Origin of the sequence: Lysobacter auxotrophicus (assembly GCF_027924565.1) — a bacterium.
In the GTDB taxonomy this organism is placed as follows: Bacteria; Pseudomonadota; Gammaproteobacteria; order Xanthomonadales; family Xanthomonadaceae; genus Lysobacter_J; species Lysobacter_J auxotrophicus.
This window is the reverse complement of the sequence record NZ_AP027041.1, coordinates 3,176,784-3,289,676: the sequence shown is the minus strand read 5'-3', so window position 1 is coordinate 3,289,676 and position 112,893 is coordinate 3,176,784. Positions and strand designations below refer to the sequence as shown.

102 protein-coding genes, 3 pseudogenes and 1 riboswitch (2 of these 106 running past the window's edge) are annotated in these 112,893 nt (G+C 68.6%); of the genes and pseudogenes, 34 read left to right on the top strand and 71 right to left on the bottom strand.

The genetic code is table 11. The annotated features are described in order from the left end of the window. The 5 genes from LA521A_RS14970 to hslO form a co-directional block, all read right to left on the bottom strand. Window positions 1-564: the start of a TonB-dependent receptor gene (locus LA521A_RS14970; protein ID WP_281779659.1), read on the bottom strand. The gene continues 2,454 nt to the left of window position 1, outside the view; 564 of the gene's 3,018 nt are visible here — the first part of the coding sequence; it begins with the start codon at window positions 562-564; its stop codon lies beyond the left edge, outside the window. Between the two features lie 230 nt (window positions 565-794). Then, window positions 795-3,875: a TonB-dependent receptor domain-containing protein gene (locus tag LA521A_RS14965; RefSeq protein ID WP_281779658.1), complete on the bottom strand. Its 3,081-nt coding sequence runs from the start codon at window positions 3,873-3,875 to the stop codon at window positions 795-797. A 350-nt stretch (window positions 3,876-4,225) separates the two neighbouring features. Further along, complete coding sequence (locus LA521A_RS14960) at window positions 4,226-7,180, bottom strand: TonB-dependent receptor domain-containing protein (protein ID WP_281779657.1); 2,955 nt, start codon at window positions 7,178-7,180, stop codon at window positions 4,226-4,228. Between the two features lie 312 nt (window positions 7,181-7,492). After that, entirely contained in the window at window positions 7,493-8,317 is an 825-nt protein-coding gene (locus LA521A_RS14955) for an XOO1806 family protein (RefSeq protein ID WP_281782111.1), read from the bottom strand. Between the two features lie 141 nt (window positions 8,318-8,458). Next, window positions 8,459-9,379, bottom strand: coding sequence for an Hsp33 family molecular chaperone HslO (hslO, locus tag LA521A_RS14950; protein WP_281779656.1), 921 nt, complete (start codon window positions 9,377-9,379; stop codon window positions 8,459-8,461). A gap of 101 nt (window positions 9,380-9,480) precedes the next feature. Between hslO and mtgA the strand changes: the two genes are divergently transcribed. The 3 genes from mtgA to LA521A_RS14935 all read left to right on the top strand — a co-directional run bounded on the left by mtgA (window position 9,481) and on the right by LA521A_RS14935 (window position 11,815). Beyond that, entirely contained in the window at window positions 9,481-10,227 is a 747-nt protein-coding gene (mtgA, locus tag LA521A_RS14945; protein ID WP_281782110.1) for a monofunctional biosynthetic peptidoglycan transglycosylase, read from the top strand. Window positions 10,228-10,262: 35 nt separating this feature from the next. Continuing rightward, the gene (locus LA521A_RS14940) at window positions 10,263-11,276 is read left to right on the top strand and encodes a glycosyltransferase family 2 protein (protein WP_281779655.1); all 1,014 of its coding nucleotides are present in this window, start codon (window positions 10,263-10,265) and stop codon (window positions 11,274-11,276) included. 110 nt (window positions 11,277-11,386) lie between these two features. Continuing rightward, window positions 11,387-11,815 carry a CBS domain-containing protein gene (locus LA521A_RS14935; protein ID WP_281779654.1) on the top strand — a complete coding sequence of 143 codons (429 nt, stop codon included), beginning with the start codon at window positions 11,387-11,389 and terminating at the stop codon, window positions 11,813-11,815. A gap of 70 nt (window positions 11,816-11,885) precedes the next feature. On the opposite strand, the gene LA521A_RS14930 is transcribed toward LA521A_RS14935, so the two are convergent. Together LA521A_RS14930 and trhA are read right to left on the bottom strand one after the other, a co-directional pair. Next, a complete protein-coding gene (locus LA521A_RS14930) occupies window positions 11,886-13,853 on the bottom strand; it encodes an AsmA family protein (RefSeq protein WP_281779653.1) in 1,968 nt (655 codons plus the stop codon). A 142-nt stretch (window positions 13,854-13,995) separates the two neighbouring features. Next, complete coding sequence (gene trhA, locus LA521A_RS14925; protein WP_281779652.1) at window positions 13,996-14,733, bottom strand: PAQR family membrane homeostasis protein TrhA; 738 nt, start codon at window positions 14,731-14,733, stop codon at window positions 13,996-13,998. Between the two features lie 133 nt (window positions 14,734-14,866). Between trhA and LA521A_RS14920 the strand changes: the two genes are divergently transcribed. Together LA521A_RS14920 and LA521A_RS14915 are read left to right on the top strand one after the other, a co-directional pair. Next, the gene (locus tag LA521A_RS14920; protein ID WP_281779651.1) at window positions 14,867-15,490 is read left to right on the top strand and encodes a sulfotransferase family 2 domain-containing protein; all 624 of its coding nucleotides are present in this window, start codon (window positions 14,867-14,869) and stop codon (window positions 15,488-15,490) included. 2 nt (window positions 15,491-15,492) lie between these two features. Further along, window positions 15,493-16,119, top strand: coding sequence for an aspartyl/asparaginyl beta-hydroxylase domain-containing protein (locus LA521A_RS14915; protein WP_281779650.1), 627 nt, complete (start codon window positions 15,493-15,495; stop codon window positions 16,117-16,119). A 43-nt stretch (window positions 16,120-16,162) separates the two neighbouring features. On the opposite strand, the gene LA521A_RS14910 is transcribed toward LA521A_RS14915, so the two are convergent. Next, complete coding sequence (locus LA521A_RS14910; RefSeq protein WP_281779649.1) at window positions 16,163-16,447, bottom strand: DUF1294 domain-containing protein; 285 nt, start codon at window positions 16,445-16,447, stop codon at window positions 16,163-16,165. Window positions 16,448-16,457: 10 nt separating this feature from the next. Next, complete coding sequence (locus tag LA521A_RS14905; protein WP_281779648.1) at window positions 16,458-18,062, bottom strand: peptide chain release factor 3; 1,605 nt, start codon at window positions 18,060-18,062, stop codon at window positions 16,458-16,460. 286 nt (window positions 18,063-18,348) lie between these two features. Between LA521A_RS14905 and LA521A_RS14900 the strand changes: the two genes are divergently transcribed. Further along, window positions 18,349-19,431, top strand: a complete 1,083-nt coding sequence (locus LA521A_RS14900; RefSeq protein WP_281779647.1) for an HDOD domain-containing protein — start codon at window positions 18,349-18,351, stop codon at window positions 19,429-19,431. A 133-nt stretch (window positions 19,432-19,564) separates the two neighbouring features. On the opposite strand, the gene LA521A_RS14895 is transcribed toward LA521A_RS14900, so the two are convergent. Both LA521A_RS14895 and LA521A_RS14890 read right to left on the bottom strand, forming a co-directional pair. Then, the gene (locus tag LA521A_RS14895; protein WP_281779646.1) at window positions 19,565-20,494 is read right to left on the bottom strand and encodes a M23 family metallopeptidase; all 930 of its coding nucleotides are present in this window, start codon (window positions 20,492-20,494) and stop codon (window positions 19,565-19,567) included. 4 nt (window positions 20,495-20,498) lie between these two features. Beyond that, window positions 20,499-21,611 (bottom strand): NHL repeat-containing protein, encoded by a 1,113-nt coding sequence (locus tag LA521A_RS14890; protein WP_281779645.1) that lies wholly within the window; start codon window positions 21,609-21,611, stop codon window positions 20,499-20,501. Between the two features lie 119 nt (window positions 21,612-21,730). After that, window positions 21,731-21,856: riboswitch (SAM riboswitch) on the top strand. Window positions 21,857-21,927: 71 nt separating this feature from the next. Between LA521A_RS14890 and metX the strand changes: the two genes are divergently transcribed. From metX to LA521A_RS14875, 3 genes are read left to right on the top strand one after another with little or no spacing between them, the layout of a single operon-like run. Beyond that, window positions 21,928-22,989 (top strand): homoserine O-succinyltransferase MetX, encoded by a 1,062-nt coding sequence (gene metX / locus LA521A_RS14885; RefSeq protein ID WP_281779644.1) that lies wholly within the window; start codon window positions 21,928-21,930, stop codon window positions 22,987-22,989. After that, the gene (locus LA521A_RS14880; RefSeq protein ID WP_281779643.1) at window positions 22,986-24,176 is read left to right on the top strand and encodes an O-succinylhomoserine (thiol)-lyase; all 1,191 of its coding nucleotides are present in this window, start codon (window positions 22,986-22,988) and stop codon (window positions 24,174-24,176) included. The genes metX and LA521A_RS14880 overlap by 4 nt, the downstream gene beginning before the upstream one ends. Then, window positions 24,173-25,267: a homoserine dehydrogenase family protein gene (locus LA521A_RS14875; protein ID WP_281779642.1), complete on the top strand. Its 1,095-nt coding sequence runs from the start codon at window positions 24,173-24,175 to the stop codon at window positions 25,265-25,267. The genes LA521A_RS14880 and LA521A_RS14875 overlap by 4 nt, the downstream gene beginning before the upstream one ends. A gap of 225 nt (window positions 25,268-25,492) precedes the next feature. On the opposite strand, the gene LA521A_RS14870 is transcribed toward LA521A_RS14875, so the two are convergent. Next, window positions 25,493-26,509 (bottom strand): alpha/beta fold hydrolase, encoded by a 1,017-nt coding sequence (locus tag LA521A_RS14870; RefSeq protein WP_281779641.1) that lies wholly within the window; start codon window positions 26,507-26,509, stop codon window positions 25,493-25,495. 167 nt (window positions 26,510-26,676) lie between these two features. Between LA521A_RS14870 and LA521A_RS14865 the strand changes: the two genes are divergently transcribed. Continuing rightward, a complete protein-coding gene (locus tag LA521A_RS14865) occupies window positions 26,677-27,012 on the top strand; it encodes a helix-turn-helix domain-containing protein (RefSeq protein ID WP_281779640.1) in 336 nt (111 codons plus the stop codon). 135 nt (window positions 27,013-27,147) lie between these two features. Here the strand turns inward: LA521A_RS14865 and LA521A_RS18950 are convergent, their stop codons facing one another. The 3 genes from LA521A_RS18950 to LA521A_RS14845 all read right to left on the bottom strand — a co-directional run bounded on the left by LA521A_RS18950 (window position 27,148) and on the right by LA521A_RS14845 (window position 33,840). Continuing rightward, window positions 27,148-29,157 (bottom strand): glycosyl hydrolase family 18 protein, encoded by a 2,010-nt coding sequence (locus tag LA521A_RS18950; RefSeq protein ID WP_425494604.1) that lies wholly within the window; start codon window positions 29,155-29,157, stop codon window positions 27,148-27,150. Window positions 29,158-29,683: 526 nt separating this feature from the next. Further along, window positions 29,684-32,080 carry an EAL domain-containing protein gene (locus LA521A_RS14850; RefSeq protein WP_281779639.1) on the bottom strand — a complete coding sequence of 799 codons (2,397 nt, stop codon included), beginning with the start codon at window positions 32,078-32,080 and terminating at the stop codon, window positions 29,684-29,686. 362 nt (window positions 32,081-32,442) lie between these two features. Continuing rightward, a complete protein-coding gene (locus tag LA521A_RS14845) occupies window positions 32,443-33,840 on the bottom strand; it encodes an L-serine ammonia-lyase (RefSeq protein WP_281779638.1) in 1,398 nt (465 codons plus the stop codon). Window positions 33,841-33,945: 105 nt separating this feature from the next. Between LA521A_RS14845 and LA521A_RS14840 the strand changes: the two genes are divergently transcribed. Then, complete coding sequence (locus tag LA521A_RS14840) at window positions 33,946-34,197, top strand: glutaredoxin family protein (protein ID WP_281779637.1); 252 nt, start codon at window positions 33,946-33,948, stop codon at window positions 34,195-34,197. Window positions 34,198-34,315: 118 nt separating this feature from the next. Here LA521A_RS14840 and LA521A_RS14835 read toward each other — a convergent pair whose 3' ends face one another. Genes LA521A_RS14835 through LA521A_RS14825 form a run of 3 tightly spaced genes read right to left on the bottom strand, consistent with a single transcriptional unit; the run spans window position 34,316 to window position 36,110 of the window. Beyond that, the gene (locus LA521A_RS14835; protein ID WP_281779636.1) at window positions 34,316-34,870 is read right to left on the bottom strand and encodes a YceI family protein; all 555 of its coding nucleotides are present in this window, start codon (window positions 34,868-34,870) and stop codon (window positions 34,316-34,318) included. Then, window positions 34,870-35,460 (bottom strand): cytochrome b, encoded by a 591-nt coding sequence (locus LA521A_RS14830; protein ID WP_281779635.1) that lies wholly within the window; start codon window positions 35,458-35,460, stop codon window positions 34,870-34,872. Before LA521A_RS14830 ends, LA521A_RS14835 begins: the two co-directional genes overlap by 1 nt. Further along, window positions 35,457-36,110 carry a YceI family protein gene (locus LA521A_RS14825; protein WP_281782109.1) on the bottom strand — a complete coding sequence of 218 codons (654 nt, stop codon included), beginning with the start codon at window positions 36,108-36,110 and terminating at the stop codon, window positions 35,457-35,459. The genes LA521A_RS14830 and LA521A_RS14825 overlap by 4 nt, the downstream gene beginning before the upstream one ends. 280 nt (window positions 36,111-36,390) lie before the next feature. Between LA521A_RS14825 and LA521A_RS14820 the strand changes: the two genes are divergently transcribed. Further along, window positions 36,391-39,927, top strand: a complete 3,537-nt coding sequence (locus LA521A_RS14820; protein WP_281779634.1) for a ligand-binding sensor domain-containing protein — start codon at window positions 36,391-36,393, stop codon at window positions 39,925-39,927. A gap of 188 nt (window positions 39,928-40,115) precedes the next feature. Here the strand turns inward: LA521A_RS14820 and hemE are convergent, their stop codons facing one another. From hemE to LA521A_RS14795, 5 genes and pseudogenes are all read right to left on the bottom strand, one after another. Further along, on the bottom strand, window positions 40,116-41,186 hold the full coding sequence (gene hemE, locus LA521A_RS14815) for a uroporphyrinogen decarboxylase (protein ID WP_281779633.1): 1,071 nt from the start codon (window positions 41,184-41,186) through the stop codon (window positions 40,116-40,118). A gap of 130 nt (window positions 41,187-41,316) precedes the next feature. Next, window positions 41,317-41,571, bottom strand: coding sequence for a WGR domain-containing protein (locus LA521A_RS14810; protein ID WP_115842577.1), 255 nt, complete (start codon window positions 41,569-41,571; stop codon window positions 41,317-41,319). Between the two features lie 26 nt (window positions 41,572-41,597). Further along, the gene (gene aroB / locus LA521A_RS14805; RefSeq protein WP_281779632.1) at window positions 41,598-42,704 is read right to left on the bottom strand and encodes a 3-dehydroquinate synthase; all 1,107 of its coding nucleotides are present in this window, start codon (window positions 42,702-42,704) and stop codon (window positions 41,598-41,600) included. A gap of 110 nt (window positions 42,705-42,814) precedes the next feature. Then, a pseudogene (locus LA521A_RS14800) lies at window positions 42,815-43,339 on the bottom strand (shikimate kinase); the annotation flags it as partial. Between the two features lie 10 nt (window positions 43,340-43,349). Further along, the gene (locus LA521A_RS14795; protein ID WP_281779631.1) at window positions 43,350-44,168 is read right to left on the bottom strand and encodes a kinase; all 819 of its coding nucleotides are present in this window, start codon (window positions 44,166-44,168) and stop codon (window positions 43,350-43,352) included. 17 nt (window positions 44,169-44,185) lie between these two features. On the opposite strand from LA521A_RS14795, the gene pdxH reads away from it, so the two are divergent. The 3 genes from pdxH to LA521A_RS14780 are packed head-to-tail and all read left to right on the top strand — an operon-like array spanning window position 44,186 to window position 46,040. Further along, window positions 44,186-44,788 (top strand): pyridoxamine 5'-phosphate oxidase, encoded by a 603-nt coding sequence (pdxH, locus tag LA521A_RS14790; RefSeq protein WP_281779630.1) that lies wholly within the window; start codon window positions 44,186-44,188, stop codon window positions 44,786-44,788. After that, window positions 44,785-45,246 (top strand): aminoglycoside 6'-N-acetyltransferase, encoded by a 462-nt coding sequence (gene aac(6'), locus LA521A_RS14785; protein ID WP_281779629.1) that lies wholly within the window; start codon window positions 44,785-44,787, stop codon window positions 45,244-45,246. Before pdxH ends, aac(6') begins: the two co-directional genes overlap by 4 nt. Further along, window positions 45,243-46,040 (top strand): cobalamin-binding protein, encoded by a 798-nt coding sequence (locus tag LA521A_RS14780; RefSeq protein ID WP_281779628.1) that lies wholly within the window; start codon window positions 45,243-45,245, stop codon window positions 46,038-46,040. Before aac(6') ends, LA521A_RS14780 begins: the two co-directional genes overlap by 4 nt. Window positions 46,041-46,261: 221 nt before the next feature. Here LA521A_RS14780 and LA521A_RS14775 read toward each other — a convergent pair whose 3' ends face one another. The 4 genes from LA521A_RS14775 to LA521A_RS14760 all read right to left on the bottom strand — a co-directional run bounded on the left by LA521A_RS14775 (window position 46,262) and on the right by LA521A_RS14760 (window position 49,212). After that, on the bottom strand, window positions 46,262-46,453 hold the full coding sequence (locus tag LA521A_RS14775) for a hypothetical protein (RefSeq protein WP_281779627.1): 192 nt from the start codon (window positions 46,451-46,453) through the stop codon (window positions 46,262-46,264). A 670-nt stretch (window positions 46,454-47,123) separates the two neighbouring features. Then, the gene (locus tag LA521A_RS14770; RefSeq protein ID WP_281779626.1) at window positions 47,124-47,621 is read right to left on the bottom strand and encodes a DUF4426 domain-containing protein; all 498 of its coding nucleotides are present in this window, start codon (window positions 47,619-47,621) and stop codon (window positions 47,124-47,126) included. Between the two features lie 18 nt (window positions 47,622-47,639). Continuing rightward, entirely contained in the window at window positions 47,640-48,476 is an 837-nt protein-coding gene (proC, locus tag LA521A_RS14765) for a pyrroline-5-carboxylate reductase (RefSeq protein ID WP_281779625.1), read from the bottom strand. A 52-nt stretch (window positions 48,477-48,528) separates the two neighbouring features. Beyond that, window positions 48,529-49,212, bottom strand: coding sequence for a YggS family pyridoxal phosphate-dependent enzyme (locus tag LA521A_RS14760; protein WP_281779624.1), 684 nt, complete (start codon window positions 49,210-49,212; stop codon window positions 48,529-48,531). Window positions 49,213-49,323: 111 nt separating this feature from the next. On the opposite strand from LA521A_RS14760, the gene LA521A_RS14755 reads away from it, so the two are divergent. Then, window positions 49,324-50,361 (top strand): type IV pilus twitching motility protein PilT, encoded by a 1,038-nt coding sequence (locus LA521A_RS14755; RefSeq protein ID WP_281779623.1) that lies wholly within the window; start codon window positions 49,324-49,326, stop codon window positions 50,359-50,361. A 129-nt stretch (window positions 50,362-50,490) separates the two neighbouring features. Further along, the gene (locus LA521A_RS14750; protein WP_281779622.1) at window positions 50,491-51,666 is read left to right on the top strand and encodes a PilT/PilU family type 4a pilus ATPase; all 1,176 of its coding nucleotides are present in this window, start codon (window positions 50,491-50,493) and stop codon (window positions 51,664-51,666) included. Between the two features lie 374 nt (window positions 51,667-52,040). On the opposite strand, the gene LA521A_RS14745 is transcribed toward LA521A_RS14750, so the two are convergent. Beyond that, entirely contained in the window at window positions 52,041-54,326 is a 2,286-nt protein-coding gene (locus LA521A_RS14745) for a hybrid sensor histidine kinase/response regulator (protein ID WP_281779621.1), read from the bottom strand. A gap of 264 nt (window positions 54,327-54,590) precedes the next feature. Between LA521A_RS14745 and LA521A_RS19040 the strand changes: the two are divergent. Both LA521A_RS19040 and LA521A_RS14730 read left to right on the top strand, forming a co-directional pair. Beyond that, window positions 54,591-55,047: pseudogene (locus LA521A_RS19040) on the top strand (STAS domain-containing protein); the annotation flags it as partial. Window positions 55,048-55,160: 113 nt separating this feature from the next. After that, window positions 55,161-58,028, top strand: coding sequence for an ATP-binding protein (locus LA521A_RS14730; RefSeq protein ID WP_281779618.1), 2,868 nt, complete (start codon window positions 55,161-55,163; stop codon window positions 58,026-58,028). A 9-nt stretch (window positions 58,029-58,037) separates the two neighbouring features. On the opposite strand, the gene LA521A_RS14725 is transcribed toward LA521A_RS14730, so the two are convergent. Continuing rightward, window positions 58,038-58,607: a DNA-3-methyladenine glycosylase I gene (locus LA521A_RS14725; RefSeq protein WP_281779617.1), complete on the bottom strand. Its 570-nt coding sequence runs from the start codon at window positions 58,605-58,607 to the stop codon at window positions 58,038-58,040. 216 nt (window positions 58,608-58,823) lie between these two features. Continuing rightward, complete coding sequence (locus LA521A_RS14720) at window positions 58,824-60,524, bottom strand: dipeptidyl-peptidase 3 family protein (RefSeq protein ID WP_281779616.1); 1,701 nt, start codon at window positions 60,522-60,524, stop codon at window positions 58,824-58,826. Between the two features lie 86 nt (window positions 60,525-60,610). Here LA521A_RS14720 and LA521A_RS14715 point away from each other — a divergent pair, with 86 nt between their 5' ends. Genes LA521A_RS14715 through LA521A_RS14705 form a run of 3 tightly spaced genes read left to right on the top strand, consistent with a single transcriptional unit; the run spans window position 60,611 to window position 62,627 of the window. Beyond that, complete coding sequence (locus LA521A_RS14715) at window positions 60,611-61,177, top strand: YqgE/AlgH family protein (protein WP_206861438.1); 567 nt, start codon at window positions 60,611-60,613, stop codon at window positions 61,175-61,177. Beyond that, window positions 61,177-61,704, top strand: coding sequence for a Holliday junction resolvase RuvX (ruvX, locus tag LA521A_RS14710; RefSeq protein ID WP_281779615.1), 528 nt, complete (start codon window positions 61,177-61,179; stop codon window positions 61,702-61,704). Before LA521A_RS14715 ends, ruvX begins: the two co-directional genes overlap by 1 nt. Continuing rightward, window positions 61,701-62,627, top strand: coding sequence for an aspartate carbamoyltransferase catalytic subunit (locus LA521A_RS14705; RefSeq protein WP_281779614.1), 927 nt, complete (start codon window positions 61,701-61,703; stop codon window positions 62,625-62,627). The genes ruvX and LA521A_RS14705 overlap by 4 nt, the downstream gene beginning before the upstream one ends. Window positions 62,628-62,642: 15 nt before the next feature. On the opposite strand, the gene LA521A_RS14700 is transcribed toward LA521A_RS14705, so the two are convergent. From LA521A_RS14700 to LA521A_RS14620, 17 genes are all read right to left on the bottom strand, one after another. Further along, window positions 62,643-63,482: a carboxylesterase family protein gene (locus LA521A_RS14700; RefSeq protein ID WP_281779613.1), complete on the bottom strand. Its 840-nt coding sequence runs from the start codon at window positions 63,480-63,482 to the stop codon at window positions 62,643-62,645. Window positions 63,483-63,582: 100 nt separating this feature from the next. Further along, entirely contained in the window at window positions 63,583-64,944 is a 1,362-nt protein-coding gene (gene mgtE / locus LA521A_RS14695; protein ID WP_281779612.1) for a magnesium transporter, read from the bottom strand. A 114-nt stretch (window positions 64,945-65,058) separates the two neighbouring features. Beyond that, on the bottom strand, window positions 65,059-66,786 hold the full coding sequence (ptsP, locus tag LA521A_RS14690) for a phosphoenolpyruvate--protein phosphotransferase (RefSeq protein ID WP_281779611.1): 1,728 nt from the start codon (window positions 66,784-66,786) through the stop codon (window positions 65,059-65,061). Window positions 66,787-66,793: 7 nt separating this feature from the next. Then, a complete protein-coding gene (locus LA521A_RS14685; protein WP_281779610.1) occupies window positions 66,794-67,063 on the bottom strand; it encodes an HPr family phosphocarrier protein in 270 nt (89 codons plus the stop codon). A gap of 89 nt (window positions 67,064-67,152) precedes the next feature. Next, window positions 67,153-67,545, bottom strand: a complete 393-nt coding sequence (locus tag LA521A_RS14680) for a PTS sugar transporter subunit IIA (protein ID WP_281779609.1) — start codon at window positions 67,543-67,545, stop codon at window positions 67,153-67,155. A gap of 199 nt (window positions 67,546-67,744) precedes the next feature. Then, entirely contained in the window at window positions 67,745-68,065 is a 321-nt protein-coding gene (locus LA521A_RS14675) for a hypothetical protein (protein WP_281779608.1), read from the bottom strand. A gap of 72 nt (window positions 68,066-68,137) precedes the next feature. Beyond that, complete coding sequence (locus LA521A_RS14670) at window positions 68,138-68,476, bottom strand: EF-hand domain-containing protein (protein ID WP_281779607.1); 339 nt, start codon at window positions 68,474-68,476, stop codon at window positions 68,138-68,140. Between the two features lie 174 nt (window positions 68,477-68,650). Further along, the gene (gene rapZ, locus LA521A_RS14665; protein WP_281779606.1) at window positions 68,651-69,532 is read right to left on the bottom strand and encodes an RNase adapter RapZ; all 882 of its coding nucleotides are present in this window, start codon (window positions 69,530-69,532) and stop codon (window positions 68,651-68,653) included. A gap of 30 nt (window positions 69,533-69,562) precedes the next feature. After that, window positions 69,563-70,513 (bottom strand): HPr(Ser) kinase/phosphatase, encoded by a 951-nt coding sequence (gene hprK / locus LA521A_RS14660; RefSeq protein WP_281779605.1) that lies wholly within the window; start codon window positions 70,511-70,513, stop codon window positions 69,563-69,565. A gap of 8 nt (window positions 70,514-70,521) precedes the next feature. Continuing rightward, entirely contained in the window at window positions 70,522-71,019 is a 498-nt protein-coding gene (locus LA521A_RS14655; RefSeq protein ID WP_281779604.1) for a PTS sugar transporter subunit IIA, read from the bottom strand. A gap of 30 nt (window positions 71,020-71,049) precedes the next feature. Beyond that, window positions 71,050-71,376 (bottom strand): ribosome hibernation-promoting factor, HPF/YfiA family, encoded by a 327-nt coding sequence (hpf, locus tag LA521A_RS14650; RefSeq protein WP_281779603.1) that lies wholly within the window; start codon window positions 71,374-71,376, stop codon window positions 71,050-71,052. A gap of 153 nt (window positions 71,377-71,529) precedes the next feature. Beyond that, window positions 71,530-72,957, bottom strand: a complete 1,428-nt coding sequence (locus LA521A_RS14645) for an RNA polymerase factor sigma-54 (protein ID WP_281779602.1) — start codon at window positions 72,955-72,957, stop codon at window positions 71,530-71,532. An 83-nt stretch (window positions 72,958-73,040) separates the two neighbouring features. Further along, window positions 73,041-73,760 carry an LPS export ABC transporter ATP-binding protein gene (gene lptB / locus LA521A_RS14640; protein ID WP_281779601.1) on the bottom strand — a complete coding sequence of 240 codons (720 nt, stop codon included), beginning with the start codon at window positions 73,758-73,760 and terminating at the stop codon, window positions 73,041-73,043. Next, entirely contained in the window at window positions 73,760-74,236 is a 477-nt protein-coding gene (gene lptA, locus LA521A_RS14635; RefSeq protein WP_281779600.1) for a lipopolysaccharide transport periplasmic protein LptA, read from the bottom strand. The genes lptB and lptA overlap by 1 nt, the downstream gene beginning before the upstream one ends. A 16-nt stretch (window positions 74,237-74,252) precedes the next feature. Then, on the bottom strand, window positions 74,253-74,822 hold the full coding sequence (gene lptC, locus LA521A_RS14630; protein WP_281779599.1) for an LPS export ABC transporter periplasmic protein LptC: 570 nt from the start codon (window positions 74,820-74,822) through the stop codon (window positions 74,253-74,255). Window positions 74,823-74,833: 11 nt separating this feature from the next. After that, entirely contained in the window at window positions 74,834-75,415 is a 582-nt protein-coding gene (locus tag LA521A_RS14625; RefSeq protein WP_281779598.1) for a KdsC family phosphatase, read from the bottom strand. 95 nt (window positions 75,416-75,510) lie between these two features. Continuing rightward, a complete protein-coding gene (locus LA521A_RS14620; protein WP_281779597.1) occupies window positions 75,511-76,542 on the bottom strand; it encodes a KpsF/GutQ family sugar-phosphate isomerase in 1,032 nt (343 codons plus the stop codon). Window positions 76,543-76,732: 190 nt separating this feature from the next. Here LA521A_RS14620 and LA521A_RS14615 point away from each other — a divergent pair, with 190 nt between their 5' ends. The 3 genes from LA521A_RS14615 to LA521A_RS14605 all read left to right on the top strand — a co-directional run bounded on the left by LA521A_RS14615 (window position 76,733) and on the right by LA521A_RS14605 (window position 78,662). Further along, window positions 76,733-76,969, top strand: a complete 237-nt coding sequence (locus LA521A_RS14615; RefSeq protein WP_281779596.1) for a BolA family protein — start codon at window positions 76,733-76,735, stop codon at window positions 76,967-76,969. 69 nt (window positions 76,970-77,038) lie between these two features. Next, window positions 77,039-78,316 (top strand): UDP-N-acetylglucosamine 1-carboxyvinyltransferase, encoded by a 1,278-nt coding sequence (gene murA / locus LA521A_RS14610; RefSeq protein WP_281779595.1) that lies wholly within the window; start codon window positions 77,039-77,041, stop codon window positions 78,314-78,316. Window positions 78,317-78,323: 7 nt separating this feature from the next. After that, window positions 78,324-78,662 carry an EF-hand domain-containing protein gene (locus LA521A_RS14605; protein ID WP_281779594.1) on the top strand — a complete coding sequence of 113 codons (339 nt, stop codon included), beginning with the start codon at window positions 78,324-78,326 and terminating at the stop codon, window positions 78,660-78,662. A 59-nt stretch (window positions 78,663-78,721) separates the two neighbouring features. Here the strand turns inward: LA521A_RS14605 and LA521A_RS14600 are convergent, their stop codons facing one another. From LA521A_RS14600 to purM, 5 genes are read right to left on the bottom strand one after another with little or no spacing between them, the layout of a single operon-like run. Then, entirely contained in the window at window positions 78,722-79,420 is a 699-nt protein-coding gene (locus tag LA521A_RS14600; RefSeq protein ID WP_281779593.1) for a DUF3108 domain-containing protein, read from the bottom strand. Beyond that, window positions 79,420-80,190: a DUF3108 domain-containing protein gene (locus LA521A_RS14595; protein WP_281779592.1), complete on the bottom strand. Its 771-nt coding sequence runs from the start codon at window positions 80,188-80,190 to the stop codon at window positions 79,420-79,422. Before LA521A_RS14595 ends, LA521A_RS14600 begins: the two co-directional genes overlap by 1 nt. A gap of 21 nt (window positions 80,191-80,211) precedes the next feature. After that, window positions 80,212-80,886, bottom strand: a complete 675-nt coding sequence (gene purN, locus LA521A_RS14590) for a phosphoribosylglycinamide formyltransferase (RefSeq protein ID WP_281782108.1) — start codon at window positions 80,884-80,886, stop codon at window positions 80,212-80,214. After that, window positions 80,886-81,572, bottom strand: a complete 687-nt coding sequence (locus tag LA521A_RS14585; RefSeq protein WP_281779591.1) for a DUF2238 domain-containing protein — start codon at window positions 81,570-81,572, stop codon at window positions 80,886-80,888. The genes purN and LA521A_RS14585 overlap by 1 nt, the downstream gene beginning before the upstream one ends. A gap of 13 nt (window positions 81,573-81,585) precedes the next feature. Next, the gene (gene purM / locus LA521A_RS14580) at window positions 81,586-82,746 is read right to left on the bottom strand and encodes a phosphoribosylformylglycinamidine cyclo-ligase (RefSeq protein WP_425494527.1); all 1,161 of its coding nucleotides are present in this window, start codon (window positions 82,744-82,746) and stop codon (window positions 81,586-81,588) included. A gap of 29 nt (window positions 82,747-82,775) precedes the next feature. Between purM and LA521A_RS14575 the strand changes: the two genes are divergently transcribed. The 3 genes from LA521A_RS14575 to hda are packed head-to-tail and all read left to right on the top strand — an operon-like array spanning window position 82,776 to window position 85,833. Beyond that, window positions 82,776-83,891 carry a DUF2066 domain-containing protein gene (locus tag LA521A_RS14575; RefSeq protein WP_281779589.1) on the top strand — a complete coding sequence of 372 codons (1,116 nt, stop codon included), beginning with the start codon at window positions 82,776-82,778 and terminating at the stop codon, window positions 83,889-83,891. A gap of 31 nt (window positions 83,892-83,922) precedes the next feature. Beyond that, the gene (locus tag LA521A_RS14570) at window positions 83,923-85,110 is read left to right on the top strand and encodes an AI-2E family transporter (protein ID WP_281779588.1); all 1,188 of its coding nucleotides are present in this window, start codon (window positions 83,923-83,925) and stop codon (window positions 85,108-85,110) included. A gap of 6 nt (window positions 85,111-85,116) precedes the next feature. Beyond that, window positions 85,117-85,833 (top strand): DnaA regulatory inactivator Hda, encoded by a 717-nt coding sequence (gene hda / locus LA521A_RS14565; RefSeq protein WP_281779587.1) that lies wholly within the window; start codon window positions 85,117-85,119, stop codon window positions 85,831-85,833. 111 nt (window positions 85,834-85,944) lie between these two features. Here the strand turns inward: hda and murU are convergent, their stop codons facing one another. The 4 genes from murU to cysG form a co-directional block, all read right to left on the bottom strand. Beyond that, window positions 85,945-86,643 (bottom strand): N-acetylmuramate alpha-1-phosphate uridylyltransferase MurU, encoded by a 699-nt coding sequence (gene murU / locus LA521A_RS14560; protein WP_281779586.1) that lies wholly within the window; start codon window positions 86,641-86,643, stop codon window positions 85,945-85,947. An 18-nt stretch (window positions 86,644-86,661) separates the two neighbouring features. Further along, on the bottom strand, window positions 86,662-87,708 hold the full coding sequence (locus LA521A_RS14555; protein ID WP_281779585.1) for an aminoglycoside phosphotransferase family protein: 1,047 nt from the start codon (window positions 87,706-87,708) through the stop codon (window positions 86,662-86,664). Between the two features lie 178 nt (window positions 87,709-87,886). Then, the gene (gene cysK, locus LA521A_RS14550; RefSeq protein WP_281779584.1) at window positions 87,887-88,864 is read right to left on the bottom strand and encodes a cysteine synthase A; all 978 of its coding nucleotides are present in this window, start codon (window positions 88,862-88,864) and stop codon (window positions 87,887-87,889) included. Between the two features lie 42 nt (window positions 88,865-88,906). Continuing rightward, window positions 88,907-90,355, bottom strand: coding sequence for a siroheme synthase CysG (gene cysG / locus LA521A_RS14545; protein WP_281779583.1), 1,449 nt, complete (start codon window positions 90,353-90,355; stop codon window positions 88,907-88,909). Window positions 90,356-90,628: 273 nt separating this feature from the next. On the opposite strand from cysG, the gene LA521A_RS14540 reads away from it, so the two are divergent. Both LA521A_RS14540 and LA521A_RS14535 read left to right on the top strand, forming a co-directional pair. Then, window positions 90,629-91,612 (top strand): LysR family transcriptional regulator, encoded by a 984-nt coding sequence (locus LA521A_RS14540; protein WP_281779582.1) that lies wholly within the window; start codon window positions 90,629-90,631, stop codon window positions 91,610-91,612. Between the two features lie 36 nt (window positions 91,613-91,648). Beyond that, window positions 91,649-92,029, top strand: coding sequence for a tautomerase family protein (locus tag LA521A_RS14535; RefSeq protein WP_281779581.1), 381 nt, complete (start codon window positions 91,649-91,651; stop codon window positions 92,027-92,029). Between the two features lie 42 nt (window positions 92,030-92,071). Here the strand turns inward: LA521A_RS14535 and LA521A_RS14530 are convergent, their stop codons facing one another. The 4 genes from LA521A_RS14530 to LA521A_RS14515 form a co-directional block, all read right to left on the bottom strand. Beyond that, on the bottom strand, window positions 92,072-92,434 hold the full coding sequence (locus LA521A_RS14530; protein ID WP_281779580.1) for a hypothetical protein: 363 nt from the start codon (window positions 92,432-92,434) through the stop codon (window positions 92,072-92,074). A gap of 86 nt (window positions 92,435-92,520) precedes the next feature. Continuing rightward, entirely contained in the window at window positions 92,521-93,255 is a 735-nt protein-coding gene (locus LA521A_RS14525; protein WP_281779579.1) for a phosphoadenylyl-sulfate reductase, read from the bottom strand. Further along, window positions 93,252-94,982, bottom strand: a complete 1,731-nt coding sequence (cysI, locus tag LA521A_RS14520; protein WP_281779578.1) for an assimilatory sulfite reductase (NADPH) hemoprotein subunit — start codon at window positions 94,980-94,982, stop codon at window positions 93,252-93,254. Before cysI ends, LA521A_RS14525 begins: the two co-directional genes overlap by 4 nt. After that, window positions 94,982-96,799, bottom strand: coding sequence for an assimilatory sulfite reductase (NADPH) flavoprotein subunit (locus LA521A_RS14515; protein ID WP_281779577.1), 1,818 nt, complete (start codon window positions 96,797-96,799; stop codon window positions 94,982-94,984). Before LA521A_RS14515 ends, cysI begins: the two co-directional genes overlap by 1 nt. A 187-nt stretch (window positions 96,800-96,986) precedes the next feature. Here LA521A_RS14515 and cysD point away from each other — a divergent pair, with 187 nt between their 5' ends. Beyond that, window positions 96,987-97,898, top strand: a complete 912-nt coding sequence (cysD, locus tag LA521A_RS14510) for a sulfate adenylyltransferase subunit CysD (RefSeq protein ID WP_281779576.1) — start codon at window positions 96,987-96,989, stop codon at window positions 97,896-97,898. Then, a complete protein-coding gene (gene cysN, locus LA521A_RS14505) occupies window positions 97,898-99,781 on the top strand; it encodes a sulfate adenylyltransferase subunit CysN (protein ID WP_281779575.1) in 1,884 nt (627 codons plus the stop codon). The genes cysD and cysN overlap by 1 nt, the downstream gene beginning before the upstream one ends. A gap of 70 nt (window positions 99,782-99,851) precedes the next feature. Here cysN and LA521A_RS14500 read toward each other — a convergent pair whose 3' ends face one another. Continuing rightward, window positions 99,852-101,345: a M20 family metallopeptidase gene (locus LA521A_RS14500; protein WP_281779574.1), complete on the bottom strand. Its 1,494-nt coding sequence runs from the start codon at window positions 101,343-101,345 to the stop codon at window positions 99,852-99,854. A gap of 283 nt (window positions 101,346-101,628) precedes the next feature. Here LA521A_RS14500 and LA521A_RS14495 point away from each other — a divergent pair. Both LA521A_RS14495 and LA521A_RS14490 read left to right on the top strand, forming a co-directional pair. Continuing rightward, window positions 101,629-101,967: pseudogene (locus LA521A_RS14495) on the top strand (ComEA family DNA-binding protein); the annotation flags it as partial. A gap of 216 nt (window positions 101,968-102,183) precedes the next feature. Next, complete coding sequence (locus LA521A_RS14490; protein WP_281779573.1) at window positions 102,184-102,807, top strand: HutD/Ves family protein; 624 nt, start codon at window positions 102,184-102,186, stop codon at window positions 102,805-102,807. A 47-nt stretch (window positions 102,808-102,854) separates the two neighbouring features. Here the strand turns inward: LA521A_RS14490 and LA521A_RS14485 are convergent, their stop codons facing one another. The 10 genes from LA521A_RS14485 to LA521A_RS14440 all read right to left on the bottom strand — a co-directional run. Further along, entirely contained in the window at window positions 102,855-104,498 is a 1,644-nt protein-coding gene (locus LA521A_RS14485; protein ID WP_281779572.1) for a sulfite reductase subunit alpha, read from the bottom strand. After that, window positions 104,495-105,424, bottom strand: coding sequence for an FAD:protein FMN transferase (locus tag LA521A_RS14480; RefSeq protein ID WP_281782107.1), 930 nt, complete (start codon window positions 105,422-105,424; stop codon window positions 104,495-104,497). The genes LA521A_RS14485 and LA521A_RS14480 overlap by 4 nt, the downstream gene beginning before the upstream one ends. Before the next feature lie 76 nt (window positions 105,425-105,500). Continuing rightward, a complete protein-coding gene (locus LA521A_RS14475; RefSeq protein ID WP_281779571.1) occupies window positions 105,501-106,310 on the bottom strand; it encodes a DUF4198 domain-containing protein in 810 nt (269 codons plus the stop codon). Between the two features lie 157 nt (window positions 106,311-106,467). Continuing rightward, the gene (locus LA521A_RS14470; protein ID WP_281779570.1) at window positions 106,468-106,977 is read right to left on the bottom strand and encodes a DUF2271 domain-containing protein; all 510 of its coding nucleotides are present in this window, start codon (window positions 106,975-106,977) and stop codon (window positions 106,468-106,470) included. 20 nt (window positions 106,978-106,997) lie between these two features. Further along, window positions 106,998-107,642, bottom strand: a complete 645-nt coding sequence (locus LA521A_RS14465) for a PepSY-associated TM helix domain-containing protein (protein ID WP_281779569.1) — start codon at window positions 107,640-107,642, stop codon at window positions 106,998-107,000. Window positions 107,643-107,652: 10 nt separating this feature from the next. Next, a complete protein-coding gene (locus LA521A_RS14460) occupies window positions 107,653-108,339 on the bottom strand; it encodes a Fe2+-dependent dioxygenase (RefSeq protein WP_281779568.1) in 687 nt (228 codons plus the stop codon). Between the two features lie 73 nt (window positions 108,340-108,412). Further along, window positions 108,413-110,716, bottom strand: a complete 2,304-nt coding sequence (locus tag LA521A_RS14455; protein ID WP_281779567.1) for a TonB-dependent receptor — start codon at window positions 110,714-110,716, stop codon at window positions 108,413-108,415. Between the two features lie 331 nt (window positions 110,717-111,047). After that, a complete protein-coding gene (locus tag LA521A_RS14450) occupies window positions 111,048-111,377 on the bottom strand; it encodes a non-heme iron oxygenase ferredoxin subunit (protein ID WP_281779566.1) in 330 nt (109 codons plus the stop codon). Further along, entirely contained in the window at window positions 111,374-111,907 is a 534-nt protein-coding gene (locus LA521A_RS14445; protein ID WP_281779565.1) for a GNAT family N-acetyltransferase, read from the bottom strand. The genes LA521A_RS14450 and LA521A_RS14445 overlap by 4 nt, the downstream gene beginning before the upstream one ends. An 80-nt stretch (window positions 111,908-111,987) precedes the next feature. Further along, a protein-coding gene (locus LA521A_RS14440) for a cysteine desulfurase (RefSeq protein WP_281779564.1) crosses the window boundary here: on the bottom strand, window positions 111,988-112,893 show its 3' portion. It continues 339 nt past the right edge of the window; only the last 906 of its 1,245 coding nucleotides appear in the window; its start codon lies beyond the right edge, outside the window; its stop codon occupies window positions 111,988-111,990.

The window sequence follows — 112,893 nt, the reverse complement described above, 5'->3', positions numbered from 1 at the left end:
CGCTTCGGCGCCTTCGAAATTCTGGCGCAGGATCACGTTGACCACGCCGGCGATGGCATCCGAACCGTAGATCGCGGACGCGCCATCCTTCAGCACTTCGATGCGCTCGACCGCAGCGGTCGGGATGGAGTTGAGGTCGACCTGTCCCCCGAGGCCGGTGCCGGACGCGCCGCCGACCCAGCGACGGCCGTTGACCAGTACCAGCGTCCGGTTCGCGCCGAGGTTGCGCAGGCTGACGCCGGTGTCGCCGTTACCGCCGTTGTTGAAGGTCGTGTTGAGCGTGGAACCGTTGGCGGTGATGTTCTGGATCACGTCGCCGACGGAGGTCAGGCCCTGCGCGGTGATGTCGTCGCGACTGAGCGAGAAGATCGGCTGCGAGGTCTCGATGTCGGCGCGCTTGATGCGCGAACCGGTGACTTCGATGCGATCGAGGGTGGTCGCTTCCTGCGGGGAGGCCGGGGCGGGTTCCTGGGCCTGTGCCGCACCCATGCCCGCCGCCGTCGTTGTGCCCAGGGCGAGCGTCACGCGAATTGCGTCCCGGAGCTTCGTTGTTTTCGGATTCATCGCTCTCTCCAAGTCGGTCAAAGTTGTTCCCATGGGAACCCGCCGGGCGGAGCAAACAACCGCGCCAAGTCCGGCAAGGTCGGGCCCGATGGTAGACCTGCAGAGCGAATACTTAAAGTGTTGTTAATCTTCAACAGTCTGAACGCGCATTGTTTCATTTCTGAAACGATCGCAAAAAACTACGGCCCCTTTCGGGGCCGTAGTTATGACGCAAGTGCCGTTCGTACCGATCAGAACTTCTGCGAGTAGCGGAAGTAGATGAACTGGCCCGGCAGCTCGTACTGCGGGTCGAACGTGTTGGCGAACGCGTTGAGCACGATCGGCGGGTTCTTGTCGAACAGGTTGTTGACGCCGATGGCGATCTTCGCGTTCCACGGGGCGTTCCAGTAGACCGAAACGTCGTGGTACGTGGTGGCGCCGATGTGGTGCTGCGGATCCAGGATCGACTCGATCGTGTCGCCGCCGGCGGTGCCGTCCCACACGCCGTTGTTGTTGGCGTCGGTCGGGATGCCGATACGGCGGTCGCCGTCGGTGCACAGGTAGCCGAAGCCGTACTCTTCGTACGCCGGGCTGCACGACTCGTCCTGCGACGAGTAGTAGCGAACGCTCCAGGTCGCGCCCCAGTCGCCCAGTTCCCAACGGGCCATCAGGTTCGAACGGATGCGCCACTTGTTGTCGTTCTGCAGGTACTCGCCGACGAGGTTGCCGCCTTCGTTGTAGTGCAGCGGCTGGCCGATCGCCGGGGCGAGCTGGTTGTCTTCGCCGTACACGCCGTCGCCGTCGATGTCGTCCTTCTGCTCGGCCAGGTAGGTCGTGTCCCACGTGAAGCTGAACTTGCCCCACGCGGTTTCCGGCAGGCGGTAACCGACGGTCAGGTCGTAACCCTCGACCTTGGTGCCACCGATGTTCGTGGTGGTGTTGATCAGGGTCAGGATGTTGCCGTCGGACTGACGGGTGTACAGACCGCAGGTCTGGCCGGCGCCGCCGGAATCCACGCACTGCTGGATGATCGTTTCGCCACCGATGGTGGTGATGGCGTCTTCGATCTTGATCGTCCACCAGTCAAGCGACACGTCCAGGCCTTCGACGTAGCTCGGGCTGTAGACGAAGCCGAACGTGGTCGACTCGGCCTTCTCGGGCTTCAGGTCCGGGTTGCCGCCGACGGTGATGCGGATCTGCTGGCTGTCCTGGCGGTAGCCGCCAGCCGGAACGCCTTCGGCCAAGCACTGTGCCTGCGCCTGCGGGGCCAGCGTCGCGAAGTTCGAGCTGTTGCAGGGGTCGGACAGGGTCGGGAACGAGTCGGCCTGGCCGGCGAACAGTTCGGCGATCGACGGAGCGCGGAAGCCCTCGGACCAGTTACCGCGGACCAGCAGGTCTTCGATCGGCTTCCAGCGGAAACCGAACTTGCTGTTGAGCGTGTCGCCGAAGTTCGAGTAGTCCGAGTAGCGCGTGGCCAGCGAGAAGTCGAGCAGCTTGGCGAACGGCACGTCGCTCAGCACCGGCACGGCCAGTTCGAGGTAGGCCTCGTCCAGCTTGTAACCACCGGCGGTCGCGGTGCGCGCGTTGCCCGTGGTGCTGCCGGAGTTGATCAGCGCGTCCGGCGAGTCGTAGCCGTCTTCGGTGCGGTGTTCCAGGCCGAACGAGAAGCCCAGCGGGCCGCCCGGCAGCGCGAACAGGTCGCCGCTGATGTTGGCGTAGTAGGACTGCTGGGTGTAGCTGTACTCGTCGTGCGCGGTGAACGTCGAGTAGTCCAGCATTTCCTGCGTGATGCCGCCCACGCCGCCGAGGAAGTTCATCGGGACGCAGCCGTCGATGACGGTATCGGCCGAGGTGCCGCACTTGAGCGTGCCGTCGGCGTCGACGAACGACGGGCCGAGCGCGCTGCGCAGGGCTTCGACGTTGAACAGGCCGAAGGTGGTGTTGTTCGCCTTGTTCTGGCCGCGGAAGTAGCCCGCTTCCCAGTCGAAGTACTTCTCGGCGAAGTTCAGCGTGCCTTCCAGGCCGGCCGTCATCGCGAAGGTGCGCACGTCCTGGTTGAACGAACGACCGCCGGTTTCCGTCGTACGACGGCTGATGCGGGTGATGTCTTCGCCGAACGGGTTGTAGGCGTTGTCGGCGTCGATGACGACCGTGCCCGCCGGCGTGCCGGCGACCGGCTGGCCGAGCGTGACCGGCATGGCGGCGAGCAGCTGCTCGGAGACGCGCTCGTTGTAGGTCACCGTGGTCTTGAAGCGGATGTCGTCGGTGATGTCGACCGAGGCGTTACCGAAGACCGAGCGGCGCTCCTGCGGCGTGAGCAGGTAGTTTTCCGGAGCGAAGTTGTACGCGTCGGCGCCCGGCACGTACGGACGGGCGGCCGTGCCCGGGCCGTCGTAGGTGAGGGTGCCCGGAACGCAGAGGGCCGAACCCGGCAGCTTGGCGCCACGCGCCACGCGGGCCTGCAGCTCGTTGCCTTCCTCGTCGAACTGCGGCGTCGTCACGAAGCCCGGCTGGCCGTCGGCGCGCGTCCACAGCAGCTGGCCGGCGGCGTTCTGGCGCTGGCAGCCTTCGCCGGCGCCGAAGCGGCCGTTCGGGCTGGTGCCGGAACCGAAGAAGTTGCCGGTGGTGTAGGTCGGCTCCTTCGAGATGTAGCGGTCGCCGGCCATGACCGGCTCTTCCTTGACGTAGCCGTAGCCCAGCATCGCCGAGAAGCGGTCGCCGCTCGTGCCGATGATGAAGTCGTAGGCCTGGCGGGTACCGTCGCCCTTGTCGAACTGGCCGATGTAGGCGTTGGCTTCGGCGCCTTCGAAGTTCTGGCGCAGGATCACGTTGACCACGCCGGCGATGGCGTCGGAACCGTAGATCGTCGATGCGCCGTCCTTCAGCACTTCGATGCGCTCGACCGCGGCGGTCGGGATCGTGTTGAGGTCGACCGCGCCGCCCAGGCCCGTGCCACCAACCCAGCGACGACCGTTGACCAGCACCAGCGTGCGGTTGGAACCGAGGTTGCGCAGGTTGACGCGCGTCTCGCCGTTACCGCCGTTGTTGTAGGTGCTGTTGAGCGTCGAACCGTTGGCGGTGATGTTCTGGATCACGTCGCCGACCGAGGTCAGGCCCTGCGCCGTGATGTCGTCGCGGCTGAGCGAGAAGATCGGCTGGGACGTTTCGATGTCGGCGCGCTTGATGCGCGAACCCGTCACCTCGATGCGGTCGAGGGTCGTGGCTTTCTCGCCTTCCTGGGCGAAGGCGATGCCGGTACCGGCCGCCGCGGTGGAGCCCACGGCGAGCGCGAAGGTGATCGCGTCGCGGAGCTGGGTGGTCTTCAAGGTCATCTCTCTCTCCGAAAACTCAGGTGGTACTTCCCATGGGGCCCAGCCGACGGAGTCAAAAAAGACGCCAAAAACGGCAAGGCTTAACCCGATCCTAACCCCGTCGCCAGAAAAGTGAAAGACAAGTTAACGACCGGTTATCGGATCGTGACAACTCATGCTGCATTGCGGTATGCCTGAATCGGCACAGCGAGCGGCTCCATCGCGAACGCGTGGCGGATGGGTCCGCTTCCAGACGGACGGCACGCGACAGGCGCAGCGGGGGCGCATGGCGTCAGCGGACGGGGGAGCCGCGTCGTGCATAAAAAAAGCGGCCCCTTTCGGGGCCGCTCGATTGCTCCACCGCAGGTGGATCAGAAGCGCTGCTGGTACTTCATGTAGATGAAACGACCGATGTCGAACTGGCCCTGGTAGGACACGTTCGCACTCGGCTGGCTGTACATCACCGGGCCCACGTGGTCGAACACGTTGTTGGCGCCCAGCGCGACCGTAGCGTTCCACGGCGCCTTCCAGCGGAATTCCAGATCGTGGAACGTGTTGGAGCCGTGCTCGTTGATCGGGCGCGTCTGCTGCGGGTTGCCGGCGATGAAGCCCGGATCCGAGCATTCCTCGGGGAACAGCGTAGCCGAGAGGCAGGTTTCCTTCTGCTTGGAGTAGTAACGCGCACCCCAGGTGGCGCTCCACGGCCCCATGTCCCAGGTCAGGCTGGCGTTGGAGCGGATACGGAACGTGCCGAGGAAGCCCGGCGACGTCGCGTAGCCGACCAGCTGCTGGGGGAGCGTGGTCGGGTTGGTGTCGGTCTTGATCTCGTCGCGGCTCGTGTAGGTCGTCTGCCACGAGACGTTGTAGTTGCCGAAGCGTTCCGTGGGCAAGCGGTAGCCCAGGTCCAGGTCATAACCTTCGGCTTCGCGATAACCGGCGTTGATGCCCGTGAACGACAGCGTGTTGACGTAACCCAGCACCGGATCGCGGGTGAAGTTGGTGCAGCGGGTCAGGTCGTTCTGCACGTAGCAGTCGTTGAGCATCTGCGTCGGCGTGTCGGCCACGATCGTGTCGTCGATGCGGATCTTCCACCAGTCCAGGCTCACGTTCAGCCCTTGGACGAATTCCGGGCTCCACACGACACCAAGCGTCTTCGACTCCGAGGTTTCAGGAATCAGGTTCGGATTGGAACCGGAGAAGAACGGCACCGGGGTCTGCACCGACTGCTGCGAGCTGGGCACGAAGCCCTGCTGCAACTGGCGGTACGTGGCGGCGTTGGCGATGTCGCGCGCGCAGCTCGCCACGACGGCGGGGTTGGACGCGGCGACGCCAAAGCGCGTATCGCAAGGGTCGGCGAAAGTCGAGAAGGTCTGCGAACCGCCGCCGTACAGGTCGTTGATCGTCGGGGCGCGGAAGCCCTCGGCGTACGTCCCGCGGAACAGCAGCGAGTCCAGCGGCTTCCACTTGAAGCCGAACTTGCTGTTGACCGTGTCGCCGAAGGTGTCGTAGTCCGAGTAACGGCTGGCGATGTTGAAGCTCAGTTCCTTCGCGCCCGGCAGATCGGCCAGCACGGGGATGAAGAGCTCGGCGTACACCTCGTCGACGGTGTAGCTGCCCTGCGTCGGGCCGCCGGCCAGCGTCGTCGAGTTGCCGGTCACGGCCTGCGCGTCCGGAATGAAGCGACCTTCTTCCTTGCGGTTTTCGTAACCGACGGCAAAGCCCAGGTCGCCGCCCGGCAGCGTGGCGACCGAACCGCTGATGTTGGCCGAGTACACCGTCGTTTCGGTTTCACCCGAGGAATTCAGACGCTGGAACAGCCAGTCCTGCAGCGCCTGGTTGCCGGTCAGGCCGCCATCGCCCACGCGACCGTACGGGATGAACGGGTTCCACGGCACGCAGCCGATGATCACCGCGCCCGGCGCACCGCACTTGACGACGCCATCGGTATCCAGGAACGAGGCACCCACCGACTGACGCGTGCGGTCGATGTTGAGGTTGCCGTAGTTTTCCTGATGGACCTTGTTGTTGTTGTAGAGGTAGTTGACGTCCCAGTCGAAGATGCGGTCGGCGACGCCGAAGCTGCCTTCCACCGCGGCGGAGAAGCGCCACGTGGTGGAGCTCGGCATGTCGACGCGCGGCACTTCCCACGTGCGGCGCCAGAAGTTCACGTCCTGCGGCGTCGCGTAGCCCTGGTCGATGCCGACCGGGTTGTAGTAACTGTCGCGCGACATCGTGAAGCCGCCCGGGATCGGGCCGGCCGACGCACTCTGGAACGGATAACCGGCCACCTGGCGCACGGCTTCGCGCTCGGTGTACAGCACGTCGCCACGGAAGCGCACGTCGTCGGTGATATCGAACAGACCGTTGACGAACAGCGAGCGGCTTTCCAGCGGCGTGCGCAGGTGCGTCTGCTGGTTGGTGTTGGTCTTGTCGACCGTCGAGCCGTTCGGATCGGCGGCGGTGGTGCCGGTGTTGGTGTTGAGCGCGTGGTAGTTGGCGATGTTGCGCCAGTCGGCGCCCTCGTTGAGCACGCGGTTGCCGCCGAGGCCGGCCGGCAGGTTGATCACGCCCCACTGGCTCACCGTGGTCCAGTTGCGCGTCGGGTGACGGTCGCTCTGCGGGTAGGCCGAGTAGGGGCGATCGCGCGCGAAGACTTCTTCTTCCTTGCGGTATTCCACGGCGGTGGTGATCGAACCGCGGTCGCCGGTGAAGCCGAGGATGCCCGAAGCGCGCGTGGTCTCGCCGTCGCCTTCGCTGTACTGGCCGTAGTACGCGTCGACGGTGGCGCCTTCGAAGTTCGAACGGGTGATGATGTTCACCACGCCGGCGATTGCGTCGGAGCCGTAGATCGACGAGGCGCCGTCCTTCAGCACTTCGACGCGCTCGACCGCGACGGTCGGGATGAGCGACACGTCCTGGTTACCGCTGGTGCTGATGCCCAGGCGCTTGCCGTTGACCAGGATCAGCGTGCGCTGCGTACCCATGTTGCGCATGCTGATGAACTGGCCGCCGACGTTCTCGCCTGCGGTCAGCGGGGAGGCGCGGCTGATGGCCGGGGCGCCGACGGCGGAAATGTTCTGCAGGATGTCGGCGACCGACTGGAAGCCCTGCTGTTCGATGTCTGCGCGGGTGATGGTGAGCACCGGCGCTTCGGTCTCGATGTCGACCTGGCGGATGCGCGAGCCGGTGACTTCGATGCGATCGAGCGTGGTGGTCTGCTGCTGGGTTTCCTGCGCAACCGCAATGCCGGTACCGGCGATCGCGGTGGTGCCGACCGCGAGCGAATACACAATCGCGTCGCGGAGCGGGGTGGTCTTCAAGTTCATCTCTCTCTCCAAGCGTGAGTCGATGGATCCCATGGGACCTGGCCGGTGGCGTCAATGAGGGCGCCAAAATCGGCAAGGCAACCCGATCCTAACCAGCTTGGGCGAGAAGTGAAAGTGTCGTTAACGCACAGTTTCGAACATGTGAAGTCCATACCGGCCGGTATCCAGCCGTACGGGCAGGGGAACGGTCGAATCGAGGGATCTGAAACGACGAACGGCCGCGTAGTGGACGCGGCCGGTCGGGAAGTCTGGACGTTGTAGCAGGCAGCTCGAACCGGGTCGCGCGGCTACTGCAAGGTCAAAGGTGGATCGTCAGAGATCCTGCTCGTACCGGACGTAAGGCACGGTGCCCTCGTCCTTGTCGCTGTTGTCCGGCGCGAACGGATTCTTGCCGCGCGTCACGACGTTTTCGGCGCCGACGGTGAGCTGTCCGCTCCACGGCGTGCGCCAGGTCAGGCCGACGCCGAGGCCTTCCCACTGCCCGGGCTCGCCGGGCGTGTCGACCACGCGGCCGACGATGTTCGCGCTGAAATTGCCCATGCCGGCGCCCACGCTGACGCTGCGGGTATTCCAGCGATCGGCGAGTGCCGGCATCTCGCCGGCGGGAATGAGCTTGGCGCGCGCCCACGTGCCGCCGATGGACACCGTGGCCTCGCGGCCGATGTTCTTCTGGCCGTACACGGTGAGCGTGTTCTGGTCGACCTTGCTGAACTTCGCGTTCGGGCTCAACCAGGCGGGCAGGGTGTCGCGACCGGTTCCCAGTGCCAGACCGAGCTTGCCGCCGGCGCGGCTCAGGCTCGCGCCGAGCGTGCCCTGGCGGGCGCCCGAGCGGTCGTCGTCATCGTCGAGCGAGGCGAGCGCGCAGTGGTTGGCGAGGTTGCCGATGGCGCCGGCCAGGCCGGTCTTGCGATCACAGACCAGGCCGAGCGTGTCGCCCGCTTCCAGCCCGAAGGCGGCATCGAGCGTGTTGCTGCCCACGCGCCAGCGGGCGCCCGCGACCGGCGCGCCGGTGGGTTCGAGCTGGAGGAGGTATTCGAGCTTGCCGCTGCTCTGGTTCCAGACCGGGAGATAGGTCGTTTCCGCAGCGGTCGGCCTGGACTGCGCGTGCACGCCCGACGCCACGCCAATGGCGAGCATCAGGGTCAACGGCAGTCGAAGCAGGCGCGTGTTCATGTCTTGGTTACGACCGGACAAACCGGGCGGAGTTCCCCTCTCCTGAGGACCGCGACTATAGACCGTTTATGTTTATTTAACAATTCCCCGGGGCGTTCCGGACGGTCACTGCACCCTATCGGGAGCGGCCATTTCCGTCGTCGCCACGGCAAACAAGCTAGCGATTTCCTCTCCGTCGAAACGGTAACTCTGTCCGCAAAACTCGCAACGGATCAGGGCGGCGCCACCGGCCGCCTCGACTGCGGCCTCCGCTTCGGCCTGGCCGAGGGAGACCAGCATCGACTCCACCCGCTCCCGCGAACAGGAACAGGCGAAGGCAAGCGGCTTGCGCCCCAGCACCTGCACCCCGTCCTCGTGGAACAGGCGGGTCAGCAGGTCCTCTGCCGACCATTCCAGCAGTTCGCGTGTGGTGAGCGTGTCGAACAGGGCACCCACGCGCGACCATCCGTCGTCGTCCCCATGATCCCCGGGCAGCTTCTGCAACAGCAATGCCGCGGCCTGCCGTTCGTCGGCGGCAAGCAGCAGCCTCGTCGGCAACTGCTCGGACTGGCGGAAGTAATCCTCGAACGCGCCCGCCAGCGAATCCGATTCCAGGCCGACCAGGCCCTGGTAACGCATGGGCTCGCGGCCGTCGAGCGACGGGTTCTCGATGGTAATGGCCAGCAGCGCGCCTTCGCCCAGTTCGCGCAGGTCGCGCGACACGGTGCCGGCGTCCTCGTCGATCTGCGCGATGCCGCGCAGCGTGCCGGCGGCGGTGCATTCGGCGAACAGCGTGCGCAGCGCGCCGTGCCCGCGCAGCTGGACCGACAGCCGGCCATCGACCTTCGCGTGGCCGGTAAAGGCAGCCGCGGCGGCGAGCGATTCGCCCAGCAGCTCGGCCGCGGCCTGCGGATACTCGGCGCGCTCGCGGATCTGCGTCCAGGTGTCGGCCAGATGCACGCGTACGCCGCGTACGCCGGCGGTCTCGATGAGGAAGCGGGTCAACTGGTCGCGGTCGCCAACGGGCGCGGTATCGGTCTGGGTCATGCGGGACTCGTGCGGTTGGCGCGCGTCATTGGAATAATGCGCGCGGTCGTGTGAAGAGGCTTGGGAACCACCATGGGGATGGAGCACCGCTCGTGCAAGAGTTGAACGCCGCCGCATCCACGCCCGTCCCGGCTCCGACGCAGGCACCGCGCCGTCGCCGCTGGCTGCGCTGGATCATCGCGCTGCCGTTCGCGGCGCTGCTGCTGAGCGTGGTCCAGGTCGCCACGCTGCGCTTCGTCGATCCGCCCTTCAGCGCCTTCATGTTCTCGCGCCAGCTCGAAGCCTGGGGCGATGGCGATTTCTCGTTCCGCATCGCGCACGACTGGCGCGACCTGGACGAGATCTCGCCGTACGTGCCGCTGGCCGTGATCGCGTCGGAAGACCAGACCTTCGCCGAGCACTACGGCTTCGACCTCAAGGCCATCGAGCGCGCACGCAAGAACAACGAGCGCGGCCGCAAGGTGCGCGGCGGCAGCACCATCAGCCAGCAGACGGCGAAGAACCTGTTCCTGTGGAGCGGACGCAGCTGGGTGCGCAAGGGCATCGAGGCCTGGTACACCGTGCTGATCGAGGCGATGTGGCCCAAGCACCGCATCGTCGAGGTGTACGTCAACGTCGCCGAGTTCGGCGATGGCGTGTACGGCGCGCAGGCCGCGGCGCGCACGTACTTCGACAAGGATGCCGCCCGCCTGTCGCCCGCCGAGGCCGCGCGCATGGCCGCGGTGCTTCCGAGCCCGCGCCGCTACAGCATCGCCAGGCCTGGCCCGTACGTGCAGCGGCGTGCGCAGGCGATCCAGCGCCAGATGCGCTACATCGGCGGAAAGGACTACCTGCAGCGCCTGGAATGAGCGCGGGCGACCGGCCCTCGGGCTACCATCGGGCCATGAACCACGACCGCCTGACCGTCGTCATCGCCGCCTACAACGAGGCCGACAGCCTGCCGGCGCTGCAGCCGCGCATCGCCGCGGTGCTCGATGCGCTTGCGCGCGACGGCGTCGACGGCCAGGTGCTCTACGTCGACGACGGCAGCCAGGACGCGACGTGGGCGGTGATGCAGCAGCTTGCCGCGGCCGACCGCCGCATCGCGCTGCTTCGCCTGTCGCGCAATTTCGGCAAGGAACTCGCGCTGACCGCCGGCCTGGACCGCGTGGAGGAGGGCGCCGCGCTGATCCTCGACGCCGACGGGCAGGACCCGCCGGAGCTGATCCCGCAGTTCGTCGCCAAGTGGCGCGAGGGGTTCGACGACGTGCACGGCACGCGCATGGGACGCGAGGGCGAAGGCTGGCTCAAGCGCGCCACCGCGCACACGTTCTATCGCGTGATCGGCGCGCTGTCGAAGACGCCGATCCCTGCCGACACCGGCGATTTCCGACTCCTCTCCGAGCGCGCGCTACACGCATTGCAGCAGTTGCGCGAACGGCACCGCTTCATGAAGGGGCTGTTCGGCTGGGTCGGCTTCAACCGCGTCGCCATTGCCTACCACCGCGAACCGCGCGTGGCCGGGCGCAGCAAGTTCAACCTGTGGCGGCTTTGGAACCTCGCGCTGGAAGGCATCACCAGTTTCTCCACCGCGCCGCTGCGGCTGGCGACGTACCTGGGGTTGCTGTCGGCGCTGGTCGCGTTCCTCTACGGCGTGGCGATCATCGTCAAGGCGCTGCTGTGGGGCGATCCGGTCGCCGGCTGGCCGACGATGATGTCGGTGATCCTGTTCCTCGGCGGCGTGCAGCTGATCGCGCTGGGCGTGATCGGCGAATACCTCGGCCGCCTGTACGACGAGGCCAAGCAGCGTCCCCTATACCTGGTGGACAGCTGGCAGCCGGCGCGCACGGTGCTTCCGGCGCAGAGGCTGGGCGAAGGCGATCGCGTGCAGCGGCTTCGCGGTTCGGCGGTGGACTGAGCCGGCGAGCGCCGCGAATCATCGACTCGTCACGCGTCCCGCGCCTTCGCGTGCGTTGACGACGCGCTGGAGTATGCTCGGCCGCGAGCCCCCTGGCGAAGGAGATGGCCATGCGCACCGTGCGGCAACTGCTCGAAGCCAAAGCGCCGGAAGTGTTCGCGATCGGACCCGACGCGCCCGTCATCGACGCGATACGGCTCATGGCCGAAAAACGCATCGGCGCGGTGCTGGTGCTCGACGGCGGGCGGCTCGTCGGCATCCTGTCGGAACGCGACTACGCGAGAAAGATCGTGCTGCAGGGTCGGTCTTCCGCCGACACGCCGGTGCGCACCATCATGACCGCAGAGGTCATCAGCATCGGCCTGGACGACACGACCGATCGCTGCATGCAGATCGTCACCGACCGGCGCATCCGCCATCTGCCGGTCGTGCACAACGGGCAGGTGCTCGGCGTCGTGTCGATCGGCGACCTGGTGAAGGCGGTCATCGAGGACCAGCAGCTGGAGCTGGATCAGCTGCAGCGGTATATCGCCAGCTAGCGAAGGACGGGGAACGAGCAGCTCGCTCGTTTCTCATTGCTCATCGCTCGTTCCGGATCACGTCGCCGGATCACTTCGCGTACTTGCCGCCGCACCCCGAGTCCTCACCCGGACCCAGTTCCAGCGTTGCGAGCAACGCCGCCGGCGGCGTGATCGTTCCCAGCGTCAGTGCGATCGCGCCGCGCAGGCCCACTGCCGCCAGATCCGGGCGAACGCCCGGCTTCTTGAACGTACCGGACACGCGCAGCGGCGTACGGAAGGCGAGCAGGCTGCGATCCTTCGGGCGCGGGCGGATCGTCAGGTCGAGCTTCTCGTCGCGCAGGCTCACCGTGCCGGAGCCGACCAGAATCGTGTCGGTCGTGTCAAACGCGAGCGAACGCGTGGTCATCAGGCCGTTCTCGACGCCGAAGTCGGCGAACGCGCAGCGCACCGGGATCTGCTTGTCGCCGCCCAGCTTGAACTTGATGATCTCCGCCAGATCGATGCCCGCCATTTCCATCAGCAGGTTGCTGATGCGGCCTTGGCCCATGCCGACGGCGATGTTGCCGTCGCTGCTGCCGAGCATCGCGGCGATGGAATTGCCGGTGCCTTCGATGCCTACCTGGCCGCTGATCTTGCCGATCGCGTTCTGCGTCAGCTCCACCTTCGGCAGCAGCTTCCCGAGGTTGAGCCCGGCGAGGTTCGCATCGGCGCGCGTGCGGATGGTGTCGGTGCGCGCGTCCATGCGGATGCGCGAACGGATCTCGCCCTCGGCCACGCCGAAATTCAGCGGATCCAGCTTGACCAGGCCGCCTTCCAGCAGCAGGTGCGCGTCCATGTCGTCCAGCGGCAGGCTCGGCGCGTTGATGCGCATCGCACGCAGGCGCACGTCGGCGTCCATCGCACGCAGCTTGGTCAGGTTGTAGGGCGTCTGCGGCAGCACGCGCGCGCTGGCGTCCTGTTTGGCGGCGTCGGCGTTCTGCTCGGCGTTGGCCGTCTCGCCGCCGCCGGTCTGCGGCGTCCCGCCGACGAAGCCGGCGAGGTCGTCGAAATCCAGGCGCCGGGACGTCAAATCGGCGCGCAGGTACGGGCGCTTGCCGCTCGTGTCGACGCTCGCATCGCCGTGCATGTCGCTGTCGCCGATGCGGCCGTCGAACTTGCGGTAATGCCACACCTCGCCCTCGCGGCTGAAGCGGCCGTCGAGCGAATACGGCGGCGTGTGCGGGATCGCGAGGCCGAGCAGCGGGTACAGGTCGCCGAGGTCGCGGCCGGACAGCTTCATCTGCAGGTCGAAGCCGCGCAGACGCAGCGGATCGAGCAGCGTGCCGCGCGCGTGGGCGTGCGTCGCGCCGGCCGAGGCGCGCACGTTGATGCGGTACGGCGCGTCGCGATCGCGCAGCAGCAGCGGCGAGGCCGCCGATCCCTGCAGCACGAATTTGTTGTTCTCCCACAGTCCGCCGCCGACGACGGACACCGGCGCCGAGGCATCGCGAGCTGCCGCCTTCTGGCTGCTCACGCCCACGCGGATGTCGGTTTTCCTCGGCGCATCCAGGAACTGCACAAAGCCGCGCTGGATGTCGACGCGGCGGAACTGCACGTTCGTCTCGCCGCCCTTTTCGCCGAACACCCAGTTGCCGTCGCCGCCCTTGGGATTGGTTTCCAACAGCAGGCGAGGGTTGTCCAGACGGATCAGCGGCAGCAGCACCTGCCGGCGCAGCAGTGGCCACAGGGCGATGCCGATCTCCGCGCGGTCGGCGGTCGCCATCTGCGGTGCGCGCGACCACTCGGCGTTACCGAAACTGACCTTTTCGGCCGAGACGACCGGCGTCCAGCCCAGATCGACGTCGAGGTTGCCGCCGATGCGGAATTCGCGCCCGGTGCGCGCCTTGACCTGGCGTTCGACCGGTCCCTTGAACCAGTTCCAGTCCCAGATCGCGAGGAGGATGGCGACCAGCACGGCGACGATCGCCAGCGCCGTCATCACCGGATGGCGATGCGGCCACGCGCGGCCGTGGGCGTCGCCCTCGTGTCCCGTCGTTGTCGAGCCGCGCCCGCGCATGCCGTCACCCGCGCGCGCCGCGGCGCACGACAGTGTCGGGAATGAACGGGCAACGCACTCGGTTCACCACACGCATCCGCAAGAATCCGGCCCCACCTTCGGTGGCGCGCGGTCAAGCGAAAGTGAATGCGTTGTGCGCAGTTCAGGTCGGAAGCAGGCTTCCGGGCGTGACGACCTGCGCCATCACGGCGACGTAATGGCAGACGCTGCCCGCCACGACGAACAGGTGCCAGATCGCGTGCGAATACGGCAGCGAGGGCCGGTGATAGAACACCGTGCCGAGCGTATAGAAGAGCCCGCCGCCGAACAGCCAGCCGATCGTCCAGCCGTCCAGCGCACCGATCAGCGGCTTGATCGCGACCAGCACCAGCCAGCCCATCGCGATGTAGATGCCGGTGGACAGCAGCTTGAAGCGGCCGGTGAAGAACAGCTTGAACACCACGCCCGCGAAGGCCAGCGTCCAGATCGCCGCGAACAGGCCCCAGCCCCACGGCCCGCGCAGGCCGATCAGCGTGAAGGGCGTATAGGTGCCGGCGATCAGCAGGTAGATCGCGCAGTGGTCGACGACCTTCAGTCGGGCCTTCGCCACCGGATGCTGGATCGCGTGGTACAGCGTGGAGGCCAGGTACAGCGCCAGCAGGCAGATGCCGAAGACGATGGCGCTGCCCAGTTGCCAGCCGTCGCCGAACAGCGCGGCGAGCGTGATCAGCACCGCGCCGCCGGCGAGCGCGGCGGTCGCGCCCAGGCCGTGGGTCAGTGCGTTGACGAACTCCTCGCGGACCGAGTGGGGTTCGTCCGAATGGGGCCGCTCCTTCGCGGGAGTCCGCGCAGGAGGCGCAATGGCCTTGTGGCCGTCGTGGACGGAGCGTGCGGGGGGCATGGTGGGAGCATCCTAGCGCAGGCTGGAGCAAATGCTCTGACACGGATCAAGCCGATCCCCCCGGGCTGTGACGCCCGCCGCAGGATCGCGCGCAGCCCCTATGATGCCGCCATCGCCCACCGCGCCGGACCCGATGATCATCTCGCACCAGCACCGCTTCGTTTTCGCCGCCATTCCCAAGACCGGCACGCATTCGGTGCGCCAGGCGCTGCGCGAGCACCTGAGCGAGGACGACCTCGAACAGGTCGGCCTGTTCGTCAACAAGCGCTTCCCGTTCGAGGAACTCGCCGCCATTAAGCACGGGCACATCTCGCTGCAGCAGATCCGTCCGTTCCTCGGCGACGAGGCGTTCGGCTCGTACTTCAAGTTCGCCTTCGTGCGGAACCCCTTCGACCGGTTCATCTCGTACTGCGCCTTCATGACGCGTGCCGACGGTGCGTTCCTGAAGAACCCCAAGCAGGTGATGCGCTACATCCTCGATGATCCGCGCGCGAAGCAGCACGTGCTGTTCCAGCCGCAGCACACGTTCGTCACCGACGAAGACGGCACGCTGCTGGCCGACCACGTCGGTCGCGTGGAAGACATGCAGGGCTCGTACGATCTCATCTGCGAACGCCTGAAGCTGCCCGGCGCCACGCTCGGGCAAGTCAACAGCTCGCGGCGCGGCAGCTATCGCGATTACTACGACGACGCGCTGATCGACGACGTCGGCACGTTGTACAAGCGCGACCTCGAACTGTTCGGCTACGGATTCTGATCATGGCCACCGTTTTCTCGCCTGCCGACATCCAGCCCAACCCGCGCAAGACGACCTCCGTGCGTCGCCTCGGTCATGTCGATATCGCCCGGCTACGCGAGGCGGTGCTGGCGATTCCGGACGCGACGTGGGACGCGGAGAACGCGGACAAGCCCAACCGCTTCGAAGCGCTCGACCGCACGCGGCACATCGTGTTCCGCTTCGTCAGCGACTTCCAGGACTGGCGGAGGCATTACGAACGTCCGCTGTGGGCGTCATGGCGCGAACTGCTCGAACCGGTGCTCGCGCAGGCCGTCGCGCCGTATGGTTACGCGAACGCGGAGTTCCCGCGCGTGATGCTGGCGCGCATGGCGCCCGGCGGCGTGATCAAGCCGCATCGCGACGCGAACCCGGCGGCGAAATGGCCGCACAAGATCCACGTGCCGTTGCTGACCAACGAGCGCGTCGTGTTCTTCATCGACGGCGTCGGTTACCACTTCGTGGAAGGCGAGGCCGTCGAGGTGAGCAACATGGCCGTGCACGCCGTGGAGAACAACGGCGACACCGACCGCATTCACCTGATCTTCGAGTATTTCGACGCCGACCAGCCGGTGCCGGCGTGGGTGGGGAAGTTGCCGGCGCGGAAGTAGACGCTTGTAGCGCTACAAACGCTTGCTATTGCCTGGCGAATCGCTACCGCTGGAAGTACACGATCCCCAACAACGCCAACTGCCCGACGACGATCAGCATCATCGCACGTCGAAACGACGCCTTCGCCGTCTTGTGCCGGAACAGCCCCATCGACAGCAACGCGCCCGGCGAGCCGCCGAGCAGTGCGAGCGCCAGCAGCACGCGTTCGGGCACGCGGCGGCGCGTGCCGCCGGCGATCGCCTTGTCGTAGCCGTACACCAGCACCGTGACAGCATTGAGCGCCAGCCACGCGACCAGCAGTACCGGCATCAGTGTGCTGTCGTCCACGCGGCGTCCCTCAGTCGAACGCCGCCGCGTGCGCGTGTTCGCGCGTGGCGAGGAAGGTCACGTCCGGCGCGCGCTCCTGCGCGAGCTGCAGGTTCACGCGCGTTGGCGCCAGGTAAACCAGCTGGCCGGCCGCGTCGAGCGCGAGGTTCATCGCGTTCCTGTCGCGGAACTCCTCGAGCTTCTTCTCGTTGTCGCAGCGGATCCAGCGCGCCGTGGCGACGCCCACCTGCTCGAAGCTCGCGTCCACGCCGTACTCGTCCTTCAGCCGGTACGCGACGACGTCGAACTGCAGCACGCCGACCGCGCCGAGGATCAGGTCGTTGCTCATCAGCGGGCGGAAGAACTGCGTGGCGCCTTCTTCCGACAGCTGCGCCAGGCCCTTCTGCAGCTGCTTGAGCTTGAGCGGATCGCGCAGGCGCGCACGGCGGAACAATTCCGGCGCGAAGTTCGGAATGCCGGTGAAGCTCAGCGATTCGCCTTCGGTGAAGGTGTCGCCGATGGAGATCGTGCCGTGGTTGTGGATGCCGATGACGTCGCCCGGCCACGCGCTTTCGGCGATCTCGCGATCGCTCGCCATGAAGGTCAGCGCGTTGGCGAGCTTCACTTCCTTGCCGCTGCGCACGTGGAAGGCCTTCATGCCGGCGGTGAACTTGCCCGAGCACACGCGCATGAACGCCACGCGGTCGCGATGCTGCGGGTCCATGTTCGCCTGGATCTTGAAGACGAACCCGCTGAGCTTGGGCTCGTACGCCGCGACTTCGCGCGAGGTCGTGGCGCGCGGCTTGGGCGAGGGCGCGTGTTCGACGAAGAAATCCAGCAGCAGCTGCACGCCGAAGTTGTTCACGGCCGAACCGAAGAACACCGGCGTCTGCTCGCCGGCAAGGTACTTCGCCACGTCGAACGGATGCGAGGCGCCCTCGACGAGTTCGAGTTCGTCGCGCAGCTCCTGCAGCATCTGCGTGCCGATGCGTTCTTCCAGCGCCGGATCGTCGATGGACGCGAAGATCGTCGAATCCTGGCGGGTGAAGTTGCGGCCCTGTTCGTACAGGTGCACCTCGCCGGTGACCAGGTGCACCACGCCCTTCAGGCGCTGGCCCATGCCGATGGGCCAGGTGATCGGCGCGCACTGGATCTTCAGCACGCTTTCCACTTCGTCCAGCAGCTCGATCGGGTTCTTGCCCTCGCGGTCGAGCTTGTTGATGAAGGTCATGATCGGCGTGTCGCGCAGGCGGCACACCTCCATCAGCTTGATCGTGCGTTCCTCGACGCCCTTGGCGACGTCGATGACCATCAGCGCCGAGTCCACCGCGGTGAGCACGCGGTAGGTGTCCTCGCCGAAATCCGCGTGGCCGGGGGTGTCGAGCAGGTTGACGATGCGGTCCTCGTAGGGGAACTGCATCACCGAGCTGGTCACCGAGATGCCGCGCTCCTTCTCCAGCGCCATCCAGTCGGACGTCGCGTGGCGCGCGGCCTTGCGGCCCTTGACCGAGCCGGCCATCTGGATCGCACCGCCGAACAGCAGCAGCTTTTCGGTGAGCGTGGTCTTGCCGGCGTCGGGGTGCGAGATGATCGCGAACGTGCGGCGGCGGGCGGCTTCGAGGGAAACGTCGGACATGACTGGCGGGCGCGGACGGGCCGGACGGCGGTCCGCGGTTCGATAGGCGGGAAAGGCGGGAATTATACGCGTGGGGCGCCCGGAGGCCGCCGGAGGCGGTCGCGCGGGGCCGGACGGCTCGGGCGCACCCGGAATTTGCCGATTCTGGCGCCCCGTCGGAGGAGCGGGTGGGAAATGTGAGCTACCTCCCAGTTCAGAACTTCCCCGTTCAGCAGTTCCTAAAGCCCGGCCTTTCCGCGCCGCTACCCGTCATGGATATTCGCATTCCGTAATTCCGGGGGTTGCAGTGCGCATCGTGATCGTGGGTGAGGACGCCGGCCGCGCCGGCGAGTTCGAGGAGTCGCTGAGCTATTTCGACCTCGGCTGGGATGTGCAATGGCTCGCCGAGCCCGACGCCGCGCTGTCGCTGGGCGAACCTGTCGATGTATTCATCTGCGGCCTGCGCCTGGGCGCCGTGCCCGGGCCGATCCTGCTGAGCCAAGTCTCCGCGCTGTACCCGCAGGCGGTGCGCATCCTGCTGCTGGACCAGGGCGAGGACAGCGCGAGCATGCAGGGCCTGGATTGCGCCCACCGCCTGCTCTCGCGACCGCTCGACGCGGGCGAGCTGATCGAGGCCGTGGACAGCGTCGCCGAGCTGCGCAACGTGCTGGGCAGCGAGGAGCTGAAGCAGGCTGTCGGTCGCGTCGGCTCGCTGCCGCCGCCGCCGCGCCTGTACCTGGAACTCTCGCGCCTGCTGCGCGATCCCGACGCGAGCAACGCCGCCATCGCGCAGATGCTGTCGCAGGACCCGGCGATCGTCGCCAAGGTGCTGCGCCTGTGTAACTCGGCGTACTTCTCCGGCGGTCGCGAGATCACCGACATCCGCGCCGCGGTCACGCGGCTGGGCCACCAGCAGCTGCTGCGCCTGGTGCTGGCGAGCGAGGCCTTCGGCCCGACGCAGCTGGCCGGGAAGGAGCGCGAGGCGATCCAGGACCGCGCGCTGCGTACCTCGCGCCTGGCGCGTCGCCTGCTCGCCGGCCCGAGCGCCGAACTCGCCGCGACCGCGGGCCTGCTGGCGGAAGTCGGCAAGCTGCTGCCGGGCGTGTCCGACGGGTCGGAAGGGTCGACCGGCCCGCACTACGCCGAAGCCGGCGCGTACCTGCTGGGCCTGTGGGGCCTGCCGATGCCGATCGTCGAAGGCGTCGCCTTCCAGCACCGCCCCGGCCGCCTGAAGGCCAGCGGCTTCTGGGTCGCCGGCGCCGTGCACGTCGCCGCATCGCTCGTGGCCGGCGCACCGGTCGACGAAGGTTACCTGCGCAGCGTCAACGTCCTGGATCGCTTGCCGCAATGGCGCGATCTGGTGGAGCCGTCGGCGGCGCAGGCGGCGTAAGCGGTCGTTCTGCCTGATGTTGCAGAAGGGCGCGTCGGTGGCGCGCCCTTCTCACGCGGCGTTCGAAAGATGGAATGACGCTCGCGAACTGAAGCACATCCACCGTTGAAGACGCCAGCTTCGTCGGGCGCCGCTAATTGCCCGCAATCCGCAACGGCCCCTGCGGCCCGGTCATGCGGAACGGGATCGACTCCAGCTTCATCCCGCGATTGACCTGCACGGCGAAGTGCAGGTGCGGGCCGGTGGTGAAGCCGGTGTTGCCCGACAGGCCGATCTGCTGCCCGGCGCGCACGCGCTGGCCCACGCGCACCAGCGCGCCTTCGGACTTCAGGTGCGCGTACAGCGTCATCGTGCCGTCCTCGTGCAGGATGCGCACGAAGTTCGCGCGGCCGCCGTAACGCTCCAGGTTGAGCCCGGCCTTGTCGAAGTCCGACTCCACCTGCATCACCACGCCATCGCGCGCGGCGAGCACCGGCGTGCCGATGTCGGCGGCGAAGTCCACCGCGTAGCGGTTCTGTTCGTCGCGATGGCTGAAATGCCCGCCGTAACCCTGGTCGATGCGGAACTGCGCCTGCTGCAGCGGCAACAGGTACTCCACGTCGCGCGGTCGCGCCGACGGATCGCCCGGCAGGCTGTCCATCTGCAGTTCGAAATCGAAGCCGCGATCCGGGTCGGCCGAGCTGAGCACCGCCACCAGCGCGCTGCTCCCCGGCGCGATGGTCGCGCGCGCGGGCAGTACGGGATTGCCGATCACGTTGTCGCTGCGACTGAAATCCAGCTGCACCTGCACCGGGCCGGACAAGCGGTTGTCGGCGAAGGCGAGGAAGCGGTCGCCGTCGTTCTCGATGCGCAGCCGCGCGATCGCGCTGGGTTCGCCTTCCACCGGGATGACCTTCAGCGAATCCCTCATCTGCGAAGGCGCGGTGTCCGGCACGTGGTCGCCGTAGTGGGTGATGCCGCTGCGGTCGGTCCAGCGGTAGATCTTCGCCGCGCCCGCGCCGAACGCCGTCAGCAGCGCGAGGCCGCCGAGGATCCACACGACGTGGCGGGGCGCGCGCTTCATCGCGTCACTGCGCGCAGTCGGGCGAGAGATGCAATACGCGCGCGACTTCGGCCAGGTCGAAGGCCGACACCGACTTGTCGTCGTGCACCGCGAACAGTGCGCCGTTCGGGAACGCCAGCGTGGACGCCGCATGCAGCGCGACGCCGTCGGTGTGCGCGGTGGTTTCGCCTTCGAAACTGCCGCGCGGCTCGAGCGTGGCGCGATCGAACAGATGGAAGATCGTCAGCGGCGCGAGCTGGTCGACGGCGATCCAATAACCGCTGCCGTCGGTGCAACTCCACAGCGCGACACCTTCGGCTTCGGCGCCGAAGCTGTCCTGCGGCAGGCTGCGTCCGGTGTATTTACCGCTGAAGCTGTACTCGCGCAGCGTGGATTCGTGGCGACGGTCTTCGTCGGCGATCAGCAGGCGGTCGTTGCCCGGATCGCCCGCGATGGATTCCACCATGCGCAGCGCGGCGTCGGGCGACGTGTCGCCGAACGAACCGGCATACGAGGCGCGCAGCCGTCCGGCCTGATCGAACTGCACGCGGTAGCGGCGCACGCGCTGGTCCAGTTCGGCCAGCGGCGGCACTTCGTCGAACTTCTTGCCGTACATGAAGCTGTCGGTGACGTAGATTTCCAGCTCGCCCGGTTCGGTCTCGGTGAGCCACAGGCCATACGGGCTGCGCAGTTCCTTCGTGCCGAACGCGCCGACCGGCGCGAAGTCCGGCAGCGACAGCACCTGCACGCGGCGGTTGTCGCGTTCGACGACGAACACGTAATCGCCGTACACCGCCACGCCGTTGGGGCGGTCGAACTGGCCCAGCGCCGTGCCTTCCCCGCCGACATCGCGCAGCCGTCGGCCGGTGTCGGCATCGAACACGACCAGCCGGTGCGTCGACTTCGCGGTGGCGATCAGCCACGTCGCGCCTTCCTCGGTGGTCCAGGTGGCGAGCGAGTCCAGTTCGTCCTGCGCGCTTTCGCCGGAAACGTAGCGTTCGGGCACGGTGCGCACGTCGGGTGCGACGACCGGTGTTGGCGCGGCCACGGGTGCGGCGGGCCGGGTGGTGGTGCAGGCGGAAGCCAGGGCCGCCAGCGCAAGCGCGATGGCGGCAGGGGCGGAAAGGCGTGGGGTCATGGAGCCGAAGTGTATTCGGGCCGCCTTTGCTCAGGGAGCCGGAGACGTGACCGACATAATAAATCGCTATATGCGGATGAAGCGATTGACACCGCTCCGGGCCGGGGGCAGACTGCGGCCATCCATCGAGACCGGCTGAGGGACAGGCCCTTTGAAGCCGGGGCAACCCAACCCAGCGCGCAAGCGCGGGCGAAGGTGCCAATTCCTGCGACGGGGCGCGTCAGGCGCCGGTCGGAAGATGGTTGCGATGCGCGCCCGAGCGGGTGCGCGCTGCGACTCGCAGGCTCGGTGGCCCTTCGTCTTCAAGGATGCCGCCATGAGCTTCGCCCCCGTCTCCGCCCTCGCTTCCGACGCCGCGCCAGCCGAACGCATCGACGCGTTCGATCACGTCGCGCACGCCGCCGTGTTCGCCAACGCCCTGCACGCGCAGCGCGGCGAATGCACGGTCGAACTCGACCTGCGCCACGCCGGCAAGCGACGCATCGCGTTGCGCTACGAGATCCTCGGCGACCGCACGCTGCCAGCGGTGTTCGTCGCGGGCGGCATCTCGGCGCATCGTCACCTCGCCGCCAGCGCGACGTTCCCGGAGCACGGCTGGTGGGAGCAGCAGATCGGCGCGGGCAAGGCGCTGGATCCGCGCGAACGCTGCCTGGTCGCGTTCGACTGGGTCGGCGCCGACGGCACGCTGGACGCGCCGCTGGATCCGGCCGACCAGGCCGACGCGATCGCCGCGCTGCTCGACGTGCTGCACATCGGGCGTCTGCAGGCGTTCGTCGGCTGCTCGTACGGCGCGATGGTCGGCCTGCAGTTCGCCTCACGGCACGAAGCGCGCGTCGAACAGCTGGTGGCGATCAGCGGCGTGCACCGCGCGCATCCGTATGCCAGCGCGTGGCGCGCGCTGCAGCGTCGCGCGGTCGCGCTGGGTGCGCTGCAGTGCGACGAGACGCATGGGCTCGCGCTCGCCCGCCAGCTCGCCATCCTGAGCTACCGCACGCCGGAGGAATTCGCCGCGCGCTTCGCGCCGGCGCAGGTGAGCGAAGGCCGCGTGCGCGTCGGGGCGGAGGACTACCTCGATCATTGCGGCGCCAGCTACGTGCAGCGCACGTCGCCGACGGCGTACCTGCGCCTGTCCGAATCCATCGACCTGCAGGACGTGGATCCCACGTCGATCCGCCTGCCGGTGACCGTCGTCGCCGTGCTCGAGGATCGCCTCGTACCGGTGTCCGATGCCTACGACCTCGTCGAGCGGCTGCGCGGCGAAACGCGCCTGCGCGTGGTGCGCTCGCTGTACGGGCACGACGCCTTCCTCAAGGAGGAGCGCGCGATCGCGCAGGTGCTTGGCGAAGCGTTCGACGACGTCCTGGAGGTGGCCGCATGAGCACGCGCAACCGCTGTACCGCCGCCGTCCGCGCCGGCATCGACCGCGATACCGCCTTCGGCGCCGTCACGCCGCCGCTGGTGCTGTCGTCCAACTTCAGCTTCGCCGGCTTCAACGAGAAGCGGCAGTACGACTACACGCGCAGCGGCAACCCGACGCGCGACCTGCTCGGCGAGGCGCTGGCCGAACTGGAAGGCGGCGCCGGCGGCGTCGTCACCGCCACCGGCATGGGCGCGATCACGCTGCTGCTGCACGCGCTGCTCAAGCCGGGCGATCGGCTGGTCGTGCCGCACGACGGCTACGGCGGCAGCTGGCGCCTGTTCAACGCGCTGGCCAAAAAGGGCGCGTTCGAGCTGATCACCGCCGACCTCACCGATCCGCGCGCGCTCACCGACGCTCTGGCGAGCGATCCGACCGTGGTGTGGATCGAAACGCCATCGAACCCGCTGCTGCGCATCACCGATCTGCGCTTCGTGATCGAGGCAGCGCAAGCGAAGGGCGCGATGACGGTGGTCGACAACACGTTCCTGTCGCCGGCGCTGCAGCAGCCGATCGCGTTCGGCGCCGATTACGTCGTGCATTCCACGACCAAGTACATCAACGGCCATAGCGACGTCGTCGGCGGCGCGGTCGTCGCCCGCGACGCGGAACAGCACCAGCAGCTGGTGTGGTGGGCGAACGCGCTCGGATTGACGGGCTCGCCGTTCGACGCCTTTTTGACACTGCGCGGCCTGCGCACGCTGGACGCGCGACTGCGCGCGCACCAGGAGAACACGCAGGCGCTGGTGTCGCTGCTCGACGCGCATCCGGCCGTGCTCGCCGTGCATTACCCCGGCCTGGAATCGCATCCGGGCCACGCGATCGCCGCGCGCCAGCAGTCGGGTTTCGGCGCGATGCTGAGCGTCGAACTCGACGGCGGCGTCGAAGCGGTGCGCGCGTTCCTCGACGGCCTGCAGTGCTTCACGCTCGCCGAATCGCTCGGCGGCGTGGAAAGCCTGGTCGCGCACCCGGCGACGATGACGCATGCGGCGATGTCGGCCGAAGCGCGCGAGGCCGCGGGCATCGGCGAAGGCCTGCTGCGCCTGTCGGTCGGCATCGAGCATGTCGACGACCTGGTCGCCGACATCGCCGCCGCGCTGGAACGCGCGGAGCAGGCCGTCGCGATCGCCGAGCGCATCAAACGATGAGCGTGGCGGCGGTCGAAGTCGCGCACGCTTGCGCCGCGCAACCCGCGCCGGCGCGCGTAGCGCTGCTGGGCACCGGCACGGTGGGCGGCGCGGTGCTGGCACGACTCGCGTCCTGGCGCGGCTCGCCGCTGGGCGATCGCGTGACGCTGGTGCATGTCGCCAACTCGCGTGCCTGCGCGGGCGACCGTGCGGGACTCGCGGCCGCCGATGCACTACGCCGCCTCGCGTTGACGCCGCAGGGCAGTTCGCTCGATGCGGTCGACAGCGCGCTGCGTGGCGATGGCGCGCGCGTGGTGATCGATGCGACCGCGAGCGAAGCCGTCGCCGAACGCCATGCGCACTGGCTGGCGCAGGGCATCCACGTCGCCACCGCGTGCAAGATCGGGCAGGGCACGTCGTTGTCGCGGTGGCGCGCGATCCGCGCCGCGTCGCTCGCCGGCGATGCGCGGTACGGCGACAGTTCGACGGTCGGCGCAGGGCTTCCGCTGCTGCGCTCGCTGCGCGAACTGCGCGAGGGCGGCGACCGCATCCATGCCATTGCCGGCGTGCTGTCGGGCTCGCTCGCGTGGCTGTTCAACCAGTACGACGGCATGCGGCCGTTCTCCACGCTCGTGCGGCAGGCGCGCGACGCCGGCTACACCGAGCCGGACCCGCGCGACGACCTCTCCGGTGAGGACGTGCGCCGCAAGCTGCTGATCCTCGCGCGCACGGCGGGCGTGGAGCTGGAAGCGAGCGACGTCGACGTCGCATCGCTGGTGCCGCCGGAACTGGCGATCCTGTCGAAGGACGCCCTGGACGCCGCGCTGCCCGCGCTCGATGCGCCGCTGCGCGAGCGCTTCCAGTCCGCGTACAAGCGCGGCGAGAAGCTGCGCTTCATCGCGCGATTGCAGGACGGGCGGGCCAGCGTCGGGCTCGAATCGCTGCCGTCCGATCATCCGCTCGCCGGCGGCGCCGGCACGGACAACCGCGTGGCGATCTGGTCCGATCGTTACGCGACGCAGCCGCTGGTGATCCAGGGGCCGGGTGCGGGTGCGGACGTGACGGCGGCGGGGCTGCTGGACGATGTGTTGCGGTTTTTGCGCAGCCGCTAGAGTTGCACGTCATCGCGGAGCTTCGCCGCGATGACGGCGTGCTCTTGTAGCCCGGGTAAGCGAAGCGCACCCGGGTGGGGGAGGCGACCGCGCTCCCGGGTGCGCTTCGCTTACCCGGGCTACAAAGGCAACGGCGCAAGCTCGCGAATGCCGGCGCGGTCGCGTGCCCCGCCGCTCACCCCAACCCCTCTCCCGGTGGGAGAGGGGCCAAGCGCACCGGGTGGGTCACCGCCCCGTCGCCAACGCCTCCAGCAACGCCTTCTCGAACCGCGCCGGCGCTTCGACCTGCGGCGAATGGCCCAGGTCGTCGAACTCCACCAGCGTCGCACCCGGAATCGCCTTCGCCGCGCGCTTCCCGAGCGCCGGGTAATCGCCGAGCGTTTCGCGAAGTTCCGGCGATGCGCGGTCGCGACCGATCGCGGTGCGGTCGCGCTGGCCGATGAACAGCGTGGTCCGTACGCGGATCTGCGGGAATTCGTGCACGACCGGTTGCGTGAACACCATGTCCGTCGTCAGCGCCTGATTCCACGCGACGCGCTGCTTGCCGGGGCCCGCGTACAGACCGGCGAGCATGCCGACCCATCGATCGTATTCCGGCTTCCACTGGCCGCTGTAGTACACCTGCTGCTGGTAGCGCTTGATCGAGTCGAAGCTGGTTTTCAGCTCGCCGGCGAGGTTCGCGTCCACGCTTGCCCACGGCACGCCGAGCGCTTTCCAGTCCTCCAGGCCGATCGGGTTCACCAGCATCAGCTGCTGCGTCTGCTGCGGATACATCAGCGCGTAGCGCGCGGCGAGCATGCCGCCCATCGAGTGGCCGACGATGCTCGCCCGCTCGATGCCGAGCGAATCCAGCAGCGCCTTCGTATTCGCCGCCAGCTGCTGGAAGCTGTACTGGTAGTGCGCGGGCTTGCTCGATTTGCAGAAGCCGACCTGGTCCGGCGCGATGACGCGATAGCCGGCGCCGGTGAGCGCGCGGATGGCGGATTCCCACGTCGCCGCACAGAAATTCTTGCCGTGCAGCAGCACGACGGTGCGGCCGTTAGGCGCGGCCGGCGCGACGTCCAGGTACGCCATCCGCAACGCCTCGCCCTGCGAGGTGAACGCGTGGTGCTTCACGGGGAAGGGGTACTCGAAGCCTTCCAGTTCCATTCCGTACGACGCATTGCGCACCGGTGCGTCGGCCGCGACGGCGGACGGCGGGAGGACCAGCGACAACGCGCAGGCGAGCAGCACAAAGCGCATGAACAGGCTCCATCGAAGGGGATGGCCGACCTTACCGCACGCGATGCGACGGCCATGAGGCGCTGGCGGCCGATTGGCGGCGCCGCGGTGGGGTGAACGCGGTTCACCAACGTTTGGCCTATGTGGCGGCGCATCGCGCTGGCTAGCATCCGACGAAGGTTCACGCCATGGGCCGCCCGATGGATCGCCCGATCTCGCCCGACATGGATTCGCAGGCACGCTGGCGGCTCGCGGGCGACGGCTGGTCGCTGCGGTGTCCCGACGGCAGCGTGGTGCCCCTCACGCGCACCGAACGCGTCGTGCTTGAACGCCTCCTGCTCACGCCCGGCCAACTGGTCACGCGCGAGGCGTTGGCCGATGCGTTTACCGACGGGGACTTCGATTCGCATCGCCTGGATTCGCTCGTCTACCGGCTGCGACGCAAGGTCGCCGACGGCTGCGGCGTGCACCTGCCGCTGGATGCGATCCACGGCGAAGGCTACATGCTCGACGCGATGCGCTGATCCCGCGCGGTTCCGGCCTAGAGCAACCACGAAACCGCCGCATAAAAAAGGCGCCGACCATGGGATCGGCGCCGAGGGCAAACCCGGGGAACGGGTCTGGAGAGTTCGAAAGTCGGACCAGTGGATGTCAGCGCATCACTTCAGTCCGTTGTTGATCGTGTTGACCAGCGTGCCGGCCGAATCGTCGCCGCTGAATTCCCAGAAGAACGCGCCGCCAAGGTTCTGCGCCTTCACGTAGCCCATCTTCTCGGTGACCATCGCCGGGGTGTCGTAGCTCCAGAACGTGTTGCCGTCGTACTTCCACGTCGCGCGCGCGGTGGCGTCGGTGTAGACGGTGCCGGGGCGATCCTTCAGGACTTTGTAGTCCTCGTTGCCGGCTTCATACGTGCCGGGCGCCGCGGAGCCGGTCTGGTACAGGCCGTTGTTGACGTTGGGCACGCCCGTCCAGCCGCGGCCGTAGAAGCCGATGCCGAGGTTGAGCTTCGAGGCCGGCACGCCGCGCGTGAGGAAGGCCTCCATCGCATCGTTGCTGTTGTAGAGCTTCTGGTCGCCGGTGGACGGATCGTTCGGCGAATCGAACAGCGCCGAGTGATGGTTCGTGCGCGCATCCCACGTGCCGTGGAAGTCGTACGTCATCACGTTGATGTAATCCAGGTACTGGCTGTACGCGGCCGGATCGGTGACGCGCACCTTGTCCACGCCCGCGCCGGCGGCGATGGTCAGCAGCAGGCCCGGTCGCACCGCATCGAGCTGGCGGCGGAACTCGGCAAGCAGCGCGGTGAAGTTGGCGCTTTCCTCCGGCGTGCCGCAGGTGAGGCCACACGCGGACGGGTATTCCCAGTCCAGGTCGATGCCGTCGAACACGCCCGCGGCCGCACCCGCACCGCCCGCGCCGTCGGTGACGGGCAGGTTGCCGCGGATGTACGCATCGATGCACGAGGACACGAACGCCACGCGGTTTTCCGGGCGCGCCGCGCTGGCGAACCCGCGCGACCAGGTCCAGCCGCCGAGCGAGATCAGCACCTTCAGGTTCGGGTACTTCGCCTTGAGCTGCTTGAGCTGGTTCCAGTTGCCGCGCAGCGGCTGGTCCCAGGTGTCGGCCGCGCCGCTCACGCTTTCGCCGGCCTGGAAGGCCTTGGTGTAATCGGCGAATGCATCGCCGCCTTCACCGGTCGCCTCGTTCGTCGGGATCGTCACGCCGACCTGGCAGCGGTTGTTGCGCACGTTGCCGAAGGCGTAGTTGATGTGCGTGATCTTCGACGCGGAACCGCTGGTGTCGATGTTCTTCACGCGGTAGTTGCGGGCGTAGATGCCCCACTGCGCGAAGTAGCCGATGATCCGCTTGTTGCCGCCGCCGCCGGTGGTGAGCGTCTTCGCGCTGACCGATGCGCTCTGCGCCGATGCATTGGACGGATTGGCCGCATCGCGCGCACGCACGGTGTAGCTGTACGTCGTGTTCGCGGCGAGGCCGGAGTTGGTGTAGCTGGTCGTCGTGGGCGAGGCGATGAGCGTGCCGCCGCGATACACGTCGTAGCCCGCGACGCCCGCGCCGCCGGCATTGTCGGTAGAGGCGTTCCAGCTCAGCGCGATGCTGCTGGACGACAGCGCCGTCGCCGACAATCCGGTCGGCACGCTCGGCGGCGTGGTGTCCACCGGCGGATTGACCGTGGAGACGGTGATGCTCGCCGCCGGCGAGGTCTTCGTCGCGCCCTGGTTGTCGGTGGCCTTCGCGGTGAAGCTGTGGCTGCCGGCCGTGGCGTTGCTCCACGTCACCGCATACGGCGCGCTGGTGTCGACGCCGAGCGATACCGTGCCGCGGAAGAACTCGACGCTCGCGACGCTGCCGTCGCTGTCGCTCGCATTGGCGGTGACGGCGATGTTGCTGCCGGCGTTGTAGGTGGCGCCGTTGGCGGGCGAGGTGAGCGTCACGCTTGGCGGCTGGTTGGTGCCGACGGTGCCGCATGCGCCGAGGTCCGTGTACCAGCCGCAGCTAGGACAGTGCGTCGGCGGTGCGTTCCAGATCTGGATGTTCGCCTGGTACAGGCGGTTCTGGTAGACCAGCTTGTCGCCGGGGTTGTAGATGGTGGACGCGGTCCACGCGGGGATCGCGGCGCACGACACCGTCTGTGCATGCACCGCGGGCATCGCCGCCAGTGCGAGCAACGTCGAAAGCGCGAACGCGACCGGTCTTGCGGCATTCCTGTTTGCATCTCTCACGAGCTTCCCTCCGATACGAGATTGACCGCCACACACAAGCCGGACCCGATCCGGGGCCGACGACTAGTTGTTCGTGGATGCCGCGGGAGCACGCGCCTCGCCCCACGTCAGGCGTGGCTGGCGCGTTGGTGCGATGAAGTCGATCTGGCGCGAATCCGGCACGCTGATCTCCGCGATGCGGCGACCGGGAGCGGCTGCGTCATGCGCCGCGGGAATGGCCCGGTCGAGCGCTGACAACGTTGTCAGCGGGTATCCGGTCGATCCGTGACTGCCTCCGCACTTCGCGCGGATTGCCGCTTGGCGCCGACGAACGCGACGCGCGATCACACGCGAAAGCGCCTTGCGTCACGCGTGCTTAATGAATGTCTTGCAGACAATCGTTAAACCAGCCAGGACAGGCGGGCGGGCACCACGCCGCATGTTGCGACGCCGCACGCAGCGGCGTGAATGGCACTCAGGCCGGAACCGGCCGCAGCAGGCGCCGCTCGAAGTCCGACGCGAGCATCGGCGCGCCGAACAGGAAACCCTGCACCTGCGCGCATTCGGCGGCGAGCAACGGGGCGACTTGCGCCTCGCGTTCGACGCCTTCGGCCACGACCTGCATGCCCAGGTTGCGTCCCAGCTCGACCACCGCGCGCACGATCGCCAGACCCGCGGTGTCGCGATCGATCTGGTCGGTGAAGGCGCGATCGATCTTGAGCTTGCGCAGCGGGAACTCGCGCAAATGGCTCAGGCTCGAATAGCCGGTGCCGAAGTCGTCCAGCGCCATCGCGACGCCGAGGTCGGACAGCGCGATCATCGTCGCCACGCTGGACGCGGGGTCGGTCATGATCTGGCGCTCGGTGATTTCCAGTTCCAGTCCGTCCGCCGGATATCCATGACGGCGCAGCACGCGATCGACCGCGTTGCGAAGGCGGTTGGCATCGCGGAACTGTGCGCTGGAGACGTTCACCGCCATGCGCATCGGCGTGAGCCCGCGCGCGCGCCACGCGGCCGATTGCCGCACGGCTTCCTCCAGCACCCATTCGCCGAGCTGCTCGATCAGGCCATGTTCTTCGGCGACGGGAATGAACGTCGACGGCGTGATGCGCCCGTGCCGCGGATGGTCCCAGTACACGAGCGCTTCGGCGCCGATGGTGCGGCGGCTGCGCAGTTCGATGATCGGCTGGTACAGCAGCACCAGCTGGCCCAGTTCCTGCGCGCTGCGCAGTTCGTTGAGCATCGCGAAACGGCGCGTCACCGACGCTTCCATGTCCGGCAGGAAGCGCAGGTGCACGTTCTTGCCCGCGCCCTTTGCCTGGTACATCGCGATGTCGGCGCGTTTTAGCAGCTGGTCGTGGTCGCGGCCGTGTTCGGGATGGCGCACGCTGCCCAGGCTGAGCGTGACGCCGAGCTGCTCGCCTTCCATCCACAGCGGCACGGCGACGCGGCGGATCAGTTCCTCGGCGATGCCCGCATCGCGCGTCGGCGAACCGCTGGGCAGCAGGATGATGAATTCGTCGCCACCGAAGCGGAACACTTCGCCGCGCTCGCCCACGCCTTCGCGCAGGCGGTGTGCGATCTGCGCCAGCACGCGATCGCCGGCGCTGTGGCCGAGCGAATCGTTGATCTCCTTGAAGCCGTCCAGGTCGGCGAAGATCAGGCCGAAGCCGTCGGGATCGCGCTGCGCCAGCGCCTGTTCGAGTCGCACTTCGAAGCGGCTGCGATTGGGCAGGCCGGTCAGCGCGTCGAAGTAGGCCAGGTGCGCGATGCGGTCCTGCGCCTGCTTGCGCTCGGTCAGGTCCATGATCGAGGCGACGACGAGGTTGCGGCCCTGCACGGTGATCGGGCTCAGCCCGAGCTCGACCGGCACTTCGATGCCGTCGCGCCGCAGGCAATGCAGTTCGTGTTCGCCGGCGCCCAGGTGCGTGCGCCGCTGCACCTGCAGGAAGCGCGCGCGTTCCTGCGGGCAGCGCGGCAGCAGGCGTTCGGGCACGAGCACTTCGATGGGATGCCCGACCAGTTCGCCGCGCGAATAGCCCAGCAGGCGTTCGGCTTCGATGTTCGCCAGCGAGATGCGGCCGTCGGCGTCGACGATGATCATCGCGCCGGGCGCGCCGTCGACGAGCGCGCGGAAGCGCTGCTCGCTGGCATGCAGGTCGCGCTGCGACCCGATGGTGATGGCCGCCAGGTACAGCAGCGCGATGCCGACGATCACCAGGTTGAGCTGGTCGCCGGGCACCGCGCCGGGCGCGGCCACGCACATCGCGCCGGGCGCGAGTTGCAGCGCCGCCATGCCGGTGTAGTGCGTGCCGCACACACCCAGCGCCATCAGCGCCGCGGCACCGAGTTGCACGCCGAAGCGCGGCTCGTTGCCGATCCACGAGAAGCGCGCGAGCAGGTGCAGCGCAACCAGCGATACGCCGAACGCCACGACTATCGAGGCGATGACCCAGAACGGCGAATACGTCGCCGCGGGCGAGAACGGAATCGCCGCCATGCCGATGTAATGCATGCTGCAGATGCCCATCGCCATGAACGCCGCGGCGAGCAGCACCTGCGGGAAACTGCGCCGTCGCGTGCCCGCCACGTACAGCGCAAGCACCGAGGCAAGCACCGCCGGCACCACCGACAGCGCGGTCAGACGCACGTCGAAGACCATCGGCAGCGGCATGCGGAAGGCCATCATTCCGGTGAAGTGCATCGACCAGATGCCCAGCCCGAACGCAATGCCGCCCGCCCACGCCCACAACGGCGTACGGCGCGCGGTCGCGCTGCGCACGCGTCCGGCGAGCTGGATCGCGACGAATCCCGCGAACCAGGCGATGAGGAACGACAGGACGATCGCCCTGAGGTCGTAGCTGCCCTGCATGCCGCTCCCCTCCCCAGAGAAGCAGACCGATGGTCTCAATGCCTATCGGCCGGGCGCCGGGGAACTTTAGGACTGAATCTGGCGGTTGGCTGGGCGAGGGCGGGTGGGTGGCTGGCGGGGGGCTGGTTGCGGCGAGGGCGGCCCGAGCGGTCGGGGCGGGTTGTTCAGCAGCAACAGCAACCGCAAACGCACTGCGCCTTTGTAGCCCGGGTAAGCGAAGCGCACCCGGGGGCGCGACCACTCCTCCGTCCCGGGTGCGCTTCGCTTACCCGGGCTACAAGAGCAGAGGCGACGCGTCCGCGCGACCCAAAAGAAAACGGGCCGCCCCAGCGACCCGTCATCCACCACGAACCAACACGGCATCAACACTCGATGACGTTGACCGCCAGCCCGCCGCGCGAGGTTTCCTTGTACTTGTCCTGCATGTCGCGGCCCGTGTCGCGCATGGTCTTGATGACCTTGTCCAGCGACACTTTGTGCTTGCCGTCGCCGCGCATCGCCATGCGGCTGGCGTTGATGGCCTTCACCGCGCCCATCGCGTTGCGTTCGATGCACGGGATCTGCACCAGGCCGCCGATCGGATCGCAGGTGAGGCCCAGGTTGTGTTCCATGCCGATTTCGGCGGCGTTCTCGATCTGGCTCGAGGTGCCGCCGATCGCCGCGGTGAGGCCCGCCGCCGCCATCGAACACGCGACGCCCACTTCGCCCTGGCAACCGACTTCGGCGCCGGAGATGCTCGCGTTTTCCTTGTAGAGGATGCCCACCGCCGCAGCGGTCAGCAGGAACGTGCGCACGCCCTGGATGTCCGCGCCCGGGCAGAAGCGGTCGTAGTAATGCAGCACCGCGGGGATGATGCCCGCCGCGCCGTTGGTCGGTGCGGTGACGACGCGACCGCCGGCGGCGTTTTCCTCGTTCACCGCAAGCGCGTAGAGGTTCACCCAGTCCAGCGTGGTGAGCGGATCGCGCATCGCCGCTTCCGGGCGCGAGGCGAGTTCGTTGTGCAGTGCCGGCGCGCGACGCGACACGTGCAGGCCGCCCGGCAACGTGCCCTTCTCGCGGATGCCGCGCGCGACGCACGCCTGCATCGCGTTCCAGATCTCGTCCAGGCCCGCGTCGATCTCCGCCGGCGTGCGCCATACCTGTTCGTTGGCGTACATCAGCTGCGCGATGCTCAACCCGCTGTCGCGGCTGCGCGCCAGCAGTTCGTCGCCGGAGGAGAACGGATACGGCAGTTGCGTCGTGTCGGCGACGATGCGGTCTTCGGCCGCCTCGTCCTGGTTCACCACGAAGCCGCCGCCGACGGAGTAGTAATCGCGCGTGGCGATCACGTTGCCTTCGGCATCGAACGCGGTGAAGCGCATGCCGTTGGTGTGGAACGGCAGCTTCTGGCGCTTGTTCATGATGAGGTCGTGCTTCTCGTCGAAGCCGATCTCGTGGCGGTCGAACAGGCGGATACGCCTGGTGCCGCGGATGCGTTCGAGCGCCGCCGGAATCAGGTCCGGATCGATCTCGTTGGGCAGGTGGCCTTCCAGGCCCATCAGCACCGCCTTGTCGGTGCCGTGCCCGCGGCCGGTGAGGGCGAGCGAGCCGAACACTTCGGCGCGCACGCGCTCGGTGCGGGCGAGGTCGCTGCCATCGCCGTTGCCGCCTTCCAGCAGCCAGCGCTGCACGAAACGCGCGGCGGCGCGCATCGGGCCGACGGTGTGGGAGGAACTCGGCCCGATGCCGATCTTGAAGAGGTCGAAACTGCTGACGGCCACGTACTGCTCCGGGAAAGGACACGGCGCGCACGACGGAGGCGCCGGAATTGCCGCTATTCTACGCGGCCCGCGGGGCCCGCCCCGCCATACTCCGGCGCATTGCCAATGCAGGACGTGCCCGCCGTCGCACCACCGCTGACGCTGTTCCAGCGCGACGATTGCCATCTGTGCGATCTGGCGCTGGACGTGCTCGCGCAGGCGCGCGCGCCGGAATTCGAAAGCGTGTTCATCGACGACAACGACACGCTGGAAGCGCGCTATGGCGTGCGCGTGCCGGTGCTGCGCGACGAGACCCGCGGCGTCGAGCTGGACTGGCCGTTCGACGCGGCGACGGTGCTGGCGTTCCTGTCGCGTTGATTGCGGCCCTGGTAGCCCGGCTCTTGTAGCCCGGGTAAGCGAAGCGCACCCGGGATGCGCGTAATCGCAGCGGCTCCCCGGGTGCGGCCTTTGGCCTTACCCGGGCTACAACACCGCATCACTTCGCCGGCGCGAACACCACCTTCGTGCTCACCGCCACTTCGTTCGGAATGAGCGCCGTGTCGGCCCAGTCGCCGCCGCCGACGCCGAAGTCCAGGCGCTTCACCGTCGCCTTGCCGTTCAGCACCGGCTGCGCGCCGGGCGTCCAGGTGAAGGTCAGCGTCACCGGCTTGGCGACGCCGCGCAGGGTCAGCGTGCCGTCGGCCGCGTACTGGTTGCCGCCGAGGCTGCGGAATTTCGTCGCGGTGTAACGCGCCTGCGGGAATTTGGCGATCGAGAAGAACTCCGCGCCGCGCAGCGTGTCGTCGCGGTCGCTGTTGGCGGTGCTCGCGCCGGCCAGCGGAATGGCGACATCGAGTTTGGAGGTGGCCAATTGCGCCGGATCGAAGCTCAGCTTGGTCGCGAAGCCGGGGATCTTGCCGGTGAAGGTTTCGCCTTCGTACTTGCTGGCGAACACCAGCGAGGAGCCCGCGGCCTGCACGTAATCGGCGGCGAAGGCGGGAACGGCGAACGCGGCCAGCGCGGTCGCCAGCAGGGCGTGCTTGATCGACATCAACGGATCTCCGGAACGGGGGACGGATCGGGGGAAGCGGCGCGACGGCGCGGAAGCATCCGCGTCAGCGTCGTGTCGTGCTGGAACAGGTGGTGGTAGAACGCCGCCGCGGCATGCACGGCCACCAGGGCGATGAGCGCCCAGAACAACCATTCGTGCGTGTCGCGCATGACGGGCGCGAGCGCCTGGCTCGGATCGGCCAGCTTGGGCACCTTGAACTGGCCGAACCAGCGCAGCGGACGCAGCCCGCTCAGCGAGTCGTACAGCCAGCCCGACAGCGGGACCGCGAACGTCAGCACGTACAGCGCGACGTGCGTGATCGTCGCCACGCGTTCCTGCAGGCGCGGCGTGCCCGGCACGGGCTTGGGCGCGCCGGCGAACCAACGCCACAACAGTCGCACCACGACCAGCGCGAGCAGGGTCAGGCCGAAGGATTTGTGCAGGTCGTACACCCAGAACCAGCGCGGCGATCTGGGCAGTTCGACCATGACCAGGCCGACCACGCCCAGGCCCAGGATCAGCAGCACGATCAGCCAGTGCAGCAGCTGGCTGACGGGACCCCAGCGATCGGCGGAGTTTCTCAACATCATGGCGTGGGCTCGGGTTGTGGCTCGGGTTGCGTGTTGGATTGCGTGTCGGGTTCGGCCGGTTCGACCGGCGACGGCTCGGGCGACATCGAATCGTCTCTCGCTCCGGCCTCGTCGCGCGCGCGTTCGGCCTCGGCTTCGATGCGAAGTTCGACCGCATCGCCGATCACCGTCGGCCAGGCGCTCATGCCGAATTCGGCGCGGCTGAGCGTGGCCGTCGCGGAAAACCCGGCCGTGCGGCGGAAGGGCGGAAGCGGATGGCGCTTCACCGCGTTGAGGGTGACGTCCATGCACAGCGGCTTCGTCGTGCCGCGCAGGGTGAGCTCGCCGCAGACCTTCGCGTGGTTGGCGTCGATGGGCTCGGCCTTCGTGGAGACGAAATGCGCGTCGGGATGGCGCCGGGTGTCCAGCAGGTTGCTTGCCCGCACCGCGTCGTTCCACTTGGCGTCGCCGAGGTCCAGCCGCTCCAGCGGCACGCGCACGTCGAGCCGGGCGCGGGTCCAGTCGTCGCGATCGAACACCAGCGTGCCGGTGCTGCCGGACACGGTGCCCATGGCCTTGGAGAAACCGGCGTGGTCGATGGCGAACAGCACGCGCGTGTGCACCGGGTCGAGCGCCCAGGTCTGCGGCTCGAAGGCGAACGCGGCCGGCATCGCGTACGAGGCCGCGATCGCGAGCGCGAAGACGCGAAGGGAAGGGGACGGGGCGGTCGGTTTCCGCGCCGGAGCGGGGCGATGCGGCATCGGGCTCTCCGGCGTGGACGATGCCGGGATTCTAGGCGTAGCCGGGTGAACAGGGCGGGCGAGCGGCGTAACGAACCGTTGCAGGCGCGTACGCGGGCCGGAGGGGTCGAAACGGCCGGAAAATGCGGGAATCCCCTTGCCGATCCCGTCCGACCCACGTAAGACGTGCATCCTGAGACGGGGGAACCGAATGATCCGAGTGTTGTGGGCGCTGCTGTTGTGCGCCGTGTGCCATGCCGTCTGGTCGGTCGCGTCGGCGGGTCCGGCGATTCCGCGCCCGCGGCAGCTCACGGTCGCCGACGGCCTGCCGTCCAACAGCATCAACGGCATCGCCGAGGACCAGAGCGGCTACCTGTGGATCGCGACCAGCGACGGCCTGGCGCGTTACGACGGCATCACCTTCCGCATCTGGCGCGCCAGCGACGGCCTGCTCGACAACTACCTGTGGTCGGTCCACGTGGATGCGAAGAACCGCATCTGGGTCGGCACCAGCCAGGCGGGACTGGCGGTGCTGGACACCGATCGCCGCACCTTCCGCCATTACGACTCGCACAACACGCCGGGCATCGGCAGCGACAACGTGTGGTCGGTGACGTCCACGCCCGATGGCGCGATCTGGTTCGGTACCGCGTCGGCGGGGTTGCACCGCCTCGGGCCCGGCGGGCACGTCACGCGATTCGTGCCCAGGCCCGACGATCCGCACAGCCTGCCGAGCCTGGAAGTCAGCCAGCTGCGCACCACCGCCAGGGGCGAGTTGTGGATCGCCACCCGCGACGGCGCCGCGCGCTGGAACGGCCGCGATTTCGACCGCATCCCGCCGACGGCGTTCGCCTCCCCGGTGATCAATTCCGTCGGGGTGCAGCCCGATGGCGCACTGTGGTTCGGCACGCCGCGCGGCGTCGGCATGCGCACCGCGGACGGCCGTTTCGATGCGGCGCCGTTCCGCGCGCTGGGCGCGGATGCGACGGTGCTGGACATCCTCGTGCGCGACCACGCCGGCCAGTACTGGTTCGACACGCCGCAAGGCGTGGGGATCGAACAGAACGGCAAGCTGCAGAACGTCCCGCTGTTCAGCGCGGCCTCGCAGGGGATGGTGCGTCCGTCGTGGACCTCGTCGCTGGAGGATCGCGAGGGCGGCGTGTGGTTCGGAAGCGCGGGCAACGGGCTGTGGTACGTGCCTGCGAACTGGCGCCAGTTCGCGCTGTATTCGCGCCGGCTCGACGATCCGGCCTCGCTCGGCAACGCCGCCGTCAACGGCATCGCGGCCAGTGCCGACGGCCGCATGTGGCTGGTCGGCACCGGCGGCGTGCTGGACCGCTTCGACCCGCGCACCGGCGAGGTCGAGCACGTGGCGCGCGATTTCAGCGAGGGCTACACCGTCTATTCGGTGCTCGAAGGCCGCGCCGGCTACGTCTGGATGAGCTACCACGACGGCCTCGTGCGACTGGATCCGCGCACCGGACAGCTGCGTCGCTGGCGGGCGGAGGACGAGGGCGATCCCAGCCCGACCGGCACCAGCCACCTGGCGCAGACGCCCGACGGCCTGGTCTGGAGCGCGGGGCAGGGCGGCGAAGTGCAGGCGCGCACGGCGAGCGGCGTGCGGATCGAATCGATCGTGCCCGGCGACCTGCGCGGTCCGCCGGCGGGCGGCACGGTGCAGCAGATCGGCGCCGGACCGAACGGCGCGTTGTGGCTCGCGTGGTCCGACGGCCTGTCGCAATGGGATTACATGGCGCGGCGTTTCGTCGCGGTGCCGGGCGCGCCGTCGGGCACCATCCTGAGTTTCGCGATGGAAGGCCGCGACAAGGTGTGGATCGCCCGCCTCGGCGTGCTCGAGGCGTATCGCTGGAACGGCGACAAGCTCACGCGCGTGCAGCGGCTCGACCGCCTCGCCGGCATGCCGGAAGTCGCGCTCAACGGCATCGCGGTGGACCGCGACGGCATCGTCTGGGCGACGACCGTGCGCGGGTTGCTGCGCATCGACCCGACGCGCCGCGCCGTACGCGTGTACAGCGTGCGCGATGGCCTGTCGAGCCAGGAATTCCCCGGCCGCCCGGTGATGACCCGCGCGCGCGACCGGCTGCTCGTCGGTTCGCCCGAAGGCCTGGTGACGTTCGCGCCGCCCGAGGTGCACCCGACCATCGCACCGCCGCGCCTGCTGGTGCAGAGCGTCACCGTGAGCCGCGCCGACGTGCGCACGCCGCTGGATCCCTCGCAGCCGATCGTGCTCGAACCCGGCGATCGCGACCTGCGCGTGGTCGCGCGACTGCTTTCGTTCAACGATGCGCGCAACCACGCGTTCCGGTTCCGCCTCGTCGGCTACGACGCCGACTGGGTCGACGTGGACGCCGGCGGCGAACGCGTGTATTCGCAGCTGGATCCCGGCGACTACACGCTGCAGATCGTCGCGCGTTCGGCGGACAACATCTGGTCGCCGCCGCAGACGCTCGCCGTCACCGCGAAGCCGCCGTGGTGGCAGACGTGGATCGCGATGACGGCCTTCGTCGGCATCGCGCTGGCGATCGGCTGGTGGAGCGCCGACGCGTACCGGCGTCGCCTCAAGCGCCGCCACGCGTGGCAGCTGTCGGAGCGCGAGCGCGAGATCGCCAAGCAGTCCTCGCTCGCCAAGACGCGCTTCCTCGCCACCCTGGGCCACGAAGTGCGCACGCCGATGACCGGCGTGCTGGGCATGAGCGAACTGCTGCTGGATACGCCGCTGGATCGCCAGCAGCGCGGCCACGTCGAATCGATCCGACGCGCCGGTCGCCACCTGTTGCGACTGGTGAACGATGCCTTGGACTTGGCGCGTATCGAATCCGGGCGCCTGGAACTGGCCGACGAGGCCTTCGACCTGCGCACTGTCGTCGACGAAGCCACCACGCTGATGGCGCCGCTGGCGCGGCAGAACGGCCTGGCCTTCCGCGTGATCGTCGACGACGACGCGCCGCTGGGCATGCGCGGCGACGCGAACCGCGTCTGCCAGATCCTGCTGAACCTGCTCGCCAACGCGATCAAGTTCACCGAGCGCGGTTCGGTCGAGCTGCGCGTCGGCGCGCTGTCGCCGCAGGGTGCGCGTTTCGAGGTGATCGACACCGGCCCCGGCCTCAGCCGCGAGCAGCAGGCGCGCCTGTTCCGCCGCTTCGAACAGGCCGACGGCGCGCGCACCGCCGCGCGTTACGGCGGCAGCGGGCTGGGCCTGGCGATCTCGCAGGAACTCACCGCGGAGATGGGCGGCTCGATCGAAGTGGAGAGCGCGCCTGGCGAAGGCGCGCGTTTCATCGTCGTGCTGCCGTTGCCGCACGCGACGCCACCGGAGACGAGCGATGGCGCGCACGCGCTGCTCGCCTCGCGCGGCGGCCCGCTGACGCTGCTGCTGGTGGAAGACGATCCGACGGTGGCGGAGGTGATCTGCGGCCTGCTGCGCGCGCAGGGTCATCGGGTCACCCACGTCTCGCACGCACTGGCCGCGCTGGCCGAAGCGGCGACCGGCACGTTCGACGCCGCGCTGCTCGACCTCGACCTGCCGGGCATGGACGGCCTCGCCTTGGCCTCGCAATTGCGGCTGCAGGGTTTCGATCGCGCGCTGCTGGCGATCACCGCCCGCGCCGACGCCGACGCGGAACCGCAGTCGATGGCGGCGGGTTTCCAGGGCTTCCTGCGCAAACCCGTGACCGGCGCGATGCTGGCCGCGTTACTGGAGAGCGTGCCGAGGATGGAGCTGGCGTAGGCGTTCCGCGGGCTTTTGTAGCCCGGGTAAGCGAAGCGCACCCGGGACCGGTCACGCCACCCCGGGTGCGCTGCGCTTACCCGGGTTACAAAAGCGCGCCTCAGCGCCGAAACTGCTTCCGCTGGCCCCGCCGCTCACCCCAACCCCTCTCCCGATGGGAGAAGGGCTTCAAACCACAGCGCGTCGAACTACCGCGCACTCAACTCGTGCACCGCCGACACCAGCGCGGCGACATGGTCCGGGCTCATGTCCGGCGACATGCCGTGGCCCAGGTTGAAGATGTGCCCCTCGCGCGAGCCGCCGTTGCCGTGCGCGTAATCGTCGAGCGCGCGACCGACTTCGCGACGGATCGCCTCCGGCTGCGCATACAGCGTCACCGGATCGAGGTTGCCCTGCAGCGCGACCTTGCCGCCGGTGCGACGGGCGGCATCGCCCAGGCCGACGGTCCAGTCGATGCCGACGCCTTCGGCGCCCGTATCGGCCAGTTCTTCCAGGTACGCGCCATTGCCCTTGCCGAACAGGATCAGCGGGGTCTTCTCGTCGCCGCGCGGAAGCGCCTGCGCGATCTTCTTCAGGTAACGCAGCGAGAACTCGCGGTACATCGACGGCGACAGCACGCCGCCCCAGGTGTCGAACACCTGCAACGCCTGCGCGCCGGCCTGGCGCTGCGCGTCGAGGTAGGCGATGACCGCGTCGCTCACCACCTCCAGCAGCTGGTGCATCGCCGCCGGGTCGTTGAGCGCCAGCGCCTTCACCTTCGAGAAGTTCTCGCTGCCGCCGCCTTCGATCATGTAGCAGGCCAGCGTCCACGGGCTGCCGGAGAAACCGATCAGCGGCACCGCGTTGTCGAGCTCGCGACGGATCGTGCGCACCGCGTCGGTGACGTAACGCAGCTCGCGGTCCATGTCGGGCACGGCGAGCCGGGCGATGTCCTCGTGCGTGCGCACGGGGCGCTCGAACTTCGGGCCTTCGCCTTCGACGAAGTACAGCCCCAGGCCCATCGCGTCGGGCACGGTGAGGATGTCGGAGAACAGGATCGCCGCGTCCAGCGGGAACCGGCGCAGCGGCTGGAGCGTCACCTCGCAGGCCAGCTCCGGATTCTTCGCCATGCCCAGGAAGCTGCCGGCGGCGGCGCGCGTGGCGCGATATTCCGGCAGGTAGCGACCGGCCTGGCGCATCAGCCACACGGGCGTGCGGTCGACGGGCTCGCGCCGCAGGGCGCGCAGGAAACGGTCGTTCTTCGGGGGCGTGGCGGTCATCGTGGATCCTTCGACGCGGAGCGCGTGGGGCGCAGGAATGGGCGGCATTATCGCGGCTGGCGCCGCGCGCGGGCGGTGCGCCGTGGCGCACCGGACTGTTGCATGCGGCCGGATGGACCGGCTGGCGGGGTTACTTCGGCGCGTCCGCGCCCTGCACGAACATCAGCTGGAAACCGCGCTTGAGCTGCTGGTCGCGCGCCGATTCCAGCGCGGCCATGGCGCTGGCCTGGTCGAGGAACTGTTCGCGCCGCAGCGTGCTGCGTCCGCCGATCTGGCCGCTTTCGCGCACCAGCGTCCAGCCGCCGAGCAGGTCGGGCTGGAGCATGAGTTGCACGAAGCGGGGCGCTTCGCGGCCGTCGGGCCGTTGTTGCAGGAGCAGTCGCATGGGAGGCGATTGTACGAGAGGCGCCGTCAGCGGCCGCGCAGCACGTCCAGGACGCGGTCGTCCGGCACGCCGGACACGATCTTTGCCAGCCCCGCGCGCTCCCACAGCACGAAGCGCAGCCCCGCCGCCTCGGCCTTCTTGTCCAGCCGCATGCGCGCCAGCAGCGCTTCGGGTTCCAGGCCCGCCGGGATCACGGTGGGAAGTCCGAACCGCTGCAGCAGTGCCTGCAACCGGTGCGTGTCCGCGGCGGGCGCGTGGCCCAGCGCCGCCGACAGCCGCGCCGCCAGCACCATGCCGACCGCGACCGCCTCGCCGTGGTTGAGCGCGGCGCTGCCGGCGCCGGCATAGCCCTGTTCGGCCTCGATCGCGTGGCCGAAGGTGTGGCCGAAGTTCAGCAGCGCACGCTCGCCGTGCTCGTAGGGATCGCGCGAAACCACCTCGGCCTTGTACTCGCACGAACGCGCGATGGCCTCCGACAGCGCCGCGTCGTCGCCGGCGAGCAGCGCGTCGGCGTGGTGTTCCAGCCAGGTGAGGAATTCGGCGTCGAAGATCGCGCCGTACTTCACCACTTCGGCCAGGCCCGCGCGCAGCTCGCGCCCGGGCAGCGTGCGAAGGGTGGTGGTGTCGGCGATCACCGCGCGCGGCGGATGGAATGCGCCGACGAGGTTCTTGCCCGCGGGCAGGTCCACCGCGGTCTTGCCGCCGACGGAGGAATCCACCATCGCCAGCAAGGTCGTCGGCAATTGCACGACGTCGATGCCGCGCATCCAGCACGCCGCGGCGAAACCGGCCAGATCGCCGACCACGCCACCGCCGAGCGCGATCACCGTCGCATCGCGTGTGGCGCACAGCTGCGCGAGCGCGTCCAGCGCCTGGCAGAAACGGGCGAGCGTCTTTTCCTGTTCGCCCGGCGGGATCACGAAGGAGGCGATCGTCAGCGCCGGGCGCGCCGCGCGCAGCGTGGCTTCGACACGATCGGCGTACAGCGGCGCAACGTTGCCGTCGCTGACGATCAACGCGTGCCGTCCGCGCAGCGCGTGCGCGAGCAGCGTCGAATCGCCCAGCAGGTTCGGTCCGATGCAGATGTCGTAGCGCGCCTCGCCATCGACCTTGACCGTGCGCATGGTGCTCATGGGAATTCCGGAGTGGGGGACGCGGGGCCCCGCGTGTGCGGGCCATCGTCGTAGTGAAGCGTGCCAGCGCATTGTCCCGCCGGCGCCGATGAAGCCGGCGTGTCGGTCGCGCGCTGCCATCGGACGTCGAGTTGGGCGACCAGCAGGTCGGCCGCGGCGGCGCTGTCGTGCGCGTCGGTGTCGAACACCAGGTCGGCCACTTCGGCGTACAGCGGTGCGCGCCGAGCCGACAGCTCGCGCAGCACCTGCTCGCGGTCGCCGCGTGCCAGCAGCGGGCGGCTGCGATCGCGGGCCAGGCGCGCGAGCTGCTGTTCCACGCTCACCTCCAGGTGCACGACGAAGCCGCGTTCGCGCATGAGCCGGCGGTTGTCCGGATCGAGCACCGCGCCGCCGCCGGTGGAGAGCACCAGGCCGTCCTGTGCCAGCAAGGCCGCGAGCACCGCGCGTTCGCGCGACCGGAAGCCGGCTTCGCCCTCGACTTCGAAGATCGTGTTGATGCTCACGCCGGCGAGGCGTTCGATCTCGTGGTCGGCGTCGACCAGCCGCAGCCCGAAGCGCTCGGCCACGCGGCGTCCTACGCAGGTCTTGCCTGCGCCCATGGGGCCGACGAGCACGAGGTTGGACGCGGGGTTCATGCCACCGATTCTAAGCGCTGCCCCAGCCCACGGGACGCCGCTGCGCGTCCAGCCGGAGGGTCCGGTCGGCGATGCCCGGCAGCGTGCGCAGCGCCTGTCGGCTCACGCGTTCGAACAGGGCCACGAAACGCTCGACGCCGGCACGGTCCAGGCCGCGCGATCCCGCGCGACGCGCCTGCATGGCCTGCTCCTGTTGCCATCGCCATTGCGGCACCGTGGCGAAGTCCGGCGGTTGCAGGAACAGCAACCGGTCGATGCGCGACCACAGCGCGGGGTAGTCGCGTGCGAGCGCGTCGTTGCAATAGCGGCGCCACGTCGCGTCGGCGTCTTCGTCGCGTTCGATCGCGTTGACCGGATCGCGCAGGGCGTCGTCGTCCTGCGGCGGCGTGCACAGGAACCAGCCTTCGAACAGCACCAGATCCACGGCCCCCACACGTCGCCAGCGCGACGGCGGCAAGCGCGTGTCGGCGAGTTTGTCGAACCGCGGCAACGCGACCGGCATGCCCGCACGCAGGGCGTCGAGCGTGTCGCAGCCGAGCGCTACGTCGTGCGTGCCCGGTGGCCCGCGTGTGGCGAGCAGCGGATGGACCTGTCGCGCCAGGCGCAGGCGATCGCGACGGCGCAGGTAGATGTCGTCGATGGACAGCACCGCGACGCGCACGCCGCGTGAACGCGCCATCGCGGCGACCTGCTTCGCCAGCGTCGATTTCCCCGAGCCCTGCAGGCCGCAAACGCCGTATATGCGCACGCCGGAGGCGAGCGCGTCGTCCAGCACCTGCGCCACCAGCGCTGCGTCGAATCCGGCGGCGGGGTGCACACGGGGCGGCATCGGCCCACAATAGCGCAATGGACACGCCCGACCTGCTCAAAGAAGCCCTCGCCACGTTCGACGTGCTGTTCGACGAAGCGCAACGTGCCGGCGAGCCCGACCGGACCGCGATGACGGTTGCCACCGCCAGCCTCGACGCGCGACCGTCCGCGCGCACGGTGCTGCTCAAGGCGCACGACGCGCGCGGGTTCGTGTTCTACACGCACCTGGACGGACGCAAGGGCCGCGAACTGCAGGCCAATCCGCATGCGGCGCTGCTGTTCCACTGGCCGCGCGTGCGCGACGGCGTGCAGGTGCGCATCGAAGGGCCGGTCGAGATCGTGAGCGACGAGGAAGCCGACGCGTATTTCGCGTCGCGTCCGCGTGGCAGCCAGCTCGGCGCGTGGGCGTCGAAACAGTCCGAAACGCTGGAAGCGCGCGAGCAGTTCGAGGAGCGTCTGGCGCAGGCCGATCGCGAATTCGAAGGCCGCGACGTGCCGCGTCCGCCGCGCTGGACGGGACTTCGCGTGAAGCCGGACACCATCGAATTCTGGTACGGCGCGAATTTCCGTCTGCACGAACGCCAGGCCTACGAGCGCGACGTCGCCGGCGACTGGCATCGCCGGATGCTGTTCCCGTGAGCGACGCGGTCGCGGTGCGTCGCGCGGCGGCAGGCGATGTCGCGGCGTGGCACGCGCTGCGCATCGCGCTGTGGCCGGATGCGGACGAGACGCTGGACGAGCTTCGCGCGCAGTTGCAGCGCGACGACGCGGCGACGTGGCTGGCGTTCGACGCGGACGACCGCGCTATCGCCTTCGCCGAAGCGGGCCTGCGCCGCGATTACGTCAACGGCACCGAAACCTCGCCGGTCGGTTTCCTCGAAGGCCTCTACGTGGTCGAAGCCTGGCGGCGCAGCGGCGTCGGTCGCGCGCTGGTCGCGGCGGTCGAGGAATGGACGCGCGGGCAGGGCTGCAGCGAACTCGCATCGGACGCGCTGATCGACAACCTGCAAAGCCACGCCGCGCACGCGGCGTACGGATTCGAGGAAACCGAGCGCGTGGTGTACTTCCGCAAGCTTCTGCCGGGAGCGCCGCGATGACGCATGGTCCGCGCCGCATCGTCTGCCTCACCGAGGAGCCGACCGAAACGCTTTACGCGCTGGGCGAACAGGACCGCATCGTCGGCATCAGCGGTTTCACCGTGCGCCCGGCGATCGCGCGGAAGGAAAAGCCGAAAGTCAGCGCGTTCACCAGCGCGAAGATCGGCGAGATCCTCAAGCTCAAGCCCGACTTCGTCATCGGGTTTTCCGACATCCAGGCGGAGATCGCCGGCGAGCTGATCCGCCACGGCGTCGAGGTGTGGATCAGCAACCACCGCAGCGTGGACGGCATCATCGACTACGTGCGCCGCCTCGGCGCGCTGGTCGGCGCGGCCGATCGCGCGAACGCGTACGCGGATGGACTCGCGCGCGGGCTCGACGACATCGCCGCGCGGGCCGCGACGTTGCCGCAGCGCCCGAAGGTGTATTTCGAGGAATGGGACGAGCCGCTGATCAGCGGCATCCAGTGGGTCGCCGAACTGGTGCGCATCGCCGGCGGCGACGACATCTTCCCCGAGCGCGCGGCCGAATCGCTGGCGAAGCAACGCATTCTGGAAGACCCGTTCGAAGTGGTGCGACGCGCGCCGGACATCGTCCTGGGGTCGTGGTGCGGCAAGAAGTTCCGCCCGGAAAAGGTCGCCGCCCGCGCGGGCTGGGACGCGATTCCCGCCGTGCGCGACGGCGAGCTGCACGAGATCAAGTCGCCGATCATCCTGCAACCGGGCCCGGCAGCGCTGACGGATGGGGTGGGGGAGATGGCGAAGGTGATACGGGAGTGGGCCGGGCGGCGGTGACGATCGCTTTCTGGTTTGGCGTTGCCCATGTTGCGGCTGGCGACGGAACAACCTCACCGTCATTCCAGCGAAAGCTGGAACCCATTTTGATCTTGCTCTGCTCTTGCTCTGCTCTTGCTCTGCTCTGCTCTTGCCTTGCGCGTCGCTCGTAGGCTTCGCTCCTGCTCTTGATCGTCATCCCGGCGAAAGCCGGGACCCAGGCCCGTAACGCTCGGGCTCTCTCATGGTGGCGGAACAACCTCACCGTCATTCCAGCGAAAGCTGGAACCCATGTTGATGTCGCTCTCGCTCTCGCTCTCGCTCTCGCTCTTGCTCTTGCTCTTGCTCTTGCTCTTGCTCTCGCCGTGCCGCGTCGCGTCGCTTCCGCTCTTGATCGTCATCCCCGCGAAGGCGGGGATCCAGGGACGTTCCACGCTTTCCCGTTGCTCTTCAGATCATCACTTCATGGCTCAGCGCTCACCGCCGTACACCCTTTGCGGCGCCCGTTGGGGCTAGTGATTTGATTGGCGGTTCAACAGCAACAGCAACAGCAACAGCAAGCGCTCAGCCTTTGTAGCCCGGGTAAGCGAAGCGCACCCGGGGACGCGACCACTCCTCCGCCCCGGGTGCGCTTCGCTTACCCGGGCTACAAGAGCAGATGGGTTCCAGCTTTCGCTGGAATGACGGCAGGTGGTTTGCGAGACGAGAGTGCCCGTGTGATACGGGCCTGGGTCCCGGCCTTCGCCGGGATGACGATATTGCGCTGTGTCGCTCTCGTGCCCGGTCAAGCGCGGTCCCAACGGGACAGTGCGACGAAACCCCGGGTGCGCTTCGCTTACCCGGGCTACAAGAGCAGATGGGTTTCAGCTTTCGCTGGAATGACGGCAGGTGGTTTGCGAGATGAGGGTGCCTGTGCGTTGCGGGCCTGGGTCCCGGCCTTCGCCGGGATGTCGATGTTCCCGGTGTGTCGCTCTCGTGTCCGGTCAAGCGCGGTCCCAACGGGCAGTGTTCCGCCACCATGAGAGAGCCCGAGCGTTACGGGCCTGGGTCCCGGCCTTCGCCGGGATGACGATGGTCCCGGCGCTTCGCTGCACTACGCCGCCATCACCGCGGATAAACATCCCGGCTGAACTGCATCTGCGAGGTCGCGCCGCCTTCGCGGACGATCTGCACGTCGAAGCGCAACGTGTCGGGCGGGGACACGTCCACCGTGCCGACGTAATCGAGCAACGCCGCCGCGCCTTCGCCGCTGCGCAGTTCGCGCATGTCGATGACGTGCTTGCGGCCGCGCAGGTCGGTCGCGGTGGCGATGATCTGCGCCGGCAATGCGGTTTCCTGCGCGCTGTCGCCACGGCGCACGCCGATGAGCAGCATCACGGTGTCGTCGCCGCGCGCGATGCCGTACTGGCGCGCGACCTGTTCGCTCAGGCTGGAGGTCGGGATCGCGGAAGCGCGGATCGTGACGTCGCCGATGCGGCTGACCGCCTCCTGCGTTGCGGACGCGCCCGACGGCGGCGAAGGCGGCGCGGGCGGTGCACTGCTGCCGCCGCAGGCGGCGAGCGCGAGGCTGGCGGACAGGGACAAGGCGAGGACGTGGCGCATGGTTCGCTCCGGTCGGGTTCAGTCGTTCGCGGCGGACAGCTGGCGGCCGCGCTGCGTCGCCGCGGCGATCGCGCGGCCGACGAGTTCGCGGAAACCGCCCGCTTCGAAGGTTTCGATCGCTGCCTGCGTGGTGCCGCCGGGCGAAGTGACGCGGGCGCGCAGCACGTCGGCGGGTTCGGCCTGCTTGACCAGCATCGTCGCCGCGCCGAGCAGCGTCTGCTGCACGAGCGCGCGCGCGGCGTCGGGCGACAGGCCCTGCGCGACGCCCGCCGCCTGCATCGCCTCGGCGAGCAGGAACACGTAGGCCGGGCCGCTGCCCGAAACGGCGGTGACCGCGTCCATCGTGGCCTCGTCATCGATCCACACCGTCGGGCCGACCGCGTCGAGCAGCGCGTCCGCATCGGCGCGCTGCGCGTCGGACGTGCGCGCGTTGGCGAACAGGCCGGTGATGCCGGCGCCGAGCAGCGCGGGCGTGTTCGGCATCGCGCGCACGACGGGCAGGTCGCCGCCGAGCCAGCGCTCCAGCTGCGCGGTGGTGATGCCGGCGGCGATCGACACCACCAGCGGGCGCCTTGCCTGCGCGAGCGGGACCAGTGCGGCGCTGACCTCGCGCATCACCTGCGGCTTGACCGCCAGCACCCACACGTCGGCGCCTTCGGCCGCGGCGGTGGCGTGCTCGGCGCAGGTCACGCCGAAGTCCTGCTGCAGGCCGTCGCGCAGTGCGGCGACGGGTTCGGCGACGCGGATCGCGTCGGCGGGTCGGCCGCGCGCGACGAGGCCGCCGATCAGGCTGCGGGCCATGTTGCCGCCGCCGATGAAGGCGACGGTCGGGGTACGGGAAGCGGAATCGTTCATGCGGGCAGGATACCAACGCGCGAACGACGGCAATGCCGGCCCGCGTTCGGGGCTATGCGTCCTTGCGCGGCCGCGCGCCGAACAGCGCCGTGCCGATCCGCACCATCGTGGCGCCCTCGGCGATCGCGATGGCGTGGTCGTCGCTCATGCCCATCGAGAGCGTGTCGACGGCCGGGTATCCGGCGCGCAGCGCGTCGAACAGCGCGTGCGTGCGGCGGAAGGCGTCGCGTCGCTGTTCGGGGTCCGGATGCGGGGTCGGGATGACCATCAGCCCGCGCAGGTGCAGGCGGGGCTGGGTGGCGATGGCCCGCGCGAGGGCGGGGACGTCGTCCGGCTGGCAGCCGTGCTTGCTGGCCTCGTCGTCGATGTTCACCTGGATCAGCACGTTGAGCGGCGGGCGGTCGTCGGCGCGATGCCGGGCCAGCGCCTCCACCAGCTTGGGCCGGTCCACCGTCTGGACCCAGTCGAAGATCGCCGCGGCCTCTTTGGCCTTGTTCGACTGGAGGTGGCCGATGAGGTGCCACTCCAGCCCGCGCCCTTCCAGCGCGGCCGCCTTGGCCATGGCCTCCTGGACGTAGTTCTCGCCGAAGGCCCGCTGGCCGGCATTGGCCAATTCCGCGACGGCCGTCGCATCCTGGGTCTTGCTGACTGCGAGCAGGCGCGGCTCTGGCCGACCGGCCCGGGCCGCCGCGTTCTGGAGCTGGAGCAGGATGTCCTTCAGGGCGCGCGCGCGCACGTCTCAATTCCCGTAGAAAGTGCTGGAAAAGGGGCAAGGGGGGAGGGCTATACTGCGGTCCAGGGGTAGTTCCGTTCCACAGTTTCACTCCAGAAGTGCAGGGGAGCACGCATGGATATCGCCGAACTTCTGGCGTTCTCGGTCAAGAACAAAGCATCCGACCTGCATCTGTCCGCCGGCCTGCCGCCGATGATCCGCGTGGACGGCGACGTGCGCCGCATCAACATCCCGGCGCTGGACCACAAGCAGGTGCACGCGCTGGTGTACGACATCATGTCGGACAAGCAGCGCCGCGACTACGAGGAATTCCTCGAGGTCGACTTCTCGTTCGAAATTCCCGGCCTGGCGCGCTTCCGCGTCAACGCGTTCAACCAGAACCGCGGCGCCGGCGCGGTCTTCCGTACGATTCCGTCGGAAGTGCTCACGCTGGACGATCTGGCCTGCCCGCCGATCTTCCGCGAGCTCATCCAGCAGCCGCAGGGCCTGATCCTGGTGACCGGCCCGACCGGTTCGGGCAAGTCGACCACGCTGGCGGCGATGATCGACCACATCAACAAGAACGAATACGGCCACATCCTCTCCGTCGAGGATCCGATCGAATTCGTGCACACCTCGCAGAAGTGCCTGATCAACCAGCGCGAGGTGCACCGCGACACGCACGGCTTCAACGAGGCGCTGCGTTCGGCGCTTCGCGAAGACCCCGACTACATCCTCGTCGGCGAGTTGCGCGACCTGGAAACCATCCGCCTGGCGCTGACTGCCGCGGAAACCGGCCACCTGGTGTTCGGCACGCTGCACACCTCGTCGGCGGCCAAGACGGTGGACCGCATCATCGACGTGTTCCCCGCCGGCGAAAAGCCGATGGTGCGCTCGATGCTGTCCGAATCGCTGCGCGCGGTGATCTCGCAGTCGCTGTTGAAGAAGGTCGGCGGCGGTCGTACCGCGGCATGGGAAATCATGGTCGGCATCCCGGCCATCCGTAACCTGATCCGCGAAGACAAGGTCGCGCAGATGTACTCGGCGATCCAGACCGGCCAGAACTACGGAATGATGACGCTCGACCAGCACCTGCAGGACCTCGTCAAGCGCGGCCTCATCCTGCGTCCGCAGGCGAAGGAATACGCGAAGGACAAGCGCTTGTTCGAGTAAGCCGGAAACCGGGGATTCGGGAATCGGAATCGTTGAACGCCGGGAGGCGGGCGTGGAAGCGGGAATGCGGGCATTGGCCCTTGCGATTCCCCGAGCTCCATTCCCGATTCCCGTCATAGGGGAAAACGCATGAACACCAGCACCAACGGCACCACGCCCGCCGCCAGCGCCGCCACCGGCGCCGTCGACTTCACCTCGTTCCTGAAGCTGATGGCGCACCAGAAGGCGTCCGACCTGTTCATCACCGCCGGCATGCCGCCGTCGATGAAGGTGCACGGCAAGATCTCGCCGATCACCCAGAACGCGCTGACGCCGCAGCAGTCCCGCGACATGGTGCTCAACGTGATGAACCCGCAGCAGCGCGAGGAGTTCGAGAAGACGCACGAGTGCAACTTCGCCATCGGCGTTGCGGGCGTCGGCCGCTTCCGCGTGAGCTGCTTCTACCAGCGCAACCAGGTCGGCATGGTGCTGCGTCGCATCGAGACCAAGATCCCGACGGTGGAGGAGCTGAACCTGCCGCCGGTGATCAAGACGCTGGCGATGACCAAGCGCGGCATCATCATCTTCGTCGGTGCCACCGGTACCGGTAAGTCGACCTCGCTGGCGGCGATGATCGGCTATCGCAACATGAACTCGACCGGCCACATCATCACCATCGAGGACCCGATCGAATTCGTGCACAAGCACGAGGGCTGCATCATCACGCAGCGCGAAGTGGGCATCGACACCGACAGCTGGGAAGCGGCGCTGAAGAACACGCTGCGCCAGGCGCCGGACGTGATCATGATCGGCGAGGTGCGCACGCGCGAAGGCATGGACCACGCCATCGCGTTCGCCGAAACCGGCCACCTGGTGCTGTGCACGCTGCACGCGAACAACGCCAACCAGGCGATGGACCGCATCATCAACTTCTTCCCGGAAGACCGCCGCCAGCAGCTGCTGATGGATCTTTCGCTCAACCTCAAGGGCGTGGTCGCGCAGCAGCTGATCCCGACGCCGGACGGCAAGGGCCGTCGCGTCGCGATGGAAATCCTGCTGGGCACGCCGCTGGTGCAGGACTACATCCGCGACGGCGAGATCCACAAGCTCAAGGAACTGATGAAGGAATCCGTGCAGCTGGGCATGAAGACCTTCGACCAGGCGCTGTTCGAGCTTTACCAGGCCGGCGACATCTCCTACGAGGACGCGCTGCGTTACGCCGACTCGCAGAACGAGGTGCGCCTGCGCATCAAGCTCGCGCAGGGCGGGGACGCGCGCACGCTGGCGGCCGGCCTCGACGGCGTGGAGCTGGCGCAGGTCCGCTGAGGTCCGGTTCCGTTCCGGTGCCGGTTCGCGATAGATGAAAGCCCCGCGCATGCGGGGCTTTTCTTATTGCGCGGCAGCGACGTGGACGTTTGATCGTCATCCCGCGACGGCGGGGATCCGGGGACGTTCCACGCTTCCGCGTCACCCCTTCGGCCCGTGGCTCCCCGCAATCGACCCATCGCGTCATTCGTCAGCCATGACACGCCTGCCTGCTGGATTCCCGCCTTCGCGGGAATGACGGGTGCCTGAGGCATCCGCGCAATCGACCCATCGCGTCATTCGTCAGCCATGACACGCCTGCCTGCTGGATTCCCACCTTCGCGGGAATGACGGGCAGTCGCCCAGCGCGTGCTACGTCGCGGTACCAGCAAGCCTCACGACACCGCCGCATTCGACCGCGTGCGGGCGGACGCCTGCAGCCACTGCATCAGGTCCGGGATGTCCACCGGCTTGATGAAATGCCGGTCGAAGCCCGCATCGCGCGCGTGCTGCACGTCATCGGGCTGGCCGTAACCGCTGATGGCGACCAGATGCACCGCATCGCCGCCGGGCGCCAGGCGTATGCGACGGGCCACTTCGAAGCCGTCGATGTCCGGCAGGCCCAGGTCGAGCAGGACGATGTCCGGCCGCCATCGCGCGACCAGATCGAGCGCGCCAGCACCGTTGCGCGCGGTGCGCACCTGCGCGCCCTGGATGTCCAGCAGTGCGGCGAGCGAATCGGCGTAATCCTCGCGGTCGTCCACCACCAGGATGCGCCGCGCGGCCAGCGCGCCGGCGTGCGCGGGTTCGCTCGGCGCGTCGTCGTGCACCGCATCGCGCGATACCAGCGGCAAACGCACGACGAACTCCGACCCTTCGCCCGGCCCGCTGCTGTGCGCACGCACGGTGCCGCCGTGCAATTCCACCAGTTGCCTAACGATCGTCAGGCCCACGCCGAGGCCGCCCTGCGACCGCGCGAGCCCGCGCTCGGCCTGTGCGAACAGGTCGAACACGCGTCCGGCGACGTCGGGCGACATGCCGATGCCGTTGTCGCTCACGCGCAGTTCGGCGTCGCCGCCTTCCACGCGGATGCGCCCGCCCGGGTCGGTGTACTTCACCGCGTTGCCGACGAGGTTGAGTGCGATCTGCTCCAGCCGACCGGCGTCGCCGAGCACCTGCACCGGCTGCGCGGTCGCGGCGAATTCGAGTTCGTGGCACTTGCCGGCGATCATCGGCTGCAGGCTGGCCAGGGCGTTGTCGACGATGGACTGCAGGTCGCACGGTTCCTGCCGCAGCGTGATCAGCCCGCGCGTGATGCGCGACACGTCGAGCAGGTCGTTCACCAGGTCGGTGAGCAGCGTCACCTGCCGGTCGATCAGCGCCGAACACCGTGCGGTGGCCAGCGCGTCGGGGCTGTTGAGCAGCAGGTAGCTCGCGTTGCGGATCGCCGCGATCGGGTTGCGCAGTTCGTGCGCGAGCATCGCGAGGAACTCGTCCTTGCGGCGCGCGGCGTCGCGCAGCGCGGCCTCGCTTTCGCGCAACGCGGCGGCGGTGCGGCGTCGCGCCGTGGCTTCGATGTCGCGCGAGATGATGATCGCGGCCGTCTGCGTGACGCGCCCGACCAGTTCGATATGCCGCGGCGTGGCTTCGCACGGCGTCGGCCAGTACAGCGCGAAGGTGCCGACGAAGGTGCCCGCGGCGGTATGGATCGGGAAACTCCAGCACGCGCGATAACCGAAACGTTCGGCGAGCCACAGCCACGGTTCCCAGCGCGGATCCTCGCGCACGTCGGCGGTCAGCACCGGCTCGCCGGTCGCGGTGGCGATCCCGCACGCGAGCGATTCCGGGCCGATGCGCAGCCCGTTCACCGCCTCGGCGTACGCATCGCCCATGCCGACGATGTGGTTGAGGGTTTCGCCTTGAGCATCGGACAGGTAGAACGCCGCGCGCACGCCGTCGTCGAGCTGTTCGGTGGCCGTGCGCACGAGCACGCCGAGCGACACCGCCAGCGGCGCGCCGTCCATCGCGGCCTGCATGGCTTCCTTCTGGCCGGCCATCCAGGCCTCGCGCTCGCGCAGCTGCGCGTCGGTCTGGCTGCGTTCGAGCAGGTCCGCGGCCTGGCGCACCAGGATGTCGAACAGGCGGAACTGGTCGGCCGAGGGCTCGTAGCCGCTGCGCCAGTGCGTGGCGAGCATGCCGAGCAATCGCCCGCTTCGCGTCAGCAGCGGCGTGCATTGCACCGCGACCATGCCGACGCGGCGGTACATCGCGAGGTCCTCGTCGGAGGCGACCGCGTCGGCGAGGATGTCGCTGGACATCACGCGTCCGCCCTTGCGCAGTGCCGCGCCGCACGCGCAGGACGAATCGGAACGCACCAGGCTCCAGAACCGCTCGGCTTCTTCCGGGAAACCGCGCGCCACCATCAGCCGCAACTGGGGGCCGTGCGCGCCGGTTTCGAGCACCTGCAGGCTGCCGAACTCCGACCGCATGATCGCCATCGCCGCATCCACCAGCTTGCGGTAGATGACGTCGCCGTCTTCCTGGTTGATGAGCTCGGCGCTGATCTGGTGCAGCAGGACCGTGTCGGCCAACTGGGTGGCGGTGAGCGGCGCCGCGTCGGACACGACCGGCGTGAGGGGAGGCGTTGGGGCGACCTGCGGCTGTCCTGAAGGGTTCGACATTCGTGCACGACCCGGATGACGCAGCTACGGTACACCTCGCCGCCGAGGCCGGTGTGAGCGCGCCAGGTTTGCGTGGCGAGCGCCCCAAGCGCGCGTCGTCGCTTGCGCGCGCGCGAGATGGGTACCGGTTCCGTCACGCCAAGCGAACGTTCTCGCGATGCACGCCACCGCAACGTCGAGCGCCGCGGCCGGCCGAGATGAGATGGCGCCCCCGCGTCGGGCCCGTTCCATGTCGCGGCGCCGCCCCGACTTGCGCTGCGCCACATCGACACGGTGATCGTCACCGTGGCGACGCAGGGCCTCGCCAAGGGCGTCATCACCGGCGTGCTGCTGACGGCGCTGTCGTTCGCGCGCCGCGCCAGTTCGATGCTGCGCGTGGAAGATCGCGTCGGGCACGACGACGCGCACGTGTACGAGGTCCACGGCGAAGTGTTTTTCGCCAGCGCGATCCAGTTCGCCAACCGCTTCGACTACCTGCATGCACCGGAGCGGGTGGTGATCGATCTCACCCGCGCGCATTTCCGGGACCAGCGCTGTCGCCGCGCTGGATCGCGTGGTACTGAAACTGCGCAAGCACGGCGCGCGCGTCGAGGTCGTCGGCCTCAACCAGGCGAGCGAGTCGCTGGTGGAGCGCCTGGGCACGTACCGGGACGAGACGGCGGACGTGCGCCCCGGGCACTCAGCGGGCGCCGCGTTCATGCCGGCGCCCGGCGGCGGCTGAACCGTCGCTTCATCTTCAAGGGCGAAGCCGGGACCGAGGCAGCACACGTTGACGGCGCCCTGCACCCGCGTGCGCGACGATGTGGCACGTGCATGCGCCCGAGACCCCGCCGGATGGCCGTAACCTCCCATAGCCTGGAACGCCGCGACGATCCGGCGCGGTCGGGCGACCTTCGTATCCAGCTCGCGCTGGATGCGGCGGGCATGGGCAGCTTCATCTGGTATCCGATGGAGGATCGCGGCGAGCCCGATGCGAGGCTGCTCGCCCTGTTCGGACTGCCGCCGAACACCACGATGAGCATGGTCGAGGCGTTGTCGTCGCTGCTCCATCCCGACGACCGCGAGCGCTATGGCGCGGCGGCGGAGCGTGCGATCGATCCGTCCGGCGACGGCATGCTTCGCGAGGACATCCGCATCCTGCGACCCGATGGCGAAGTGCGCTGGGTGGCGATCAGCGGGCAGACCTCGTTCGAAGGCGTTCCGCTCCGCCCGGTCCGCATGGACGGCATCGCCATGGACATCACCGAACGCAAGCAGGCCGAAGCGGTGCTGCGCGCCGGCGCGCGGACGCAGCGGTTCCTCGTCGCGCTCGGCGATGCGCTGCGGCCGCTTGCCGACGCCGGCGCGATCATGCGCACGGCGATGGAACTGCTCGCCGACCACCTGGACACCAATCGCGGTTATTACGGCGAGGTGGAGCACAACGGCGTCTACTGCCGCGTGCGTGACAGCTTCAACCGTGGCGTGCAGAGCCTGGATGGCCGCTACCGGCTGGACGATTACAGCCCGTCGAAGATGGACATGCTGCGCGCGGCCCACGATTTCGTGATGACCGATGCGGGGACCGACGACGGCATCACGCCGGCCGAGCGCGACCGCTACCTCGCGCTGAGCATCCGCTCGCTGATTAACGTGCCGCTGGTGAAGAACCACCGGTTCATCGCCGTGCTCGGCGTCAGCGACGAGCGGGCGCGCGAGTGGAGCGGGGAGGAGATCGAGGTCGTCCGCGAAACCGCCGAACGCACGTGGGCCGCGGTCGAACGCGCGCGTGCCGAGGCCGCGCTGCGCCAGAGCGAGGAGCGCTTCCAGCTGGTCGCGCGCAATCTCGATGCGGCGTTCTACGTCGTGGACACCTCGCAGGACCGCGTGCATTACCTCAACGAGGCGCACCGGCGGCTGTGGTCAATCGAGCCCGGGCGGCGCCGCGAGACATGGTTCCAGCGCGTGCACCCGGACGACGCGCAGCGCGTGCGCGCGCTGCATGAGGCGTTCACGCGCGGCAAGGCCGCGTCGTTCGATGCGCAGTACCGGATCGTGCTCGACGACGGTTCGGTGCGATGGATCCACGATCGCGCGACCGTCGGCGCCCGCGGCGAGGACGGCCGCGTGCGCACCATCACCGGACTGGCGCAGGACATCACGCAGCAGAAGGTCGCCGCGGGACTGTTGCGGCAGTCGGAGGAAAAATACCGGCACCTGTTCGATTCCATCGACCAGGGCTTCGCGCTGATCGAGATGATTTTCGAGAACGGCCGCGCGGTGGATTACCGCTTCGTCGAGGTGAACCCCGCCTTCGAGCGACAGACCGGCCTGGTCGATCCGATCGGGCGCACCGCGAGGCAGGTCGCGCCGGCCCTCGACCAGGCGTGGTTCGACATCTACGGCGAGGTCGCGCGCACCGGGCAGCCGCTGCGCTTCCAGCGCCGCGCCGACGCGCTGGATCGCGATTTCGACGTGTATGCGTTCCGTGTGGGGTCGGAGGATGCGCCGAAGGTCGCCGTGTTGTTCGGCGACATCACCGACCGTCGCCGCATGGAAGACGCGCTGCGCCAGGCCGATCGCCGCAAGGACGAGTTTCTCGCCACGCTCGCGCACGAGCTGCGCAATCCGCTCGCGCCGCTGCGCACGGGCCTGGAGCTGTTGCGGCGCTGGAACGAGCGCGAGGATGCCGGCGCGACGCTCGGCATGATGGAGCGGCAGGTGCGGCACCTGGTGCGGATGGTGGACGACCTGCTCGACATCAGCCGCATCAGTCGCGGCAAGGTCGAACTGGACCGTCGCCACGTGGATCTCGTGCACGAGGTGCGCGTGGCCGCCGAGGCGATGCAGGCGACGTACGAAGCGGCCAACCGATCGCTCTCCATCGACCTGACGCCGACGCCGCTGATGGCGTGCGCCGATGCCACGCGCGTGACGCAGGTGCTTGGCAACCTGCTCAGCAACGCGCTCAAGTTCACGCCCGAAGGCGGCCACGTGCGCGTGTGCCTCGCGCGCGAGGGCGACGAGGCGGTGCTGTGCGTGCGCGACGACGGCATCGGCATCGCGCACGACCATCTCGAGCAGATCTTCGCCAGCTTCATGCAGGTGGACACCTCGCTCGAACGCGGGCAGAGCGGCCTTGGCCTCGGTCTGGCGGTGGCGAAGGAACTGGTGCTGATGCACGGCGGTCGTATCCAGGCGCGCAGTGCGGGCCTCGGCCAAGGCAGCGAGTTCATGGTGCGCCTGCCGCTGGACGACGACGCGCAGACATTCGAATGCGACGTCCTCGACGTGTCGGGCGCGCCGTTCGACATCGAGCGCACGTCCGCCGAACACGCCTGGAAACGCGTGCTGGTCGTCGACGACAACCGCGCGTCCGCCGATACGCTGGCGCTGCTGCTGCGGCTGTCGGGCTTCGATGTCGCGGTCGCCTACGAGGGGCGGCAGGCGGTCGAACGCGCGAAGGCGTGGCAGCCCGAAGCGGTGGTGATGGACATCGGCATGCCCGACCTCAACGGTTTCGAAGCGTGCCGCGCGATGCGCAGCGACGCGGCCGGGCGGCCGTTCGTCGCGATCGCGTTGACAGGGTGGGGCGGCAAGGAGGCGAAAGCGGCGAGCCGCGACGCGGGCTTCGACCTCCACCTGGTGAAACCGGCCGAACCCAGCGCGATCACCGAACTGCTCCAGATGCGACTGTCGGCGCTCGCGCGACAGGCGTCGTGACGCGATCGATCAGAGCTTGCGCCGCCACGCCGGATCGAGCGGCGGCTTGAGCTTGAGGATCTTCTTCTGCACCGGGCAATCGTCGCGGTGCGCGCCGGGCAGGTAGCCCAGGCTCATCAGGAACTCGTTGGTGATCTCGCCGCCGGTGAAGCGGAAGGTCTTCTTGAATAGCTTGATCCAGCCGGCCTTGTCGCGACGCTTCCCGGCATCGTCGAGCAGGTGCGCATCGAGCCACTGCGCGAAGCCGCCATGCGAGGCACGCAGTCCGCGGATCACGTTCGCGTTGTGGATCGCGGCATCCACCTTCAGGCGATTGCGGATGATGCCGGCATCGCCCAGCAGCCGCTCGCGATCCTTGTCGCCGTACCTGGCGACCTTGTCGACGTTGAAGCCGTGGTAGGCGCGATGGAAGCCGTCGCGCTTGCGCAGCATGGTTTCCCAGCTCAGCCCGGCCTGGTTGATCTCCAGGATCAGGCGTTCGAACAGCACGGCTTCCTCGCGTTGCGGGAAGCCGTATTCGGTGTCGTGGTACGGGCCGTGGAGCGGGTGGCCCGGGGCGTGGTCGCAGTAGCCGGACATGGGTCTCTCTGGTGGTACGAATGTGCTTCGCCTGCGGCCCCAACGTCCTTCCGTCATTCCAGCGAAAGCTGGAACCCATTTCGATGCTCGCCGCCGCGACGAAGAGCGGAATCCACATGGGTTCCAGCTTTCGCTGGAATGACGGGATCAGAGGTTACGGGCCTAGGTCCCGGCGTTCGCCGGGATGACGGTTCGATGGCGGATGGCAACCCGCAACTACTTCCTGCTCGAAAATTCCTGCAAGCCCAGCGTCTCCAGCCCCTGCTCGAAGCGGATGTCCACCGGGATCTTCGCGTCCTTCAACCGCGCGAGGTCCGCGGCCAGTTCGGGCTTGATCGTGCCCATCGTTTCGGTCATGCGCTTGGCCTCGGCGTAGTCGCCATCGCCCTGCACGGTGAGCAGCTTCGCGCCGAGCGCGTTCATCGCCTCGCGCATCTTGTCGAAGTCGACGCGGTAGCGGCCGTCGGCATCGCGCGTGAACGCGCCGCGTTCGGCGAAGAAGTTGAAGCGCACCATGTTCGCCTTGCCGTGCGCATCGCTCGCGCCGAAGCGCACCGAACGCAGGATGCCGGCGAGGAAGGTCACGTAGCCGTCCATCAGCTTGCTCTGTTCGAGTTCGCCCTGGCGGCTGAGCGCATCGATCATGTACAGGCCGAGGATGTCGGCCTTGCCTTCCTCGAAGCTCGACGAATATTCCTTCAGCGCTTCATCGACCGTGCCCTTGCCGTCGAGCGTCTTCTTGATGCCCAGGCCGTGCGCGACCTCATGGAACATCACGTCCTCGAAGAACGCGTCGAAGGTGACGTGCTTGAGCTGGTCCTTCGCGATCAGCTCGTTGGCGATCGGCACCAGGATCGCGTCGAACTTCGCGCGCATGACGTTCTCCAGCTGCAGGCGACGCGTGCCCTTCTTCAGCTGCACTTCCTCGTCGTTGGGCAGGTTGATCGCGATGGTCTTGCCGCCGACGTTGGCGTTGCCGCCGTAATAGACGACCTGGTACGCGTTGAGGTCGGCGTCCGAGCCCGGCATTTCGGCCTTGTATTTCGCGTCCACCGGCAAGCCCTTCTGCAACGCCGGAAGGAAGCTGGCGAAGCGCGCGAGTTTCTGGCTCCACTCGACGTCCTTGATCAGCACCAGTCCTTCGTACGCGGCCTTGTAGCCGAACAGCTGGTCCTCGTAGGTTTCGATCGGACCGATGACGATGTCGACCGGATTGGTCTTCATGTCCATCCACGCCATGTCGCTGGGGCGGAAGTCATCGTTCAGCAGCGCGTCGGCGCGCATGTTCAGGTAGCTGGCGAAGGACGCGTCGGCGCTGAGTTTCGCGGCCTCGCGCAGTAGCGTCGCGATGCGTTCGAGCTCGGGCTTGTACGCCACGTGATACGCAACGGTGACCAGCTTGCCGTTCTCGCGGCGCAGCACGGTGTAATTCGAGGTCTTGTCCGGCAGCTGCGCGGCCTCGAATTCGGCCTTGGTCATGTCGGCCGGGTAGAACGGGCCGCCGGGCGGGCGCGGGCCCACGCCGTCGATGAAGGGCGTGTCCTCGTTCAGGCGATCCCACGGGCCGAAGTTGATGTCGACCAGCTCGCGCGTGTCGTCGTCGGGCGCGCGCGCCAGCAGCGCCGCGCGGTCGCCTTCCCAGGACTGCTTCCAGTACAGGTCGTTGGTGACTTCGCTGGCTTCCACCAGCAACGCGATCATGCGGCGGGTGTTCTCGTCGAAGCGCGAGAGATCGGCCTTCAGCGGCACCACGGCGTAGTCGCCGGCGTGCGCGGCGGCGTAGGACGTCGCATTGGCGCTTTGCGCGGGCGCGGCCGCCGCAGGCGCGGCTTCCGGCGGGTTGGCGCGCTGGCAGGCGGCGAGGGCGACGACGGCCAGGCAGGCCAGGACGAGCGGACGCTGTGAGAACGAGGGCATGGCGGCGTGAGCGCTTGGGAAAGTCGCCATCCTAACGCCGTGCCGCGATGCGGCACGCATCACGCGGGGCGGGCTAGAATGCGGCCATGTCCGTTACACCCACGCCACTGGCCAACCAGCTGCTGATCGCGCTGCCCGCGCTGGCCGACTCGAATTTCGCGCGCAGCGTGGCGCTGATCTGCCAGCACGACGCCGACGGTGCCATGGGCATCGTCGTGAACCGCGCATCGGAATACACGCTGGGCGAAGTGCTCGGCCAGATGGGCCTGGAGAGCGGCGACGAAACACTGCGCGCCCAGCCCGTGCTCGCGGGCGGCCCGGTGCATCCCGAGCGCGGTTTCGTGCTGCACGACGGCGGCATGCAGTGGGATTCGACGATGGCCATCACCGACCATCTGTTCCTCACCACCTCGCGCGACATCCTCGAAGCGATGGCGCGCGGCGAAGGCCCGGACAACGCGATCGTCGCGCTGGGCTGCGCCGGCTGGGGGTCGGGCCAGCTCGAACACGAGCTGACCGAGAACGACTGGCTCACCGCGCCGGCCGACGCCGAATTGCTGTTCGAGCTGCCGCTGGACGCGCGCTGGCAGGCGGCCGCCGGGCGCATCGGCGTCGATTTCGCGCACCTGGCCGACTACGCCGGTCACGCCTGATGGCGGCCTCGCCCGACAAGCCCAGCATCCGCCGCGACGGCACCGTGCTCGGGTTCGACGTCGGCGCGCGTCGCATCGGCGTGGCCGTTGGCAGCGCATTCGGCCACGGCGCACGCGCGCTTGCGGTGATCGACGTGCACGGCCACGGTCCGGACTGGGCGTCGATCGACCGGCTGCGCAGCGAATGGCGGCCGGATGGACTGATCGTCGGCGACCCGATGGCGCTCGACGGCGGCGACCAACCGATCCGGCAGCGCGCCCACGCCTTCGCGCGCGAACTCGCGCAGCGTTACCACCTGCCCGTCGTGCTGGTGGACGAGCGCATGAGTTCGATCGAAGCCGCGCAACGCTTCGCGTCCGATCGCGCCGAAGGCCGCAAGCGTCGCCGCGATGCCGAAGCGCTCGACGCCGTTGCCGCCGCGGTCATCATCGAACGCTGGCTCGCCTCGCCCGACGACGCGACGGACCTTTCCGATCTTCCCGATTCCACGAAATCGACCCGGCCGAGTCCGCCTCCGACCGCATGAACACGCACACGCACCTTCCGCGCCATCTGCTCACGCTCGATGGCCTGTCTTTCGACGCGCTCGATGCGCTGCTTACGCGCGCGCAGGCCTTCGCCGACGGGCATTACGACCGCCGCGCGCTCGACGGCATCGCCGTGTGCACGCTGTTCTTCGAACCGTCCACGCGCACGCGCATGAGCTTCACGCTCGCCGCCCAGCGCCTGGGCGCGGACGTGCTGAACTTCGACGCGTCCACCTCGTCCACGCGCAAGGGCGAGACCGCGCTGGACACGCTGAAGAACTTGGAAGCGATGGGCGTGCGCGGCTTCGTCGTGCGCCACCAGGAAGACGGCGCGGTGGCCGCGCTGTCGCAGCACGTGGAGGACGGCACCGCGCTGCTGAACGCCGGCGACGGCCGCAGCGCGCATCCGACGCAGGGCCTGCTCGACGTGCTCACGCTGCGACAGGCGAAGGGCTCGGACTTCTCGAAACTGAAGGTCGTCATCGTCGGCGACGTGAAGCATTCGCGCGTCGCGCGCTCCGACCTGCATGCGCTGCGCACGCTGGGCGTCGGCGAGATCCGCGTGTGCGGCCCGGCGTCGCTGCTGCCCACCGACGGCACGCTCGATGGCTGCGTCGTGTCGCACGACTTCGATGCCGCGCTGGACGGCGTGGACGCGGCGATGATGCTGCGCCTGCAACGCGAGCGCATGGAAGAAGGGCTGATCGACTCGCTCGACGACTATCACCGCGACTTCGGCCTGACGGCGCAACGCCTGAAGCGCGCGAAGCCGGATGCGGTGGTGATGCATCCGGGCCCGATCAACCGCGGCGTCGAGATCACCGACGAAGTGGCCGACGGCCCGCAGTCGCTGATCCTGCGCCAGGTGCGAAACGGGGTCGCGGTGCGCATGGCGGTGCTGGAAGCGTTGCTGCGCGGCTGACGCAAACCCGACGGTTTAAAACAACCCGCCCTTGCGCTCCTGCGCGAACGCCCACGTCCATAGCGCCGGCGTCGCGTACGCGGCGTCCCAGCTGTTGTGGCCCAGTTCGGCGAACTCCGTATAGCGCACGTTGCCGCCGAGGCTGCGCAGCGCTTCCACCAGGTGGCGCGACTGGTCGGGCGTCACCACGTCGTCCTTGCCGCCGTGGAAGGCCCACACCGGCAGCTTCTGGAGTTTCTGCGCGGCAGCGAGGAACGGGTCGGGGGCGAGCGCGACGCTTTCGAGTTGCAGGCGCTCCTTCAGGGCCGGCGGCTGGGTGACGCCGCCGCAAACCGGGATCAGCGCGGCGAAGCGGCGCGGTTCCATGATCGCCAGCTCGAACACCCCGTAGCCGCCGCGCGACATGCCGGTGAGCACGATGCGGTCCTCGTCGCCGCCGAATTCGTCGATCGACGCATCCAGCGCCGCGAGCGCCACGCGCGCCTGCGTGCCCGTCCACGAGGTGCCTTCGGCCGATTGCGGGAAGACGACGATCGCGGGGAAGGTACGGGCGTGCTCGCGCACGAACGGGCCGAGTCCGACGTCGACCTGGCGCTGGTTGTCGCTGCCCCGTTCGCCGGAACCGTGCAGGAACAGCACCGTCGGCGGATGCTTGCCGGCGACCTGTCGCGACGGCACGAAGACCTGGTAGCGGTGCGTGCCGCCGTCCACGACGACGCTGCGTTCGACGAACTGGCCCGGCGGGACCTCGCGCGGCGTGGTCGCGCAGGCGCCCAGCGCCAGCATCAGCGCGATCGCGGCGAGCCGCGCCAGGAAGGGAAGCGGGGCGAGGGCGGAACGCGGAAACGAAGGCATGGACAGGCTCCTGGCATCGGCCCGCATCATTGGCGCAGTGGCGACGCGGTGCAATGGCGTGCGTCGCAGATCGCGCTCGCGACCTGCATCGACCGCACGGTCAACGCAGCAGGATGATCGTCGCCAACCCGAGGAAGGTGAAAAAACCCATCACGTCGGTCACCGTCGTGAGGAAGATGCCCGACGCCAGCGCCGGGTCGTAGCCGAAGCGCTTGATCGTCACCGGCACCAGCACGCCCGCCACCGCCGCGAACAGCAGGTTCGCCGTGAGCGCGGTCGCGATCACGATCGACAAGCCGACGCTGTGGAACCACAGCAGCACGATCAACCCGAGCAGCGTACCGAGCACGAGGCCGTTGAGCAGCGCGACGCGCGACTCCTTCCACAGCAGCGTGCGCACGTTCGCCGCGCCGACCTGGCCCAGCGCGAGGCCGCGCACCATCAGCGCGAGCACCTGCGTGCCGGCGTTGCCGCCCATGCCGGCGACGATGGGCATCAGCACCGCCAGCGCGACCAGCTTGTCGATGGTGTCGGCGAATTCGCCGACCACGCTCGCGGCCAGGAACGCGGTGCCGAGGTTGATCGACAGCCAGATCAGCCGGCGGCGCATCGCGCGCCAGACAGGACTGAAAAGGTCCTCGTCCTCGTCCAGGCCGGCGGCGCTCAACGCCTGGTGCTCGGCTTCGCTCCGGATGATGTCGACCACGTCGTCAATGGTGATGCGGCCGAGCAGGATGTTGTTGTCGTCCACCACCGGCGCGCTGAGCCAGTCGTGGTCGGAGAACTTGCGTGCGACCTGGTTGGCCGACTCTTCCACGTCGATCGCCGGCTGCTCGTCGTCGATCAGCTTGTTGATCGGCGTGCCCGGCTCATGCGTGAGCAGCGCGGCCAGTGCGATGCGGCCCAGGTACTGGTGGCGGCGGCTGACCACGTACAGGTGGTCGGTGTGCTCGGGCAGCTCCCCGCGCAGTCGCAGGTAGCGCAGCACGACGTCGATGGTGGTGTCGGTGCGCACCGTCACCACGTCGGGGTTCATCAGGCGGCCGGCGGTGTCCTCCGGGTACGACAGCACCTGCTCGAGCCGCTCGCGGTTCTCGCGGTCCATCGACTTGAGGACTTCGTCGATGACGGTGTCGGGCAGGTCCTCGACCAGGTCGGCGAGGTCGTCGATGTCCAGGTCTTCGACCGCGGCGATGATCTCGTCCGGGTCCATCTCGGCCAACAGGCCTTCGCGCACGTCGTCGCCGACGTGGACCAGCACCTCGCCGTCGTCCTCGGCATCGACCAGGCCCCACACGACGGTGCGCTTGCCGGGCGGGAGGGATTCCAGGAGGTTGCCGATCTCCGCGGGGGAGAGCGTGTTGACCAGCCGGCGCACGGGGCCGAGGCGGCCGCTGTCCAGCGCATCGGAAAGCAGGCGCAGTTGGCGCGCGGTCTTGTCGTGGCGGACGGCTTCGGCCATGCGGGGCTTCCCGGGCTTCGTGAGAAGCGTGGTCGCGTCGGGCCGCTCGGGCACGACAGGGTCAGGTGTTCATCGCGGCATTATCGCCTTGATTGTTTTGGATGCCCACCCCTGTCACGCGATGACGGGCGCATTCTCCGCGATCCACGCCTCGATGCCCGCACGATCGCGTGCGCGCAGCAGGGCAGGGGCGCGCGATTGCAGCTGTGCGAGGTTGCAATGGCGGATCGTGCGGCGCAGTTCCAGCAGCGTGGCCGGATGCAGGCTGAACTCCATCAGCCCCAGCGCCAGCAGCATCGGCGCGAAATGCGCGTCGCCGGCCATCTCGCCGCACACCGCCACCGGCTTGTCGCGCTTGCGCGCCAGCTGGATGACGTCGCGCACCAGGCGGATCACCGCCGGATGCAGCGGCGTGTAGAGGCTGGTCAACGCCTCGTTGTTGCGATCGGCGGCGAGCAGGTACTGCACCAGGTCGTTGGTGCCGATCGACAGGAAGTCCACGCTGCCGATGAAAGCAGGCAGCGCGATCGCGGCGGCGGGCACTTCGATCATCGCGCCGAGCGGAATGTTGTCGGCGATGGCGTGGCCCTGTTCGCGCAGCTCCACCGTCACGCGCTTGAGCGTGGCACGCACCTCGCGCACTTCCTCGCGCGTGGACACCATCGGCAGCAGGATGCGCAGCGGTCCGTAGCCCGAGGCACGCACCAGCGCACGCAGCTGCGCTTCGAGCAGGCCGGCGCGCGCGAGCGACAGGCGCACGCCGCGCAGGCCGAGCGCCGGGTTGGGTTCGTCGCGCAACGCAAGACCGGTGCGGTCGGCCTTGTCGGCGCCGAGGTCGAGCGTGCGGATCGTCACCGCGCGACCGGTCATGCCGAGCACGACGTCGCGATAAACGCGGAACTGCTCTTCCTCGTCGGGCAGTTCGTTGCGCTGCAGGAACAGGAATTCGGTGCGGTACAGCCCCACGCCGGCCGCGCCGAGCGCATGCGCCTCGGCCACGTCGTCGCGCGATTCGGCGTTGGCGTAGAGCTTGATGTCGATGCCGTCGACCGTGCGCGTGGGCTCGCGGCGAAGGCGATGCAGCTGCTTGCGTTCGCGCGCGAGGTCGCGCACGCGGCCGCGATGCGCGCGCAGGTCGTTCGCGTCGGGTTCGAGGATGACGTTGCCGGTGGCGCCGTCGACGGCGAGCACGTCGCCGTCGTTGATCCGCTGCAACGCGCCTTCGGCCCCGACGACCAGCGGCAGGTGCAGGCTGCGCGCGAGGATCGCGCTGTGCGACAGGATGCTGCCGGTCGTGGTGACGATCGCCATGACGCCCTGCGCCTGCAGCTGCGCGATCTCCGCCGGCGCGACGTTGTCGGTCACCAGGATCTCGCCGGCCACGCCGGGCATGCCGGCATCGCGGCGATGCAGCGCGGCGTGGATGCGGCCGATCACCTGGTCGATGTCGTCCACGCGACTGCGGAAGTAGGCATCGTCCATCGTCTGGAACACCGACGCTATGCGGTCGCGCTGCAGGCGCAGCGCGTAGTCGGCCGAATAGCGGCCGGTGCGGATCAGTTCGTCCAGGCCCTGCAGCAGCTCGGGATCGTCCAGCAGCAGGCTGTGCAGGTCGAGGAATTCGCCGACTTCGTGCGCGAGCGCGCCGTGCAGGCGCTCGCGCAGGGCGAACATCTCGCCGCGCACGGTGGCGATGGCGGCATGCAGGCGGGTGATCTCGCCTTCCACGCGCTTGGCGGGGATGTGTTCCTCGGCGACTTCCAGGGCATGCGGCAGGCGGACGCGTGCGCGGCCGAGCGCGCTTCCGCGCGAGGCCCCGTGACCGACGAACGCCTGCCTCATCCGCGCCTCAGCTGTCTTCGTCGAAACGGCGTTCGAACAGCGACACGACCGCCTGCGCGGCCTGGTCCTCGTCGTCGCCTTCCACGCGCAGCTTCACCTGCGTGCCCTGGCCGGCGGCGAGCAGCATCACGCCCATGATGCTCTTGGCGTTCACCTCGCGCCCCTTGGCGGTGAGGGTGGCGCTGCTGCGGTAGCCCGACAACGTCTGCACGAGCTTGGCCGTGGCCCGCGCATGCAGGCCGAGTCGATTGCTGACGGTCAATTCGTGTTCGATCATCGTCGCGTCCTCCGGGCCCGTCGCCGGTCCCGCGTCTGTGCTGCTCCAATCATGCTTCGTCCAGCTGTATTCGTGCGCCGCGCCGGGCGTCAGGCTTCGTCCAGGATCACGCCGTTGCGCGCGCCGCCCGCGGCGACCGCCGGCAGCTCGTCAAGACCCAGGTCCGCGTAGTTCATTACCCGCAGCAGCATCGGCAGGTTCACCGCCGAGACGCGCCGCACCGGCGTGCCCAGTCGCGCGACCTTGGCCGCGAGGTTGCTGGGCGTGGCGCCGTAGAGATCGGTCATCACCAGCACGCCGTCGCCGGCATCCACCCGGCGCAATGCGGCGCTGGCCTGCGGAAGCAGCGCGTCGGGATCGCCCTCGAACGGCACCTCAAGCGCTTCGGTGCGCAGCGGCAGCTGGCTCAGCAGCCGGCGCGCCACCGCGACCAGCGCGGTGCCGATGCCTTCGTGGGTGATCAGGAGGATGCCGACGGCCATGGCGTCAACTTAACAGGTCCGGGTGACGGGCCGGAAGCAGGAAACACGCCGACTAGCGACTTCCGCGACGCTCGCCGTCCGCGCGCCCGGGCGGCGCTTGAAGGCCGTCACGAAAGCCCGCCGGCCGGGTACGAAAACGGCCCGCTTGCGCGGGCCGTCGGTAGGGGGAGATCCGGCCCATGAAGAGCCCGGCCGTGGATCACGTGCGCGGCGGGGTGGTGCTGTCCTGCGGCGTGGTCTGGTCGGCCGGCGGCGTCGTGCCTTCGGTCGGCGGCGGCGTGGTCGACGGCGGGGTCGTCGTATCCGTCGGCGGCATCGTGCTGTCGGTCGGCGGCGTCGTCGGCGTGGTGGTGTCGGCCGGCGGCATCGTGTCGGCAGGCGGCGTGGTGGTCGTATCGGCCGGCGGCGTTTCGGTGGCCGGCGGGACGACGTCGGTCTCGTGCTTCTGGCAGCCGGCCAGCGCCAGCGTCGAGGACACGAGGATCAGCGCAAGGGCGCCAGTGAGTCGATGGGTGTTCATGCGGTCGATGCTCCTTTCGGTTTCAGGGGAAGGTTCTTGTCGTCGGGTCGGATGCAGCGATGCGTGGTCGCATCACTGCGGCGTGGAGGTGTCGGTGCGCTGGTGGCCCGCTGCGTACTCGGCTTCGGACACTTGTCCGTCGCCGTCGCGATCGACCTGCGCGAAGTGGCCGGTGAGTCGGGCGTCGGCTGCGGCTTCGTCCTTGCTGACCGCGCCGTCGGCGTTGACGTCGAGGTCGGAGAAGCTGAGCGTGCGCGGCGTGGTGTCGGTCGTGCTGCCGGTCGGTGGCGGCGTGGTGGGAGTCGGACGTTCCGTTCGCTGCGCAAGGGCAGGGGAGGCGAACACGAGGGCCAGCGCGACGGCCTGCGCGAAGGTCAGGATGGAGGTCTGCGTCACGGTGGATTTCGGCATTGCACTCTCCTGCGGGCGAGCGCCATTGGGCAGCGCAACCCGACCGTAGCGTTGTCACCGCAAGCCGTGCGCAAGCGTGATGCGAAAATTTCGTGAGGCGTGTCCGCGCGACGGCGCGAGTCAGGACGCATTCACCGCGATGAGGCCGTCGTGTGGCGAGGCCGTGAAGGCGCGTCAGTCCAGTTCGCGATGGTGGACGGCGACCTCGTCCCAGCCCTGTTCGCGTGCGTGTTCGGCGAAACGTTCCGCGAGGTAGACCGAACGATGCCGCCCACCGGTGCAACCGAAGGCGATCGTCGCGTAGCTGCGCGTGCTGTCGACGTGCAGGCGCGGCAGCCAGGTGTCGAGGAACTGGCGGATCTGGTCGAAGAACAGGTTCACGTCGGCCTGCGAGCCGAGGTATTCGCGGATCGCCGCATCGCGACCGGACAACGGGCGCAGCACCGGATCCCAGTGCGGGTTCGGAAGCGCGCGTGCGTCGAACACGAAGTCCGCATCCGGCGGCACGCCGCGACGGTATGCGAAGGATTCGAACAGCAGCGACATGCCGGTGTCGCCGCCAATGCCGAACTCGGTCAGCACCTGGCGACGCAGCTGGTGCACGTTGAGCGTGCTGGTGTCGACGACCGCGTCGGCGATGGACCGCAGCGGCTTGAGCACCTGGCGCTCGAGCGCGATCGCATCGGCCAGCGACAGCCCGAGGTGACTCAGCGGATGACGCCGGCGCGTATCGGCGTATCGCTTCAGCAGCGCGCTTTCGTCGGCATCGAAGAACACCAGGCGCGGATCCAGCCCGAGCCTGCCGACGGCCGACAGCCATTCGGGAATGTTGCTCAGGTCGCTATGGCGGTTTCGCACGTCGATGCTCACCGCCATCTTCGCCGGCACGCCGTCGTCGGCGTGCATGACGCTGGCAACGAACTGCGGGAGCAGGTCCGCCGGCAGGTTGTCGACGCAGAAATAGCCCAGGTCTTCGAAGGTCCGGAGCGCAACGGATTTGCCCGAACCGGACATGCCGCTGACGATGACAAGCGTGGAGTTGGGCGATTCGCTCATGGCGCGTGGCGGAAGGAGGAGGGCGTGCGGTCAGGAATCGCCGCGTTCGAGGAAATTGCTGTGTCGCGCGATGAACGCCGCCGCCGGATCGAGCCCCTTCATGCGCAGGCTGTGCAGGCGCGTCGCCGCCTCCGTGAGCACGGCGAGGTTGCGGCCGGGCATCACGGGCAAGGTGATCATCGGAACGTCGAGGTCGAGCACGCGTCGCACGCCGCTGTCGCCGGTGAGGCGTTCCATGCCCATCGGCTTGGGCTCGGTCATCGGCCTGCCCAGGTGCACGATCAGGCGCAGGTACTTGTTGTTCTTCACCGCGGTGTCGCCGAACATCTGGCGGATGTTGAGCACGCCCAGGCCGCGCACTTCGAGCAGGTCCTGGAGCATTTCCGGACAGGTGCCGTCGAGCACGTCCGGCGCGATCTGGGTGAATTCCGGCGCGTCGTCGGCGACCAGGCGATGGCCGCGCGTCACCAGTTCCAGCGCCAGCTCGCTCTTGCCCGAACCCGATTCGCCGGTGATCAGCACGCCGATGGAGTAGATCTCCATGAACACGCCGTGCAACGTCACGCGCGGCGCGAGCGAGCGCGCCAAGTGGTATTGCAGGTGGTTGAGCAGTTCGTGCCCACGACGCGGCGACACCCACAGCGGCGTGTGGCTTTCCTCGGCGGCGATGCGCAGGTCCTCGGGGCAGGGCTGGTCCTTGCTGATGACCAGCGCGAGCGGGCGGAACTGCATGATCTTCTCGATCGTCTCCCAGCGCAGGCGCGGTTCGAGCGCGTCGAGCCAGGCCAGTTCCTCCGTGCCGAGGATCTGCACCTTGTTGGGATAGATCGCGTTGAGGTAACCGGCCAGCGACGGACGTCGCGCGACGGTGTTGACCGATTCGAGGATGCGGCGGTCGCCGCGCTGCCCGGCCAGCCAGCGCAGGCCGAGACGATCGCGTTGTTGTTCGAACAGTTCCCCTGCGCTGATGCTGGTGCTCATCCGGGCCCTCAGGCGGCGCAGGGAAGGAAGTCGGGACCCGAGCCGCTCAGCAACTGGCGCAGGTGTCCGGCGTCGCGTGCCTTTCGCAGCGCGGCGCGGTAGTCGGGATTGGCGAAGCGGTCGGCGATTTCCGCCAGCCGCTGCAGTTGTGCGTTCACGTCGTGCTCGGGAACGAGCAGCGCGAGTACGAGATCGACGGGCTTGCCGTCGGCCGCTTCGAAATCCACCGGATGCTGCAGGCGGATGAACGCCGCGCGGCATTCGTCCAAGCCGTCGATGCGCGCATGCGGAACGGCGACGCCTTCGCCGAGCGCGGTGCTCGCGCGGCTTTCGCGATCGCGCAGGGCGCGTGCGATGGGCGCGCTGTCGGTGCCATCGGCCAATAACCAGGCCGCTGCATCGAGCACACGCGCAAGTACGGGCGCGCCCTCGGGCGCGCCCGTCTCTATCGCGTGGCCATCCAGGATGGCGACACGCGCGTGTGACAACAGGTCATGCAGCGGCATGGCGTGGTCGGAAGGTTCCTGATCGGGCGATCAGCCGAAGTTGTTGCTGCGGGCGGCGCTTTCGCCGCGATGGTGGTCGACGACCTTGCTGCGGTGTTCGCGAAGCAGGCGGTCGAGCTTGTCGGACAGCAGGTCGATGGCCGCGTACATGTCCAGCGCCTGGGCGTCGGCGACCAGCGTGCGGCCGGCGAGGTTCACGGTGGCCTTGGCGCGGTGGTTGGGTTTCTCAAGGCTCAGCTGGGTGCGGACATCGAAGGGTTGTTCGCAGTGGCGCTCCAGTCGCGAGAGCTTGTTTTCCACGTAGTCCCGCAGGGCGGGCGTGACCTCGATCTGCTGGCCGTAAGTTTCGATACGCATCGAAGACCTCCTTTACGTCGCGACGGGTAGACAGGATGGCACGCCCGGTGCGTTGCGCAAGAGGCATGCATCCGCAGTTTCGCGATTGCGCGCTGAACGCTTTGATCCCGCAAGGTTTTGTGACCGCCGATTTCACGCGGCGGTTCCGAATTCCTAACCGATCCTTACCCGGTCCTGCGACGACGGAATGCTCATCGCCTCGCGGTATTTGGCGACGGTGCGTCGCGCGACGGGCACGCCGGTGGCCTTGAGGGTTTCGGCCAGGCGGGCGTCGGAGAGAGGCTTGCGGGGATTTTCAGCCTCGATCAGGCGGCGGATCATCGCCTGGATGGCCGTGCTGGACGCCTCGCCGCCGGTGCCGGTCTCGATGCCGGAAGCGAAGAATGCGCGCAACGGCACCGTACCGCGCGGCGTTCGCGCGTATTTGCGGGCGATGGCGCGCGAAACGGTGGATTCGTGCAGGCCCACTTCGGCCGCGACCTCGCGCAGCGTGAGCGGCCGAAGCGCGCTGTCGCCGAACTCGAGGAATGCCGCCTGCTGCTTGATCAGGCAGCGCGCGACCTTGATGAGCGTTTCGCCGCGCGCTTCCAGGCTCTTGAGCAGCCAGCGCGCTTCCTGCAGGTGGCCGCGCAGGTAGCTCGCGTCGGTGCCGCTGGCGTGGCGCAGCATGTTTTCGTAGCCGCGGTGGATCGAAATGCGCGGGCGCATGCCATCGGCGAGCGCGACGCGCCACAGACCGTGCTGGCGCCAGATCACCACGTCCGGTGCGATGTAGGTGTCGCTGGCGATGGCGCCGATCTGCGCGCCCGGGCGCGGATCCAGCGAGCGCAGCAACTGGACGGCGGTTTCGGCCTCGCCCAGATCGAGCTTGAGCTCGGCCGCGAGTCCCGCCACGCCGACGCGCGGCAGGCGCTCCAGCGGCCCATTGGCCAGCTGGTGGGCCAATGCGCGCCCCGGCGTTTCCGGAGGCAGCTGTGCGAGCTGCAGGCGCAGGCATTCGCCCAATGTGCGGGCACCCACGCCCACCGGATCGAACTGCTGGATCTGGTGCAGGACGGTGGTGAGTTCCTCCAGGCTGCATTCCAGCGCGGGATCGAGCGACGAGGCGATGTTTTCCAGCGGCTCGCGCAGGTAACCGTCGTCATCGACGGATTCGATCAACGCCACGCCGATCGATCGATCGCGCGCGGAGAGCGGGCTCAGGTGAAGCTGCCAGAGCAGGTGGTCGTGCAGCGTGTCCGACTCGGCGACCTGTTCGGCGATGGGCGTGTCGTCGTCGCTGTCGGCCGGGCCGAGGCGTTCGTACCACGGCTCGCCGTCGGTGCTCCATTCGGCTTCCGGCGGCAGGTGTTCGGGCTCGGCCCCGTTGGTCGCGTTCTCGCCGCCCGCCTCGCCGTTGGTGGTTCCGTTGGCGACGCTGATGGTCGTCTCGGTCCAGTCCAGCAGCGGATTGCTTTCCACCGCCGCGGCCAGTTCAGCCTCGAGCTCGACCGCGGACAGCTGCAGCAGGCGGATCGCCTGACGCAACTGCGGTGTCATCACCAGCTGTTGTCCGAGTGCGGCTTGAAGACGCGGTTTCATTGTCGAATGCCAACGCGACCAGGGGGATCCGACGGCCGCGTGGCATTGGGCGTGCGGAGAAGCCGCACCCTTCGACTACATCATTACAGCCGGAAGGTTTCGCCCAGGTAGACGCGACGTACATCGGGGTTCGCAAGCAGCGCGTCCGGTGCACCCTGCGCCAGCACGCCGCCTTCGTTGAGGATATACGCACGATCGCAAATGCCCAAGGTTTCGCGGACGTTGTGGTCCGTGATCAGGACCCCGATTCCGCGATTCTTGAGGTGGCGCACGATCCGCTGGATCTCGCCGACGGAAATCGGGTCGACGCCGGCGAAGGGTTCGTCGAGCAGCATCAGGCGCGGACGCGCGGCCAGCGCGCGTGCGATTTCGACACGGCGACGCTCGCCGCCGGACAGGCTCGCGCCGATCTGCTCGGCGACGTGGCCGACCTGCAATTCGTCCAGCAGGCTTTCCAGTTCGCGGTCGCGGCCCTGGCGATCCAGATCGTCGCGAAGCTCGAGCACGAGGCGGATGTTGTCGGCCACCGTGAGCTTGCGGAATACCGAAGGTTCCTGCGGCAGGTAGCCCACGCCGTACTTGGCGCGCGCATACATCGGCTCGGAGGTGATGTCCTTGCCGTCCAGCACGATCTGCCCGGCGTCGGCGGGCACCAGGCCCACGATCATGTAGAAGCACGTCGTCTTGCCGGCACCGTTGGGGCCGAGCAGGCCGACGACTTCGCCGGCATCGAGCGTGAGGCCGAAGTCCTTCACCACTTCGCGCGAACGGTAGGCCTTGCGCAGGCCCTGGGCGACCAGCATCAGCCGCCCCCCTGGTTCTTCGGAATGATGCGGATGCGCACGCGATCGTTCGCGCCCTGGCCACCGCCCTGCACCTGGCCGGTCTTCATGTTGTAGACCACGCGCTCGCCGGCGATGGAGCCGGACGGCTGGTTGATCTTCACGCCACCGGTGAAGACGACGATCTCGGTCTTGAGGTCGTAATCGACCTTCTTCGCGACCGCGTCCATCTGCTTGCCGTCGTCGAGTTCCTGCTTGAGCGTCACCGGCGATCCGGTCAGCACCACGCGCACGGGATCGCCGTTGGCGGAGGTGATCACGGCCTGGTCGGCGCGGATTTCCAGCGTGCCCTGCGTGATGATCACGCCGCCGCTGAGCACCGTCGGACGGCTGTCGTCCATCGAGTAGTCGCTGCGACCGGCGTCGATGTCCATCGGCTTGTTGCGATCGGACGTGCGCGCGAGCAGCGTCGCCGGCACGAGGACCAGTGCCAGCATCACAGCGAGCGTTGCACTAGGGCGCAGCACGTTCATATCGGGCCTTGACGTCGTTCTTGAGGGTGATGCGCTTGGCATCGAGGTCGGCATCCAGGCCGCGGCCGTTCAGTATAAGGCCCGGCTGCGTGAGGGTTACCTGCGAGGCCGAGGTGGCGCGCCTGGCGTCGGGGAAAACGTTCAGTTCCTCGGTGTCGACCTTGATGGGCTTTCCATCGGCGTTCGTGCTGCGCGCGCGGACGCCGCCGAGCAGGCGCACTTCGTCGGCCTTCTCGCTGACCCAGCCGCTCTGCGAGGTGATCTGCCACGCCGATGCCTGGCTGCCCTGGCGCGGCGGGATCTGGAATTCCGGCGTGGCGATCTGCATCGTGCGCACGTCCGGATCGCGTTCCAGCTTCGGCGCCTTGAGCGTGAAGGATTCGAGCCCGGCGTCGTTGAGCACCGTGGCCTGGAAGTCGTGCAGCACGTAGTCCGGGCGCTTGCCGATCGGGCCCGTCGCCGTGCCGCGATCGCGTTGCTGCCACATCATCCAGCCGCTGAGCAGTGCGCCGGCAAGCAGGGCGAGCGTGCCGATCGCGCGCCAGTTCATCGCCCGCCAATTCATGCGTTGCCTTCCACGCGCACGCCTTCCACGCGCAGCAGGTCGTCGAGCAGGCGTTCGGCGTGTCCCTGCGCGGCGAGCAGCAGGTCGCAGAACTCACGCACCGCGCCGTGGCCGGCGCGCGCCGTGGTGCGCCAGTGCACGCGTTCGGACACCCAGCGATGCGCGTCCGCCGGCGCGACGGCGAATCCCGTCTGCAGCATCACGCGCAGGTCGGCGAGGTCGTCGCCCATGAAGGACACCTGGTCCATGCCGATGCCAAGGCGCGCCGCGATGTCATGCACGCACGCCAGCTTGTCCTTCACGCCCACGTGTACCTCGTCGATGCCCAGGTCGGCGCCGCGGCGCTTGGCGATCGGGCCGCCGCGCGCGGTGATGAAGGCCACGGCGATGCCGACCTTGCCCAGCAACGTGAGGCCCTGGCCGTCATGTACGTGGAAGGCCTTCAGCTCGCTGCCCTCGCCATCGAAGTACAACCGGCCGTCGGTCAACGTGCCGTCGACGTCGAAGCACGCCAGCCGCACGCGCGTGGCGCGTTCGCGGATGTCGGCGGGGTAGTCGTTGAGGTGGCTGTATGGCATGGAGCTAGAAGTGGGTAAGGAGGAATGGGAAAAGCGCGGGAGGCGAGCCGGAGGATCCCGATCGCCTCGCATTCCGCTGCGCTCGTTCCCCGCCGTTAGACAACGCGGGCCCGCAACAGGTCATGAATGTTGAGGGCGCCCACGACGCGGCCTTCAGCGTCCACGACCAGCAGGCCGCTGATCTTGTGCGCTTCCATCAGTTGCGCCGCTTCCACCGCCATCGCGTCGCTGCCGATGGTCTTGGGCGAACGCGTCATCACCTCGACGATGCGCGTGTTGCGCAGGTCGAGGCGATCGTCGTCCAGCGTGCGACGCAGGTCGCCGTCGGTGTACAGACCGAGCAGGCGGTCGTCCGCATCGACCACGGCGGTCATGCCCAGGCGCTTGCGGCTCATCTCGACCAGCGCTTCGCTCACGCTCGCGTCCGCGCCCACGCGCGGCACGCTGTCGCCCGAATGCATGATGTCGGCGATGTGCAGCAGCAGGCGGCGACCGAGCGAACCGGCCGGGTGCGAGCGCGCGAAGTCGTCGGCGGTGAAACCGCGCGCATCCAGCAGCGCGACCGCGAGCGCATCGCCCATCGCCAGCGAGGCGGTGGTGCTCGACGTCGGCGCCAGCGCGAGCGGGCAGGCTTCGGCGTGGACGCTCACGTCCAGGTGCACGTCGGCCTCGCGGGCGAGCGAGGAATTGGCGCGGCCCGTCATCGCGATGAGCTTGTTGCCCTGGCGCTTGAGCACCGGCAGCAGCATCAGCACTTCGTCGCTTTCGCCCGAGTAGGACAGCGCGAGCACGACGTCGACGTCGGTGATCATGCCCAGGTCACCGTGCCCGGCTTCGCCCGGATGCACGTAGAAGGCCGGGGTGCCGGTGGAGGCCAGGGTCGCGGCGATCTTGCGCGCGATGTGGCCGGACTTGCCCATGCCGGTGCAGACCACGCGGCCCTGCGAGGCGAGGATGAGCCGGCACGCGGCGCTGAAGTCGCCGTCGATGCGCGATGCGACCTCCGACAGCGCCTGCGCTTCGATCTCGAAGACGCGCCGCCCGCTGGCGGCGAGCGTGGCCGGATCGTCGGCGTGGGGCGATGCGTGGAGGGGCGTGGGACGCGAGGGAACTGGAATGCTTGCCATGGGGCGCGCCATTTCGGACCGGGGGTCTTTCCGCTAGGCTAATCCATCCATTCTAGGCGGTTGCGCCGGCAAGTGCCCGTCACGGGCGCCTCCCTCGGCGCCAGGCCCGATGGCCACCGCCCGCCCGGTGCGGCGCGCAGGACGCGCGAAACCGCTTTCCCCGAAGCAAAGACACTCAAAGGCCGCTCCCTTGAACCCCGACACCATCCGCCAGCTGATCGAACAGGGCCTGCCCGGCGCGCGCGCCGACGTGCGTGGCGACGACGGCGTGCACTTCGAAGCCACCGTCGTGGCCGAAGCCTTCCGCGGCAAGCTGCCGCTGGCCCGCCACCGCCTCGTCTACGCGACGCTCGGCGATCGCATGGGCGGCGAGATCCACGCGCTCGCGCTGAAGACGCTGACGCCGGAAGAAGCCGGAACGGCCTGATTCGTGCGGCGCATCCGACGCGCCGGACGTCAGCTCACATCACGAACTACGACTCACGAATCACACCCAATGCAAAAGATCGTTGTGGAAGGCGGCGCCGCGCTCAACGGCGAGGTGCAGATCTCCGGCGCGAAGAACGCCGTCCTGCCGATCCTGTGCGCGACGCTGCTCGCCGACGGCCCGGTGTCGATCACCAACGTGCCCAACCTGCACGACGTGGTGACCACCGCCAAGCTGCTGGGCGAACTCGGCGCCGGCATCACCGTGGATGAAGGCACGCTCGGCAGGGGCCGCGGCATGGTGATCGATCCGACCACCGTGCACAGCCACGTCGCGCCCTACGAACTGGTCAAGACGATGCGCGCCTCGGTGCTCGTCCTCGGCCCGCTGCTGGCCAAGTACGGCGCTGCGGAAGTCTCGCTGCCGGGCGGTTGCGCGATCGGTTCGCGCCCGGTCGACCAGCACATCAAGGGCCTGCAGGCGCTGGGCGCCGACATCAGCGTCGAGAACGGCTACATCAAGGCCCGTCGCAACGGTCGCCTGAAGGGCGCGCGCTTCGTGTTCGACATGGTCACCGTCACCGGCACCGAGAACGTGCTGATGGCCGCCGCGCTCGCCGAAGGCACCAGCGTGCTGGAAAACGCCGCGATGGAGCCGGAGATCGTCGACCTCGCCGACTGCCTCAACGCACTGGGCGCGAACATCGAGCACGCCGGCAGCGGCCGCATCATCGTGCACGGCGTCGAGCGCCTGCACGGCGGCAACCACCACGTACTGCCCGACCGCATCGAAACCGGCACCTTCCTCGTCGCCGCGGCGATGACCGGCGGCCGCGTCACGGTGCGCTCCGCGCGTCCGGACACGCTCGACGCGGTGATCGACAAGCTCAAGCAGGCCGGCGCGCAGATCACGGTCGACGCCGATCGCATCACGCTCGACATGGGCGGTCGCCGTCCGAAGTCCGTGGACCTGACCACCGCGCCGCACCCCGCGTTCCCGACCGACATGCAGGCGCAGTTCATGGCGCTCAACTGCATCGCCGAGGGCGTGGGCGTGATCAACGAGACCATCTTCGAAAACCGCTTCATGCACGTGTCGGAACTGCAGCGCCTGGGCGCCGACATCCGCGTGGAAGGGCACACCGCGATCGTGCGCGGCGTGCAGCGCCTCAGCGGTGCGCCGGTGATGGCGACCGACCTTCGCGCGTCGGCGTCGCTGGTGCTGGCGGGCCTGGTCGCCGAAGGCGCGACCACCATCGACCGCATCTACCACCTGGACCGCGGCTACGAGAACATCGAGGAGAAGCTCTCGGGCCTGGGCGCCAACATCCGCCGCATCGGGGGATGATCGGGCGATGGCGCTGATCGATCTCTCGGGCCGCAAGCGCGCACCGTTCACCGCGCGCCGGATGGCGACGCTGGGGTTCTTCGTCACGCTGCTGATCGTCGTCGGCTGGCTGCACTTCACCGGTGCGGCCGCCACGCGCGGCATCGAGCGCAAGGACATGGACTGGAACGGCGACGGCAACGTCACCATGCGCGAGATGCTGCAGTCGTTCTACGCGGTGACCGTCACCACGACGATCACGACCGGCCAGGGCGGCACGCGCGAATGCCGCAGCTTCGCGTTCCGCGGCAGCGAGAAGACGCTGCGGGTGGATTGCCGCACCGTGGTGCAACCCGCGGCGGAATGATCCCGTGTACGAAAAGGCCCCGCGATGCGGGGCCTTCTCATGCCTGATGCCGCGTGCGATCAGCGGACGTTCTGCACCCGCAGGTCGATCGCGTCCTGCCCCTTGTCGCGCTGCAGGATGCGCGCCGGCACCGGCATGCCGTCCACGATCCACGCGATGGTTTCCTTCTCGCCCTGCGTGCTGACGACCTTGGTCGCCTGCCTGGACTGGCCGCCGACGGTGATCGCTTCCTTGCCGGCGATCTTGTAGGCGAGCTCCTTGACGCGTCCGTCCTCGACCATGCGGTACTGCGTGGCCTTGCCGGCCTGCACGTCGCGCACGATCGCCAGGTTGATCAGCAGCGCGTCCATGTCGCCCGGCTGCAGCTTGATCGGGCCGGCGCGTTCGGGCTTCACGTCGCCCGTCCACGTCGCCACGCCCTTGGACCAGTCGTAGGTCGCGTTCTTGTTCTGCTTCTTGGTGAGCACCTGCGAGCTGTCGTTGCCCGACACCGGGCGCCACTGGCCGTTGGTGTCCTCGAACACGGTCGTCTGGCGCAGGTTCGCCAGCGGGCTGGTCACCGCGAGGCTGTACTTCCAGCGGTTCGCACCGTCGGCGACGAGGGTCATCTTGCCCGCGCCCTGCATGCCCATGTAACTGGCCTGGTAGTCGGCGGTGAACGGCTTGATCGCCAGCGCCGGCGCGCTGACCGCCGCCAGGCTGGTGGCCAGGACCGCCGCGGCGAACGCCGGGCGCAGCAGGATGGTGAACTTGGCCATCAGGGAGCTCCTTTGTAGTCGACCAGGCGCAGGTCGAATGTGTCCGCGCCATTTTCGCGCTGCAGGATGCGCACGGGCGTGGGTACGCCTTCGACCACCCACACTACCGTTTCGTCCTTGCCCGAGCCCTGAACGCGGCTCACGCGCATCGCGTTGAATCCCATGCCGTCGACGCTGACCGCTTCCAGCTCCTGCGCGACGGCGAACTGGTGGTCGCGCGCGCGGCCGTTGTCGACGAAGCGGTACTGCAGCGCCTTGCCGGGCTGCGCGTCGCGGATGATCGCCAGGTTGATCAGCAACCCGCTCATGTCGCCGTCCTTCAGCGGCACGGGCGCCTGGCGGTTCTTCTTCACGTCGCCCGTCCAGCGCGCGGTGTGCGTGTTCCAGTCGTACGTGCCGGTCATCTTGCGGCCGACGAAGATCGCCTTGCGCACGGTGCTCTGGCTCAACGGGCGGTAGACGTTGTCGCCCACCACGTCGAACACCGTGCTCTGCTGCGCGTTCGCGCCGGCCAGTCCCATCAAGCCCCTGGTGCCGCGCATGTTGAGGTCGATGCGCCAGTGCGAGGGTTCGGCATCGGGCACGACCTGCATCGTCGCTTCGCCCAGCGGCTTGCCTTCGTTGAAGACCTGGTAGTTGGCCACGAACGGCTCCAGCGCGGAGGCGGGCGCGGAGAACGACGCCAGCACGCAGCAGAGCAACGGGGCGGTGGTCAGGATGCGGGAGAGACGCTTCATCGACAGCCAGTGCGAGGGGAGATGCCATGCCATGCCGATTCCCCCGAAGGCCCGTCAGACGGGGACATCGGCGCCGGGGGCACGCAGGGCACCGGCGGAATCTAGGAGCAGGGGCGTAAACAGGGCATGACCGTCCAGGGTCGTGGTTGTTCCCTGTTCAGCCAGCCGGCCCGAGACCGCCAGCCGCAGCACGGCGATCAGCAGCGGATGTTCGATTTCGAGCACGCGCGCCGCCAGCGCGTCGGCATCGTCGCCTGCGTGGACCGGGACGCGCGCCTGCGCGACGACGGTGCCGGCATCGAGTTCGGGGATCACGAAGTGCACGCTGGCGCCGTGCTCGGCTTCGCCATCGGCAATGGCGCGCACATGGGTGCGCAGGCCCGGGTACTTCGGCAGCAGCGACGGATGGATGTTGAGCAGCCGGCCGCGGAAACGCTCCACGAACGCATCGCACAGGATGCGCAGGTACCCCGCGCAGACGATCCAGTCCGGCTGCGTCGCCTCGATCGCATCGCCCAGCGCGGCATCGAAGGCCTCGCGCGAGGCGTAATCCTTCGGACTCGCGCTCCAGCGCAGCGCGGGCTCGACGCGTTGCAGCGCCGCCGCCGCCGGCTTGTCGGAGAACACGCCGACGATGCGCGCCGGCAGCGTGGCGCCGTCGATCGCGTCGAGGATCGCCTGCAGGTTGCTGCCGCGCCCCGATACCAGCACCGCGATGCGGTTCGGCATCATGCGGCCTCCGTCATCTGGATGGCAGCCTCGCGCGCTGGGCGGACCAGCGGCCATGTGGCCAGTGCACCGAGCGTCGCCAGCAGCATGTCGGTGTGGGCGTCCCAGACATCGCCCTGCTGGCCGTTGTACGACTCGGCCTCCTGCGCCGACATCGTCAGCGCGATGCCCCATTCGATCCACTCGTACACCAGGCTGGTGCACATGATGGCCATCACCGCCAGGGCGAATGCCTGGGCGGCGGACAACAGCGGCCAGCGCTGCGTCGCGTGGCGCGCGAGCAGCGGCGTGAAGCACACGCCGTACATCAGGTGGATGAAACGATCGGCATGGTTGCGCTCCCAGTGGAAGGCTTCCTGCGGCGACCAGTGCAGCGCGGCACGGAACCAGTCGTCGTACGGCACCTTCGAATACAGCCAGCGCGCCGCGACGCAATGCACCGCGACGAAGCCGCACACCAGTGTGAAGTCGCGCACGCGCGTGTTCCAGCGCCGGTCGTGCCACCACAGCCACGCGATGGCGACCGCCGTCCCGACGCTGTGCAGGGCCTGTTCGCGCGGCCACACCGGCTTCAACCAGGTGGCGGCGAACACGATGAGCAGCAATCCCCGCGCCCATCGCTTTCGCGAACGGGACGTGTACGGATCGCTTGTCCGGGATCCCTCCCGGAGGGCGGCGATGGTCATCGGGTGTCGTGGATCAACCGATGCGGACGCGGCTTTCCAGCGACGCGCCCGCGGCGGCCTTCACGACCTGGCCGATCGGACGATGCTGCAGGCCCAGGCGGTCGAGGTCGGCGTTCACGGCGGCGACGTCGTCCGGCGCGACGACCAGCACGAAGCCGACGCCGCAGTTGAACGTGCGCCACATTTCCTCGCTCGGCACGGCGCCTTCCCGCTGCAGCCAGTCGAACACCGGCGGCAGGACGATCGCCGAGGCCTCGATGTCGAGGCCCAGGCCGTCCGGGATCACGCGGATGATGTTCTCGGTCAGGCCGCCGCCGGTGATGTGCGCCATGGCGTGCAGGTCATGCAGGCCGAGCAGCTCCAGGATCGGCTTGACGTACAGCTGCGTCGGCGCCATCAGCGCGTCGATCAGCTTCACGCCGCCGACGTCGAGATCGGCCGGGCGGCCGGCGCGGTCGTAGATCCGGCGCACCAGCGAGTAGCCGTTCGAATGCGGGCCGCTGGAGGCGATGCCGATCAGCACGTCGCCTTCGCGCACCTTGGCGCCGTCGAGCAGCCTGGATTTCTCCACTGCCGCGACGCAGAAGCCGGCGAGGTCGTATTCGCCCGGCGGGTACATGTCGGGCATCTCGGCGGTCTCGCCGCCGATCAGCGCGCAGCCGGACAGCTCGCAACCCTTCGCGATGCCGCCGACCACGGCCACGGTGGTGTCCACGTCCAGCTTGCCGGTGGCGAAATAGTCGAGGAAGAACAGCGGCTCGGCGCCCTGCACGAGGACGTCGTTGACGCACATCGCCACCAGGTCGATGCCGATGGTGTCGTGGCGGTTGAGCTGCTGCGCCAGCTTGAGCTTGGTGCCCACGCCGTCGGTGCCCGAGACGAGCACCGGCTCCTTGTACTTGCCCGACAGGTCGAACAGCGCGCCGAAGCCGCCGAGGCCACCCATCACCTCGGGGCGGAAGCTGCGCTTGACCAGCGGCTTGATGCGTTCGACCACCTCGTTGCCCGCGTCGATGTCGACGCCGGCATCGCGGTAGGTGATCGGAGTGGGAGCGGCGGGGGGATTGGACACGGGCGGCCTCGTCGGTCGCGGAGATGAAGTCGCGATTTTAACAGTCGCGGGCGCCCGGCTGCGTCCTGCGAATGGACGCGCCGGGGCTGCCTGCGGCACCATTTCGGCTGATGACGCACTCAGGGACAGCGATGGTTCGGGCAATCCGCGCGGGGACTCCGCGCACGACGTTCCTCCGGAAGATCCACTTCCTGGTGATGGCGGCCGCCTTGCTGGTGGCCAGTTCCGGTGCGTGGGCGCAGCGCGTGGAGGGCGATCGCGCCCGCGCCGAGGGCATCTACGCGACCGAAGTGTCGGTCAACGGGCAGGGCGAGACCGAGCGCAACGCCGCCTTCGCGCGCGGCCTGGCGCAGGTGCTGGGCAAGCTGTCGGGCGACCGCTCCGTCACGTCCAAGCCGGGCGTGGGCAACGAACTGCGCCAGGCCCGGACCTACGTGAAGCAGTACGACTACCGCCAGGACGAGGGCGTCGGCCCGACCGGCGCGCCGAGTTTCCGCACGTTGCTGGTGATCCAGTACGACGAGGAGGCCGTGAACGACCTCGCCGCCACGCTGGGCATCTCGATCTGGCCCCAGCCGCGCCCCAAGCCGGTGCTGTGGCTGGCGATCGACGACGGCAGCGGCCCGCGTCTGGTAGGCCTGCCGCAGGTCAATGCGGCCCGGCCCGCGCTCAACCGCGCGGTCGAACGTGGTTACAAGCTCGGCCTGCCGACCGGCAACGCCGCCGAACAGGCCGCCGTCGGCGCGATCTGGCGCGGCGACAGCGCCGCCGTGGCCCGCGCCTCGGCCCGCTACAGCCCGCCGATGCAGCTGATCGGCAAGCTCTATCGCGACACGACCGCCGGCTGGAAGGCCGACTGGACCTTCGTCGACGCCGGCAAGGTGCTCGCGAACTGGTCGCAGACCGGCGCCGACGCCCGCCAGCTGATGGCCGGCGGTGCGGACGGCGCGGCCGATGCGCTGATGAAGCGCTACGCCAAGCGCGCGCCCTCCGGCGAGCCGGGCCTGTACCGCGTGACCTTCACCGGTATCGACAGCAGCGACGACTTCATCCGCCTGGCCGGTTACCTGCAGAAGCTGTCGGTGGTGCGCCGGATCACCCCGGTGCGCGCCACGCCGCAGGGTCTGGAATACGAGCTCGACCTCGTCAGCGGCATGCCGGGCTTCAACCGCCTGCTCGCCCGCGACGGCGTGGTCGATGTCCTGGAAGGCCTGGAAGGCCAGCCGCCGGTCTACCGGCTGCGTTGACGGGCCACGGCCCGCCCGATAAAGGAACCGCATGCAATCGCAAGCCCTGGACGACATCGCACGATTCCTGCGCCGCCTTCAGTGGACGGCGCTCGCGCTGGCCGTGTGCTGGCTGGTCTGGGTGCTCGCACCGATCCTGACGCCGTTCGTGTTCGCGCTGATGCTCGCGTGGCTGGGCGATCCGCTGGTCGACCGGCTCGAACGCGCCGGTCGCTCGCGAAACGTCGCGGTGACGCTGGTGTTCACCGCGATGGCGTTGATCGTGCTCGCCGGGCTGCTGATCCTGGTCCCGTTGATGGAACGGCAGATCGAGACGCTGGTGGCGTCGTGGCCGCATTACCGCGAATGGTTCATGCTCACCGCGCTGCCGTGGGTCGAACAACGCCTGGGCGTCGAACTCACCGAATGGCTGGATTTCAGCCACATCAGCCAGCTCGTCCGCGACAACTGGGACCGCGCCGGCGGCATCGCCGCGACCGTGCTGGGCTACCTGTCGCGCTCGGGCTTCGCGGTGATCGGCATCGTCGCGAACGTCGCGCTGCTGCCGGTGATCACGTTCTTCTTCCTGCGCGACTGGGACCTGCTGGTCGAACGCGTCGCCTCGCTGATCCCGCGCGACCACCTCGACATCGTCAGCCGGCTCGCGCGCGAATCCAGCGACGTGCTCAGCGCGTTCCTGCGCGGCCAGTTCCTGGTGATGCTGGTGCTGGGCGTGATGTACGGCCTGGGGTTGTGGGCGGTCGGGCTGGACCTGGGCATCCTCATCGGCCTCATCGCCGGCATCCTGACCTTCGTGCCGTACCTCGGTCCGGCCAGCGGCATCCTTCTCGGCGTGATCGCCGCGCTGGTGCAGTACGGCGACTGGCAGCACGTCGCCGGCGTGCTGGTGGTGTTCGGCATCGGCCAGGTGATCGAGAGCTACGTGCTGACGCCCAAGCTCGTCGGCGACCGCATCGGCCTGCATCCGGTGGCGGTCATCTTCGCCGTGCTCGCGGGCGGGCAGCTGTTCGGCTTCCTCGGCATGCTGCTCGCGCTGCCGGTGGCGGCGGTGGTGAACGTGCTGCTGCGCTACGCGCAGGAGCGTTACCGCCATAGTCGGCTCTACGTGGGAACGCACGCGTCGCCGGAGGACGGCGTGCCGGACTCGCTCGTCGATCCGCACCTGGCGCCGCCGGCCGAACACAAGCCGAGTGATTCCCGCGAGTCGACCGACGAGTAATCCGCAGTGAGCGTTCCGCAGTTGCCGCTGGCCTTGCGCTATCCGCCCGACCAGCGCCTGGACACTTTCGTGCACGCGCCGATCGGCGCGGTCGAGCAGTTGCGCGCGCTGGCCGAAGGCCGCGCCGACGCCCGACGCGACAGCACGTACGTCGCCGGTCCGGCGGGCGTCGGCAAGACGCATCTGCTGCTGGCGACGTGTGCGGCCACCGAGGCCGCCGGACGCCGCGCCGCCTACCTGCCGCTTGCCGCCGCGGCCGGTCGCCTGCGCGACGCGCTGGAATCGCTGGAAGGCAACGACGTCATCGCGCTCGACGGCCTGGATGTCATTGCCGGGCATCGCGACGATGAGGTCGCGTTGTTCGATGCCCACAACCGCGCGCGCGCCGCCGGTCGGGCGCTCGTGTACGCCGCGCGCGACATTCCCGATGCGATCGGACTCGGCCTGCCGGACCTGCGTTCGCGCCTCGGGCAATGCACGCGCGTCACGCTCGCACCGCTGGACGAGGAAGGCCGCCGCGACGTGCTGCGCCAACGCGCGCAGCGTCGCGGACTGGTGCTGGAAGACACCGCGCTGGATTGGCTGCTGCGCCGCGTCGGCCGCGATCTCGGCGGTTTGACCGCGCTGCTCGATCGACTGGATCGCGCGTCGCTCGCCGCGCAGCGCCGGGTGACGGTGCCGTTTTTGCGGCAGACGCTGGGGAGTGGCGACGCGTCGGCTTGATCGTCGGCGGCCGCGGTGACTTTGTAGCCCGGGTAAGCGAAGCGCACCCGGGTCGATGCGCCGGAATACCCGGGTGCGCTGCGCTTACCCGGGCTACAAGAACGAATGTGGCTAGACGGCCAGTTCCCGCTCCAGCCCGGCCAAGCGCTCCGGCGTTCCCACGTCGGTCCACCGTCCATGATGGTGTTCGCCCGTGATACGGCCCTGCGCCATGTGCGCGCGCAGGATCGGCGCGAGTCGGAAACGCGGCGGCGTTTCGTCGGCGCCGGCGTCATTCGTGCGCGAACGCCAATCGTCCAGCAACTGCGGCCGATAGACGCCGATGCCCGAGTACGTGAGCCGGTCCTCGCCGTCCGCGCGCACGAATCCGGCCGCATCCAGCGCGAAATCGCCCTGCGTCGCCTGCGCGGGACGCTCGACCATCACCAGATGCGCCAGCCCCGCCGGTTCGCGGGGCAAACGCGCGAAGTCGTAATCGCTCCACACGTCGCCGTTGACCAGCACGAACGGCGCATCGCCCAGTAGCGGCAGCGCGTGCAGCATGCCGCCGCCGGTTTCCAGCGGGCGCGTGCCCTCGTAGGAATAGCGAATCGACACTCCATGGCGGGCGCCGTCGCCGAGCTGTTCGGGAAACTGCGGCGCGAGCCAGCTGGTGTTGATCACGACGTCGCGGATGCCGAGCGCCGCGAGCTTTTCCAGGTGCCATTCGATCAACGGCTTGCCGCCCACGCGCAGCAGCGGCTTGGGCGTGTGATCGGTCAAAGGACGCATGCGCTCGCCGAGTCCGGCGGCGAAGATCAGGGCTTTCAAGCACAACTCCGGTCGAGGTCAGGGCGCGGGCGAGGGCAGGGCGACGCGTTCCAACGCCGGGCGGATGCGCACGTCCAGCACTTCGCGCAGCGGCGTCAGTTCGCGATAACGCGGCAGCACTTCATCCAGGTAGCGGATGAAACGCGGCGCGTCGGGCAGGTAGCGGCTCTTGCCGTCGCGATAGTGCAGGCGCGAGAAAATGCCGAGGATCTTCAGGTGACGCTGCACGCCCAGCCAGTCGGCGTCGCGCTGGAACACCGGCAGCGGCGGCACCGGGATGCGCGCTCGCACCGCGCGCTCGTGGTAGCGCGCGAGCCATTCGTCCACGCGTTCCAGCGGCCAGCTCAGGAACGCGTCCTTGAACAGACTCACCGGGTCGTAGGCCACCGGGCCCCACACGCAGTCCTGGAAATCCAGCACCGCCGGGCCGCCTTCGACCGGCATCAGGTTGCGCGGCATGAAGTCGCGGTGCGTGAGCACGCGCGCCTGCTGCAGCGCGTTGTCCATCAGGCGGCGTTGGCCGAGTTCGAGCCGGTCCAGGTCGTCGCAGGTGAGTTCAAGGCCGAGGTGGCGCCGCAGGAACCAGTCCTCGAACAACCCGGCGTCGCGTTGCAGCAGCGCTTCGCCGAATTCGCCCGTGCCCAGCGGGGGCTGGATCGCCTGCAGGCGCAGCAGCTGGTCGATCGCCGCGTCGAAATGCGCGTCGGCGGTGTGCTCGTCGATGGTCTGCGCGAGCGTCGGACCGCCCAGGTCCTCCATCAGCAGGAAGCCGTTGGCGACGTCTTCCACCAGCACCTGCGGCACGCGCACGCCGCCGCTTTCGAGCAGGGCGCGCATGCGCAGCCACGGGCGCACGTCTTCCAGCTGCGGCGGCGAATCCATCACGATGCGGCTGCCGCCCGAGGTCTGCACGCGCCAGTAGCTGCGGTGGCCGGCGTCGACGGACGCGCGCACCAGTTCGAGGTCGGGCACGTCGGTGGCGGAACGCGCCCACGCCAGGCGCGCGCTCTCGCGTTCGGCGACGTCGGGGGCGGGTAACGGATTCGAACCGGGTACGACGGTCATGCAGGCTCCGTGGGGCGAAGATCGCCACGCACAGGTTAGCCCGCGGGATGTGCACGGTGGAATGCACGGCGATCACGGCATCGACGCACGCGTCGCGATGCCGCGATCGCGCAGCGGAGACGGTCGCGTGGCCGCCGGCTTCTTCGGCCGGGCTCACGCGACCTTCGCATGCAACGCGTCAGGCGGCGACGGCGTCGCGCTCCAGCGATTCCAGCCATTCGTCGTCGGAACCCTCGGCCACGCCTTCGAACAGGAACGTGGACAGGTAGCGCTCGCCGGTGTCCGGCAGCACGGCGAGCAGCACCGAGCCTTCGGGCGCGCGTTCGGCCACCTTCAGCGCGGCGGCCACGGTCGCGCCCGCCGAGATGCCGACGAACAGGCCTTCTTCCGCGGCGAGGCGGCGCGCGGTGTCGCGCGCGAGCACTTCGTCGACCGGCAGGACCTCGTCGGCGACGGTGCGGCTGAGCACGGCCGGCAGGAAGTCCGGCGTCCAGCCCTGGATCTTGTGCGGCTGCCATTCCTTGCCCGACAGCAACGCGGCGCCGGCCGGTTCGCTGGCGATCACCTTCAGGTCCGGGCGCGCGAGCTTGAGCACTTCGCCGGCGCCGGTGATCGTGCCGCCCGTGCCCCAGCCGCTGACGAAGTAGTCCAGCCGCTTGCCGGCGAAGTCGCGCAGGATTTCCGGCCCCGTCGTGCTGCGGTGGTAGGCCGGGTTCGCTTCGTTCTCGAACTGGCGCGCGAGGAACCAGCCGTGCTTGTCGGCCAGTTCCTTCGCGCGACGCACCATGCCGGTGCCCCGCTCGGCGGCGGGCGTTAGGATGACCTTCGCGCCGTAGGCGCGCATCAGCTTGCGGCGCTCGACGGAGAAGGTTTCCGTCATCACCGCGACGAACGGGTACCCGCGCGCCGCCGCGACGAGCGCGAGCGCGATGCCGGTGTTGCCCGAGGTCGCTTCGACGATCGTCTGGCCGGGCTTGAGCAGGCCCTTACGCTCGGCGTCGAGCACGATGGCGAGCGCAAGACGATCCTTCACCGAACCCCCGGGATTGAACGATTCGACCTTCGCATACAGCGTCACGTGCTTGGGCGCGATGCGGTGCAGCTTCACGATGGGCGTGCTGCCGATGGTGTCGAGGATGCTGTCGTAGAGGGCCATGGCGTTGTCTCGGGTTCGATGTGTGGGGGCGTCTTGCGTGGTTCAGGCGGCCGCGGCGATCGCCGGCGCGTCGCGCAACGGCGCGGCGCCGAACCAGTGCAGCGTGCCGGCGAGCGACGCGACTTCGCCGACGATCAGCAACGCGGGCGATTGCACGTCGTGTTCGCGCGCGCGCTGCGCCAGCTCGGCCAACGTGCCGACGATGACGCGCTGGTTCGCGCGCGAGCCGTTCTCGACGATCGCGAACGGCGTGGAGGCCGCGCGGCCGTGTTCGATGAGGCGCGCGCTGAAACGGTCCAGCCCGGCCACGCCCATGTAGACGGCAAGCGTCTGTCGTTCCTGCGCGAGCGCCTGCCAGTCGAGCGTGTCGGTGGATTCGCGGCAGTGCGCGGTGACCAGGCGCACAGACTGCGCGTGATCGCGATGGGTGAGCGGCACGCCCGCGTACGCGGCACAGGCGAGCGCGGCGGTGATGCCGGGCACCACTTCGAACGCGATGCCGTTCGTACGCAGCACCTCGAGTTCCTCGCCGCCGCGACCGAAGACGAACGGATCGCCGCCCTTCAGGCGCACGACGCGCTTGCCGGCACGCGCGTGTTCGAGCATCAGCGCATGGATCTGCTCCTGCGTGGCGTGATGGTTGCCGGCCTGCTTGCCGACTTCGATGCGCTGCGCATCGCGACGCACGACCTGCAGGATCTCGTCGCTGACGAGGCGGTCGTGCAGGATCACGTCCGCTTCGTTGAGCACGCGGAGCGCGCGCAGGGTGAGCAGTCCCGGATCGCCGGGCCCGGCGCCGACCAGCGCGACGCTGCCGGTCGAGGCCGCAGCCTCGGCGTGCAGTTGCGCCACGAACTCGCGTTCGGCGGCCAGGTGCTGGCGCTTGCGCAGCAGCCCGGGCACCGCGCCGCTCAGCAGGCGATCGAAGAAGCGGCGCCGCGCGCCCAGTTGCGGGAAACGCGCGCGGATGCGTCCGCGCTCGCGACCGAGCAGTCGCGCGAGGTCGCCGAGCGAGGCATCGAGCTGCGTTTCCAGCGTTTCGCGCAGATGGCGCGCGAGCATCGGCGCCGCGCCGCCGCTGGAAATGGCCACCTGCAACGGACCGCGGTCGACGCGCGCGGGAATCTGCACGGTAGACGCCCGCGCGTCGTCGACCACGTTCACCCAGAGTCGGCGCGCTTCACCGGCCTGCGCCACGGCGCGGTTCACGACATCGTCATCGGTGGCGGCGATCGCCAGCCATGCATCGTCGAGCCAGTGCGGCGCGAATTCGCCGGACAGATGTTCGATATCGCCCTTCGCGGCCATCGCCGCGAGTTCCGCATTCAGTCGCGGCGCACCCACGCGCACGATCGCGCCGGCCTCGCGCAGCGCCGTCGCCTTGCGCAGCGCGACCGTCCCGCCGCCAACCACGAGCACGGTGCGGCCGCGCAGGTCGGCGAAGACCGGGAACAGGGGGGCGGCGAGGTCGGAAGCCGGCGGAAGGCTCATGGCACCGGAACGAGGAGGCGGTTCCGTGACGCTACGCATGCACCCGGGCGTGCGGAAATGACGCCGCCGCCTGCGGTCATGCCGTTTCGGAATGACCGCCGCCCGCGCTGGACACGGCCCGCCGCGCAGGGTAGTTTTTGTTCATCCCTTTATTCGTATCGAGCGATATATGAACGCGGCCGCGGTTCGGACCACGTGTTGTCGGTGCACGTCGAAACCGATCGCCGCCCGCACGCCCGGGCCCGACCTGCCGCCTTCGCCATCCGCTCCGACATGACCCTCACCCAGCTCCGCTACCTCGTCGCCATCGCCGACTCCGGCCTCAACATCACGCTGGCCGCCGAACGCGTGCACGCCACGCAGCCCGGTTTGTCCAAGCAGCTCAAGCAGCTGGAGGACGAACTGGGATTCCAGTTGTTCACGCGGAAGGGCCGCAGCCTGGAAGCGGTCGCGCCGGCCGGCGAACGCGTGCTGATGCATGCGCGCCGCATCCTGGAAGAAGCCGGCAACATCCGCGCCTACGCTGCCAACGAGCGCGGCCAGCACAGCGGTCAGCTGGTGCTCGCGACGACGCACACACAGGCGCGTTTCGTGCTGCCCGAAGCCATCGCCGCGGTGAAGCGCGAGTTCCCGCAGGTGAGCATGCACCTGCAGGCGGTCGCGGGCGACGAAGTGCTGGAGCAACTCGCCCGCGGCGAAGCGGACCTCGCGGTCATCAGCACCGCGGGCGCGGAGCCCGAAGGCGGCGTCGCGGTCCCGCTGTATCGCTGGCGGCGACTGGTGCTTATCCCGCGCACGCATCCGCTCGCGAAGCTCAAGCGCGCGCCGACGCTGGCCGAACTCGCCGCGCATCCGCTGGTGAGCTACGAATCATCCACGCGCGCCGAGTCCTCGCTGCGCCGCACCTTCGTCGACGCCGGCCTGGAGCCGCAGCTGGCGATGACCGCGCGCGACGCGGACCTCATCAAGACCTACGTGCGCGCCGGCCTGGGCGTGGGCGTTCTGGCGGAAATGGCGGTCGGCGCGCGCGACGAGGATCTGGTCGCGTTGCCCGCGCCCGATGCGCTGCCCGAATGCGTGACCTGGGCGGTGATCCCGCGCGCCCGCGTGCTGCGCGAATACGCGCTCGCACTGTTGCACGGCATCGCGCCGCAGCTGGATCGCCGCGACCTGCGTCGCGTGCTCGAAGGCAACCTGGAACCGCAGTGGCCGCAGGCGCCGTCGTGGCGCGAACTGAGCCAGCCGATCACCACCTGACCACGCAAGCCATCGTCATCGAAGAGGAGAGCCGTCGTGCCGCTCGTCACCCTCACCGTGCGCAAGCCGAAAACCGCCGGATTCAAGGCGTCCGTGCTCGACGCGGTTCACGCGAGCCTCGTATCGAGCGGCGTGCCGCAGGCCGATCTGTTCCAGCGTGTGTTCGAACTGGACGCCGACGATTTCCGTTTCGATCCGGCGTATCCGGATCTCGCCTCGCCGCGCACCGACGACTTCGTGCTGATCGAGATCCTGTGGTCGGTCGGCCGCAGCGTTAAGGTGAAGAAGAAACTGCTGGCCGAACTGATGGATCGCCTGACGCAGGCGGGGCTCGATCCCGAGCACGTGATGGTCGCCTTCAAGGAGACCACGTGGGAGAACTGGTCGTTCGGCGGCGGCCGGCTGATCCATACGTGAGCCGGTTTTAAACCCCGTGTAAGCGAAGCGTACCCGGGTCACCTACAGCAGCAGTATCCAGGCGGCCATGCCGCCGAGCGTGCCGACCAGGGCCGACACCGCGCCACGCCGGAACCACAGCGATTGCGCGGTCGCGGTCGATGACAGCACCGTGTCGTCCGGTGCCAGCCCGATCATCGAGACCAGCACGAGCAGCGAGACCACGATCGGGCAGCTGATCGGATTGCGCATCGACACGTTCACCGCCCACTGCGCGGTGGAGAGCAGGCCGGCCAGCGCAACCCAGAGCCAGCCGTGTCCGCGCGCGATCAACGGCCGCTGCCAGCGCATGACCGCGAACACCGACCAGGCCAGCAGCACGGTCGTCGCCACGGAGCGCAGGAAGTCGAACGCGTCGTATCGCATCCGCCCGATGGTGGAGGCGCATGCGTCGGAAACCGGTCGGAAATCCCGGGCGGAAGCCCTGCGCGCGACCGGCGGCGTGCGGCCGGTCAGGCGGCGTTGGGTTCGTCGAAATGCAGGCCGCACTCGCGCTTTAGGCCGAAGAAGCGCGTCTCCTCCTCGTTCATCCCCGGCTCCAGCGGACGCGTGGTGTGCACGTCGCCGATCGACACGTAGCCCTGGTGCCACAACGGGTGGTAGGGCAGGTCGTGCTGCTGCAGGTACTGCCATACATCGCGATCGCTCCAGTCGGCGATCGGGTGCAGCTTCCAGCGGCCGTCGCGCAGTTGCAGGAAATCGATCGCCGCGCGGCTGCGCGACTGGCTGCGGCGAAGGCCGGCGATCCACGTGCGCACGCCGAGGTCGTTCAACGCGCGCTGCATCGGTTCGACCTTGCGCATGCGGTTGTAGCGCTCGATGCCTTCCACGCCGCTTTCCCACAGCTTGCCCAGGCGAGCTTCCATCCAGGCGATACCGATCTGCGGGCGATACACCTTGAGGTTGAGGCCGAGGCGGTCGGTGAGCTGGTCGATGAAGCGATACGTTTCGGGGAACAGGTAGCCGGTGTCGATCAGGATCACAGGCAGATCCGCGCGCTGCTGCGTCGCCAGATGCAGCGACACTGCGGCCTGCGCGCCGAAACTCGACGAAAGCGCATGCTCGCCGGCCGTGTGTTCCAGCGCCCAGGCGATGCGTTCGGACGCGCTCAGTCCGCCCAGCCACGCATTGAGCTCGGCCAATGCGCGGGGCGATTCGGCGGCGGTGATGGGATCGGGCGGGCTCATGCGGCGTTCTCGGTCAGCGCGGTGTCGTGCAGGTGCAGTGCGATGGTGGGACGGGGCGGAGCGACGATGCCGGCGCGGACGAGGAAATCGCCGAAGCCTTCCTGGTCGAGACGTTCGCTCGCGTAGCGCGCGAACAACGGGTCGAGCGCTTCGAGGATCTGCGTTTCGACGACGTTCTCGCGATACAGCGTGTTCAGTCGCTGGCCGCGGTGGTCGGCGCCGAGCATCAGGTTGTAACGGCCTGGCGCCTTGCCGACGAGCGCGATCTCGCCCAGGTACGGCCGCGAGCAACCGTTCGGGCAACCGCTGAGGCGCAGGTGGATCGGCGCATCGCGCAGGCCCTGCGCGTCGAGCAGTGCCTGCACTTTGCCGGTGAACTCGGGCAGGTAGCGTTCGGCTTCGGCCATCGCGAGGCCGCAGGTCGGCAGGGCGACGCAGGCCAGCGCGTTCTTGGCCAGCGGCGTTGCGCGCGCATGCGTATCCAGGCCGTAATGCGCGGTGAGCGCGTCGACGCGATCGCGCAATGCGGAGGGAACGCCGGCAATTACCAGGTTCTGGTTGGGCGTGAGGCGGAACTGCGCGTCCGGTGCCTCCGCATCGAGGACGCGCGCGATCTCGCGCAGACCGGTGAGGTGCGACAGCCCGTCGCGATCCCAGATGCGCCCGGCCACGATGCGCAACGTCAGGTGCGCGCGACCGTCCGCGCCTTCGACCCAGCCGAAGCGGTCGCCGTTGTGGACGAAATCGAACGGTCGCGCATCGGAGAGGGCAAAACCCGCGCGCCGTTCGACTTCGCCCTTGAACCAGTCAAGGCCGCGGTCGTCGATGGTGTACTTCAGCCGCGCGCGCTTGCGCAGCACGCGGTTGCCGAAATCGCGCTGCGCCGCGATGACGGCGACGGCCACCTGCGTGAGCTGCTCCGGCGCGACGAAGCCGATCACGTCGCCCAGGCGCGGATAGGTTTCCGGGTCGCCGTGCGTGGCGCCCATGCCGCCGCCGACGCTGACGTTGTAGCCGAGCAGCTGGCCGTCCGCATCGACGATGGCGATGAACCCGAGATCCTGCGCGAACACGTCCACGTCGTTGTACGGCGGGATCGCGAAGCCGATCTTGAACTTGCGCGGCAGGTAGGTCGCGCCGTAGACCGGCTCGTCCTCGCTGCCGCTGCCGGCGACGCGTTCCTCGTCGAGCCAGATCTCGTAGTACGCGCGCGTGTTGGGCAGCAGGAATTCCGACAGTGCCGCCGCGTGCGCATGCACCAGCGCATGGGCCTGCGACTGCAGGGGATTGGCCGCCACGGCGACGTTGCGGTTGACGTCGCCGCAGGCCGCGAGCGTGTCGATCAGCGCGGCGTTGATCGCCTGCATCGTCGGCTTCAGTTCGGTCTTGATCACGCCGTGGAACTGGAACGCCTGGCGGGTGGTGATGCGCAATCCGCGCTCGGCGTAGGTCGTCGCGACGCCATCCAGCTTGAGCCATTGCGTCGGCGACACGACGCCGCCGGGCGTGCGCGTGCGGATCATGAACGCGTACGCCGGCTCCAGCTTCGCCAGCCGACGTTCCTCGCGGATGTCGCGATCGTCCTGCTGGTAGCTGCCGTGGTACTTGATCAGCGTCTGGTCGTCCTCGTTCAGCGCGCCGGTGACGGGGTTGGCGAGCGACTCCAGCAGCGTGCCGCGAAGGCGCGCGCTCTGCTGCTTGATGTCCTCGACGGAATGGCTGCTCATCAATACACGTCCCGGGCGTAGCGTCCCTGCTGCTGCAGGGTGTTGAGGTAGTCTTCGGCGTCTTCGGCCGACCTGCCGCCGTGCCGGGCGATCACCGACAACAGCGCCGCATGCACGTCCTTCGCCATGCGCGTCGCGTCGCCGCAGACGTACAGATGCGCGCCGCCTTCGAGCCACTCGAACAGCTCGCGACCGCGTTCGACGAGGCGGTCCTGCACGTAGACCTTGTGCGACTGGTCGCGCGAGAAGGCGAGGTCGAAGCGATGCAGCGTGCCGTCCTTCAACGCCTGCTGCCATTCCACCTGGTAGAGGAAATCGCTGCGGAAATGCGGGTTGCCGAAGAACAGCCAGTTGCGGCCGCCCGCGCCGACCGCCGCGCGCTCCTGCACGAACGCGCGGAACGGCGCGACGCCGGTGCCGGGCCCGATCATGATCACGTCGCGCGAGGCATCGGCCGGCAGGCGGAAGCGCTCGTTGTGTTCGATGAACACGGGCAGTCGCGTACCTTCGTCGCTGCGTGCGAAGTGGTTCGATGCCGCGCCCCAGCGCAGGCCGTCGCCATCGTCGTACTCGACGTGCGCGACGGTGAGGTGCACTTCATCGCCAACGTGCTTCTGGCTGGACGCGATCGAATACAGGCGCGGCGTGAGCGGGCGCAGCGCGGCGACGAGTTCCTCCGGGCTCCACGCTGCCGGGTGACGGCGCAGCAGATCGAGCACCTGCGCTTCGTTCAACAGCGTCGTCAACGCGGCCTGCTGGTCTGGTGCGAGCAGGCGGTTCAGTTCGTCGCTGCGCGACTGCGCGGCGTGGCTCGCGACGAACGGTCGCGCGAGTTTCGTGAGCTCGCGCTTCTCGCCAAGCCACTGGCGCAGCGGCAGCCGCTGGCCGCCGTGTTCGACGACGGCATCGCCGTCGAGCTCGCTCGTGCGCAGGATCGCCTCGACCAGCGCCGGCGGGTTTACCGGCCACAGGCCGAGCGCGTCGCCGGGCTCGTAATGCAGGCCGGAACCTTCGAGCGACAGCTCGATGTGGCGCACGTCCTTCGTGCTGCCGCGCGCGGTGATGCGCTGGTTGGCGAGCAGTTCGGCGGCGAAGGGCGCATCGCGCCCGTGCGCCGGAGCGGCCGCCAGCGGGCGCAGCGGCGTGACGGTCGCCAATGGGGTCGTCGGCTTCAGTGCGTCTTTCGCCTTCGCAAGCGCCTGCGCGACCCACGGCTCGGCGACGGTTTCCAGGTCCAGGTCCGCGTCGGCGCGCGGAAGCAGCCGCGTCGCGCCCAGTTCAGCCAGACGTGCATCGAGCTTGTTGCCGATCGCGCAGAACTGCGGATAGCTCGAATCGCCGAGCCCGAGCACGGCATAGCGCAGCTGCTTGAGTTCGGGCGCCCGCTTGCCGGCGATGAAGTCGACCAGCGCACGCGCATCGTCCGGTGGATCGCCGTCGCCTTGCGTGCTGATCACCAGGTACAGCGTGCGCTCGTCCTTCAACTCGCGGGTGGGGTAGGCGTCGGCGCGGAGCAGGCGAACCGGAAGGCCGGCGGCTTCGCTCTGGCGCGCGAGTTGTTCGGCCAGCCGCTTCGCATTGCCGGTCTGGCTGCCGTAGACGATCGTGAGCCGGCCGGCGGGCGCGCCATCGGCCACGGGCGCTGTAACCGTTTGCACGCCGGCGGCGCCGCGCGATGCGAGGCCCGCGGCATAACCGGAAAGCCACCACAGCCCGTTGGTATCCAGGCCGTCGGTCACGCGCGCCAGTGCAGCGAGCCGGTCCTGCGTGAGGGGCGCGGCAAGCGCGGCGGGAACGTTGGGCAAGGTGGCCGACATGGGCAACGGGACGAAGGGGACCGTTGCAGGCTAGGCCGGCGCGAGGGCCATCAGAAAGGATGAGGGGTTATGCGCTCATGCCGGTGGCTTATTTCCGGCCAGAAGCACTGCCGTTCCTACAATGTGGTCAACTAGCCGCGCGCTTCGGCGACCCGCCATGCCGGCCATTACGCAAGATCACGATCCGATGACGCTGCCCCTGGACCTGAGCCATCTCGACCGCCTCGAAGCGGAAAGCATCCACATCCTGCGCGAGGTCGCGGCCGAGTTCCGCCATCCGGTGATGCTGTATTCCATCGGCAAGGACAGCTCGGTGCTGCTGCACCTGCTGCTGAAGGCATTCGCGCCGGCGCGTCCGCCGATTCCGCTGCTGCACGTCGATACCGGCTGGAAGTTCCGCGAGATGATCGCCTTCCGCGACCAGCGTGCGAAGGAAACCGGCGTGCAGCTGCACGTGCACACCAATCCCGACGGCCTCGCACAGGGCATCGGGCCGATCACGCACGGCGCCACCGTGCACACCGATGTGATGAAGACGCAGGCGCTGAAGCAGGCGCTGGACCAGTTCGGCTTCGATGCCGCCATCGGCGGCGCGCGTCGCGACGAAGAGAAATCGCGCGCGAAGGAGCGCATTTTCTCGTTCCGCAGCGAGCAGCACCGCTGGGATCCCAAGCACCAGCGTCCCGAGTTGTGGAACCTCTACAACACGCGCATCCACAAAGGCGAATCGGTGCGCGTGTTCCCCCTGTCGAACTGGACCGAACTCGACGTGTGGCTGTACATCTACCGCGAGAAGATTCCAGTGCCGTCGCTGTACCTCGCCGCGCCACGCGCGGTGGTCGAGCGCGACGGCGCGCTGATCATGGTCGACGACGAACGCCTGCCGCTGCGCGAAGGCGAATCGCCGCAAACCCGGCAGGTGCGCTTCCGCACGCTGGGCTGCTATCCGCTCACCGGCGCGATCGAATCCGATGCCGACACGCTGGAGAAGATCATCGCCGAGATGCTCGTGGCCACCACCTCCGAACGACAGGGGCGCGTGATCGACCACGATCCGTCGGCGTCGATGGAAAAGAAGAAGCAGGAAGGGTATTTCTGATGACGCGCGCACACGACGCGGGCGCGACGATCGCCGCCTACCTCGCCCAGCACGAGACCAAGGGATTGCTGCGCTTCATCACCTGCGGCAGCGTCGACGACGGCAAGAGCACGCTGATCGGACGCCTGCTGTTCGAAAGCCGCGCGCTGTTCGACGACCAGCTCGCCGCGCTGGCGTCCGACAGTCGCCGGCACGGTACGCAGGGCGAGGCGATCGATTACGCGCTGCTGCTCGACGGGCTGTCCGCCGAGCGCGAGCAGGGCATCACCATCGACGTCGCGTACCGTTTCTTCAGCACCGACAAACGCAAGTTCATCGTGGCCGACTGCCCGGGCCACGAGCAGTACACGCGCAACATGGCGACGGGCGCGTCCACGGCCGACGTCGCCGTCGTGCTGGTCGACGCGCGCAAGGGCCTGCTGCCGCAGACGCGCCGGCACAGCTACATCGTGTCGCTGCTCGGCATCCGCCACGTGCTGCTGGCGGTGAACAAGATGGACCTGGTCGATTTCGACCGTGCGGTGTTCGACGAGATCGAAACCGGATATCGCGAACTCGCATCGACGCTGGGCATCGAGAACGTGCAGGCGATTCCGTTGTCCGCGCTGCAGGGCGACAACCTGATGGCGCGTTCGGAGCGCACGCCGTGGTACGGCGGCCCGAGCGTGCTCGAATACCTGGAAACCGTGGACGTGTCGCGCGATGCGCAGGACATCGGCTTCCGCCTGCCGGTGCAGTGGGTCAATCGCCCGAACCAGGATTTCCGCGGTTTCGCGGGCACCGTGGCTTCGGGCGAAATCCGCGCGGGCGACGAGATCGTCGCGTTGCCGTCGGGGCGTCGCTCGCACGTTGCGCGCATCGTCACGGCCGATGGCGACCTGGCGGTCGCGCGCGAAGGGCAGGCGGTCACGCTGACCTTGCGCGACGAACTGGACGTGAGCCGCGGCGACGTGATCGCCGATGCGCACCGGCCGGCGCAGGTGGCCGACCAGTTCGCCGCGCACGTGCTGTGGATGGGCGAACAGCCGCTGCTTCCGGGCCGTCCGTACTGGCTGAAGATCGGCACGCGCACCGTGAGCGCGAGCGTCACGGAGATCAAGCACAAGACCGACGTGAACACGCAGGAGCCGCTTGCCGCCAAGCACCTGGAACTCAACGAAGTCGGCTTCTGCAATCTGTATCTCGACCAGCCGGTTCCGTTCGAGGCGTACGCGGACAATCGCACGCTCGGCGGTTTCATCCTCATCGACCGGCAGACGAATGCGACCGTCGCGGCCGGCACGCTGCAGTTCGCGCTGCGTCGCGCAGGCAACATCCACTGGCAACACCTGGACGTCGACAAGGCCGCGCGTGCGCGCATCAAGGGCCAGCAGCCGCGCGTGCTGTGGTTCACCGGCCTGTCGGGCTCGGGCAAGTCGACCATCGCCAATCTCGTGGACAAGCGCCTGCACGCGCTGGGCTACCACACCTTCATCCTCGACGGCGACAACGTGCGCCACGGCCTCAACAAGGACCTGGGCTTCACCGACGAGGATCGCGTGGAGAATATCCGCCGCGTCGCCGAAGTCGCCAAGCTGATGAGCGATGCGGGCCTGATCGTGCTGGTGAGTTTCATCTCGCCGTTCCGCGCGGAGCGGCGCATGGCGCGCGAGTTGTTCGCGCCGGGCGAGTTCGTCGAGGTCTTCGTCGACACGCCGCTCGCCGTTGCGGAAAAGCGCGACGTGAAGGGCCTTTACGCGAAGGCGCGCGCCGGCCAGCTGCGCAACTTCACCGGCATCGATTCGCCGTACGAAGAGCCCGAAGCGGCGGAGCTGTCGCTCGATACGGTGTCCGACAACGCGGAACGGCTGGCGCAGCGCGTGATCGATTTCCTCACCCAATGACGCGCTCCATGCGCGCATGAAAAACCCCGGCGAAAGCCGGGGTTTTTCGTTTCCGCATCCAGGCGGGCGATCAGCAGCAGCCGTGGCCGCCGTGGCGATCGCCGCTGTCCGGAGCGACCGACGCGCCGCTCGTTTCGCCGCGCTGGCTCGCGTGATGGTGTTCGGCGATTACGCGCGACACGCACGCCGTCACGCGCTTGCCCATCGGGATGTGCAGGAACTCGTTCGGACCGTGCGCGTTGCTGTGCGGGCCGAGCACGCCGGTGATCATGAACTGCGCGCCGGGGAACTTTTCGCCCAGCATGCCCATGAACGGAATCGAGCCGCCTTCGCCCATGTACATCGCCGGCTTGCCGAAGAACTCGCGGCTCGCCGAATCGATGGCGCGCGTCAGCCACGGCGACTGCGCGGGGGCGTTCCAGCCGGACGAGGATTTCTCCAGATCCAGCGTCACCTTCGCGCCGTTCGGCGGATCCTTGGTCAGCACCTCGCGCAGCAGTTCGCCGGCCTTCTTGCCGTCCAGCGTCGGCGGCAGGCGCAGCGACAGCTTCACCGCCGTGTGCGGGCGCAGCACGTTGCCGGCCGATGCCAGCGCCGGCATGCCGTCCACGCCCGTCACCGACAGCGCGGGGCGCCACGTGCGATTGAGCACGAGCTCGGCGAGGTCGGAGGCCATCGGCGTCATGCCGGGGAGGAACGGGAACTTGTCGAAGATCGCCGTGTCGAGCACCTTCGCCGCTTCGCGCGCCTGCGCCAGTCGTTCTTCCGGGATGTCGACGAACAGGCCGTCCACGCGGATCTTGCCGGTGTTCTCATCCTCAAGACGCGACAGCAACTGGCGCAACAGGCGGAAACTCGACGGCACGATGCCGGACGCATCGCCCGAGTGCACGCCTTCTTCCAGCACCTTCACCGTGAAGTTGCCGCCGGCGAGCCCGCGAAGCGAGGTCGTGCACCACAGCTGCTCGTAGTTGCCGCAACCCGAGTCCAGGCACACGACGAGCGACGGCTTGCCGATGCGATCGGCGAGGTGGTCGACGTACGCCGGCAGGTCGTAGCTGCCCGATTCCTCGCAGGCTTCGATCAGGATCACGCAGCGCGCATGCGGCAGCTGCTGTTCCTGCAGCGCGAGCACGGCGGTGAGCGAGCCGAAGATCGCGTAGCCGTCGTCGGCGCCGCCGCGGCCATACAGGCGGTCGCCCTTGATCACGGGATTCCACGGACCGAATTCCGGATCCCAGCCGGTCATTTCCGGCTGCTTGTCCAGGTGGCCGTACAGCAGCACGCAATCGTCGTTGCTGCCGCCGTTCGCCGCCGGGATGTCGATGAAGATCAGCGGCGTGCGGCCCTCCAGGCGCACCACCTCGACCTTCATGCCCGGGATCGGCTGGGCCTTCGCCCAGGTTTCCATCAGCTTGACCGCGTCGTCCATGTAGCCGTGCTTGACCCAGTCGGCGTCGAACATCGGGGACTTGTTGGGAATGCGGATGTACTCGACGAGCTGGGGAACGATCTCGTCGTCCCATTTGTCGCCGACGTAGCGGTCGACCTTGCTGATGTCCATGGCGGCTTCGGCCTCGTTGCGGGGGACGACAAGTTTACGCCCCCGCGACGCCCGACCGGACCGGGCGCCGCGTCGCCGGAAGCTTCCGAGGCGTCGGCGGCATCTTCCGACGCAGGTCGCGAACGCGCCTACCCGCGGTTGCGGGCCTTTCTTTGCCGGAGTCGGCGGATTGCCCGATAGGGCCCGACGGCCCCGCTGCGGAGACTGTGCTGGCCGCCAACGCATCGCCGTGGCGGACATCCACCATCCACGTCGTGGGCCGGCTGGCCCAAGGAGTCGCTCAATGAAACCGTTCCCGTCGAAGGCCCTGGCCGTTCGATCCTTCGCGATGTTCGTCCGCACCCTGCTGCTGTCGCTGGTCCTCACCGGAACGGCGATGGCGGCCGAGACGGTCAACATCAACACCGCCCACGCGGCCACGCTCGATCGCGTGCTGGTCAACATCGGCCCGAGCAAGGCCGAGGCAATCGTCGCCTATCGCAAGACCAACGGACCGTTCCGCAGCGCCGACCAGCTCGCGCAGGTGCCGGGCATCGGGCTCAAAACGGTGGAAAAGAACAAGGACCGCATTGCCGTGGGCGGCGGCGCACCGGCCGCGTCCGCTGCCGCTGCGGCGAAACCGGCACCCGCGACCGCCGCCGCGGGCGCCGCGAAGCCCGCGCCGGCAAAACGCGAGGGGAGGGGCGCATGCCGGCCCGGCGGAGCGGCGCGACCTTGCGCGCCGGCGCGCCGGGCCGGCGATGCGATGGCGCCTTCCATCGCCTGGTAGCGCGACCCGCGCCTGAGTCCGTCGCCGAACCGCCGCTAGACTGTGCGGAACGATTACCGGACGTGACGAATGGCTTCCGAGCAACGCAGCCGTTCGCGGGTGATGCCCGCCAACGAATACCGGCGCGAGCGCTGGCGCAACCAGATGGGCTGGACGCGCGAGATCCACGCGGGTCGCCTCGACGATGCGACACCGGATGCGCCGTGGGACTGGCGACTGTCGATCGCGGAAATCGAACGCGATTCGGAGTTCTCCGCGTTCCCCGGGATAGATCGCGAGCTCGTCCTGCTCAGCGGCAACGGCGTGCGCCTGCGCTTCGACGATGGCGAGTCGCACGAGCTGCATCCGCCGCACGACCGCCTGCGCTTTGCAGGCGAGCGCAAGGTGACCGGCGAACTGCTGGACGGCCCGACGCACGATTTCAACCTGATGTGGCGGCGCGACCGCGTGCGTGCCGCGTTGTGGCATCGGCCGCTGGTGGGCCCGATGGTGCTGTTCGCCGATCCGGGCACCACGTGGGTCGCGCACCTGATCGCGGGGCAGGCGCAGTTCGCCGACGACTCCGGACTGCCGCCAATGTCGTCGGGCGATACGGCGTTTTTCGAAGCCGGAAGCGAACGCCTGCGGCACGTGATCGACGGCGGCGGGGAGTTGCTGCTGATCAGGATCGAGCCGGTGCAGGGCGAACGCTGACGCATCGGGCAAGCGGCACCAGGGCGCCCAACTTCAGGCAGCGTGAATCAGTAAACGTCCCGGCAATAACGCCCGTCGGCCGCCATCGCTTCCAGCGCGTCGAGGCCGACGGTCTCGCGCAGTACCGCGTCGACGGCCGGCGCCATCCCTTCCAGGCTGCCGCAGACGTAGATCGCCGCGCCTTCGTTGATCCATTCGCGAAGGCGTGCGGCGTTGGCACGCAGCACGTCCTGCACGTACACGCGCTGCGCGCCGTCGCGCGAGAACGCGAGGTCGAGATGCTGCAGGTGGCCGTCGCGCAGCCAGCCTTCGATCTCGTCCCGGTGGTGGAAGTCGTGCTCGCGCTGGCGTTCGCCGAATACCAGCCAGTTGCGGCGATGTCCCGCGAGGGCACGCGCCTTCAGATGTGCGCGTAGTCCTGCGAGGCCGGTGCCGTTGCCGACGAGGATCATCGGCCGGTCGTCCCGCGGCGGGTGGAACGCGACATTGCGCCGGATGCGCAGATCGACGGGGCCACCGACGTCCGCATGTGCGGTGAGCCAGCCGCTGCCGCTGCCGAGCCGGCCGTCGGCGTGGCGCATCTGACGGACGAGCAGGTGCAGCGCGCCGTCCTGCGGAAGCGAGGCGATGGAGTATTCGCGGTGCGGCAGCGGTTGCAGTTCGTTGGCGATGGTTTGCGGCGAGTGACCGCGAACGCTGGTGGGCTCGGGCAGGCGCGAGCGCTGGAGCAGGCTGGCCAGCGCTACGCTTTCGCCGCCGTGTTCGACGTCCGCCGCGGCGTCCTGACCGGCGGCGAGCAGCCACGCCATCACGTCGGATGGCGCGTGACGCGGGCCGATCTCGGCGATGTCGCCGGCCTCCCAGTCCAGATCGCGCGTGTCCATCGGCGAAAGCGCAACGTGGTACGCCGGACCGCCCACGCTGCCCGGATTGAGCCATCGACGCTCTTGCAATCGCCATGGCCGGTAGCGCGGTGCACTCCAGTCGGCCAGCGCGGTGTTGCCGGCAAGCTGCCCGAGGCGATGTTGCCAATGCCGCAGCGCGCCCGCATCGCCGGCGTCCACGTCGATGCGATCGAACATCGGCTGCGCGCCGTTGTGGTGCAGCCATTGGTCGAGACGACGGCCGAAGCCGCAGAAGCGGTCGTACGCGCGATCGCCCAATGCGAGCACCGCGTATTCCAGACCTGCCAGGGCCATCGGTTGCCCGAGTACGTGTCGCGTGAAACGGAGCGCGTGGTCCGGCGGATCGCCTTCGCCCGTGGTGCTGGCGATGAACAGCGCCCGTCGATGCGAACGCAGCACGTCCGCGTCGACGCGATGGAGCGGCAGCACGCGCACCGCCGTGCCCGCGTCGCGCAACGCCTGCGCAGTGTGTTCGGCGAGCTGCTGGCCGAAGCCGGTCTGGCTGGCCCAGGCGAGCAGCATCGCGTCGGCGTCGGGCACGTCAATCCCGTCCGCTCCAGCACGATCCGCCTGCGCGTCGCGCCACGTCGACACACACAAACCGACGAAGGCGAGCACGACCACGATCGCGAGCACCCAGCTGCCCGCGCGCGGCGACGCCACCCACCACGCTTCCGTCTGCCAGGCTCCGAACGCGATCATCGCCGCGAACAACGCGACGAGCGCGACACCGTTTCCGAGTCGTGCGCGCATCGATCCCGCGGCGTTCGTGACGTTCGCGCTCATGCCTGCAGCAGCGCCTCGAAGGCCGGCGTCATGCGCTCTTCGACGACCTCCGCGCGACCGTCGGCGCTGGGACGCACGTCAACAAACCGCGCCGCGAGCCCGTGGGCCTGCGCGATCTCCATACCTTCGTTCGTGCCGAGCACCGTAAGCGCGGTCGCCCATGCATCGGCGCGCATGGCGTCGTTCGCGGCGACCGTCACCGCGACCGGCGCATTCGCCACGGGGTGACCGTTGCGCGGATCGAGCGTGTGGCTGATGCGGCGGCCTTGATGTTCGCGCCGATGCCAGCGATCACCCGACGTCGCGACGGCCAGATTGTCGAGCGCCAGCAGGCGCGGCTCGTGCGCGTCGTCCTCGTCGCCCTGCCAGCCCTCGACGATCACCCGCCACGGCGAGCCGTCCGGCTTTCGGCCGAAGCCGAACAGTTCGCCGCCCACTTCCACCAGCGCGGCCTCGATGCCCAACGAACGAAGGTGCGCGGCGACCGCGTCCACGCCGAAGCCCTTCGCGATCGCGCACAGGTCCAGCCGCGTTCCGCCGGGTTGCAGCACGCGCCGCCCGCCGCGATCGAGCACCACGCGGCGCCATTGCACCTGCGCACGCGCCGCGTCGGGCGAAAAGCGCTCGGCCGTCGGGCCCGACGGGCCGAAACCCCAACCGTCCACCAGCGGTCCGACGGTCGGATCGAATGCGCCGCCGCTCGCATGGGCGATGTCGAGCGCGCACGAGAGCACGTCGAAGAAGTCGTCCGGCAGCATCTGCCACGAGCCCGCATCGGACGCGTTGTAACGGCTCAGGTCCGACGTGGGTTCCCAGTTGCTCATCTGCGCGACGACGGCGTCCAGTCGCGACTGGATGCCCGCGTGCAACGCGTGCGCATCGGCGTTGCGCGGTGCGACGAGTTTCACCGACCAGGTCGTGCCCATCGTCGCGCCGCCGAGGACATCGACGGCGCGTGCGGGCGACACGGAAGCGTGCGTGTTCACTTGCGGATGGCGCGCGTTACTGCGGCAGCACTTCCAGCGTGGCGACGTAGCCGAGGCGACGCTGCTTGGCCTGCTTCACCGTGGTCTTGCCGTCCTGCGCGTTGGCCTCGATCCAGTACATGCCGGCTTCGGGCCACTTCACGGTGAACTGGCCCTGCGCGTCGGTCTTCGCCTTCAGCTCGTCCTGCGCGTTGCGGTAACGCGTACCGCCGCGGACGATCTCCACCTCGAGGTTCGCCGCCGGCTTGCCGTCGATCTGGAAACGGAACGTCGCTTCTTCGCCGGCGAACAGATCGTTGGGATGCGTCACCGGCACCAGCTCCAGGCCGACACCGCTGGGCTTGAGCGCGGTCTCGTTCGGCGAGCCGTTGGTGACGAAGGTTTCCACGCGGCTCACCGACTGGCCGACCTGCAGCTTCTTCGCGTCCTTCGGCACTTCGGTGGCGAAGGTCGCTTCGGTGCCGCGCCAGCGCTTGGGCTGGCCGTTTTCTTCCCAGCTGCCAGTGACGTAGTTGTTGACCACGCCGATGCGGTACGTGCCGGCCTGCTTCAGCTCGACGTCGAACACGGTGCGGTACTTGCCGGTCGCGGTGTTCTGCGCGGGCACCGTGCTGCCGTCGGGCGCGATGATGCTGAGGTTGTCGGTCTTCAGCGGCACGTGGTTGAAGTAGAACAGGTCGTTGGACACCGCCGCGTCCACCGTCACCCACGGATTGTTGCCGGCCAGCACCGTCTGCGACGGCTGGAGCCACGCCTTGTGCGCCTGCGCGGCGAGGGGAAGGGTGAGGGCCAGCGCGAGGGCGGCGAATTTCAGGGAGTTCTTCACGGCGTGCTCCTGGGTTCGTTGATTGCGTGTTCGTGCCTTTGCGTCATTCCCGCGAAGGGGGAATCCAGCTGTCCGTGAATCACGGCGTCCGAAGAGTGTGATGTGTCGTGGCGCTGGAGCCCCGCCTGCGCGGGGATGACGATCGAGAGGTGTGCGATTACGGCTTGCTGGCGACGCTGACGAGCCCCAGCTCGCTTGCACCCTGCGCCTTGCCGCTGCCCGCGCCGCCCCACTTGAAGGGCACCTTGACCAGCTCGCGACCGCCGACTTCGCGCGCGGCTTCCACCACCAGGGTGTAGTCGCCGGGCGGCAGCTTGCCGAGTTCGGGATGCTTCGCGTCGAACTTCAGCGCATGCGTGCCAACCGGGCGCGTCGGACCGGTCACGCCGTCCACCGGCACCTTCAGCGTGCGGCCGCTGCGGCGCCACCACTGGCGAAGGTCGGGCAGCCACTTGGTGCCATGGCCTTCGGATGTCGACTTCTGCTGGTACCAGACCGCGAGGTTCGCCAGCGCCTTCTGGTCCGCGCCTTCGACCCAGATCGCCACGTACGGGCGGTGGTATTCGGCGACGTTGAGCTGCGGGATCTGCACGTTGACGTCGATCTCCGCCGAGTACGCCGGCAATGCGAGCAATCCGCTCAGCGCGATGGTCAGTTGGACGCGCATGGGTTTCCCTCTTGGACGGTTCAATGGATGAAGAGAAGCGCAAGCAGCAGCGGCAACGCGAGCCCGAGCGCGACGTACGGCCAGGTCATGCGGCGCTGCCGCGCGTGCATCTGCAGCAGGAACAGGCCGGTGATGCAGAACACCAGGCACGCCAGCGCGAAGACGTCGATGAACCAGCGCCACGCGGCGCCGGCGTTGCGGCCTTTGTGCAGATCGTTGAGGTAGGCGACGACCCCGCGCGTGGTGCGTTCGTATTCCACCGCGCCGGTCGCGCGATCGATGCTGAGCCACGCATCGCCGCCGGGGCGCGGCAGCGACAGGTAGACCTCGTCGGCGGACCATTCCGCTGGCTGCGCGCCGATCGATACGGGCAGCACATCGCCCAGCCAGTCGCCGACGGCGCCGGGCAGGGGCGCGGTGCCGTCCTCGCGCGTGCCGAGCGCGCGCAGCACGGACGCCGGCATCTCGACCTTGCGCGTGAGCGTTTCCGGCTTGGCTTCGATCGCCGCCGAATGGTTCAGCGTGATGCCGGTGACGGAGAACAGCAGCATCGCGACCAGGCAGATCGCCGAGCTGATCCAGTGCCACGAATGCAGCGTGCGCAGCCAGAACCCGCGACGCTGCTGCTGCGCGGCGATGTCGGGTGCGGTGGACGAGCGGTTCACGGCGCGTGGCTCACGGTTCGGCCCAGCGACGCAGCAGGTTGTGGTAGACGCCGGTGAGCTGCACGAGGGCGGGATGCTCCGGCACGTCCTGGGTCAGGTGGCGGATCGACACGTCCAGCTCGAACATCAGCCGGCGCTGCGCATCCTCGCGCAGCAGGCTCTGGATCCAGAAGAACGACGCGATGCGCTCGCCGCGCGTCACCGGCGTCACCTTGTGCAGGCTCGTGCCGGGATAGAGCACCATGTCGCCGGCCTGCAGCTTCACGCGCTGCACGCCATAGGTGTCCTCGATGATGAGCTCGCCGCCGTCGTATTCCTCCGGCGCGCTGAGGAACAGCGTGGCCGACAGGTCCGTGCGGATCGGGTCCACGCCGCCGCGGCTGCGGTCGTAACGGATCGCGTTGTCGACGTGGAAGCCGAACGACTGCCCGCCGCTGTAGCGGTTGAACAGCGGCGGGTAGATGCGCTGCGGCAGCGCGGCGGAGAAGAACGTCGTGTTGCGCGCGAGCGCATCGAGGATCAACCCGCCGAGCTCGCGCGCCACCGGGTCGTTCTCCGGCAGCTGCGCGTTGTCCTTCGCCATCGCCGACTGGTGCCCGGCGGTGATGCGTCCGTCGGCCCACCCGGCCTGCCGAAGGCGGTCGCGGCAATGGGCGACCTGTTCGGCACTGAGGACTTGCGGGACCTGGAGCAGCATGTCGGATCCTTCGCTTCGGTAAGCCCGGCGCTGCGGGCGTCGCGTGGCTGGGTGATGGCGGGTCGTTGCCCGATCAGAAACGGTAGATGGCCTGCAGCACCACCTGGCGAGCGTCGCCCGGCGTCGCCCAGCCGTTGTTGCGGATGCGCGTGTAATACGTCTTGTCGAACAGGTTGTTGACGTTGAGCTGGAAGGCGAGGCGTTCGTTGAGGTCGAAGCCCACCATCGCGCGGTGCGTCGTGTACCCCTTGGCTTCGGCGATGTTCGCGCCGTTGCCGGTGTAGACGTCGTAATTGCCCACGTACGTCAGGCCGTAGCCGAACGTCCACTGGCTCAGATCGTACGTGGTCCACAGGCTGCCCGAACGCTCCGGCGTGCCGGAAATCGGCAGGCCGGCGAGCGGATCGGGATCGGCCGCCGTGTTGCCGCAGGCGGTGCTCGGGTTGGCCTTGCAGTAGTCGGACACGCCCTGGATCACTTCGCTGTCCAGCCACGTCAGGTTGGCGAACACCGACCACGCGTCGGTGATGTGGCCGGCCGCGCCGAGCGCGACACCGTCCACGCGCGCGGTGCCGTCGAGCTGCTGCTCGCCGCTGGGGTTCTCCGGATTGCCCGGATCGGCCACCTTGTATTCCTCGCGCTCGTTGCGGAACACGGCCGCCGTCAGCGCCAGCTTGCTGTTGATGTCCCACTTCGCGCCGGCTTCGAGGTTGATCGCCGTCTCCGGATCGACGTTGCAGTTGGCGGTGCCGGTGGTGCTGGTCGCGGTGCACGAGCCGTTCACCGAGGCCTTCGACGGCGTCTTGCTGTTGGAGTAGGACAGGTAGAGGCTCGCGTTCGGCGCCGGCTTGAAGATCAGGCCCGCGCGGTACGAGAACAGGTCGTCGGAGTTTTCCGCGACGACGCGCGTGGTCGGCTGGCCCAGCTGCGGGCTGCCCGCGGTCGTGTTGAACGTGGTGGTGACCGTGTCGCCTTCGTTATGCTCGTAGCGCGCGCCGAGGTTCAGCATCCAGCGATCGTTGAATTCGAGCGTGTCGAAGGCGTAGATCGCCTGGTTGTCGAGCGAGCCCTCGGCGATGCTGCCGCGGATGTAGTTGATCGGACCGGCGTAGACCGAGTTCGGGTGGGTGATCGACATCGGCGGCAGCGGCACCGTGGCGCCGGTCGCCGTGCGGAACAGGTTGCCGGTGTCGAGCTCGAATTCCTCGCGCGAGAACGACACGCCGGCGACGAACGAATGGTTGATCGACCCGGTCGCGAAGCGCGAGACCACGTCCGTCTGGCTCACGGCGAGCGTGTTCTTGGTGTCGCGGCTGAAACCGCGCGGGCCGCTGGGCAGGTAGGTGTCGGGCGTGGCGCAGGCCAGGCCCGTGGCGGGATTGAATCCGGCCGGCAGGCACCACGTGCCCTGCGGTGCATCGACGACGCTCAGCTGCTGCACCTGCTGGAAACGCGCGAGGCTGCGCAGCGTGGTGTTAGGGCTGAAATCGTGCTCGAACACGCCGGTGACCATGTCGACGTCGATCTCCTGGCGGTCGATGTTGTGGTAGCCGTAGTAGTTCTCGGTGTCCACGCCCGGCAGGCCGCCGCCGAACGCCGCGAAGTAGGGCACGCCGTACTGCGGGAGGTTGTCGTCGCTCTGGTGGAAATAGCTCGCGGTGAAGCGCGTGTCGCCATCCAGGCCGAACGCGACCGACGGCGCGATGCCCCAACGCTCGAAGTTCTCGTAGTCGCGGCCGGGGACGTCGTTCTGGTGGACCATCGCGTTGACGCGGAACGCCGACCCGTTGTCCAGGTCGGTGTTGCTGTCGAGCGTGATGCGCCCGAAGCTGTCGGTGCCGGCGCCAGCCGTCACCACCGTGGAATCGCCGCTGCGCGCGACCTTGCTGACCAGGTTGATGTTGCCGCCGACCGAGCCCGCGCCGGAATACACCGAGTTCGCGCCGTTGACCAGTTCGACCGATTCCAGGTTGAAGTTGTCGGTGCGCGTGTACTGCGCGCTGTCGCGCACGCCGTCGGTGGTGATGTCGCTGTTCGCGTTGAAGCCGCGCAGCGTGATGCTGTCGCCGTAACCGCCGCCGCCTTCGCCCGCGCCGAAGGTAATGCCCGGCAGCGTGCTCAGCACGTCGCGCAGGCCGATCAGGTTCTGCTGGTCCATCACGTCCTTGGTGACGACGGTGATCGTCTGCGGCGTGTCCAGCAGCGGCTGCGTGTACTTGATCGACGAGGGCTTCTCGACGTACTCGCCGTGCACCTCGATCTTGTCCAGATCGCGCGCGTTGGCGGGCTCACCCGCCGGTTCGGCCAGGGCGGGGGCGACGACGGCGAGCGCGAGGGCGCCGGCGAGCGGCGAGACGGCGAACTTCCTGTTGGACATGGGACTCCCGAAAACTGGCGTGCGGCACGGCCGCGGTTCGGGGTCGGATGTTAATGAGATAGATTCTCATTTGCAACGGAAAGTGAACGCGGACGGATGAGCGGCGCCCGCGGCTCGCTTGGCTTATGTAGCAATCAGGCGTTTGTAGCCCGGGTAAGCGAAGCGCACCCGGGGGGCTTCACCCGCAAGATTCAAAGGCCCATCCGCCTGTGGCGGAAGAACGGGTGCCAATGGCAACGCCCGGGTTCAAGCGTGAGGGCCCCCGGGTGCGCTTCGCTTACCCGGGCTACACAAGCAGATCGAAGGTGGGAGCGGGGCCAATCCGCGGAGGTCAGCCGCGATCGTCGCGCGTCCACACGCCGACGTCGTCGACCTTCACCGGGAACTTCGGCACCGGCTCATACGCGGGCGCGCACAGCGGGCGCCCGTCGCGGACGTCGAACTTCGCGCCATGCAGGACGCATTCGACAGTGGCTTCCTCGCCGTCGAAATTGCCGGCCGACAACTCGAAGTCCTCATGCGAGCACTTGTCTTCCAGCGCGTAGAAATCGCCGTCGTAGTTGACGACCAGGATCGCCGTATCGCCGTCCCACGCCACCGTGCTCTCGCCCGGCAGCAGCTGGGACGTGGCGCAGACGAACACCCACTGCTCGCCGCTCACAGCGTTTTCTCCAGCACTTCGAAACGCAGGTCGTCGCGCTTGGGCTGGCCGAAGCGCTCGTCGCCGTACGGGAACGGCTTCTTGATGCCGGTACGGCGATAGCCGCGGCGTTCGTAGAAGGCGATCAGCTCGTCGCGGATGTCGATCACCGTCATGCGCATCGACGGCAGCGACCATTCCTCGCGCGCGAGGCGCTCGGCTTCGGCGATGACCTGCTTGCCGATGCCGCCACCCTGCAGGCCGGGATTGACCGAGAACATGCCGAAATAGCCGGCGCCATCCTCTTCGGCGACGTGCGCACAGGCGAGCAGTTCGCCGTCATCGCGCTCGGCGATGAGGATCGCGCTGCGCGGGCGGTCGATGCACGCCTGCACGTCGTCCGGCCCGGTGCGGCGGCCGCCGAGCATGTCCGCCTCCGTCGTCCAGCCCTGCTTGCTCACGTCGCCGCGGTAGGCGGATTCGATCAGCGCGACGAGCGCGTCGACGTCGGCGTGCGTGGCGTGGCGGAACTGCAGGGGCTGTGCGGTCATGGGCGCGGTCGGTCGGTGGGGGCGGACCGGCCCATTTTCCGGCCTCGCCGCGACGCTGTCATCCGACGCGGCGTGGGAGATCATCCCAGCAGGCGGCGAACCTTCTGAAGGGCGGCCACGAACGCCTCGATTTCCTCGTGCGTGTTGTAGAACGCCAGCGACGCGCGGCAGGTGGCCGGTACGCCGAAATGCTGCATCAGCGGATGCGCGCAGTGGTGTCCGGAACGGATCGCGACGCCTTCCAGGTCCAGCAGCGTCGCAAGGTCGTGCGCGTGCGCGCCTTCGACGAGGAAGCTGACCACGGCGGACTTCTCGCGCGCATCGCCGAAGATGCGCAGCCCGTCAACGGTCGATAGCGCTTCGTTGAAGTGCGCCAGCAGTTCCTTCTCGCGCGCTTCGATGTGGTGCATGCCAAGGCCGGAGAGGTAATCCACGGCCGCGCCGAGGCCGACGAAGCCGGCGATGTTCGGCGTGCCCGCTTCGAACTTGTGCGGCGCGTCGTTGAACACGGTGCCTTCAAAGCGCACCTCCTTGATCATCTCGCCGCCGCCGATGAAGGGCGGCATCGCGGCGAGGTGTTCGCGTCGCGCCCACAGCGCGCCGGTGCCGGTCGGGCCGGACATCTTGTGGCCGGTGAAGGCGTAGAAATCGCAGCCGATCGACGCGATGTCCACCGCGCGATGGGGCACGGCCTGCGAGCCGTCGACCACCGTGACGATGCCGCGCTTGCGCGCTTCGCGGCAGATCTCGCGCACCGGGTTCACCGTGCCGAGCACATTGGACACGTGGGTGAGCGAAAGCAGCTTCACCTCGGGCGTGAGCAGCGAGTACAGCTGCGGCAGGTCGAGCTCGCCACGCCCGTCGATCTCGGCGACCTTGATGATCGCACCCGTGCGCTGCGCGACGAGCTGCCACGGCACGATGTTCGCGTGGTGCTCCATGCGCGTGAGCACGATCGCGTCGCCCGCCTTGAGCTGCGGCAGCGC

Bases quoted from the DNA above. Each gene is read 5' to 3' on its own strand.
- LA521A_RS14685 (WP_281779610.1), bottom strand. From the start codon at position 67,063: ATGATCGAACACGAATTGACCGTCAGCAATCGACTCGGCCTGCATGCG.
- murA (WP_281779595.1), top strand. From the start codon at position 77,039: ATGCAAAAGATCGTTGTGGAAGGCGGCGCCGCGCTCAACGGCGAGGTG.
- LA521A_RS14525 (WP_281779579.1), bottom strand. From the start codon at position 93,255: ATGAGCCCGCCCGATCCCATCACCGCCGCCGAATCGCCCCGCGCATTG.
- LA521A_RS14655 (WP_281779604.1), bottom strand. From the start codon at position 71,019: ATGCCGCTGCATGACCTGTTGTCACACGCGCGTGTCGCCATCCTGGAT.
- cysG (WP_281779583.1), bottom strand. From the start codon at position 90,355: ATGAGCCTTCCGCCGGCTTCCGACCTCGCCGCCCCCCTGTTCCCGGTC.
- LA521A_RS14515 (WP_281779577.1), bottom strand. From the start codon at position 96,799: ATGTCGGCCACCTTGCCCAACGTTCCCGCCGCGCTTGCCGCGCCCCTC.
- lptA (WP_281779600.1), bottom strand. From the start codon at position 74,236: ATGCTGGCACTGGTCCTCGTGCCGGCGACGCTGCTCGCGCGCACGTCC.
- LA521A_RS14530 (WP_281779580.1), bottom strand. From the start codon at position 92,434: ATGCGATACGACGCGTTCGACTTCCTGCGCTCCGTGGCGACGACCGTG.
- LA521A_RS14705 (WP_281779614.1), top strand. From the start codon at position 61,701: ATGAACACGCACACGCACCTTCCGCGCCATCTGCTCACGCTCGATGGC.
- LA521A_RS14850 (WP_281779639.1), bottom strand. From the start codon at position 32,080: ATGCAGGGCAGCTACGACCTCAGGGCGATCGTCCTGTCGTTCCTCATC.
- LA521A_RS14895 (WP_281779646.1), bottom strand. From the start codon at position 20,494: ATGAAGCGCGCGCCCCGCCACGTCGTGTGGATCCTCGGCGGCCTCGCG.
- ptsP (WP_281779611.1), bottom strand. From the start codon at position 66,786: ATGAGGCAGGCGTTCGTCGGTCACGGGGCCTCGCGCGGAAGCGCGCTC.
- LA521A_RS14725 (WP_281779617.1), bottom strand. From the start codon at position 58,607: ATGTCCGGCTACTGCGACCACGCCCCGGGCCACCCGCTCCACGGCCCG.
- LA521A_RS14485 (WP_281779572.1), bottom strand. From the start codon at position 104,498: ATGAGCGCGAACGTCACGAACGCCGCGGGATCGATGCGCGCACGACTC.
- hemE (WP_281779633.1), bottom strand. From the start codon at position 41,186: ATGACCGCCACGCCCCCGAAGAACGACCGTTTCCTGCGCGCCCTGCGG.
- LA521A_RS14750 (WP_281779622.1), top strand. From the start codon at position 50,491: ATGAACACCAGCACCAACGGCACCACGCCCGCCGCCAGCGCCGCCACC.
- LA521A_RS14880 (WP_281779643.1), top strand. From the start codon at position 22,986: ATGAGCACGCGCAACCGCTGTACCGCCGCCGTCCGCGCCGGCATCGAC.
- LA521A_RS14480 (WP_281782107.1), bottom strand. From the start codon at position 105,424: ATGGGCACGACCTGGTCGGTGAAACTCGTCGCACCGCGCAACGCCGAT.
- hslO (WP_281779656.1), bottom strand. From the start codon at position 9,379: ATGACCCAGACCGATACCGCGCCCGTTGGCGACCGCGACCAGTTGACC.
- LA521A_RS14875 (WP_281779642.1), top strand. From the start codon at position 24,173: ATGAGCGTGGCGGCGGTCGAAGTCGCGCACGCTTGCGCCGCGCAACCC.
- hpf (WP_281779603.1), bottom strand. From the start codon at position 71,376: ATGCGTATCGAAACTTACGGCCAGCAGATCGAGGTCACGCCCGCCCTG.
- LA521A_RS14865 (WP_281779640.1), top strand. From the start codon at position 26,677: ATGGGCCGCCCGATGGATCGCCCGATCTCGCCCGACATGGATTCGCAG.
- LA521A_RS14940 (WP_281779655.1), top strand. From the start codon at position 10,263: ATGAACCACGACCGCCTGACCGTCGTCATCGCCGCCTACAACGAGGCC.
- LA521A_RS14930 (WP_281779653.1), bottom strand. From the start codon at position 13,853: ATGCGCGGGCGCGGCTCGACAACGACGGGACACGAGGGCGACGCCCAC.
- LA521A_RS14445 (WP_281779565.1), bottom strand. From the start codon at position 111,907: ATGACCGCACAGCCCCTGCAGTTCCGCCACGCCACGCACGCCGACGTC.
- LA521A_RS14585 (WP_281779591.1), bottom strand. From the start codon at position 81,572: ATGACCATCGCCGCCCTCCGGGAGGGATCCCGGACAAGCGATCCGTAC.
- LA521A_RS14840 (WP_281779637.1), top strand. From the start codon at position 33,946: ATGCAGGACGTGCCCGCCGTCGCACCACCGCTGACGCTGTTCCAGCGC.
- ruvX (WP_281779615.1), top strand. From the start codon at position 61,177: ATGGCGGCCTCGCCCGACAAGCCCAGCATCCGCCGCGACGGCACCGTG.
- LA521A_RS14675 (WP_281779608.1), bottom strand. From the start codon at position 68,065: ATGAACACCCATCGACTCACTGGCGCCCTTGCGCTGATCCTCGTGTCC.
- LA521A_RS14460 (WP_281779568.1), bottom strand. From the start codon at position 108,339: ATGCTGCTCCAGGTCCCGCAAGTCCTCAGTGCCGAACAGGTCGCCCAT.
- LA521A_RS14720 (WP_281779616.1), bottom strand. From the start codon at position 60,524: ATGCCCTCGTTCTCACAGCGTCCGCTCGTCCTGGCCTGCCTGGCCGTC.
- metX (WP_281779644.1), top strand. From the start codon at position 21,928: ATGAGCTTCGCCCCCGTCTCCGCCCTCGCTTCCGACGCCGCGCCAGCC.
- LA521A_RS14890 (WP_281779645.1), bottom strand. From the start codon at position 21,611: ATGACCCCACGCCTTTCCGCCCCTGCCGCCATCGCGCTTGCGCTGGCG.
- LA521A_RS14810 (WP_115842577.1), bottom strand. From the start codon at position 41,571: ATGCGACTGCTCCTGCAACAACGGCCCGACGGCCGCGAAGCGCCCCGC.
- trhA (WP_281779652.1), bottom strand. From the start codon at position 14,733: ATGCCCCCCGCACGCTCCGTCCACGACGGCCACAAGGCCATTGCGCCT.
- purN (WP_281782108.1), bottom strand. From the start codon at position 80,886: ATGCCGAACCGCATCGCGGTGCTGGTATCGGGGCGCGGCAGCAACCTG.
- LA521A_RS14755 (WP_281779623.1), top strand. From the start codon at position 49,324: ATGGATATCGCCGAACTTCTGGCGTTCTCGGTCAAGAACAAAGCATCC.
- LA521A_RS14540 (WP_281779582.1), top strand. From the start codon at position 90,629: ATGACCCTCACCCAGCTCCGCTACCTCGTCGCCATCGCCGACTCCGGC.
- LA521A_RS14470 (WP_281779570.1), bottom strand. From the start codon at position 106,977: ATGCGCGTCCAACTGACCATCGCGCTGAGCGGATTGCTCGCATTGCCG.
- LA521A_RS14915 (WP_281779650.1), top strand. From the start codon at position 15,493: ATGGCCACCGTTTTCTCGCCTGCCGACATCCAGCCCAACCCGCGCAAG.
- LA521A_RS14620 (WP_281779597.1), bottom strand. From the start codon at position 76,542: ATGGCAAGCATTCCAGTTCCCTCGCGTCCCACGCCCCTCCACGCATCG.
- LA521A_RS14455 (WP_281779567.1), bottom strand. From the start codon at position 110,716: ATGTCCAACAGGAAGTTCGCCGTCTCGCCGCTCGCCGGCGCCCTCGCG.
- aroB (WP_281779632.1), bottom strand. From the start codon at position 42,704: ATGAGCACCATGCGCACGGTCAAGGTCGATGGCGAGGCGCGCTACGAC.
- LA521A_RS14575 (WP_281779589.1), top strand. From the start codon at position 82,776: ATGGTTCGGGCAATCCGCGCGGGGACTCCGCGCACGACGTTCCTCCGG.
- LA521A_RS14830 (WP_281779635.1), bottom strand. From the start codon at position 35,460: ATGATGTTGAGAAACTCCGCCGATCGCTGGGGTCCCGTCAGCCAGCTG.
- LA521A_RS14960 (WP_281779657.1), bottom strand. From the start codon at position 7,180: ATGAACTTGAAGACCACCCCGCTCCGCGACGCGATTGTGTATTCGCTC.
- LA521A_RS14835 (WP_281779636.1), bottom strand. From the start codon at position 34,870: ATGTCGATCAAGCACGCCCTGCTGGCGACCGCGCTGGCCGCGTTCGCC.
- LA521A_RS14570 (WP_281779588.1), top strand. From the start codon at position 83,923: ATGCAATCGCAAGCCCTGGACGACATCGCACGATTCCTGCGCCGCCTT.
- LA521A_RS14795 (WP_281779631.1), bottom strand. From the start codon at position 44,168: ATGCCGCCCCGTGTGCACCCCGCCGCCGGATTCGACGCAGCGCTGGTG.
- lptB (WP_281779601.1), bottom strand. From the start codon at position 73,760: ATGCTGGTCGCCCAGGGCCTGCGCAAGGCCTACCGTTCGCGCGAAGTG.
- rapZ (WP_281779606.1), bottom strand. From the start codon at position 69,532: ATGAGCGAATCGCCCAACTCCACGCTTGTCATCGTCAGCGGCATGTCC.
- LA521A_RS14700 (WP_281779613.1), bottom strand. From the start codon at position 63,482: ATGCCTTCGTTTCCGCGTTCCGCCCTCGCCCCGCTTCCCTTCCTGGCG.
- LA521A_RS14905 (WP_281779648.1), bottom strand. From the start codon at position 18,062: ATGTCCGACGTTTCCCTCGAAGCCGCCCGCCGCCGCACGTTCGCGATC.
- purM (WP_425494527.1), bottom strand. From the start codon at position 82,746: ATGGTGCCGCAGGCAGCCCCGGCGCGTCCATTCGCAGGACGCAGCCGG.
- LA521A_RS14600 (WP_281779593.1), bottom strand. From the start codon at position 79,420: ATGGCCAAGTTCACCATCCTGCTGCGCCCGGCGTTCGCCGCGGCGGTC.
- pdxH (WP_281779630.1), top strand. From the start codon at position 44,186: ATGGACACGCCCGACCTGCTCAAAGAAGCCCTCGCCACGTTCGACGTG.
- LA521A_RS14715 (WP_206861438.1), top strand. From the start codon at position 60,611: ATGTCCGTTACACCCACGCCACTGGCCAACCAGCTGCTGATCGCGCTG.
- LA521A_RS14625 (WP_281779598.1), bottom strand. From the start codon at position 75,415: ATGCCATACAGCCACCTCAACGACTACCCCGCCGACATCCGCGAACGC.
- LA521A_RS14825 (WP_281782109.1), bottom strand. From the start codon at position 36,110: ATGCCGGCCGCGTTCGCCTTCGAGCCGCAGACCTGGGCGCTCGACCCG.
- LA521A_RS14770 (WP_281779626.1), bottom strand. From the start codon at position 47,621: ATGCGCCACGTCCTCGCCTTGTCCCTGTCCGCCAGCCTCGCGCTCGCC.
- LA521A_RS14605 (WP_281779594.1), top strand. From the start codon at position 78,324: ATGGCGCTGATCGATCTCTCGGGCCGCAAGCGCGCACCGTTCACCGCG.
- cysD (WP_281779576.1), top strand. From the start codon at position 96,987: ATGACGCTGCCCCTGGACCTGAGCCATCTCGACCGCCTCGAAGCGGAA.
- cysN (WP_281779575.1), top strand. From the start codon at position 97,898: ATGACGCGCGCACACGACGCGGGCGCGACGATCGCCGCCTACCTCGCC.
- LA521A_RS14745 (WP_281779621.1), bottom strand. From the start codon at position 54,326: ATGTCGAACCCTTCAGGACAGCCGCAGGTCGCCCCAACGCCTCCCCTC.
- LA521A_RS14680 (WP_281779609.1), bottom strand. From the start codon at position 67,545: ATGGCCGTCGGCATCCTCCTGATCACCCACGAAGGCATCGGCACCGCG.
- LA521A_RS14870 (WP_281779641.1), bottom strand. From the start codon at position 26,509: ATGCGCTTTGTGCTGCTCGCCTGCGCGTTGTCGCTGGTCCTCCCGCCG.
- cysI (WP_281779578.1), bottom strand. From the start codon at position 94,982: ATGAGCAGCCATTCCGTCGAGGACATCAAGCAGCAGAGCGCGCGCCTT.
- mgtE (WP_281779612.1), bottom strand. From the start codon at position 64,944: ATGGCCGAAGCCGTCCGCCACGACAAGACCGCGCGCCAACTGCGCCTG.
- cysK (WP_281779584.1), bottom strand. From the start codon at position 88,864: ATGGCCCTCTACGACAGCATCCTCGACACCATCGGCAGCACGCCCATC.
- LA521A_RS14920 (WP_281779651.1), top strand. From the start codon at position 14,867: ATGATCATCTCGCACCAGCACCGCTTCGTTTTCGCCGCCATTCCCAAG.
- proC (WP_281779625.1), bottom strand. From the start codon at position 48,476: ATGAACGATTCCGCTTCCCGTACCCCGACCGTCGCCTTCATCGGCGGC.
- LA521A_RS14730 (WP_281779618.1), top strand. From the start codon at position 55,161: ATGGCCGTAACCTCCCATAGCCTGGAACGCCGCGACGATCCGGCGCGG.
- LA521A_RS14935 (WP_281779654.1), top strand. From the start codon at position 11,387: ATGCGCACCGTGCGGCAACTGCTCGAAGCCAAAGCGCCGGAAGTGTTC.
- LA521A_RS14820 (WP_281779634.1), top strand. From the start codon at position 36,391: ATGATCCGAGTGTTGTGGGCGCTGCTGTTGTGCGCCGTGTGCCATGCC.
- lptC (WP_281779599.1), bottom strand. From the start codon at position 74,822: ATGAACTGGCGCGCGATCGGCACGCTCGCCCTGCTTGCCGGCGCACTG.
- LA521A_RS14780 (WP_281779628.1), top strand. From the start codon at position 45,243: ATGACGCATGGTCCGCGCCGCATCGTCTGCCTCACCGAGGAGCCGACC.
- LA521A_RS18950 (WP_425494604.1), bottom strand. From the start codon at position 29,157: ATGCCCGCGGTGCATGCACAGACGGTGTCGTGCGCCGCGATCCCCGCG.
- LA521A_RS14965 (WP_281779658.1), bottom strand. From the start codon at position 3,875: ATGACCTTGAAGACCACCCAGCTCCGCGACGCGATCACCTTCGCGCTC.
- LA521A_RS14500 (WP_281779574.1), bottom strand. From the start codon at position 101,345: ATGGACATCAGCAAGGTCGACCGCTACGTCGGCGACAAATGGGACGAC.
- LA521A_RS14595 (WP_281779592.1), bottom strand. From the start codon at position 80,190: ATGGCATGGCATCTCCCCTCGCACTGGCTGTCGATGAAGCGTCTCTCC.
- LA521A_RS14645 (WP_281779602.1), bottom strand. From the start codon at position 72,957: ATGAAACCGCGTCTTCAAGCCGCACTCGGACAACAGCTGGTGATGACA.
- LA521A_RS14670 (WP_281779607.1), bottom strand. From the start codon at position 68,476: ATGCCGAAATCCACCGTGACGCAGACCTCCATCCTGACCTTCGCGCAG.
- LA521A_RS14490 (WP_281779573.1), top strand. From the start codon at position 102,184: ATGGCTTCCGAGCAACGCAGCCGTTCGCGGGTGATGCCCGCCAACGAA.
- hprK (WP_281779605.1), bottom strand. From the start codon at position 70,513: ATGAGCACCAGCATCAGCGCAGGGGAACTGTTCGAACAACAACGCGAT.
- LA521A_RS14955 (WP_281782111.1), bottom strand. From the start codon at position 8,317: ATGCTCGCCATTGGCGTGGCGTCGGGCGTGCACGCGCAGTCCAGGCCG.
- LA521A_RS14555 (WP_281779585.1), bottom strand. From the start codon at position 87,708: ATGACCGTCGTACCCGGTTCGAATCCGTTACCCGCCCCCGACGTCGCC.